This is a genomic window from Paenibacillus faecalis, from assembly GCF_900289175.1.
Taxonomy (GTDB): Bacteria; Bacillota; Bacilli; order Paenibacillales; family Paenibacillaceae; genus Paenibacillus_AQ; species Paenibacillus_AQ faecalis.
In genome coordinates this window covers 1,492,464-1,607,806 of sequence record NZ_LT985747.1, presented here as the reverse complement: position 1 = coordinate 1,607,806, position 115,343 = coordinate 1,492,464, and the positions used below count along the sequence as shown (strand labels likewise).

90 protein-coding genes, 13 tRNA genes, 3 rRNA genes, 1 pseudogene and 2 other annotated features (2 of these 109 cut by a window edge) are annotated in these 115,343 nt (G+C 43.9%); of the genes and pseudogenes, 97 read left to right on the top strand and 10 right to left on the bottom strand.

The window, feature by feature from the left end:
- The 3 genes from sat to C8268_RS07775 all read left to right on the top strand — a co-directional run.
- On the top strand, positions 1 to 278 hold the 3' end of the coding sequence (sat, locus tag C8268_RS07785) for a sulfate adenylyltransferase (protein WP_106767135.1). Its footprint begins 892 nt before the window's first position; only the last 278 of its 1,170 coding nucleotides appear in the window; its start codon lies beyond the left edge, outside the window; its stop codon occupies positions 276 to 278.
- 71 nt (positions 279 to 349) lie between these two features.
- A complete protein-coding gene (gene cwlD / locus C8268_RS07780; RefSeq protein ID WP_106767134.1) occupies positions 350 to 1,123 on the top strand; it encodes an N-acetylmuramoyl-L-alanine amidase CwlD in 774 nt (257 codons plus the stop codon).
- Positions 1,124 to 1,190: 67 nt separating this feature from the next.
- A complete protein-coding gene (locus C8268_RS07775; RefSeq protein WP_106767133.1) occupies positions 1,191 to 2,282 on the top strand; it encodes an Mrp/NBP35 family ATP-binding protein in 1,092 nt (363 codons plus the stop codon).
- Between the two features lie 106 nt (positions 2,283 to 2,388).
- On the opposite strand, the gene gerD is transcribed toward C8268_RS07775, so the two are convergent.
- On the bottom strand, positions 2,389 to 3,108 hold the full coding sequence (gene gerD, locus C8268_RS07770) for a spore germination lipoprotein GerD (RefSeq protein ID WP_106767132.1): 720 nt from the start codon (positions 3,106 to 3,108) through the stop codon (positions 2,389 to 2,391).
- A 126-nt stretch (positions 3,109 to 3,234) separates the two neighbouring features.
- On the opposite strand from gerD, the gene C8268_RS07765 reads away from it, so the two are divergent.
- The gene (locus C8268_RS07765; RefSeq protein WP_106767131.1) at positions 3,235 to 3,828 is read left to right on the top strand and encodes a KinB-signaling pathway activation protein; all 594 of its coding nucleotides are present in this window, start codon (positions 3,235 to 3,237) and stop codon (positions 3,826 to 3,828) included.
- Between the two features lie 140 nt (positions 3,829 to 3,968).
- Here the strand turns inward: C8268_RS07765 and pdaB are convergent, their stop codons facing one another.
- Entirely contained in the window at positions 3,969 to 4,772 is an 804-nt protein-coding gene (gene pdaB, locus C8268_RS07760) for a polysaccharide deacetylase family sporulation protein PdaB (RefSeq protein WP_106767130.1), read from the bottom strand.
- A gap of 92 nt (positions 4,773 to 4,864) precedes the next feature.
- On the opposite strand from pdaB, the gene C8268_RS07755 reads away from it, so the two are divergent.
- The 32 genes from C8268_RS07755 to C8268_RS07600 all read left to right on the top strand — a co-directional run bounded on the left by C8268_RS07755 (position 4,865) and on the right by C8268_RS07600 (position 29,374).
- Positions 4,865 to 5,476, top strand: coding sequence for a stage II sporulation protein M (locus C8268_RS07755; protein ID WP_106767129.1), 612 nt, complete (start codon positions 4,865 to 4,867; stop codon positions 5,474 to 5,476).
- A gap of 211 nt (positions 5,477 to 5,687) precedes the next feature.
- Positions 5,688 to 5,918 carry a hypothetical protein gene (locus C8268_RS07750; protein WP_106767128.1) on the top strand — a complete coding sequence of 77 codons (231 nt, stop codon included), beginning with the start codon at positions 5,688 to 5,690 and terminating at the stop codon, positions 5,916 to 5,918.
- Positions 5,919 to 6,241: 323 nt separating this feature from the next.
- Positions 6,242 to 7,602: a sequence feature (mutual gap in cmsearch alignment for this rRNA model is longer than 100), on the top strand.
- Positions 6,506 to 6,622 (top strand): 5S ribosomal RNA (rrf, locus tag C8268_RS07745). Its footprint overlaps the feature before it by 117 nt.
- A tRNA-Ile gene (locus C8268_RS07740) sits at positions 6,632 to 6,708 on the top strand.
- Positions 6,804 to 6,879 (top strand) — tRNA-Ala (locus C8268_RS07735).
- Positions 7,100 to 9,536, top strand: a 23S ribosomal RNA gene (locus C8268_RS07730).
- Before the next feature lie 153 nt (positions 9,537 to 9,689).
- Positions 9,690 to 9,806 (top strand): 5S ribosomal RNA (rrf, locus tag C8268_RS07725).
- A 9-nt stretch (positions 9,807 to 9,815) separates the two neighbouring features.
- Positions 9,816 to 9,891: transfer RNA gene (locus tag C8268_RS07720), tRNA-Asn, on the top strand.
- Positions 9,892 to 9,894: 3 nt separating this feature from the next.
- Positions 9,895 to 9,970, top strand: a tRNA-Thr gene (locus tag C8268_RS07715).
- A 12-nt stretch (positions 9,971 to 9,982) separates the two neighbouring features.
- Positions 9,983 to 10,057: transfer RNA gene (locus C8268_RS07710), tRNA-Glu, on the top strand.
- A gap of 65 nt (positions 10,058 to 10,122) precedes the next feature.
- Positions 10,123 to 10,198 (top strand) — tRNA-Val (locus C8268_RS07705).
- A 57-nt stretch (positions 10,199 to 10,255) separates the two neighbouring features.
- Positions 10,256 to 10,330 (top strand) — tRNA-Gln (locus C8268_RS07700).
- 68 nt (positions 10,331 to 10,398) lie between these two features.
- A tRNA-Lys gene (locus C8268_RS07695) sits at positions 10,399 to 10,474 on the top strand.
- A gap of 14 nt (positions 10,475 to 10,488) precedes the next feature.
- Positions 10,489 to 10,572, top strand: a tRNA-Leu gene (locus C8268_RS07690).
- A gap of 5 nt (positions 10,573 to 10,577) precedes the next feature.
- A tRNA-Gly gene (locus tag C8268_RS07685) sits at positions 10,578 to 10,652 on the top strand.
- A gap of 6 nt (positions 10,653 to 10,658) precedes the next feature.
- Positions 10,659 to 10,735: transfer RNA gene (locus C8268_RS07680), tRNA-Arg, on the top strand.
- Positions 10,736 to 10,755: 20 nt separating this feature from the next.
- A tRNA-Pro gene (locus C8268_RS07675) sits at positions 10,756 to 10,829 on the top strand.
- 10 nt (positions 10,830 to 10,839) lie between these two features.
- Positions 10,840 to 10,913 (top strand) — tRNA-Gly (locus tag C8268_RS07670).
- A gap of 280 nt (positions 10,914 to 11,193) precedes the next feature.
- On the top strand, positions 11,194 to 13,980 hold the full coding sequence (gene ppc / locus C8268_RS07665) for a phosphoenolpyruvate carboxylase (RefSeq protein ID WP_106767127.1): 2,787 nt from the start codon (positions 11,194 to 11,196) through the stop codon (positions 13,978 to 13,980).
- A 248-nt stretch (positions 13,981 to 14,228) separates the two neighbouring features.
- Positions 14,229 to 14,798: an RNA polymerase sigma factor SigW gene (gene sigW, locus C8268_RS07660; RefSeq protein WP_106767126.1), complete on the top strand. Its 570-nt coding sequence runs from the start codon at positions 14,229 to 14,231 to the stop codon at positions 14,796 to 14,798.
- Between the two features lie 116 nt (positions 14,799 to 14,914).
- Positions 14,915 to 15,529, top strand: a complete 615-nt coding sequence (locus C8268_RS07655; protein WP_106767125.1) for a zf-HC2 domain-containing protein — start codon at positions 14,915 to 14,917, stop codon at positions 15,527 to 15,529.
- 199 nt (positions 15,530 to 15,728) lie between these two features.
- On the top strand, positions 15,729 to 16,559 hold the full coding sequence (gene cdaA, locus C8268_RS07650) for a diadenylate cyclase CdaA (RefSeq protein WP_106767124.1): 831 nt from the start codon (positions 15,729 to 15,731) through the stop codon (positions 16,557 to 16,559).
- Positions 16,552 to 17,994 carry a CdaR family protein gene (locus tag C8268_RS07645; protein WP_106767123.1) on the top strand — a complete coding sequence of 481 codons (1,443 nt, stop codon included), beginning with the start codon at positions 16,552 to 16,554 and terminating at the stop codon, positions 17,992 to 17,994. The genes cdaA and C8268_RS07645 overlap by 8 nt, the downstream gene beginning before the upstream one ends.
- Positions 17,995 to 18,029: 35 nt before the next feature.
- The gene (gene glmM, locus C8268_RS07640) at positions 18,030 to 19,370 is read left to right on the top strand and encodes a phosphoglucosamine mutase (RefSeq protein ID WP_106767122.1); all 1,341 of its coding nucleotides are present in this window, start codon (positions 18,030 to 18,032) and stop codon (positions 19,368 to 19,370) included.
- Positions 19,371 to 20,050: 680 nt separating this feature from the next.
- Positions 20,051 to 21,883, top strand: coding sequence for a glutamine--fructose-6-phosphate transaminase (isomerizing) (gene glmS, locus C8268_RS07635; protein WP_106767121.1), 1,833 nt, complete (start codon positions 20,051 to 20,053; stop codon positions 21,881 to 21,883).
- A 519-nt stretch (positions 21,884 to 22,402) separates the two neighbouring features.
- Positions 22,403 to 22,801, top strand: coding sequence for a RidA family protein (locus C8268_RS07630; protein WP_106767120.1), 399 nt, complete (start codon positions 22,403 to 22,405; stop codon positions 22,799 to 22,801).
- A 442-nt stretch (positions 22,802 to 23,243) separates the two neighbouring features.
- Positions 23,244 to 23,417 (top strand) — a sequence feature (16S ribosomal RNA rRNA prediction is too short).
- An 81-nt stretch (positions 23,418 to 23,498) separates the two neighbouring features.
- Complete coding sequence (locus C8268_RS07625) at positions 23,499 to 23,816, top strand: RNHCP domain-containing protein (protein ID WP_106767119.1); 318 nt, start codon at positions 23,499 to 23,501, stop codon at positions 23,814 to 23,816.
- Between the two features lie 171 nt (positions 23,817 to 23,987).
- Positions 23,988 to 24,206 (top strand): hypothetical protein, encoded by a 219-nt coding sequence (locus C8268_RS07620; RefSeq protein ID WP_106767118.1) that lies wholly within the window; start codon positions 23,988 to 23,990, stop codon positions 24,204 to 24,206.
- Positions 24,207 to 24,691: 485 nt separating this feature from the next.
- Positions 24,692 to 25,471: an ABC transporter ATP-binding protein gene (locus tag C8268_RS07615; RefSeq protein WP_106767117.1), complete on the top strand. Its 780-nt coding sequence runs from the start codon at positions 24,692 to 24,694 to the stop codon at positions 25,469 to 25,471.
- Positions 25,461 to 27,626 (top strand): ABC transporter permease, encoded by a 2,166-nt coding sequence (locus C8268_RS07610; RefSeq protein WP_106767116.1) that lies wholly within the window; start codon positions 25,461 to 25,463, stop codon positions 27,624 to 27,626. The genes C8268_RS07615 and C8268_RS07610 overlap by 11 nt, the downstream gene beginning before the upstream one ends.
- Before the next feature lie 36 nt (positions 27,627 to 27,662).
- Positions 27,663 to 28,328: a response regulator transcription factor gene (locus C8268_RS07605; RefSeq protein ID WP_106767115.1), complete on the top strand. Its 666-nt coding sequence runs from the start codon at positions 27,663 to 27,665 to the stop codon at positions 28,326 to 28,328.
- Positions 28,329 to 28,336: 8 nt separating this feature from the next.
- The gene (locus tag C8268_RS07600; protein ID WP_106767114.1) at positions 28,337 to 29,374 is read left to right on the top strand and encodes a sensor histidine kinase; all 1,038 of its coding nucleotides are present in this window, start codon (positions 28,337 to 28,339) and stop codon (positions 29,372 to 29,374) included.
- 888 nt (positions 29,375 to 30,262) lie between these two features.
- On the opposite strand, the gene C8268_RS22655 is transcribed toward C8268_RS07600, so the two are convergent.
- Positions 30,263 to 30,439: a hypothetical protein gene (locus C8268_RS22655; protein ID WP_158702698.1), complete on the bottom strand. Its 177-nt coding sequence runs from the start codon at positions 30,437 to 30,439 to the stop codon at positions 30,263 to 30,265.
- Between the two features lie 560 nt (positions 30,440 to 30,999).
- Between C8268_RS22655 and C8268_RS07595 the strand changes: the two genes are divergently transcribed.
- The 12 genes from C8268_RS07595 (at position 31,000) to C8268_RS07540 (ending at position 44,906) form a co-directional block, all read left to right on the top strand.
- Positions 31,000 to 32,250, top strand: coding sequence for a tetratricopeptide repeat protein (locus C8268_RS07595; protein ID WP_106767113.1), 1,251 nt, complete (start codon positions 31,000 to 31,002; stop codon positions 32,248 to 32,250).
- Positions 32,247 to 32,651: a VOC family protein gene (locus tag C8268_RS07590; RefSeq protein WP_106767112.1), complete on the top strand. Its 405-nt coding sequence runs from the start codon at positions 32,247 to 32,249 to the stop codon at positions 32,649 to 32,651. The genes C8268_RS07595 and C8268_RS07590 overlap by 4 nt, the downstream gene beginning before the upstream one ends.
- A 35-nt stretch (positions 32,652 to 32,686) precedes the next feature.
- Entirely contained in the window at positions 32,687 to 34,039 is a 1,353-nt protein-coding gene (locus C8268_RS07585; RefSeq protein WP_106767111.1) for an MATE family efflux transporter, read from the top strand.
- Between the two features lie 60 nt (positions 34,040 to 34,099).
- Positions 34,100 to 34,894 (top strand): hypothetical protein, encoded by a 795-nt coding sequence (locus tag C8268_RS07580; protein ID WP_106767110.1) that lies wholly within the window; start codon positions 34,100 to 34,102, stop codon positions 34,892 to 34,894.
- A 141-nt stretch (positions 34,895 to 35,035) separates the two neighbouring features.
- Complete coding sequence (locus C8268_RS07575) at positions 35,036 to 36,151, top strand: outer membrane protein assembly factor BamB family protein (protein ID WP_106767109.1); 1,116 nt, start codon at positions 35,036 to 35,038, stop codon at positions 36,149 to 36,151.
- 130 nt (positions 36,152 to 36,281) lie between these two features.
- Complete coding sequence (locus C8268_RS07570; protein ID WP_106767108.1) at positions 36,282 to 36,797, top strand: NADPH-dependent FMN reductase; 516 nt, start codon at positions 36,282 to 36,284, stop codon at positions 36,795 to 36,797.
- A 296-nt stretch (positions 36,798 to 37,093) separates the two neighbouring features.
- Positions 37,094 to 39,061: an elongation factor G gene (locus C8268_RS07565; protein WP_106767107.1), complete on the top strand. Its 1,968-nt coding sequence runs from the start codon at positions 37,094 to 37,096 to the stop codon at positions 39,059 to 39,061.
- An 82-nt stretch (positions 39,062 to 39,143) separates the two neighbouring features.
- Entirely contained in the window at positions 39,144 to 39,917 is a 774-nt protein-coding gene (locus C8268_RS07560) for an SDR family NAD(P)-dependent oxidoreductase (protein ID WP_158702697.1), read from the top strand.
- A gap of 101 nt (positions 39,918 to 40,018) precedes the next feature.
- Positions 40,019 to 41,824 carry a S9 family peptidase gene (locus C8268_RS07555; RefSeq protein ID WP_106767105.1) on the top strand — a complete coding sequence of 602 codons (1,806 nt, stop codon included), beginning with the start codon at positions 40,019 to 40,021 and terminating at the stop codon, positions 41,822 to 41,824.
- A 519-nt stretch (positions 41,825 to 42,343) separates the two neighbouring features.
- Entirely contained in the window at positions 42,344 to 42,829 is a 486-nt protein-coding gene (locus tag C8268_RS07550) for a GNAT family N-acetyltransferase (RefSeq protein WP_106767104.1), read from the top strand.
- 1 nt (position 42,830) lies between these two features.
- On the top strand, positions 42,831 to 43,679 hold the full coding sequence (locus C8268_RS07545; RefSeq protein ID WP_106767103.1) for a MerR family transcriptional regulator: 849 nt from the start codon (positions 42,831 to 42,833) through the stop codon (positions 43,677 to 43,679).
- A gap of 105 nt (positions 43,680 to 43,784) precedes the next feature.
- Entirely contained in the window at positions 43,785 to 44,906 is a 1,122-nt protein-coding gene (locus C8268_RS07540; RefSeq protein ID WP_106767102.1) for a C45 family autoproteolytic acyltransferase/hydrolase, read from the top strand.
- Positions 44,907 to 44,987: 81 nt separating this feature from the next.
- Here the strand turns inward: C8268_RS07540 and C8268_RS07535 are convergent, their stop codons facing one another.
- Entirely contained in the window at positions 44,988 to 45,935 is a 948-nt protein-coding gene (locus C8268_RS07535; protein ID WP_106767101.1) for a choline kinase family protein, read from the bottom strand.
- Between the two features lie 312 nt (positions 45,936 to 46,247).
- Here C8268_RS07535 and C8268_RS07530 point away from each other — a divergent pair, with 312 nt between their 5' ends.
- The 33 genes from C8268_RS07530 (at position 46,248) to C8268_RS07375 (ending at position 92,922) form a co-directional block, all read left to right on the top strand.
- On the top strand, positions 46,248 to 46,544 hold the full coding sequence (locus C8268_RS07530; protein ID WP_106767100.1) for a BMC domain-containing protein: 297 nt from the start codon (positions 46,248 to 46,250) through the stop codon (positions 46,542 to 46,544).
- A gap of 24 nt (positions 46,545 to 46,568) precedes the next feature.
- Entirely contained in the window at positions 46,569 to 46,862 is a 294-nt protein-coding gene (locus tag C8268_RS07525) for a BMC domain-containing protein (RefSeq protein ID WP_106767099.1), read from the top strand.
- Between the two features lie 39 nt (positions 46,863 to 46,901).
- Positions 46,902 to 48,041: a 1-propanol dehydrogenase PduQ gene (locus tag C8268_RS07520; RefSeq protein WP_234032698.1), complete on the top strand. Its 1,140-nt coding sequence runs from the start codon at positions 46,902 to 46,904 to the stop codon at positions 48,039 to 48,041.
- A 98-nt stretch (positions 48,042 to 48,139) separates the two neighbouring features.
- The gene (gene cutC, locus C8268_RS07515) at positions 48,140 to 50,695 is read left to right on the top strand and encodes a choline trimethylamine-lyase (RefSeq protein WP_106767097.1); all 2,556 of its coding nucleotides are present in this window, start codon (positions 48,140 to 48,142) and stop codon (positions 50,693 to 50,695) included.
- A complete protein-coding gene (gene cutD / locus C8268_RS07510; RefSeq protein WP_234032697.1) occupies positions 50,682 to 51,731 on the top strand; it encodes a choline TMA-lyase-activating enzyme in 1,050 nt (349 codons plus the stop codon). The genes cutC and cutD overlap by 14 nt, the downstream gene beginning before the upstream one ends.
- Positions 51,732 to 51,744: 13 nt before the next feature.
- A complete protein-coding gene (locus C8268_RS07505) occupies positions 51,745 to 52,098 on the top strand; it encodes a BMC domain-containing protein (protein WP_106767095.1) in 354 nt (117 codons plus the stop codon).
- On the top strand, positions 52,095 to 52,538 hold the full coding sequence (locus C8268_RS07500; RefSeq protein ID WP_106767094.1) for a EutP/PduV family microcompartment system protein: 444 nt from the start codon (positions 52,095 to 52,097) through the stop codon (positions 52,536 to 52,538). The genes C8268_RS07505 and C8268_RS07500 overlap by 4 nt, the downstream gene beginning before the upstream one ends.
- A gap of 201 nt (positions 52,539 to 52,739) precedes the next feature.
- Positions 52,740 to 53,423, top strand: a complete 684-nt coding sequence (locus tag C8268_RS07495; RefSeq protein WP_106767093.1) for a cobalamin adenosyltransferase — start codon at positions 52,740 to 52,742, stop codon at positions 53,421 to 53,423.
- A complete protein-coding gene (gene eutJ / locus C8268_RS07490; RefSeq protein ID WP_106767092.1) occupies positions 53,381 to 54,220 on the top strand; it encodes an ethanolamine utilization protein EutJ in 840 nt (279 codons plus the stop codon). Before C8268_RS07495 ends, eutJ begins: the two co-directional genes overlap by 43 nt.
- The gene (locus tag C8268_RS07485; RefSeq protein ID WP_106767091.1) at positions 54,221 to 54,541 is read left to right on the top strand and encodes a BMC domain protein; all 321 of its coding nucleotides are present in this window, start codon (positions 54,221 to 54,223) and stop codon (positions 54,539 to 54,541) included.
- Positions 54,528 to 54,791 carry a EutN/CcmL family microcompartment protein gene (locus C8268_RS07480; protein WP_106767090.1) on the top strand — a complete coding sequence of 88 codons (264 nt, stop codon included), beginning with the start codon at positions 54,528 to 54,530 and terminating at the stop codon, positions 54,789 to 54,791. Before C8268_RS07485 ends, C8268_RS07480 begins: the two co-directional genes overlap by 14 nt.
- A 43-nt stretch (positions 54,792 to 54,834) precedes the next feature.
- The gene (locus tag C8268_RS07475) at positions 54,835 to 55,467 is read left to right on the top strand and encodes a cupin domain-containing protein (protein WP_106767089.1); all 633 of its coding nucleotides are present in this window, start codon (positions 54,835 to 54,837) and stop codon (positions 55,465 to 55,467) included.
- A 20-nt stretch (positions 55,468 to 55,487) separates the two neighbouring features.
- On the top strand, positions 55,488 to 56,357 hold the full coding sequence (locus C8268_RS23600) for a BMC domain-containing protein (protein WP_272939325.1): 870 nt from the start codon (positions 55,488 to 55,490) through the stop codon (positions 56,355 to 56,357).
- A gap of 19 nt (positions 56,358 to 56,376) precedes the next feature.
- Entirely contained in the window at positions 56,377 to 57,849 is a 1,473-nt protein-coding gene (locus tag C8268_RS07465; protein WP_106767087.1) for an acetaldehyde dehydrogenase (acetylating), read from the top strand.
- The gene (locus tag C8268_RS07460; protein ID WP_106767086.1) at positions 57,849 to 58,502 is read left to right on the top strand and encodes a phosphate propanoyltransferase; all 654 of its coding nucleotides are present in this window, start codon (positions 57,849 to 57,851) and stop codon (positions 58,500 to 58,502) included. Before C8268_RS07465 ends, C8268_RS07460 begins: the two co-directional genes overlap by 1 nt.
- Before the next feature lie 75 nt (positions 58,503 to 58,577).
- Positions 58,578 to 58,859, top strand: a complete 282-nt coding sequence (gene eutM / locus C8268_RS07455) for an ethanolamine utilization microcompartment protein EutM (protein ID WP_106767085.1) — start codon at positions 58,578 to 58,580, stop codon at positions 58,857 to 58,859.
- A gap of 152 nt (positions 58,860 to 59,011) precedes the next feature.
- Entirely contained in the window at positions 59,012 to 59,293 is a 282-nt protein-coding gene (gene eutM, locus C8268_RS07450; protein ID WP_106767084.1) for an ethanolamine utilization microcompartment protein EutM, read from the top strand.
- A gap of 252 nt (positions 59,294 to 59,545) precedes the next feature.
- Positions 59,546 to 60,724, top strand: a complete 1,179-nt coding sequence (locus tag C8268_RS07445) for a histidine kinase (RefSeq protein WP_106767083.1) — start codon at positions 59,546 to 59,548, stop codon at positions 60,722 to 60,724.
- A 4-nt stretch (positions 60,725 to 60,728) separates the two neighbouring features.
- A complete protein-coding gene (locus C8268_RS07440; protein WP_106767082.1) occupies positions 60,729 to 61,499 on the top strand; it encodes a response regulator transcription factor in 771 nt (256 codons plus the stop codon).
- Between the two features lie 198 nt (positions 61,500 to 61,697).
- The gene (locus C8268_RS07435; protein WP_234032694.1) at positions 61,698 to 62,705 is read left to right on the top strand and encodes a DMT family transporter; all 1,008 of its coding nucleotides are present in this window, start codon (positions 61,698 to 61,700) and stop codon (positions 62,703 to 62,705) included.
- Positions 62,706 to 62,709: 4 nt separating this feature from the next.
- On the top strand, positions 62,710 to 63,006 hold the full coding sequence (locus C8268_RS07430; protein WP_106767081.1) for a hypothetical protein: 297 nt from the start codon (positions 62,710 to 62,712) through the stop codon (positions 63,004 to 63,006).
- A 320-nt stretch (positions 63,007 to 63,326) separates the two neighbouring features.
- Entirely contained in the window at positions 63,327 to 64,259 is a 933-nt protein-coding gene (locus C8268_RS07425; protein ID WP_106767080.1) for an aldo/keto reductase, read from the top strand.
- 32 nt (positions 64,260 to 64,291) lie between these two features.
- On the top strand, positions 64,292 to 64,996 hold the full coding sequence (locus tag C8268_RS07420) for a 4'-phosphopantetheinyl transferase family protein (RefSeq protein WP_106767079.1): 705 nt from the start codon (positions 64,292 to 64,294) through the stop codon (positions 64,994 to 64,996).
- A 91-nt stretch (positions 64,997 to 65,087) separates the two neighbouring features.
- Positions 65,088 to 65,753: a TetR/AcrR family transcriptional regulator gene (locus C8268_RS07415; protein WP_106767078.1), complete on the top strand. Its 666-nt coding sequence runs from the start codon at positions 65,088 to 65,090 to the stop codon at positions 65,751 to 65,753.
- Complete coding sequence (locus C8268_RS07410) at positions 65,743 to 66,480, top strand: ABC transporter ATP-binding protein (protein WP_106767077.1); 738 nt, start codon at positions 65,743 to 65,745, stop codon at positions 66,478 to 66,480. Before C8268_RS07415 ends, C8268_RS07410 begins: the two co-directional genes overlap by 11 nt.
- Complete coding sequence (locus C8268_RS07405; RefSeq protein ID WP_106767076.1) at positions 66,473 to 67,171, top strand: ABC transporter permease; 699 nt, start codon at positions 66,473 to 66,475, stop codon at positions 67,169 to 67,171. The genes C8268_RS07410 and C8268_RS07405 overlap by 8 nt, the downstream gene beginning before the upstream one ends.
- A gap of 36 nt (positions 67,172 to 67,207) precedes the next feature.
- Positions 67,208 to 68,020 (top strand): DUF4097 family beta strand repeat-containing protein, encoded by an 813-nt coding sequence (locus C8268_RS07400; RefSeq protein WP_106767075.1) that lies wholly within the window; start codon positions 67,208 to 67,210, stop codon positions 68,018 to 68,020.
- A 46-nt stretch (positions 68,021 to 68,066) separates the two neighbouring features.
- Positions 68,067 to 68,237, top strand: a complete 171-nt coding sequence (locus tag C8268_RS22930; protein ID WP_199794823.1) for a hypothetical protein — start codon at positions 68,067 to 68,069, stop codon at positions 68,235 to 68,237.
- Between the two features lie 59 nt (positions 68,238 to 68,296).
- Positions 68,297 to 69,541: an MFS transporter gene (locus C8268_RS07395; protein ID WP_234032693.1), complete on the top strand. Its 1,245-nt coding sequence runs from the start codon at positions 68,297 to 68,299 to the stop codon at positions 69,539 to 69,541.
- 39 nt (positions 69,542 to 69,580) lie between these two features.
- Positions 69,581 to 70,294: a thioesterase II family protein gene (locus C8268_RS07390; protein WP_106767073.1), complete on the top strand. Its 714-nt coding sequence runs from the start codon at positions 69,581 to 69,583 to the stop codon at positions 70,292 to 70,294.
- 162 nt (positions 70,295 to 70,456) lie between these two features.
- Positions 70,457 to 79,087 carry a non-ribosomal peptide synthetase gene (locus C8268_RS07385; RefSeq protein WP_106767072.1) on the top strand — a complete coding sequence of 2,877 codons (8,631 nt, stop codon included), beginning with the start codon at positions 70,457 to 70,459 and terminating at the stop codon, positions 79,085 to 79,087.
- 6 nt (positions 79,088 to 79,093) lie between these two features.
- The gene (locus tag C8268_RS07380) at positions 79,094 to 92,497 is read left to right on the top strand and encodes a non-ribosomal peptide synthetase (RefSeq protein WP_106767071.1); all 13,404 of its coding nucleotides are present in this window, start codon (positions 79,094 to 79,096) and stop codon (positions 92,495 to 92,497) included.
- A gap of 191 nt (positions 92,498 to 92,688) precedes the next feature.
- Positions 92,689 to 92,922, top strand: a complete 234-nt coding sequence (locus C8268_RS07375; RefSeq protein WP_106767070.1) for a hypothetical protein — start codon at positions 92,689 to 92,691, stop codon at positions 92,920 to 92,922.
- A gap of 215 nt (positions 92,923 to 93,137) precedes the next feature.
- Here C8268_RS07375 and C8268_RS07370 read toward each other — a convergent pair whose 3' ends face one another.
- Together C8268_RS07370 and C8268_RS07365 are read right to left on the bottom strand one after the other, a co-directional pair.
- Complete coding sequence (locus C8268_RS07370; protein ID WP_106767069.1) at positions 93,138 to 94,163, bottom strand: serine hydrolase domain-containing protein; 1,026 nt, start codon at positions 94,161 to 94,163, stop codon at positions 93,138 to 93,140.
- A gap of 30 nt (positions 94,164 to 94,193) precedes the next feature.
- Complete coding sequence (locus tag C8268_RS07365; RefSeq protein ID WP_106767068.1) at positions 94,194 to 95,018, bottom strand: MerR family transcriptional regulator; 825 nt, start codon at positions 95,016 to 95,018, stop codon at positions 94,194 to 94,196.
- 243 nt (positions 95,019 to 95,261) lie between these two features.
- On the opposite strand from C8268_RS07365, the gene C8268_RS07360 reads away from it, so the two are divergent.
- Positions 95,262 to 95,468, top strand: a complete 207-nt coding sequence (locus C8268_RS07360) for a helix-turn-helix transcriptional regulator (protein WP_106767067.1) — start codon at positions 95,262 to 95,264, stop codon at positions 95,466 to 95,468.
- Complete coding sequence (locus C8268_RS07355) at positions 95,465 to 95,893, top strand: hypothetical protein (RefSeq protein ID WP_106767066.1); 429 nt, start codon at positions 95,465 to 95,467, stop codon at positions 95,891 to 95,893. Before C8268_RS07360 ends, C8268_RS07355 begins: the two co-directional genes overlap by 4 nt.
- Before the next feature lie 68 nt (positions 95,894 to 95,961).
- Here the strand turns inward: C8268_RS07355 and C8268_RS07350 are convergent, their stop codons facing one another.
- Together C8268_RS07350 and C8268_RS07345 are read right to left on the bottom strand one after the other, a co-directional pair.
- Positions 95,962 to 96,918 (bottom strand): class I SAM-dependent methyltransferase, encoded by a 957-nt coding sequence (locus C8268_RS07350; RefSeq protein WP_106767065.1) that lies wholly within the window; start codon positions 96,916 to 96,918, stop codon positions 95,962 to 95,964.
- Between the two features lie 211 nt (positions 96,919 to 97,129).
- A complete protein-coding gene (locus C8268_RS07345) occupies positions 97,130 to 98,020 on the bottom strand; it encodes an endonuclease/exonuclease/phosphatase family protein (RefSeq protein WP_234032692.1) in 891 nt (296 codons plus the stop codon).
- 145 nt (positions 98,021 to 98,165) lie between these two features.
- Here C8268_RS07345 and C8268_RS23515 point away from each other — a divergent pair, with 145 nt between their 5' ends.
- The 3 genes from C8268_RS23515 (at position 98,166) to C8268_RS07335 (ending at position 99,403) form a co-directional block, all read left to right on the top strand.
- Complete coding sequence (locus tag C8268_RS23515) at positions 98,166 to 98,594, top strand: NUDIX hydrolase (protein ID WP_199794822.1); 429 nt, start codon at positions 98,166 to 98,168, stop codon at positions 98,592 to 98,594.
- Positions 98,575 to 98,754, top strand: coding sequence for an NUDIX hydrolase (locus C8268_RS22920; RefSeq protein WP_199794821.1), 180 nt, complete (start codon positions 98,575 to 98,577; stop codon positions 98,752 to 98,754). The genes C8268_RS23515 and C8268_RS22920 overlap by 20 nt, the downstream gene beginning before the upstream one ends.
- A 145-nt stretch (positions 98,755 to 98,899) precedes the next feature.
- The gene (locus C8268_RS07335; RefSeq protein ID WP_106767063.1) at positions 98,900 to 99,403 is read left to right on the top strand and encodes a DinB family protein; all 504 of its coding nucleotides are present in this window, start codon (positions 98,900 to 98,902) and stop codon (positions 99,401 to 99,403) included.
- Positions 99,404 to 99,641: 238 nt separating this feature from the next.
- Here C8268_RS07335 and C8268_RS07330 read toward each other — a convergent pair whose 3' ends face one another.
- Positions 99,642 to 101,909, bottom strand: coding sequence for a poly(ethylene terephthalate) hydrolase family protein (locus C8268_RS07330; RefSeq protein WP_106767062.1), 2,268 nt, complete (start codon positions 101,907 to 101,909; stop codon positions 99,642 to 99,644).
- Between the two features lie 177 nt (positions 101,910 to 102,086).
- Here C8268_RS07330 and C8268_RS07325 point away from each other — a divergent pair, with 177 nt between their 5' ends.
- The 11 genes and pseudogenes from C8268_RS07325 (at position 102,087) to C8268_RS07275 (ending at position 114,677) form a co-directional block, all read left to right on the top strand.
- Entirely contained in the window at positions 102,087 to 102,809 is a 723-nt protein-coding gene (locus C8268_RS07325; RefSeq protein WP_106767061.1) for a response regulator transcription factor, read from the top strand.
- The gene (locus C8268_RS07320; protein WP_106767060.1) at positions 102,799 to 104,238 is read left to right on the top strand and encodes a sensor histidine kinase; all 1,440 of its coding nucleotides are present in this window, start codon (positions 102,799 to 102,801) and stop codon (positions 104,236 to 104,238) included. Before C8268_RS07325 ends, C8268_RS07320 begins: the two co-directional genes overlap by 11 nt.
- A 30-nt stretch (positions 104,239 to 104,268) precedes the next feature.
- A pseudogene (locus tag C8268_RS07315) lies at positions 104,269 to 104,509 on the top strand (CatA-like O-acetyltransferase); the annotation flags it as partial.
- A 160-nt stretch (positions 104,510 to 104,669) separates the two neighbouring features.
- On the top strand, positions 104,670 to 105,308 hold the full coding sequence (locus tag C8268_RS07310; protein WP_199794820.1) for a DUF2268 domain-containing putative Zn-dependent protease: 639 nt from the start codon (positions 104,670 to 104,672) through the stop codon (positions 105,306 to 105,308).
- Between the two features lie 71 nt (positions 105,309 to 105,379).
- Positions 105,380 to 105,823 (top strand): MarR family winged helix-turn-helix transcriptional regulator, encoded by a 444-nt coding sequence (locus C8268_RS07305; RefSeq protein WP_106767059.1) that lies wholly within the window; start codon positions 105,380 to 105,382, stop codon positions 105,821 to 105,823.
- Positions 105,824 to 105,887: 64 nt separating this feature from the next.
- Positions 105,888 to 106,829 carry a ring-cleaving dioxygenase gene (locus C8268_RS07300; RefSeq protein ID WP_106767058.1) on the top strand — a complete coding sequence of 314 codons (942 nt, stop codon included), beginning with the start codon at positions 105,888 to 105,890 and terminating at the stop codon, positions 106,827 to 106,829.
- Positions 106,801 to 107,181, top strand: coding sequence for a hypothetical protein (locus tag C8268_RS07295; RefSeq protein ID WP_158702695.1), 381 nt, complete (start codon positions 106,801 to 106,803; stop codon positions 107,179 to 107,181). The genes C8268_RS07300 and C8268_RS07295 overlap by 29 nt, the downstream gene beginning before the upstream one ends.
- 48 nt (positions 107,182 to 107,229) lie before the next feature.
- Positions 107,230 to 111,333 carry a glycosyl hydrolase family 18 protein gene (locus C8268_RS07290; protein WP_106767056.1) on the top strand — a complete coding sequence of 1,368 codons (4,104 nt, stop codon included), beginning with the start codon at positions 107,230 to 107,232 and terminating at the stop codon, positions 111,331 to 111,333.
- Between the two features lie 145 nt (positions 111,334 to 111,478).
- Positions 111,479 to 112,255 carry a sporulation protein gene (locus C8268_RS07285; RefSeq protein WP_106767055.1) on the top strand — a complete coding sequence of 259 codons (777 nt, stop codon included), beginning with the start codon at positions 111,479 to 111,481 and terminating at the stop codon, positions 112,253 to 112,255.
- Positions 112,256 to 112,383: 128 nt separating this feature from the next.
- Positions 112,384 to 114,078, top strand: coding sequence for a M3 family oligoendopeptidase (locus C8268_RS07280; RefSeq protein WP_106767054.1), 1,695 nt, complete (start codon positions 112,384 to 112,386; stop codon positions 114,076 to 114,078).
- Positions 114,079 to 114,203: 125 nt separating this feature from the next.
- On the top strand, positions 114,204 to 114,677 hold the full coding sequence (locus C8268_RS07275) for a DinB family protein (protein ID WP_234032691.1): 474 nt from the start codon (positions 114,204 to 114,206) through the stop codon (positions 114,675 to 114,677).
- Between the two features lie 123 nt (positions 114,678 to 114,800).
- Here C8268_RS07275 and C8268_RS07270 read toward each other — a convergent pair whose 3' ends face one another.
- Positions 114,801 to 115,343 carry the final stretch of a sodium/proline symporter gene (locus C8268_RS07270; RefSeq protein ID WP_106767052.1) on the bottom strand. It continues 930 nt past the right edge of the window, so the window shows 543 of its 1,473 coding nt (coding positions 931–1,473); the start codon falls outside the window, past its right edge — the gene reads right to left on this strand; its stop codon occupies positions 114,801 to 114,803.

Here is a 115,343-nt window from a genome sequence, read left to right as displayed (position 1 = left end):
ATTATGGAACGTATGAGGCACAGGAAATATTCAGCCAATTTGAACCGGAAGAACTGGGGATTACACCGCTATTTTTCGAACATAGTTTTTTCTGCACGATATGCGGTGGAATGGCTTCGAACAAAACTTGCCCTCACGACAAAGACCAGCATTTGACTCTTTCAGGAACCAAAGTCCGTGGATTGCTTCGCGAAGGAAAATGCCCGCCACCTGAGTTTACCCGTCCCGAGGTAGCTCAGATTCTAATCGAAGGTATGAAGCAGAGTATTCCAATATAATGAAAGGCATATTTGTCCATCTTGTCCCATATTCATGAAGTACAACAATATGGGGACGAGGTGGGTTTTTTATGTCCAAACCGGGATCAGACAAAGTAACGCTATGGATATCGTTGCGACGGATCAAACAGGTATTGTTTGGCACAGGCTTGCTCATTTTATTGATCACCGTAGTGTTTTATGAGATTCCGAGTGCTAAAACGGCAAAGTACTGGAGTCTGCCACTTGCAGGCAAAGTGATTGCGCTGGATGCGGGTCATGGAGGACCTGATGGCGGGGCGGTCAGCAAGAAAGGTGTTATTGAAAAAGATATCAATCTTGCGGTAACACTTTATTTGCGAGATTATCTTCAACAGGCAGGCGCTTTGGTTGTCATGACAAGAGAAGGGGACTACGATTTAGCTTCCGAGAGCACAAAGGGCTACTCCAAGCGTAAAACGGAAGACTTAAAAAATAGAGTCCGACTCATCGAGGACAACGATGCCGATTTATTTATCAGCATTCATCTGAACAGCATCCCTTCCAATCGCTGGAGCGGGGCACAAACCTTTTATCCCAAAGATAAAATGGATAGCAAAAATTTGGCTGAGCTCATACAGGCTGAGTTAAAGCGTAATTTGGAGAATACACAGCGCGTGGCTAAAAGCGATGATCAAGTGTTCCTTCTTCAAGCGCTGCGAATTCCAGCTGCTCTGGTAGAGCTGGGCTTTCTATCCCACCCTCAAGAGTCAGAGATGCTGCGTGATGAACAATATCAAAGAAAAGTGGCTGCGGCTGTGTATAAAGGTATTTTGCGATATTCAGCAGGAGAGGATGCGAATCTGTCGGCAAAAACAGTGAAGTAATGGTATAATAGATAAGAATTAAGATATTCAGATTTAGCCATTACATAGAGCTGAGGTGCTGATTGTCATGCTAATAAGTAGAGAGCAGGTACAGGAAGTTTTACAGCCGATCCAGGACCCCGAAACCGGAAGAAGTCTGATCGAGTTGCAGCGAATTCGCGATATTGTGGTTAAGGAAAGTACAGTAAGGCTATCTGTATTTTATAGCAGTGAAGAACAGAAACTGCAGCTTGACGCGCAGATTCGTGAGTTGCTGCAGGCTCTTGGAGCGGAAGAAATTCATATTCGAATGCGTCCTTGGGTTAATCCGGCTGACCCCGATCCGTATAGCCGTGAGAAGCTTACCAAAGGGCATGCTGCAGGAATGCAAACGGATATTATAAGTAAGGACTCCGGAGTTCATTTTATAGCTGTAGCTAGTGGTAAAGGTGGCGTTGGTAAATCAACCGTTACTGTCAATTTGGCCGCTGCTTTGGCTAGGCAAGGTAAAAGGGTCGGTTTGATCGATGCTGATATTTACGGATTCAGTGTACCGGATATGATGGGCATTGAAGAGGGGCCGAACGTTACTGATGATGGCATTATTATTCCAGTGGAGCGCTTTGGAGTAAAAGTGATGTCGATGGGCTTCTTTATTCGAGAGAACAGTCCGGTCGTATGGCGTGGTCCTATGCTTGGCAAAATGCTGCGTCAGTTCTTTGAAGATGTAGGCTGGGGAGAGCTGGATTACATGTTGCTTGATCTTCCGCCTGGAACCGGGGATGTAGCGCTCGATGTTCATCAAATGATACCGCATAGTAAAGAAATCATTGTAACAACTCCTCATGCTACTGCCGCTTTTGTTGCCGCCCGGGCCGGGGCAATGGCTATTCAGACAGAGCATGAAATTTTGGGTGTTGTCGAAAACATGGCTTATTATAGCTGCTCTCATTGCGGGGAAAAGGACTATGTCTTTGGACGCGGCGGCGGGGGTAAACTAGCTGAAACGCTGCATACAGAGCTGCTTGGGCAGCTGCCGCTTATGGGTGCGGATAACCTTCCGTCAGATCCTGATTTTTCTCCATCCGTATATAGAGTCGGCACAGAATGTGCTAATATCTATGACGAGATCGCCGTGAAAATATCCAGCAAATGCGAAGGCTCAGCTTCCAATTCGTGATATATGCTGTTCAAATGGAAAAGCTCCCTGATTCAAGGGAGCTTTTTTTAAAATGTAGGAACATGAGAACTGGTTTCTTAGCGGGCAGGCCTCATAGTCATATGAATTAACCACCACCGCCAGCGCCGCCGCCGCCTTCACTGCCACCGCCGCCGCCAGTTTCTTTATTTTCCCCTTGACCGCCTTCTTGGCCTCCTTGACCGCCGCCCTGCTGTCCTTCTTTTTCAACTTTTGGCTGCAGTTCGTCTTTTACAACGGTTTTAAGGAGCTGAAGAACCTCCATCCGGAATAGAGGGTTTTGCATGGCTTCTTGCATAACGGTCATGGATTGTTTACGGTAGTCGGGTGTCTTTGTCAAATCGAGAAATGACTTCATAACCTCAGGCGATTTCATAATATCCTGCACGGATTTTTGATATGTTGGATCTTTAATAAGCTGCATATGAAGCTTTTTGGTCTCTGAACTGATCGCTTTTGCGAAATCGCCAGCAAATTGAGGATCTGTCATTATTTTTTCCAGTTCCTTTTTATACTCTTCAGACACGAGTGTGTCCTTTACGGCTGTACGAATTTGCTCACCAGATTGCGCTTTAATCATATTCATGTTCATAGTACTGCTGCCGCCGGAGGGTTCGCCCGAATCACCCTTGAGTGCTTCTTCGACCGCCTTTTTTCCCTCATCGGTTTTTAGGATATCAACAACCATAGACTTTATTTCCTTATATCCAAGCTGCTGGGATGAATATCCTTGATCGGAACCGCAAGCGGTAAGGAGTAGGGCAGCCCCACAGAAAATAATACATAAACGAAATAACGGCCACTTCATTACCGTTGTCCTCCTTTGATGGGATGCTACCGATAGTATGTGATGGAGTCGGAGAAATATGTCTTAACGGGAATGGTTTTTTATTGTGAACGTTGGTAAAATAATGACTTGTGGGGGTGGGAGCATTTGAGCTTACGAAAGTGGGCAAGATTATTTTGGAAAACGATGCTCGTTGGAGCTGTTGGTGCCGTAATTGCGGGATTGATATTACAGTTTTCCACAGGTACGATTGAGTTCAAGGGTACACTTGATATGCTGATTTATCCATTAATACTGCTTGGATATGGGGCTTTGGTCAGCGTGTATTCGCAACTGGGGTTCTTCGCCTATCTTACCTTGAATTATATGGGGAATGGGGTTTTTAAAAGAAAGACCTGGGAGTACATACAATTGGTATTGTCTGCGCTTGCGCTTTTGGAACTCATGTTTTTCCGTACTTTTGTGGGCGGGGAACATAACCTGACGTGGGATGTTGCCTTAGGAATCGGTATTTTGACTACTGCAATCATTGTTACCTATTTTAAAGTGAAATTAACAAACATCAGAGCACTTATTCCTACCATGTTCTTCATGCTGGCAGTCACCATCCTCGAGATTATCGGAGTGCTGAAGATTGGAGTCAATAACGCCACTGTATTTATTATCATCCCTTTACTTGCGTGTAATGCTTACCAGATATTGATACTGCATAAAGTAGCAAAAGACGAAAAAAAGAGCTAATTTCAAAATTAGCTCTTTTTCTCAACACTCGAACAACATCCATTCAGCATTTAATGAAACAAGATCTTTTTCGAAAAACGCTCTTCATCCTTACTGCAGGACATCAGAAGGCGTTTTTTCTTAACTAATAATAACGTCAACTATAGACCGGCTGCATCTTCAATATCCTTCTGGAGCATCGCCTGATCACGGACTTCTGAACCTTTGGCGCTGCTTTGCTGCAGAAGATCCGTAACCGTAACGAATTCGTATCCTTTATTACGTAGCTCATCAATGATTTGAGGAAGTGCCTCATGCGTTTGCTTGGCGGAATCACTCGCGTGAAAAAGAACAATATCTCCAGGATGTGCTTTGGAAACAACACGATCTACAATTTGTTCAACCCCGATGTTCTTCCAATCCTGTGAGTCTGTTCCCCACTGAATTACGGTGTAATTAAGACTGTCAGCGATGTTTAACACTCTTTTGTCAAAATCTCCATTAGGCATTCGAATCAAATTCGGTTCCTTACCCGTTAATGAGGTTAAAATAGTATGAGCTGATGTAATCTGTTTACGTATTTCTTCATCACTGAGGGTGCTGTAATTGTCATGCTTAAAACCGTGGCTTCCGATTTCATAACCGCCTTCTTTGATTTTGTTCACAATATCCGGATGGCTCTTGCTCCAAGGAGCTGACAGGAAAAAGGTTGCTTTTGAAACACCCTTGTCTTTCAGCACTTGTAAAATAGGCTCTGCACGTTTTTCACCCCAGCTGATATCAAAGGTTAGGGCAATCTGTTTTTTGTTTGTAGACACATTGTAAACTGCTGAAGGCGAGCTTTCAGAGAAGACGGAGATGTTGTCACTTTCTACATAAATGACACCTACAGCAAAAATCGCAGCGGCAAATACGAAGAAAAACCTTTTTATTTTCTTGCCGTTTAGTACATAGAAAAAATTCATTTGATAGCGCCCCTCTCCTTTCGAATGCAACTGCTTGTTTACTTAAAATCTATGCTCGTACTTTTGAGTTATTACTGTTAAGGAGGCAGGACATGTTTCGTTTTCGTACTTTTATCAAAGATTTGTCTTCAATTCGTGTTTCGCTGATCATTTCAGCCTTGCTGTTTGCAATGGGAATCACAGTAGGATGGGTTCAATCCGGAGCTATACAAGAGCTTATTTTAGAGGAAATCAAGAAATTGGGCGGGATAAGCAAGAAATTGATGCAATCTGAAGCTCCCGAACTCAGCTTTTTTATAATTATTTTTCTTAATAATAGTATCAAGAGTATTCTCGTATTGTTTTCAGGGATCTTGTTTGGAATTTTTCCAATTGTATTTCTGGTGATGAATGGTCTGTTTATCGGTTTTCTGTTGAATTTGGAGCACACCTTGGGGGGAAACCTCAGTGAAATGATTTTTAAGGGTCTACTTCCCCATGGCATTATTGAAATTCCTGTTTTATTGATTGCTGCGGCGTACGGTTTGTCCCTTGGGGGGCTCGTATTTAAAAGCATTGTTGCAAGAGATGGCAGGGGGAGCGGGATAAGCGGCAACTGGAGAGACTTTGGGCGCAAGTCGGTAACAGCTTCGTTGTGGATAGTGGTGCTTTTATTCGTTGCTGCTGTAATCGAAAGTACAATAACGTTGTGGCTCATGTCATAATTTTCCCGAAATATGAGCATACCTAATAAAGCGGCTTTGGTCGTAAACAGACCAAGGCCCTTAAAAGGGCATGATATACGGACTGAATAAAGAACAGGCACATTTCCGTATTCATTCGGACAATAAATAAACGACTATACATAGCTCTAAGGAGCCAAACTTAAATACTTGATTTACAGTATCGGCGGTACAATCAAAAGGAGGTCCTGTAATGCTGGGAATGCTATTTAATGAAAAAGAGTGTAAAGAACTGGATTATGTACTGCGAAAAGAACTCGATGAAATGCTGCTCGATTTGAGTGATCAACGCCTTGATCAAAATATTCGGCATGCGATTGCCAACCGATATAAAACGATATTTAGAATGTATGCAAGGTTTGCCCCACCAAAAGAGTTGTCCAAATATGCGCGTAACGGGAAGTTTCCGCAAATCAAGCATTAATTTTGAGAAAAGGTATTGACGAAATTAGTTTTAATGTGGTAAATTAATTTTCGCTTCCTTTTTCAAAGAGGATGCCGCCAATCGGCGGCTTTAATCTTTTAAAAACATCGCAAAAAACTTTTTTAAAAAAAAGACTTGCAAAGTTACTAGGAAGTATGATATATTATAAAAGTCGCCGCTGAGATACAGCGAAGACGAAAAAAAGTAGTTTTGACCTTTGAAAACTGAACAACGAGTGAGTTAAACCGATCTTGCTTTAGCGAGATCATAGAGAAGTAAAATTCTCGTCAGTTTTTCTATAATGAGCTAATCGCTCTTTCAATTTATTGGAGAGTTTGATCCTGGCTCAGGACGAACGCTGGCGGCGTGCCTAATACATGCAAGTCGAGCGGAGTTTTTAAGGTGCTTGCACTTTAAAAACTTAGCGGCGGACGGGTGAGTAATACGTAGGCAACCTGCCCTGAAGACTGGGATAACTACCGGAAACGGTGGCTAATACCGGATAATTTATTTTNGGCTGACCGCAAGGTCGCCGATCAACTCACTCGTTGGTCAGTTTTGAGAGGTCAATCCTTTCATATAATGCGTTTGGTGGTGATGGCGGAAGGGTTCCACTCGTTCCCATCCCGAACACGACCGTTAAGCCTTCCAGCGCCGATGGTACTTGGACCGAAGGGTCCCGGGAGAGTAGGACGCCGCCAAGCGCAGCATATGGGCCCTTAGCTCAGCTGGTTAGAGCGCACCCCTGATAAGGGTGAGGTCGGTGGTTCGAGTCCACTAGGGCCCACCATATAAATACTAACTTCATAAGGTAAGTAACGGGGTTACCGGAAAGTAATCGGAATAAACCTTGAAACCATACTTCACTTTTTGGGGTGAAATTATGGGGCTATAGCTCAGCTGGGAGAGCGCCTGCCTTGCACGCAGGAGGTCAGGGGTTCGATCCCCCTTGGCTCCACCATAAAACCTTTTGATCCTTGAAAACTAGATAACGAAACGAATTTGCGAATTAGAAATATCCTTTTAGCTGAACTTGTGTCAAGTAATTGACCAAGGAAGTAAAAAGTAGCACGCGAAAGATTCGTGACAGGTGATCCTTTGAGAGCTTGTTTCATCCTTGGTCATAATCCGATCAAGAAACAAGCGAACAACAGAGCGCATGGCGCGAAACTTGAGCAACAGGTTAAGCTACTAAGAGCACACGGAGGATGCCTAGGCGCTAGGAGCCGAAGAAGGACGTGGCGAACAACGATACTGCCTCGGGGAGCTGTAAGCAAGCTTCGATCCGGGGATGTCCGAATGGGGAAACCCGGCTGATGTCATAGTCAGTCACTACTGCCTGAATACATAGGGCAGTCAGAGGCATACCCAGGGAACTGAAACATCTAAGTACCTGGAGGAAGAGAAAACAAGAGTGATTCCGTCAGTAGCGGCGAGCGAACGCGGAACAGCCTAAACCAGAGAGCTTGCTCTCTGGGGTTGTGGGACGTTCCACATGGAGTTACAAAGGAATACATTAGATGAAGAGGTCTGGAAAGGCCCGCCAGAGGNCACGAGAGTTTACAACACCCGAAGTCGGTGGGGTAACCCTTTAGGGAGCCAGCCGCCGAAGGTGGGGTAGATGATTGGGGTGAAGTCGTAACAAGGTAGCCGTATCGGAAGGTGCGGCTGGATCACCTCCTTTCTATGGAGAATCGTTCTCTGCAACGAGAACATTCAAATACAGGCTGACCGCAAGGTCGCCGATCAACTCACTCGTTGGTCAGTTTTGAGAGGTCAATCCTTTCATATANGTTGGCTTAGAAGCAGCCACCATTTAAAGAGTGCGTAATAGCTCACTGGTCGAGTGACTCTGCGCCGAAAATGTAACGGGGCTAAACACACCACCGAAGCTATGGCTTGATGCATTGCATCAGGGGTAGGGGAGCGTTGTGTACAGCGTTGAAGGTGTACCGTGAGGAGCGCTGGAGCGTATACAAGTGAGAATGCCGGTATGAGTAACGAAAAGATCAGTGAGAATCTGATCCGCCGAAAGCCCAAGGTTTCCTGAGGAAGGTTCGTCCGCTCAGGGTAAGTCGGGACCTAAGGTGAGGCCGAAAGGCGTAATCGAAGGACAACAGGTTGAAATTCCTGTACCACCGTAAACCGTTATGAACGATGGGGTGACGCAGGAGGGTAGTGACGCGGACTGATGGATGTCCGTCCAAGCAGTGAGGCTGATGTGTAGGAAAATCCGCATATCGATAAGGCCAGGCTGTGATGGGGAGTGAAAATTGTAGTAGCGAAGGTCATGATCTCACACTGCCAAGAAAAGCCTCTAGTCAGGTGAAGGTGCCCGTACCGCAAACCGACACAGGTAGGCGAGAAGAGAATTCTAAGGCGCGCGGAAGAACTCTCGTTAAGGAACTCGGCAAAATGACCCCGTAACTTCGGGAGAAGGGGTGCCCCGGTAGTGTGAATAGCACGAGGGGGCCGCAGTGAATAGGCCCAAGCGACTGTTTAACAAAAACACAGGTCTGTGCGAAGCCGTAAGGCGAAGTATACGGGCTGACGCCTGCCCGGTGCTGGAAGGTTAAGGGGAGTGGTTAGGAGGCAACTCCGAAGCTATGAACCGAAGCCCCAGTAAACGGCGGCCGTAACTATAACGGTCCTAAGGTAGCGAAATTCCTTGTCAGGTAAATTCTGACCCGCACGAATGGCGTAACGATTTGGGCGCTGTCTCAACGAGAGATCCGGTGAAATTTTAATACCTGTGAAGATGCAGGTTACCCGCGACAAGACGGAAAGACCCCATGGAGCTTTACTGCAGCTTGATATTGGATTTGGGTACGATCTGTACAGGATAGGTGGGAGCCTAGGAAACAGGAGCGCAAGCTTCTGTGGAGGCGCCGTTGGGATACCACCCTGATCGTATCTAGGTTCTAACCTAGTGCCGTGATCCGGTACGGGGACAGTGTCTGGTAGGCAGTTTGACTGGGGCGGTCGCCTCCTAAAGAGTAACGGAGGCGCCCCAAGGTTCCCTCAGAATGGTTGGAAATCATTCGAAGAGTGCAAAGGCAGAAGGGAGCTTGACTGCGAGACCTACAAGTCGAGCAGGGACGAAAGTCGGGCTTAGTGATCCGGTGGTACCGCATGGAAGGGCCATCGCTCAACGGATAAAAGCTACCCTGGGGATAACAGGCTTATCTCCCCCAAGAGTCCACATCGACGGGGAGGTTTGGCACCTCGATGTCGGCTCATCGCATCCTGGGGCTGAAGTAGGTCCCAAGGGTTGGGCTGTTCGCCCATTAAAGCGGTACGCGAGCTGGGTTCAGAACGTCGTGAGACAGTTCGGTCCCTATCTGTCGTGGGCGTAGGAAATTTGAGAGGAGCTGTCCTTAGTACGAGAGGACCGGGATGGACGTACCGCTGGTGTACCAGTTGTTCCGCCAGGAGCACAGCTGGGTAGCTACGTACGGACGGGATAAGCGCTGAAAGCATCTAAGCGTGAAGCCCCCCTCAAGATGAGATTTCCCAATTTAGTAAGACCCCTTGAAGACGACGAGGTAGATAGGTTGGAGGTGGAAGTGCAGCAATGCATGGAGCTGACCAATACTAATCGGTCGAGGGCTTATCCAATAAACACCCCAAAAAGTGAAGCGAAGCTTTGGAGCAACGCCGAATACTTTGGCGGGGCCCGGAAAGATCTTAGGATCTGAAGGGAAAAGCTACGGATTCTAATAACGCAAATAGTTTCGTATCTAGTTTTCAAGTGATCAAACACTTGAATCGTTTGGTGACGATGGCGGAAGGGTTCCACGCGTTCCCATCCCGAACACGACCGTTAAGCCTTCCAGCGCCGATGGTACTTGGACCGAAGGGTCCCGGAAGAGTAGGACGTTGTCAAGCGATATATATTCCCTGATAGCTCAGTTGGTAGAGCACTCGACTGTTAATCGAGTTGTCACAGGTTCGAGTCCTGTTCGGGGAGCCACTTGCTTCCATAGCTCAGTAGGTAGAGTGCATCCATGGTAAGGATGAGGTCACCGGTTCGATCCCGGTTGGAAGCTCCACTTCTAAAATACGGCCCGTTGGTCAAGGGGTTAAGACACCTCCCTTTCACGGAGGTAACAGGGGTTCGAATCCCCTACGGGTCACCATTATTTTACTTGCTTCAGGGGATGAGAATCCCAAAGGTTCGTCGAAGCATGGAGATTGATTATACGGAGACTTAGCTCAGCTGGGAGAGCATCTGCCTTACAAGCAGAGGGTCGGGGGTTCGATCCCCTCAGTCTCCACCATAGTTTTAATTATGTTCTGTTGAGAAATGGGACAGACTATAAATAGTTACTTATTATTGGGGATTAGCCAAGCGGTAAGGCAACGGACTTTGACTCCGTCATGCATAGGTTCGAATCCTATATCCCCAGCCACTTTACTCTTTAATAAGTAAAGTAAGGCTTTTGAAGGTGTCGATTGTTTGTTCGGAACCTTTAAATGCGAGCCATTAGCTCAGTTGGTAGAGCACCTGACTTTTAATCAGGGTGTCGAAGGTTCGAGTCCTTCATGGCTCACCAGTGGTTTTACTCGTGCGCGTGTGGCGGAATTGGCAGACGCACTAGACTTAGGATCTAGCGTCTTTGACGTGGGGGTTCAAGTCCCTCCACGCGCACCAGGTTTGCGGACGTGGCTCAGTGGTAGAGCATCGCCTTGCCAAGGCGAGGGTCGCGGGTTCGAATCCCGTCGTCCGCTCCATAATTAGCGCCCTTAGCTCAGCTGGATAGAGCGTTTGACTACGAATCAAAAGGTCGGGAGTTCGAATCTCTCAGGGCGTGCCATTTTTAATCTTCTTAAATATCGGGATGTAGCTCAGCTTGGTAGAGCACCTGGTTTGGGACCAGGGGGTCGCATGTTCAAATCGTGTCATCCCGATTGTTAATCTGCGGGTGTAGTTCAATGGTAGAACTCCAGCCTTCCAAGCTGGTAGCGTGGGTTCGATTCCCATCACCCGCTCCATACATAAATCAGACATCACAGCGTGTGATGTTTTTTTACATATTGGTACAATAGTCCTGCAAAGTATCAGTGTGTTAAAGTCATTAGACGGTGGCGATGAAGAGAAAATCATGATATATATAGCTATGTCGTAGGAATTTCCATCAAGAAAACGTTTTATTTTGTCGAATTAGCGAATTTTTTCAGCTGGAAAGTAAAGATTTTCGGGCGCATTTATTGTATTATATTAGGAAGGCATAAAAAGATAAACTGCTGAACGGGTTTAGATGGGAGGAGTAGTATGACTGAACTTACTGTAACCGCAAAGAGCAATTCCATTAATCTGCTGCGACGTGATGTGCGGTTCCTGGGGAATATTCTCGGGGAAGTTCTTGTCCATCAAGGGGGCAATGAGCTTTTAGATTTAGTTGAAAAGATTCGGGAGACCAGCAAGTCATTACGTTCCGTATTTTTGCCTGAATTATTTGCAGATTTTAAAAGGATTATAAGCACGCTGGACGCGGACAATCGACATCAAGTTATCAGAGCGTTTGCTATTTATTTTCAACTGGTTAACATTGCAGAGCAGAATCACCGGATTCGCCGGAAACGAGACTATGAACGTTCTGCAGGTGAGAGTGTCCAGCCAGGTTCCATTGAAAGTGCAATCCAGGATTTGAAAGAGCGCAGTTTTACGTACGAAGAAGTTCAAGGCATTCTCGAAAGCCTCTCTTTAGAGCTCGTTATGACCGCTCACCCGACAGAGGCGATGCGACGTGCCATTCTCGACATCCATAAAAGAATTTCAGAGGATGTTATGCTCCTTGACAACCCAACGCTTACTTTTCGTGAAAGAGAACAACTTCGGGATAAGCTTCTTAATGAAGTGATAACACTCTGGCAAACGGATGAATTGCGTGACCGCAGGCCAACGGTATTGGATGAGGTTCGGAACGGAATGTACTATTTTCATGAAACGCTGTTTCACATTTTGCCAGAAGTTTATCAAGAGCTTGAGCGCTGCCTTACTAAGTATTATCCTGGTCATCATTGGCATGTACCGACATATCTCCGTTTTGGTTCATGGATCGGTGGAGATCGTGACGGCAACCCTTCGGTTACAGCAGACGTAACTTGGAAGACACTAGAGATGCAGCGTAAGCTTGCAATCCGGGAGTACCAGCGCATTTTGAAAGGGCTTATGAAAAATCTAAGCTTTAGCACAACGATCGTTAATGTGTCTGATGAGTTAAAGCAATCGATTCAGAAGGACCGTGAGAACGTAACGCTGAAGAAGATGGAAATTTGGCACAATGAGAAAGAGCCATACCGTATTAAGCTTGCTTATATGCTTGCCAAAATTGCTCATGTGTTGGATGACGATATGACCGGAGGAGAATGTTACCTTTCACCGGAAGAGTTTATTGAAGACCTGCATATTATTGACCGCAGTTTGCGGCATCACTATGCTGACTATGTGGCAGATACTTATCTTAAGAAACTTATCCGTCAAGTTGAGTTATTCGGGTTCCACACGGCGACACTGGACATTCGACAGCACAGTCAGGAGCATGAGAATGCAATGACTGAAATTTTGGCCAAAATGAACGTTGTGGATAACTATTCAAAGCTGGAAGAAGAAGAAAAGATTGAGCTTTTAAATAGCTTGCTAAATGACCCACGTCCGATCATTACTCCTTTTCAAGAGTATAGTGATAGCACCAAAGAGTGCCTTGAAGTTTATCGTACGATTTATCAGGCACAAAAAGAATTCGGTGAAAGATGTATCACCAGTTATTTGATCAGTATGGCAGAAGGCGCCAGCGATATATTGGAAGTTATGGTGTTTGCGAAGGAAGTCGGGTTGTTCCGCAAGGATAACGATGGATCTGTTAAGGCAACCCTTCAGGCTGTTCCTCTATTTGAAACGATCGAGGACCTTCATGCGGCGCCGGATATAATGCGTCGTCTGTTTAACCTCCCGATTTATCGGGAAGCTGTGAAAGCGATGGAAGATCTTCAGGAGATTATGCTAGGTTATTCAGACAGCAATAAGGATGGCGGTGTTGTAACGGCTAACTGGAAGCTGCAAGTTGCGATGAAGGAAATTACTGCGGTTGGTGAAGAGTTCGGTGTGAAGCTGAAATACTTCCATGGCCGTGGAGGTTCACTTGGTCGCGGTGGTATGCCGCTGAACCGCAGTATTTTGGCACAGCCGGCTAATACGATTGCCGGTGGTATCAAAATAACCGAACAGGGCGAGGTTATTTCCTCACGTTATTCTTTGAAGGGGATCGCATACCGCAGCCTTGAGCAGGCAACTTCAGCGCTGATTCGCGCATCGATCAATGCTCGCTTGCCTCAGGAAAATCCTCATGAGAAGGAATGGGAGCGAATCTCTTCAGAGATTTCATCTGTCTCTCAAAAGAAATACCAGGATTTAATTTTCCGTGATCCGGATTTCCTGAGCTTTTTTAAAGAATCTACACCGCTTCCTGAGGTTGGTGAGCTGAATATTGGGTCTCGTCCTTCCAAGCGTAAGAACAGCGACCGGTTTGAGGACCTGCGTGCGATTCCTTGGGTGTTTGCATGGACTCAAAGCCGTTACCTGCTTCCGGCCTGGTATGCAGCGGGTACGGGCCTACAGAGCTTCTATCAAGGTAATGATGAAAACCTGAAGGTTCTGCAAGAGATGTATTTGAACTATCCATTCTTCACATCCATGATTGATACGTTGCAGATGGCGATGGCCAAAGCCGATCTGATTATTGCGAAGGAATATTCACTGATGGTTAAGAACGATGTAGCTAGACAGCGGATATTCGGGTTAATTAAAGAAGAATTCAAACTTACGAAGGAAATGATTCTCAAAATTACAGGTCAGCAGGAAATTCTGGATAATCAACCGGTATTGCAGGAATCAATTCGTCTTCGCAATCCATATGTTGACCCGTTAAGTTATCTGCAAGTACAGCTTCTTAATGAACTGCGTACACTTCGTGAGAAAGGCGATGACGACGTGGAGCTGCTGAGAGAGGTCCTATTGACGATCAATGGTATCGCTTCAGGACTTCGTAATACAGGTTGATACGTCAAGTTATCATATTGGATCAGGGATAGTCACAAGTGAGGTTCCCTTGGGGAGCCTCGCTTTTTGCATTGTCGTTTCATTGTGATCAGTAAACTGTAATAAAGGTTGTCAGAATTGTAACAGAGATCGATGCAACAACACTTTCTTTTTTGAATTTTGTTGCATTTTCTAATAAGTTGAATTACGATTTGAATAATGCTTATTAGGACCTTAGACGTTACCCATCAGACTATTCTGGGGGAATTATGGTGGACAATTTAGATGTGAGATTGGCAAAGCTGGCCCAAAAAGGGGATCAGCGTGCTTTTGCTGAAATAGTAGAGTTATATAAAGATAAAATTTTTCATTTGGCGTACAGGATGCTGAATAACCGGCATGAGGCCGAGGACATCGTTCAAGAGACCTTTTTACGTGTATACAAAAATCTGGATCGATATGATGTGAATCAGAAATTCTCGACATGGATTTACCGAATTGGGACCAACCTGTGCATTGACCGATTACGGAAGCGGAAGCCTACTTACTCTCTTGATGCGGATATAAATGATCAGGAGGGAATGGACGGTTACTCCATGTTACCAAGCGATGATCACACACCGGAGTCAGAAATGCTGATCTCAGAAACACAGCAGATTATTCATCAGGCTATTGACTCTCTTCCTGCAAAATATAAGACGATTATGATTTTGCGATATATACAGGACATGTCGCTTCAGGAGATTAGTGACGTGCTAACTTTGCCTGTGACGACCATTAAGACAAGAGTTCATCGCGGGCGTGAATTTTTACGTAAAAAACTGGAATTTAAATTATAAGTTTTTGAAAATAATGAAACATCGCCGGCTCCCGTGCGTATGAACATTTAAGCAAGTCTTATGCCCTTCATAGGGAACAGACCCAGCAAAGAGATTTAACGAAAGGACTGGCTCATATGGATTGCAAATTGGCCGTCTCTTTGATGCACGAATATCTGGACAATGATTTGCCCAGACAGCAGCAGCTGGAACTTAAATCCCATTTGCTGCAATGTGTTGACTGCCGGAACAGGTTTGAGGAGTTGGAGAAGACAGACATGCTTCTGTATTCCTTGACCCATCATCCCACTGGGCCTTCTGAAGAACTGACGGATCGCATCATGGGAATGCTGCCTAAGGAAAAGCAGCCAAAACCTTGGATAACCTGGGTGAAAAATCATCCAGCTATTACGGCAGCGGCTCTGTTTTTGGTCGTCATGCTCTTTAGTACCGTCAGTTTTTGGAACCAGGAGAATCAACTCATCGTTAAAGGTAGTGAACTCGACAAGCTTATAATCGAAGGACAGACGGTTATCGTTCCACCAGATCAGACCATTACGGGGGATATTACCGTAGAGAATGGAGAGGCCCAGGTTTTCGGGGAGGTTCTTGGAAATCTCACTGTTATTGACGGAGAGCTTTTTCAAGCCTCTACGGCCCATATATCAGGACAAGTGAAGGATATAGACAAAGCAATGGATTGGATCTGGTATAAGATTACCAATCTGTTTTCGGATGTCGCTTACCGCTAAGATGAAGTTTGCATCAACATGAATAACGGCGCCTCTTTTCTCCGGAAAGATGGCGCTTTTTTTGTGGTTTTTGTTATTTTTGTTATCATGGTAAAGAGCTCGACTTGCATCGAAAGGATTAACGTTATAACCTAGATAGTGTAGAGCACATACTACCTATAAAGAAGCAACGTTATTAAGCAATGACGGGGGTTGCAGTATGGAGTATTTTGCGGACTTAACCTGGCAAGAGTCCATTAAGAATATTATCGATATACTTATCGTTACCTATATAATTTATCATCTGATACTGCTAGTCCGTGGCACTCGAGCTGTTCAGCTGTTGAAGGGAATTCTCGTCTTAGTGCTGATCTGGGCGCTTAGTACATGGTTTGACCTATATACACTGAAATGGCTCATGAACCAGATTTTCACATTTGGTGTGTTTGCCATTTTTATCATCTTCCAACCGGAATTAAGGCGCGGGTTGGAACAGCTTGGTCGAGGGAAATTATTCGGCAAGTCGGGAGACATAGATGAAGAGACGAATAAATTAATCGCCGAAACGATTAAAGCGGTAAATTATTTATCACGTAGAAAGATCGGTGCATTGATCGTATTTGAGCGAACAACCGGTTTGAATGAATATGTAGAATCCGGTATTCCAATGCGGTCAGAGATCAGTTCGGAGTTGTTTATCAACATTTTTATACCGAATACACCGCTTCATGATGGTGCTGTAATTATTCAAAATAATCAGATTGCAGCAGCCGGATGTTATTTACCGTTGTCTGAGAATCCTTTTATTAGTAAGGAGCTTGGAACCCGGCACCGTGCAGCTATTGGGATCAGCGAGGTAGGCGACGCGATTTCCGTGATCGTATCTGAAGAAACGGGGCAGGTTTCCCTTGCCATTAACGGGCAAGTTGTCCGTGATATTAAGGAGGAATCTCTAATATCCAAATTGTATGAAGAGTTACGTCCTGCCGCATCCATAAAGGAAAAACGTGTGCTTTTCTGGAAACGGAAGGGAGAAGGCCGTGATGGATAAATGGATTAGGAATAATACTGCAAGTAAACTACTTGCACTTGGAGTTAGTATTATATTGTGGGCTATGGTTCATATGGACAGCGGTACAGCTGTTCCACCGACAACATTTTATGAGACTAGAGTTATCGAAGGTGTTCAAATTCAGACCTATGGATTTGATGATAGTGAGTATGCGTTAACAGGGATTGATAAGGATCGTGTAAATCTTGAAGTAAGGGGTAAGCGATCTAATATCATGCTTTTCACAGATGATTATAAAGTAAAGCTGGATTTAAGCGGTGTAAAAGAACCGGGCACACACACTCTTCCACTGACGTTTTCAGGTCCATCTGGGGTGGAACTCGTTTCCATGGAACCATCCATGGTGACGGTTACTGTAGAAGAACGTATGACGAATCCTTTTAATGTAACGATCGGGACAAAAGGAGAGCCAGCCAAAGGCTTTCGTGCTGGTGAACCAACGACCATTGAACCAGGAACCGTAAACGTTACTCTTCCTGAATCAGAGCTTGCTACAGTGGCTCAGGTGAGGGGAACTGTCGATCTGGACGGAGCCAAAGAGAATGTCGTCGAGAAAAAGGTGAAGCTTACGGCTTATAATAACGAAGGGGAAGCGATGGAGGATGCGATTATTGAGCCTTCTTCTGTAGCTGTGGAAATACCGGTGGAAGCTACATTTATTACAGCTCCTCTTCAGGTGGAATATACCGGACGTCTGCCTGATGATCTCGTTATTTCCAAGGTGAACCCGAAGGTCAAAGAGGTCAAGCTGTACGGAAGTAAAGAAGTCTTGAACGGAGCCAGACCTTATGTAGGGGTTACTGTTAATTTATCAAATATAAAAGATTCCGGGACTACGGTTCTTACGGCAGACTTGACTCCGCCTGAAGGCTTTGAGAAAATCGAGCCTAGTTCAGTTGAGATCGAGGTGACCGCCGCCTCGCATGGTGAAAGAGTGGTGGAGGGAATCCCTGTTACCTTAAAGGGGGTTCCTTCCGGGATGGAGGCTACCATCACGGACCCTAGAAGTCAAACCATGTCAATGACTTTGACGGGGGCACCGGATCAGCTGAACAGCCTAACGTCAACAGATATAGGATTGGTTGCCAATGTAGCCGGTTTAAAGGCCGGTGTGCATGAAATACCGCTTCAGGTCACGCTGCCCAATTTTATTAATCGGGTAGACCAGAAGCGGCTTGTTGTTAAAGTGGAGTTGAAGGAGATCGATCGGCCGGTGACCACTAAGCCCACCAAGCCAAATGAAGGCAAAGATAACGATAAGCTGGATGATCCTGAAGAAAAGCCTGACTCTGGCAGCGAGGACACACCGGAAAATAGTGGTGAGGGGAATGATCAAGCCGGTACCGAATCTTCCTCCGGAGAGGGAAAGGAAGAGGCCCCGTCAGGGAGTGGAAATGAATCATCAAACGAATGACAATGTGAAAAGTAGATAAAAGGAGATAAACAAATATGGGGAAATATTTTGGAACAGATGGTGTTAGAGGGGTTGCCAATAAAGAGCTCACTGCTGAATTAGCATATAGCATTGGGCGTTGTGGGGGATATGTTCTTACAGGGGATAAGGAGAAACCAACCGTTGTTATCGGTATGGATACGCGTATATCCGGTGCTATGCTCGAATCTGCTCTCGTAGCTGGGTTGCTGTCGATCGGCGCGCATGTTATTCGCTTGGGCATTGTATCCACGCCGGCAGTCGCTTATATTACCCGATTGCTTAAAGCAGATGCAGGGGTTATGATTTCCGCTTCACATAATCCAGTTGAGGATAACGGGATTAAATTTTTTGGCGGTGATGGCTTTAAACTGTCCGATGAAACGGAATTGAAGATTGAAGAGCTGATGGATGCGGATACGGATGAGCTTCCTCGTCCAGTAGGTAAAGATTTAGGCGAAGTGGTTGTTGATAATGAATCCAAATATAAATATTTGGAATATCTGAAGACAACGATCAGCAAGCGTTTTGATGGTTTGAAAGTTGTTTTGGATTGCGCAAACGGCGCAGCTTATGAACTCGCCCCGAAATTATTCCGCGAGCTGGGAGCTGAAGTCATTGCTATAGGTGCAGAGCCGAATGGCTTGAACATTAACGATGAATGCGGATCGACGCATCCGGAGCGTTTGAAGGAAGAGGTCGTACGTCAGGGGGCTGACTTGGGTCTGGCTTTTGATGGTGATGCAGACCGGTTGATTGCGATCGATCATACAGGTGAAGAAGTGGATGGCGATTACATTCTTTGTATTTGCGGTGAGGCTATGAATCAGGCAGGCAAATTGAAGGAAGGTACCATTGTATCTACTGTCATGAGTAATATAGGTTTTTACAAGGCATGCGACACACTGAAGCTGAAGACTGCCAAAACGGCTGTAGGCGACCGGTATGTTATGGAGGAAATGCGCCGCGGAGGTTATAATTTGGGCGGGGAACAATCCGGTCATGTTATTTTCCTGGATTATAATACAACAGGCGATGGTATTTTGACAGGTATTCAGCTTGTAGATACAATCGTATCCTCTGGGAAACGTCTGAATGAGCTTAAGCGCAGTATGCGAAAATACCCGCAAGTACTTGTTAATGTTCGCGTAGGCGATAAGAGCAAATATGAAGGAAATGCGCAGATCGAAGCAGCGATTAAAGAAGTGGAGCAGATTCTTGGTGATAATGGACGAGTTTTGGTTCGTCCTTCAGGAACGGAGTCTTTAATTCGCGTGATGGCGGAAGGTCCAGACAAGGAAGAACTGGATCGGTATGTAGCCCAGATCGCTGATGTGGTAAAAAAGGAGCTTGCGTGAGTCGCAAGTTGGATTTTAAAGGGAAATAGGGCTGGATCTTGATTGGGCCGGTGGGACTATAACAACAGTTCCATCGGCTTTGTTATGAGGTTTTATATGATAAGAACACAAGTAACTGGAAGAGAGGCCCAGTTGCAATACATCTGCTGGATGAATATAATATAAAAATGTTATTCAAAGATAGAAAGTGAGGGTTGTAAGGTTATTATGCAATACAAGCGCCAGAGCTTGATGCTGCGCGGGAAGGGCTGAATGCAGGAAAGAAGGGTTAGCTTTTAAGATATACGCTATATAAGCTGACCGAACGTTTTTTGCATAGGCTGGCCATCGGCAGAGCAAGCTGACGAGGTGGAGGTGTTCGAATTGTTCGGCGGGGACCTCCCGGCAACCAGCACCAGCCGTAAGCCGGATCGGAAAATGAATGGGCGACCGTTCATACAACGTACCGGCAGGTGTACTATATGAACCTAAACCATGAGTGTGCGATGAACGCGGTTAATGTGACGAAAAGAAGAGTGCATTCATGATGATCAACTGAACGATTAAATTGTCTGATGTATCTGATGTATTGGTACGTTGAAAATTGAATAATTCATTCTTCTTTGGTTATAAGCCGCACAGGTGCGCCGCGTTCTATTCCACATGCTCTTTTTTGGAAAATTGAACGGAGGAATATTACTATGTGTGGTATTGTCGGATATATTGGAAATCAGAAAACGCAGTCAGTGCTGATTGATGGATTGAAAAAGCTGGAGTATCGCGGATACGATTCGGCGGGAATCGCAGTGCTTACCAACGAAGGTCTTAGTGTTGCTAAAGCGCAAGGGCGTCTTGCCAACCTGGAATCCAAGCTGGAGGAAGCTCCGCTTGTTGGTATGGCCGGGATTGGACATACCCGCTGGGCAACTCACGGAAAGCCATCGGACGTTAACTCCCATCCGCATACAGATGAGAGCCAGAAGTTCTCGGTTGTTCATAACGGGATTGTGGAGAACTATCTGGAGCTGAAGGAAGAACTGATCGCGCAGGGGCATCATTTTGTGTCCGAAACAGATACAGAGGTAATTGTTCACCTTATTGCCCGTGAGTATGACGGAGATATTGTTAAAGCGGTACAAAAGGCTATTTCCTATATGAGAGGTGCTTTTGCTCTTGGTGTGCTGACTGAGCATGAGCCGGGTAAATTGGTTGCTGTGCGTCAAGCCAGCCCACTGATTATCGGGCTTGGAGATAAAGAGAACTTTATCGCTTCTGATATTCCGGCGATTTTGAAATATACGCGTAATGTGTACATTCTGAATGATGGCGAGATGGCGCTGCTTACAGCAGACGCTGTCGAACTGATGACAATTGAGGGGAACTTTATTTCTCGGGAAATGATTCATGTCGATTGGGATGCGGTCACTGCAGAAAAAGGTGGTTTTGATCACTTCATGCTGAAGGAGATTCATGAACAGCCAAGAGCGTACCGCGACACGATGCTCGGTCGTATTGATGAAAGCGGCCGTAAGGTGGTGCTGCCAGATCTGAAGCTGACAAAAGAGCAGATTGCGAAGATTCGCAACATTCAGATCGTTGCCTGCGGTACGGCATATCATGCCGGTCTGATCGGTCGCACCGTTATCGAATCCTTGGCTCGGATTCCCGTTGAAAATGATGTGGCATCCGAATACCGTTACCGCTCCCCAATCGTTACACCAGAGACGCTTGTGATCGTAGTCAGCCAATCCGGTGAAACAGCGGATACGCTCGCTGCACTGCGTGAAGCGAAAAGCCATGGTGCTCATGTACTGGCTATCACCAACGTGGTAGGTAGCTCGATTGCTCGTGAAGCGGATGATGTATTCGGCACGCTGGCTGGTCCTGAAATAGCCGTAGCGTCTACGAAGGCTTACACATCTCAGCTAATCGCCTTTTATCTATTCGGTCTGTACCTGGCTCAAGTCCGCGGTACAATCACCGAGGAGGCTTCGGCTGAGATTCTAGCGGCGATGGAAGCTTTGCCGGAGCAGGTTGAGTCCATTTTGGCAAATACCGAAGCGATTAAAAATTACGCAGAACAAATTTCGAAGCATGAGCACCTGTTCTTCATTGGACGCGGTCAAGACTTTGCCGTCGCTCAAGAAGGATCGCTCAAGATGAAAGAAATCTCTTATATTCACTCAGAGGCATACGCTGCTGGTGAATTGAAGCACGGTACACTAGCTCTCATCGAGGAAGGAATACCTGTGATCGCTCTGGCGACCCAGGAGGACGTTCTTGAGAAAACCGTGAGCAACATCAAGGAAGTGAAGGCGCGCGGCGCTGACGTTATGGTCATCACCCATGAAGAGCATGTGGTGAACCTGCTGAAGTCCGTGGATCAGGCCTTTGCGATTCCGAAGACGCTGCCGCTTCTTACAGCAGCATTGTCTGTAGTACCACTGCAGCTGCTTGCTTACTATGCATCCCTTGCGCTGGGGCATGACGTGGATAAGCCGCGTAACTTGGCGAAGAGTGTGACGGTGGAGTGAGTGTAGAGGTGTTGTTTGAAGGTGTGGCTTTGAAAAAAAGTTGAACTGTTTATAAAAAAAGTCGCACCGTTTATAAAAAGATGAACCGAAATCCTATCTCTATTAAAGAAGGGATTTCGGTTTTTTTGTGGATTAAGAACCTATTAAGTGATAATAAAGTTATTCCATTAAAGGGCCAGATTGTTGAGGTGTAGACTTGGAATAAAGTTTGATACAATTATGCTAATAATCTGTTTTTTTAAATTCAATAATCTTGGTCATTTTACGGAATAAACCTTAGATTAATATTTAAGTTGTGCAAAGAACCTATTTCCTATAAAATATTAATTATCAAAATCTTGTCATTTTAAGAGAGAGGAGTATTCACCCATGAAGAAAAAATCACTTAAGTCTTTATCTTACGGATATGGATACTCCACTGCTGTTTTTTTCTAGAAGTCTCTTCAAGGGTGAAGTGTGTCTAAATTTGATCTTCTAGGAAAAACTGCAGAAAATTCTTTTAAATGGCGAGGTAAATAAATGGAATACGAAAGAATTATAAGAAAAAACCCATCAAGTATGCCTGCACCAGTTGGCAATTACACACATATTACAAAAATTCCAAGGAATGCAGAGTTATACGTGACATCAGGTCAAGTTGGTGTAGATCGAAATGGACAATTCCCACAAAATATGAATGAGCAAGTGAGTAATACGTTTACCAATATAAAAACAGTACTGGAATCTGAAGGGTTAAGTGCTGAAAATATTATAAAAGTGAACGTATGGGCTACTGAGAAAATTGATTGGGAGTTCTTAGATTCAGAGTGGGAACAATTATTTAGTAATGATTATCCAGCAATGACGATTGGATATATTGCTGAGTTAGGTTTACCTGAGATAAAAATTGAAATAGAAATTTGGGCAGCTAAAGTATAAAATTTAAACACACTTCATCAAAACCATGGAGCATCTAAAACCAGATGATTCCATGGTTTTTAATACGAGCACATTTTAAGTAATTAGGCTCGATTGTGGAAGAGGGGAGAAAATGATCAAACTTTTTAAAACATTCCACAAAGTCCACCGTTAATGGCCCCAAATCCTTGTTGTTTAAAGTAGTTTTTGTTAAGAATTATGTGCGCTCGATTATACTTAGGTTAATCGAGCACACATTTTTTTGTTAGAAGCGTAGTAACGGAATGGATGTTTTTTTGTCGTAGCTACAAATAGATAACTGTTCAAAAAGATTTTTTCTAAAAAATATGTTACATTGATTTTGATTTAATAAATTAAAGACTTTTATAGATATTAGGGGGGATTCATATTTTATTACTCTCTTTTAAACTCATTGCTTTCTAGGGGACGATGCCGATGTCAGTGATGAATAATGACACATACTAGTGGGATGTGGCGTTAGCTGCATCACAGTGGTTGATACAAATATACAAAATCAACCGTGGTTCGGATCAAAGGATTAAATATGCCTTTGTGAAGCTGGAACTAGAAGTAATCGTTTTATAGAATAAAACGGTGAATAGGTCTCTCTTATTCAAAGCCTGAAACTGCTAAAGCGCAGAAAAACAAACGGAACCCTTTTCTCCAAAGATGAAAAATTCATTTTGGAGGAAAGTAAATGAGTAGAAAACTAGAGAATACTTCTTTTCAATGTGAAAAGTGCAGTGCTGAAGTTTCACCATTAACCAATGGTAGCTATCGAAATCATTGTCCATTTTGTTTATATTCTAAACATCTAGATAATAAAACGGGTGATCGTTTAAGCCAGTGTAAAGGACTAATGAAACCGATTGCCCTTGATTACTCAGCCAAAAAAGGATATCAGATTATACATCAATGCATAAAGTGTAAAAAAACACATAAAAACAAAGTAGCAACAGATACGATACAAGAAGATAATATTATTTATTTTATGTATAAGTTACAAATAATCTAAAGTTATAAAATTTAAAGCGTTCTAAGACTTAAAATTAGAACGTTTATTCTTTAGTCAAGTGCAATGGGGAAAAGTGTAAAATCGCTTAGATGTACTTTAAACAAATGACGTGAATGCCATATGATTAACTAGAGAGACTTTTAGTTATTAATGAAATAAGGAGAACGATAAATGAATTATTTATCATCACTCAGTGTTAGTTTAATATTTATTGTTATCATTCCTCTATTAATCGTCATATTCTTTAGTAGAATGTTTAAGAATCACGAAAATCGTGCGAATCAAAAGTTAATGAAAGAACAAAAGATTTTACAAGATCAACAACAACAATTAAATGAGTTAGAACAAAGATTGAAAGAAGTTGAGAAAAAATTAAAGACTGTTGAATGAATAAGAGTATACCACCAAGGTATGTCAAGATTTTTGTATCTATGGAGTTGGAAGACATTACAATTTATCGGGGAACAGCTTTACCTAAGATGAACAAGCAGATCGATTCAACGGTGAATTTTTGATTATGTGCTGATCTGGTTCTTGTCCATTCTTTGTGGTTCTTGGATTAGTTAGCTATTAGCATACTTTGAGGCTCAAGCCATTACATAGAATAAAAGAAAAACATAGCGATAAGGGCATCAGACAAAGGACAGGACCTTTTTTAGGCAAACCATCCTTATGTCGGATGCCTTTTATACGTGCTGATCTTCAATAAATGAACTATTACGGTACACTATATATAGTGATTAAAATCCTTCCAATCCACACCATCCAAGTTTCCTTACACCATCTGTAAGTGTTTCCGGCCTTTTTTACTGGCTATAATGTGTATAGCTCAATTCGATTATCATTTCGAAATCATAAGAAAGGAGCGATATACAGTGGTCAGACGAGGAAAGTTGCTAGAAGTTCAAGACTTACAAAAAAATTACGGAAAGAAAAACAATATAACCCAAGCTTTAAACGGGGTTAGTTTTGATATTCTCCCAGGAGAATTCTTAGGAATAATGGGGCCAAGCGGATCTGGTAAAACGACATTATTAAACTGCATTGCAACAATCATAAAACCGACATCTGGACGTGTGCTTTTAAATGGTAAAAACATCAGTGCTTTTGACAGTAAGGATTTAGCGGAGTATCGCGGTAGTCGAATTGGGTATTTGTTTCAAGACTTTGAATTACTGGATAATCTAACTGGACAAGAAAATATACTGTTGCCATTATCGATTCACGGGGTGGATTTTGCAAAAGCACGAGCTAAATTAAATGAGCTGGCAGGTTTTTTAGAAATTACAGATATCCTTCATAAATTCCCATCTCAAATGTCTGGAGGACAAAAGCAAAGGGTGGCAGCTGCACGTTGTTTGATTCCTGATCCAGACATCGTTCTTGCAGATGAACCGACAGGAGCATTGGATACACGTTCTGCACGAACATTAATGAATAAGTTGGAAGGCATTAATAAAAGCCATGGAAGGACCATTTTAATGGTCAGCCACGATCCGAATGCAGCGAGTTTTTGTTCAAGAATCCTTTTTATTCAAGATGGTGTCATCTTTCATGAACTGCGTCGTAAACATGATGAGTCACAAGAGAAATTTTATGAAAGAATTTTGCAGTTACTAGCTCAGCTTGGGGGAGGAAGCGCAAATGTTCTCTAGGCTGATTTATCGTAATGCGAAACGAAGTCGTAAGGAGAATGTAATCTACTTTGCAACCCTTGTCACAGCAGTAGCCTCGTTTTATATCATTCTTTCACTAGGGAAACAAGATATTATATTATTCTTAAGAGAATTTGAAAGTGATGCGATCGATAAACTTTTAGCCCTAATGCCCATTGTGTATGGTTTTGCATTGTTTTTATTGTTTTTCTTAGTTTTATTCGCCAATCGGTATCAATTAAATCGGAGAAGCAAAGAGTTGGGACTTTATCTGATGTTAGGAATGCGCAAAGAACGCCTCGTTTTTCAACTTTTATTAGAGGGGTTCATCACTTCTGTTTTAGCGCTCATTGGAGGCCTGTTAATAGGCGTATTTTTAGCAGAAATCATCAGCTTGACGGTTTCCAGATTAGTCGGACAAGGCATTATCGGTCATCAAATAAGCTTGTCGGTAAGTGCGATTCTCTTTACGATCATCGGTTTTTTACTTATCCAGTTTATAGCATTAGTCATTCTTGGGGGAAGATTATTCAATCAAGAGGTACATCAATTACTGAAAGAGCAAATGGATAAGAAACAAGATATGGGGCATGTTAAAGGCAATATACTCCATATATTGGCAGGTTCTATTTTACTAGGCGTGGCATATTGGATCGTTTTATATCGTTTTATGGACTTTGGAGGACTGGTTCTGTTTGTGGCACTCACTCTCGGAAGTTTAGGAACGATCCTTTTTATGAGGGGATTTGGAAAACTACTAGGTTTATTGGCAAGCTTGTCTGAGCGTAAATCTACGAAAGGTCTGCGCACATTTACATTAAGGCAGTTTCAAGAGAACGTAGCTAATAAATCCACTTCTGTTGCTGTAACATCGATCCTTATCACGTTGTCGATCATTTTGATAGCAGAGGGTGCTTCAACGATTATAAGCTTTGAAAGTGTCTATGCTAGGAGTTCCTCGTTATATGATTTTACGGTTAAGGGGGACCATCAAAAGGTTGAGCAATTTCTTGCTTCAGAAAAAATGGTACCCTATGTAGAGGACTTGAATCTCTTGGAAATTGGAAGGATGAAACACCAGTATGAACGTGGGGAAGACGACTTGCCTTCATCGTTAGTTGATTGGTCAAAATTAAGAGAGCAACTCATTATGGCTCTGCCAAGCAACTACAAAGAGCAATTTTTATCTGGAGAAATGCAGAGTTACACGATCAGTTCGGAAAACCCTGAAGCACTTAATCTGCTTGGGGTCCTAGAGATTGATGCAACAAAGCCTTACCTCATTCCTGAAACATCATATAATGGACTTTTAGATGCTATAGGGGAAAAACCACTGAACCTAGATTCAGATGAATTGGCTTTATACTTTAATCCAGACCTTTTGCATATGGACAATCTGGAAAGCATGCCTGTACTAGATAATATTCTTGAGGAGGCTGCAAAAGAAGGGCAAAGTTTGATGAGCATTAATGATCAGGAAGTATTTATACGCCCATCACTTCCAATGAGAGGATTAGTAGCAGATCGTTCAGTAGAAATTTATTCCGCGTTCATAGTTTCTGATCAAATGTTTGAACAATTATTAAATATAGAAACCTATGCAACCTACTGGAATTTTCGCATCCCGCAAAAGCTGCAAGCCGAACAAGGTTTAATGAAACCGATGATGGAGGCTAGAGATTTATTAACGTCTTCAGGCCTCGAGTTCGAAAGTTATTTACAAAACTTTGGACGCAGACTTTTCTATGTAGTTGCTGGAAGTTATACGACATTATATATGGGATTTTTATTTTTGATTATTGCCTGTACAGTATTGGCTTTACAATTTTTGACGCAGATGAAGCAGACAGGTGGGCGCTATTTAACGCTTTCCATGTTGGGGGCAAAACGTCATCAAATGAAAAAATCAATGCATAGACAGGTGTTGCTGACCTTTCTGTTACCTATGTCTCTTGCATGCGTGAGCGGAGCTGTTGGTATAAAGGCGATGATTTCATTTGTGATGATTAGCATCGAAGACAACGCGTTACTTTATCCGATTGCCTTTACCATTGCATGTATAATCATCTTGATTTTGGTCATTTATGGAGTAGCCGTTGCCCGTTCAGCAGATCACGAGATCAATAAATTGCGTTGGAAGCCAAATATCGATTAAGAAACCGATATATTTTACATTGAAGGAGGTGCCAAAGTGGCGAGGATTACAATTGTTGAAGATGATTTATTGATGAGAGAAGAGTTAATGGATATATTGCAAAAAGAAGGGTTTGAAGCAGTAGCTATTACTTTTTTTCATGATGTCGTTTCTCAAATAGCCACTTTGGCACCAGATTTAGTCTTACTAGACATCAATTTACCGGAACAATCAGGATTTGAAATATGCAGAAGTCTAAGATTAAAAGGGATTGGTCCCATATTGATTCTTACATCTAGGGATAAGTTGCAAGATGAATTACATGGTCTTCATTTAGGTGCAGATGATTATCTCACGAAACCATGTAATCGAGATCGATTATTAGCGCGGGTACAGAACTTGCTCAAAAGATTTGAAGGACAACCGGACTTGATCGATGGTGGCAGTTTTTCGTTAGACCCCAATACCTTTACTTTGTATAAGGGATCTCAATCGTTATTATTGTCAGCTAATGAAGGAAAGATTTTATTGGCTCTAGCACAGAATAGACCTGAGGTTGTATCCAAGTCAACACTGAGTGAACTTTTATGGGGGACAGATCAATATATAGACGAAAATGCGCTTCAAGTAAATCTAACTCGCTTACGAAAAACTTTGCGGCAGTTAGGCTTGGAGAATCAAATTGAGACAATCAGGGGCCAAGGTTATCGACTTAGGGGGTAGATGAAGCCATGAAATGGATGAAGCAAATCTATGATTGTTTTCATGCTTATAAACAATGGTTTCTTGTGTTGATGGCGACAAGTCTCCTTTTTAGTTATTTAGCTTGGTTGGCTTATCCTGAAACGTTTCATATTTTAGTAGGGCTCATGATTGTGTTTACGCTAGCTATGATTTCGTTGTCTGTATTCGTCATGCTTAGAAAACAAAAAATAATCGAAGCTGCTTTTCAAGATTTTTTATTGGAACCGAATGAGACGAACGAAGAAATATTATGTCAGGTATCTCCTAAAACACATTGGTCATATATTCGTAGAATGGGAAGTACCATAAGATCATATCAGTCGGAACTGAATGATCAAGTCATTGAGCTTACCGATTATGAAAACTATATAGAAGGATGGGTTCACGAAATTAAAAAGCCTCTGTCATTGATGACATTGGTACTAGATAACCGCAGTGACGAAATGTCTCCCCTTGTTAGACAGCGTATGCTTCATATTAGAGATCAAATGCTTGGTGACGTCGAGCGAATTTTGTATTTTGCAAGGCTTGGGGCTGCTCATAAAGATTATATTTTCGAGTCTATAAACTTACTAGCATGTTGTAAACAGATTATTGAAAACCATCAAACACTACTAGATGAATCCGGTTTTCAAATACAGTTCATAGGCGAAGAGATGGAAGTTTTATCTGACCGCAAAGGGTTGGCCTTTATATTAGAACAAATCATTTTTAATAGTACGAAATACGTTGCACAGAATCAGGGGAGTCCATTTTTGAAATTTGAAACGGTTTATGACAAAGTAAATGATCAAACCATTTTACATATTAGTGATCATGGACCTGGTGTATCTGAAGAAGATTTACCATTTATTTTTGATAAGGGCTTTACTGGAGGACGAGGTACTTATACAAGACAAGCAACAGGTATGGGCCTCTTCTTAGTGAGCAAGATGGCTTATGATCTAGCCATTCAGTTGGATGCAAAATCAGAGTTTGGCTCAGGGCTGACCATATCGCTCATATTTCCGCATGTGAAACAGTAAAAACACCACCAACACAAAATAGGGGTGTAAAAGTTGAAACAAAGATATATCGTTTTTCGTAAACTGGGTTTAGGTTGGTTGATTATACTATCGACTTATGTACTGACATATTCCGTACCGTTCTAAATGGGGTTGAATTGAAAGCATGTTTTAGGTGTTTTATTGATGCCTTACCCTATGAAGGATCGCTTTATGCTGTTCTTAAAGAAGAAAAGCAACTAGGTAAGCTAGCTTCGGAACATGAAATTCATTCAATTCCGGAATGGAATGAATAAATTAGAAAAAGCACTTCAACAATTAGGAGCGATTGTTTAGAAATAAAATGATCAAACTTTAAAAAATGTACAGTACCTTAACAAAATGTACAGTACCTTAACAAAATGTACAGTACCTTAACAAATTGTAATAGCTTGGACGTGGAATACCTGCAATTTCATACAAAAGCCGATTACTGAATAACACCTCTTTTTGAAGCGCTTGAATGGCAAGGTAGATGTTTTCTTGACGATGTTGGCTTAGTTTCGCCTCCTTTGGAATTCCCGTAACTTTTTTAAAAATGCATTCTCCGCTCGAAGCCGTTCGATTTTATACTCCATTTTCTTCATCTATATCTCTTCGTTATCGCTTTCGCTCCACCTGAATAAGCTTTTAAGCTGCTATGACAATGATACTTCTTAATCCAGTTGGAAGCTGAGTTGTACTCGTAATTTTATATTTATCGATGATTTGGTATTTGAACCATCTTCCTCTAGATAATCTTTCACTTCCTGAAAGTTAAACTCAGCACCATCATTTATGGGATATCTCAAGGGAAAAAGCTCACTGATGATATTTCGAAAAGTATTTGACTATTTTAGAGATAAGTCTAATTTCATATTTGATTTTTAATTATTTCATAGGTTCCAGTCGATATTCTGTGAAATAATTAATAGTTTTAAGGGATAATTTGTTATTGAGAGTAGTTGCGTTATGATAACTGTCCTGCCATTGATTCATTGTTTCATTTGGATCAGATGTTTTATCAATGACGGCAGTATCTTTTGGCGTTATTGTTAATTCATTCATAATTTACCTCCTGAAATATAATAAGTCATAATGTAGTAATTATAGGGCAAAAGGTTATAATTGTAAATTAAATTAATTAAAATTATGTAAATATATCAAAATACAGGGTTTAAAGCAAGTGGTGGGATAAGTTTTTTGGGTTTTATTAATCGATGCGATTCGAATTAAATTACGATAAACAGTAAAACTTCAATAATATAAATTATCCTACTATAAATTTATATTATTTTATTGTTGACAATGGTTATATCTTGTAATAAATTGTAATTTGTAAGCTTACATATATTTCCTCGGATGGAGGTGATTTGGCATGGTTAAATTCAAAAGCCTAAACGTAGTTAAAAAGCCATCGTTTTTTCCGTCTACTCAACCATTCTAAGTGTCTAGTTAATTTATGAAATGAGGTGATTTGGCATGGTTAAATTCAATAGCCTGAATGTAGTTAAAAAACCATCATTTTTTCCTTCCACTCAACCGTTTTAATCATAAATAATTAAATGTAAAATTGGGGGGGATTAGATTCCCCCCTTTATAAAAATTGATAAGTGGGGTAATGAATAATGCGTGATACAGCATTCTTAAGAGCGATATTGCATTTAGAAAATAGCCATAATATTTCAAGCAACTGGTCAAAAGGAGTTTGTATTTCTTTCGAACATCATAATTTTGATAACGTTCCGTATAATTTAATGCAGTTGCTAGACCCATCAACTTTGTTTGAAGTATCAGTAATAACAAAAATTGAACATGCAGATATCGAAAACCTCAACTATGAAGTTCAAGGGCCTCTTAATAAATTGAAATGGCTAGTAAATAATGTGAATTTCGCAACTCCTATACAAAAACTAAATATTTGTTATAGTTTGTGTTCAATTGCTCGTTATAAATTAGCGAGTAATATTTTCGAACAGATTGATCTTAATAGACTGTATCCTAATGAAAAATTTTATTATTATATGCTAAGTTTTATTTTGAAAAATAGGAACAATCCATTTGAATCGGTGGATAAAGAATTCGAAAATATAAAAGCTTTGATTGAAGAAGGTTATTTATCAGATATAGAGATAATATCAGTATCGTCGCAGGCAAATACATGGAAGATCAAATCAAGTGCGCTTAACAATGACTTGTATAAGTGGTTTGTTGGTAAAGGATTTAAACTTGCAGAAGAACTCAGTGATAATATATTTGCATCACAGTTGTCAAAATCGCATTTTTATAGATCTGTGGCAATGATTCCTGCAGCTGAAAATGATCTAGATAATACTCGTAAGTACATGGATTTATCATATAAGTATGCAGAAATGGCAGAACCTAAATCTGAAATACAAAAAATTCAAAGGTCGGATGCATTAAAGACATATTTTGAATCTTCCCTTAAAGAATTTGCATATTTACATAAAGACTATGATAAAGCAGAAGACATCGCTAAGAAATTAATTGAGATAGATCCTAACTGGTCAATAAGCTATCTAGAAGCTGCTGAAGTTAATATGTTATTTGATAATTACAACAATGCTTTAAGCTACATAAAACGAGCTCAGGAAATTGGTCTTCCCAGAGTAGTTGAATCACAATTTTTACTAGGCTATTGTTACGAAAAATTAGAGGATTACACGCAAGCAGTCGAGGCTTACAAAAACACTCTTGCTTTAGATCCACTGAATATTTCAGCTGCAGTTAATGGCTACTTAATATCTAAAAAACTGGTTAGTAAAAGTGAAGAGACTTACTTTAAAAGTATTTTGAATGCTATGGATGAAAATAATCATCTCAATAATGAATACAAGGAGATGTTACAAAAAATATGAAGAATAAACATATTGTAATTACAAAGTTTGATCATATTCAGTTAGATGTTGCAGATATTGAGGAAAGTGTGAAATTTTATTCAGATGTTTTCGGTTTTGAAGTTAAGGAAGTTGGATTAAGAGCTTTAACTAGATGGGTTATTGTGGGGAATGAAAATCAGTTATTTTTATGTATGCATGAGTTTCCTGAAGGCAGGGGAGTTGAAAACGAAGGGCTTGAAATTACACACTTTGGATTAATCGTTGAAGAATTTGATGAAGTTTTAAATAGACTTAAATCGTTTAATGTGAAACTCTTCTATGAAGAACCCGTCCAATATCATTCTTCTAGGTCGATTTACTTTCTTGACCCAAATGGATATAAACTTGAAATTTCTGAATATATTGGAGGTGGGCTTTAAGCTCACTTCCAACATATTACATGTGAGGGCGTAGCATGAAGAATAAGGAGTTAACTTATTTCACTGTACTATGGATGGCAATTCCATTAATATTCAATACCATTATAAACTTTTCCTTTACAATAGCTGATAGTATTATGATTGCTCCTTTAGGAGAAAAATACTTAGGGGCTATAGGACAAGGAGGAATATTTTTAAATGTTATTTTGACACCTTTTATCGGTATACTTGGAATGTTCACCCCTCTAGTTTCGCGAATTGGGAAAGAGAATAAGGATACGAAACAACAGTACTTAGTGAATTCTGTATATTTAGCATTTTTCTTAGGTGTTTTAATTTTTTTTATATTAAATTTCACATCGGAATTTTTTACACTATTTAATCAACCAATTGAAATTGTAACTATAGTTGATGAGTATATATCAACACTAAAATGGTCTGTTTTCATAATCTTAATATATAATGTAATGGCTCAAATGATTATTGTTAATAACAAAATGAAAGTTTTATTGATGTTAACTCTTATAGGAAACATCCTAAATATACTTCTAAATTGGTTACTTATTTATGGTAATTGGGGTTTCCCTGAATATGGGGTTATAGGTTCTGCTATTGCAACAAACATTTCAAGGATGGTTATGTTAATAAGTGCGATATCTTTAATCTATATACAAAGTAAAGAAAAAATAGCATTTAAAAATTTTGCAATAAGTTTGAAATTTATAAAGGCCTTGCTTATTAAGGGGGTTCCAAAAGGAATTACAAACCTTAATGACTGGTTAACATCATTTATTCTGGTATTAATGGTTGGATGGGGAGGGATCAATTTAGTAGCTGCTAATCAAGTTACTGATTTAATTTCTAGTGTACTGTTTATGGTTCCCCAGGCCTTTTATACCGTTATTGTTGTTCGACTATCTGATCAAATAGGAAAGGGCGAGGCTTCCTTAACAATAAAGGCGACTGCCAAAAAAATAATATTAGTTTCTATGACCAGTTCAGCCATTGTAATTGGAATTGTCTTATTAACCCTTGAATATATATTTTCGTTTTTCTCAATTCAATCTGGAACAGATACATATTTATTATCGATGAATATTATGATCGTACATTTAGTGTTTTATTTAATTTACACTATACAATATTCTCTACTTGCCGTTTTGGACTCGTTTTTAGATACTAAACTTCCAAGTTTAATTACATTAGTTATTTCGTATTTGTTTATAATTCCAGCAGCATACTTGATGTATAAATTAGGTTATAGTGCTGTGGGAATATGGGTAGCTGAAGGCATAGGAATGGTTATTATCAGTATATTGTTTTTACTAAGAATAGTAAAAATAATGAGAAAAAACACAGAATTTACTGAAAACTCAATTTCTCAATAAAAAAGTAACGTTAGTTTTATTTTTTACTCATTCTATCTAATAAATATGAGGGTCTAGTATATGATTAATTACAAATTAAAAGTAAGTAACTTAAAGAAATCTATAAATTTTTATAAAGAACTAGGATTTAACATTGAAGAAGTTGAAATTTCTCAAGTTATAGCTAGATTTTTAGATTGTAGCTTGTTTTTGTATACTGGTGAGTTTCAATCCCGAGATGATAATTTCGTAATAGAAACTTTATCTTACAAAACACGAATATATATTAATTGTAATGAAGATCTATTCAACGAAATTGTCAACAAGGAAAATTTTTTAAAGTACACCAAGGAAAGTTTATCCTTTGAATGGAAAAGTGTTTTTGAAGTCGTAGATTTAGATGGTTATATACTTCAATTTATTTGTGTTAGGCAATTAGAAGACCAAAGAATTTTAGATTTGTATCATGATTCAATAAAGATCGTAAATGAATTAAAAAAGACAATTGTTGATTGGGATTATATGCAAAATAATGGCTGGACTATAAAACAGGAATTATTCCACTTGATTGAGGAAGATCTGTGTTCTTTAGCAAGTTTGAGGATGAATATTACTTCTCCTGGACAAATATTTAATACTAATGTATTTGATCACGATCAGCGTTTGGGTAATTTACCAATAAACGAGTTATCAATTACTTATGTTCTAGATATATTCATTAACATTAGGCTGCATATGCTAGAAATACTTAATAATGGTGATTATATGAATAATTATATAATTGTTTCGAACAAGAAAGTATATCTTCGTAATCAATTACAATCTTTAGCAACTCATAGTTTAGAACATTTGGAAAATATTAGAAATTTCATATAATTATTGTCGAGTTTTTCTGCTTCACGTATTTTAAACTGAAACTCATCCATAATCTAATGTTCCTCAAATATACGGTATATAAGTTAATATTTATTCTTCGATAGGACTTAATGTGTGAAATGAAATATAGGAGATTAAAAAATGAAAAAATACTGGTATAAAAATAAGATGGATTTACGAAGTTGGAATTTTAACTGGTCAACTAAAGTTAATTATAGAATTGAACCATCAATTTATTGTGAAATGCTGAAACCCACTGAGTTTTGGAGCATACCTTCCTTTGTTAATGAATATACAGTCGTTATAGGTGGTTGGGATCATATTCTAAGATGTTATAACCTAAAAAAAATGAACCTGGATTGGGAATTGAAGTTGACAAGTCCTATTTACAGTTCTCCAGCGATAATAAATGAGAAAAGCTTCATATTAGGTGGGGAGGATGGCATATTACGTAGAATTAATATTGTTGGAGAGATTGAGTGGGAGTTTAAAGCAAAGGATCGAATACATTCAACTCCTACAGTAAGCCACTGTAAATCAGTGGTTTTTGTTACCTGCTATGATCATCATGTATATGCTTTGGATACTAATACTGGTGAATGTTTATGGAGTAAAATTTATAACGAACAGATTGAAGAGGATATCTACAGCTCACCTTCATTAACCGAATCAAATGACATTATATTTGGAACTGGAGAAAAAGTTATTTGCATTAATAACAATGGGCAAGAACTTTGGACTTTCAGTACAAATGGGGATGTGGATTCAACCCCTGCCCTAGATTATGAAAATAAAATTGGTGTAATTGGCTCCAATGGTAATTTGATATATGGATTCAATACTGAAAATGGAGATATTCTATGGGAATATGAAACAGGGGGACCGGTTAATACTTCCGCGGCAATAAGTAATGGAACCGTTGCAATTGGAAGTGATGATGGTTATATGTATGCTCTAAATATTCTTAATGGAAGTCTAGTATGGAAAAAGTATAATGATGGGAAAAAAATGTTGTATACTCCTTTAACAGTCTTACCAGATGGTAATTTTGTTTATGTCACTTTAGAAGAATGCTTATATTGTGTGGACCATCTAAATGGTCAGGAAATCTGGAAAAAGAAATTTCCGCGTGGTGTACACTCAGCACCTGGGATCTCAAGTAATGGCTATATGGCTATAGGATCAAATTGGGGAGCTTTTTACTTTTTGACATTTGTAGATGTGAACGATTACAGTCATGATTTATCTTTAAATTAGTACTTAATCTCTTGATTTTATTAGTGTTAAGTATCGCTCACACTTAAGTTTCTAAAATGAGAAATATATAAATGGATGAATAGTAAGCCATATCGAGTATTAGGTTTTGTAGAAAGGATTTGTTTTTTTAATGATATCGTTAATTTCAGGTAGTATGAGTGATAATTCGAATACCAAGTTATTATTGGAAATGATAGGGGAAAACATTCGAGGAAAAGGGGGGGATGTTAACATATTTAGTGTTAGAGATCTAAATCTGGAAATGTTCACTCCTGATAAGCCTAGAAATAGTAATTTTCAAGAAAAATTGAATACTATATGTCAATCAGAAGCTATAGTTTTTGGAAGTCCTGAATATCATGGCTCATTTAGTGGAGCATTAAAGAATTTTTTGGACCACTTGGTTATAGACGATCTTAAAGGAATCGTTGTTGGAATAGTATCAACTTCCGGAAGCTCATATTGTGGGGCTAACACTTTAAATTCTTTGCGCATAATATTGAGGAATTTTCATACATATACAATTAATCGTCAGTTGTCTTTATCTGAAAAAGAGCTCAGCAATATGAATGATCATGTGAAGTTAAAAATTCACCATTTTACTGAAGAATTGCTAAATGAAATTTCGTTAAGAAAAAGATATTGATTATCTTATTCTTGATAGCCAGAAACATCATGTAATAATTATTTACCGCGAAAATAATAGATATCAACCATTGTAACGGGGGTTAACTATTACTGTTATCGTTTCACGGACTGTCTAGTAGGATGGTCCATATTATTTGCACAGTATACAACAAACTATATTTGTTTAATTATTTTAGAAATAATAAAACACACTGCCAATTGTTGTTATCAATGTCGTTTTTTTATTATGCCTTAATATCCTTTTAAGGTGTGCTTAATTAACAGCTTATTTTATATATAAAGGAAGTATCTAGCATGAAATATTTAAATATAGCAATTGTTGCTCATGTTGATGCTGGTAAGACGTCGTTAACGGAAAATTTACTTTACCAAACAAAAACAATAAAAAAAGTTGGTAAAGTCGATAATGGGGATACACAAACTGATTCTTTAAATATAGAAAGACGAAGGGGGATAACAATAAAAGCTTCTCCGATTTCTTTCTATTTTAATGATATAAAAATAAATCTTATTGACACTCCTGGTCATGCAGATTTTATTTCAGAAGTAGAGAGATCGCTAGTTGTTTTAGATGGTGCAGTACTCGTTGTTTCGGGAGTAGAAGGAATTCAAGCTCAAACAAAGATAATACTTGATTCTTTAATTAAATTAAAAATCCCTACTATCATTTTTATAAATAAATTAGATCGCACAGGTGCTGATGTAAATAAGGTAATTCAGCAGCTAAAGGATTTTATACATGTCATTAATTTATACAACTTAGAGATATTAGAAAAAAACAAAATTAAGATAAAGAAAAAAGACTGGTCTTCCTTAGAATTAGAATTAGTTGATATTTTATCTGTAAATAATGATGAATTGATCTCTGAATTCATGCAACATGGAGAAATAAAATCCAAAATGATTTATGAAGAGTTTAAAAATCAAGTTAGTCTTTGCATGGTTTCGCCTGTAATTATAGGTTCTGCTATCAACGGTGTGGGAATAGTTGAATTATTGCAAGCTATTTCTGATTATATTCCCATAAATAAGAGACAAAATGTCCTGCTTTCAGGTCTCGTGTTTAAGAAGGAAAATTCATTACTAGCTGCCAATAACAAGTGTTTTTTTCGTTTGTTCGCAGGGTGTATCAATAGAGGTGATATAGTTAATGTAATTAGTAATCACGGTGTCAATTCAGGATTACTGAAAATAAAAAAGTTAAGTAAATTAGAACGTGGGAAACTAGTAGAGACCGATATGATTGCTTGTAATGATATTGGTGTTATTCATAACTCTGATCTTAATATTGGAGATGTTCTTGGTTATGATACCGAATTAATAAAAAAAATTAAGTTTACACAACCCAATATGGAGGTTTCAGTTAGATCAAAGGATCCAAGTGAAGAAAATAAATTATTTATTATTCTAAAATCATTGAGTAATGCCGATCCCAATATTCACATATCAAAAGATCCCATAAATAATTCAATTAAGCTTCGTATTTTTGGAGAAATACAAAAGGAATTTATACATCATACTTTAGAAGAAGATTATAATTTGCAAGTTCAATTTGGAGAGACGAGCATAGTTTATATTGAGAAACCTATTGGAGAAGGAAGACATATTGAAAAAATAGGAGATAGTCACAATCCTTTTATTGCTACTATTGGATTGAAAGTAGAACCTTCTTTTGATCGGAAGGACTTTGAATATGAAATTCTTACTGAGAAAGGAGCTCTACCTCAAGCATTTTATAATGCCATCGAAGAATCAATAAAACTAACTTTGGAGCAGGGGTTATATGGATGGGAAGTAAAAGGTATCAAAGTTACACTTTATGAAGTGAATTATATAAGTCCGATAAGCACAGCTGCTGATTTTAGAAATCTAACCCCTATAGTACTTATGCATGCATTGCATAAAGCAGAGACTAATATTTTTGAACCTATCAATTATTTTAATCTATACACAACCTCAAAAAATTTAGATAAAATTGTATCGTTTTTGATCAAATCAAGAGCTCAAATACTTTATCATGCTAGTAAAAATTTGAATGTACATCTAAAAGGAACTGTCCCTGTTTCGGAGATCAATAAAATTAATAAAAAAATTAAGAATTTAGCCGAGGGAGAAGGGAATTTTATATCAGAACCTTTTTCATTTCGGGAGATTATTAATAAAAACGAGTTACCTATTAAAAAAAGAAGCGGTTTTAATCCGTTAGACAGATCAGAATACTTATTGAGTTTAACCAAAGGGTTAAAGGATAAATCAGTATAATACATCACTAGAGACATAACTGAACTTATAAGATAGAAGGAAATAATAATTGAACAAATATCTTGATGCGGGAGGCTTTTATGTGAGTATTTGGAAAGATAAAGTTGTTATTGTAACTGGAGCTACAGACGGATTAGGGGAATTCATTACGAAAAAACTACTTAATAATGATATTAAGGTTATTGCAATGGGTAGGAGGAATATCGAGAGTTCTTATCTTAAAGAATACGATAATTCTATTTATGTACAATACGATTTTAACGATGTAGCAAATTTACGAAAAAAAATGCAAGAAATATTAAGGTATTATGGTCCAGTAGACATTCTAATAAACAATGCCTGTCACTTTGAAAGTTGCGACATTATGGATTTAGATTATAGGGATCTACTATCTCATTATAATGTAAATACTGTCGCACCTTTTATAATTACTCAAGAAGTTATCCCTAGTATGCTTTTAAGAGACATTGGGAAAATCATAATGATAAATACAGAGTCATCTATTCAAGTTAGACCAGAAATAGCGGCATATGCAAGTAGTAAATCGGCATTGCTAAATATATCTAGGGCACTTGCGCAGTCATTAAAAAACACCAGTGTTACAATTAATTCTTTACTTTTAGGTCCATTAGCAACTGATTATTATGTGGAAAATTACCTGAATACTGCTAAAAAAAATAACGTATCATTTTCTGAAACAGTTAGCGCAACGTTGAATGGAGCATACCCATTTAATACTTCAGAAAAACTAACCCCATTAGAAACTGTATTTGATACTATTGAATTTTTATGTAAAAGTGAAGTTAATGGAGTAAGTTGGAAAGTTGATGGCGGTGCTGTCCCAACAATTTTCTGATAATATTCTATTTTTAACAAACAATAGAGCTGTCCGGTATTATATGTAAATGTATTCTGGATATTGAAAGTAGTTCAACAAACTTGTGGAAGGAGAGAATTGTGATACTACCAATTGATGTTTTATTCAATAGATCGTCCTCTTTAATGCCCCGCTTATCCCCGGACGGTAGTTATATATCATACCTCTCACATTTAGAATCTATTAATTCTATTATAGTTAAGAGTGTAAGTACATCAAGTTTGTTTCAGACTTACCATTTTGATGGTGTTATAAGAGATTACTTTTGGTGCTTTAATAGTAAAAATATATTCATATTATCAGATAATAATGGGAACGAAAAATTTAGACTCTATTTATTATGCTTGGAATCAGGTGAAATAACTGATATCTCTCCGTATAATAATTGTCATATTGAAATACAAGCATATAATCTGGTAGATCCTTATCTAATTTTTATAAAGGTTACCAAGGCTGATCTGATATATCCATGTTTGGTAAGGCTCGATATTAATACTAAAAGTTATGATGTTATTGAGGAAAACTATGAAGGAAAAATTTATGATTGGATATTTGATTGTAACAATGAAGTAGTAGGGAAAATTATCAAGAGAAAGGCAAGCTTGTTTCTATTTTCAGAAACTAAATGTGAATGTAAACTAATTGATGTTTGGAACTTTGAATTATCCGAGAGCCTGGAATCTTATTATCTACTCGAAGGAAATTCTCTATTTGTTTTGGATAATAAATATACCAATACTACTTCAGTTAGTAAATATGATTTAGTATCAGGTAGTAGATTTTTAGTCTATGAAGATCTAAAATATGATACCGATTCAATAATTTTGGATAGTAGTAAAACGGAACTACTCGCAATATGCGTTGAGAAGCAGTTTCCTGAATGGGCGTATATCTCTCGGAAAATTGAAAGTGATTTTAAACTGATTAAAAGCAAACTAAAAGGTTGCTTTAAAATAGTCAGCACTACAATAGATGATATGTATTGGTTACTTGTTAACTATTCAGATATTACCCCTCCCCAATACTATATTTATTCAAGAAAACAAAGTGTCTTGAAATTTCTTTTTAATACTAGACCAGAAATTATGAAATATAAATTAAATGAGACTAAGCCTTTTTCATTCAAAACGACTGATGATATATATATTGATGGCTACATTTCATGTCCAAAAAATCACACTGAGGATAAGCGTATTCTTATCGTGAAAATACATGGAGGACCGTGGACGAGAGATATCTGGACATTTGAACCTGAACAACAATTTTTTTTAAGTCGTGGATATTCCCTTATGAAGATTAATTATCGTGGTTCAACAGGATACGGAAAGAGATTTTTTGACGCTGGGAATAAACAGTGGGGAGAATTTATGCAACAAGATATTTATCAAGGAATAAATTTTATAATAGAAAACGGATATTGCTCAGTTGAGAAAGTTATTTTTTATGGTTGGTCATATGGAGGGTATTCTGCTTTAATGGCTTCAGCTGATGAATATGAGTTATGTAGTGGAGTAATTGCCTATTCACCTCCGACTAATTTAGTGACATTCTTGAGGAAGAGCCATTTATATTGGCCATATTTCAAAGAGTTTTTGGATACTAGAGTCGGTGATCCTGATGGTGAAGAAAGCAAATTGTGGAGCAAATCGCCATTACATTTGGTTAATAAGATAAGTGCACCATTATTATTATTCCAAGGTGGAGAAGATCCTAGAATTGATGTGGATGATACTAATATTTTTTACAATGCACTTATTAAGTATAACAATAAAGTGGAATATATCACCTTTCCTGACGAAGGTCATTCTTTGATTAAATCAAAAAACATTGTTAATTTCTACAAAAGAATAGAGTTGTTTTTAGAAAAAATTGAGAAGTCTAATTAACACATATCTTCTTACGGAACGAATCACTTTATATTGAGTTTGACTTCTTTCTGGAGATAATTCGTACGTATGGCCATTAAGTTCATTGATTAGTTAATAGTCGCAATAAATATATGTCCTAATAATTATGGGGCATAGTGATATCTTAAGGATTAATTGGTGGTATTATGAATTCGATTAATAGGCTTAGGAATCTCCCTGCTAATTATATGATATTCACGATTTTATTTTGAACAGTTAGTTATTAAGTCGCCTTTTTTGGCGACTTTTTTCATTTTTCAAAATAGGGGTGTAAAAGTTGAAACAAAGATATATCATTTTTCGTAAATGTGTTTAGGTTGGTTGATTATACTATAGACATATGTATTGACATATTCCGTATCGTTCTTGATGGGTTTGAATTTTAAGCATGTTTTAGGTGTTTTATTAATGCCTTACCCTATGAAGGATCGCTAATTTCTATAATAATGACGATAATTCTCGTTAGATTACAAATAAAAACCAAGGAGCAGTAACGCTATGGGAAAAGTGGATTATGTTGAGATGAAAATGTTTTCGGATGAACATTTGGAAGTGCTTCATTCTTTTGAACTCCCTGAAGAACAAGAGCAGTTTACTGCATTGCCAAGCGAGATGTTAGAGGGTGCAGAAGGGCAGCATCGGATTGTTATTGTCAGTGATCATGAACCTGTAGGTTTCTTTTTATTACATTCAACTGAACGCGTAAAAGAGTATTCAAATAATCCAAAAGCTATGCTGTTAACTGCATTATCAATTAATCATGTGAAACAAGGAAAAGGTTATGCCAAGCAAGGTATGCTGTTATTAAGTGATTTTGTTAAATCAGAATTTCCTAATTGTGATGAAATCGTCTTAGCTGTGAATCATAAAAATCTCCCGGCTCAACGGCTATATTCAAGAGTATGTTTTGTAGACACAGGTAAGAGAAAAATGGGGCCACTTGGTGAGCAATTTATAATGAAACTTTCGTTGAAAGGATCATAACGTGTATTCCATCGGGAGATTTTCCGAAATATGTAATGTTCCTGTAAAAACACTGCGTTACTATAGCGACATTGGATTGCTTAAACCATCCTATATAGATCCTGAAACGAACTATCGATATTATGATTATGACCACATACAAACGGTGAAAAAAATTATGCTGCTAAGAAGCTGTCATATCTCCTTGGCGAATATAAAGGAATTTATGGATAGCGCGGATCGTGAAAAATGGCAAAGTATATTGGAGCATAAGATTGATGAACTCGAGGAACTCAAACAGCAAATTGCGAAACAAATCGAAGACATGGACCGTTTGAAAACACAAATCGATAGAGGGGCTTCGATCCTCCCAGGACCTTTTTTATCCGATTGTTTTATGGAAAAGCGGGAGGAAATACAGGTGTATACGATTCGTGAGAACATAAAAGTCCAATTTATCGATGATTTGGTGAGAAAGTTGTTTGATCGAGTGTACGCTTTTCAACTTGTCGTAACAGGCAAGCTAATGGCCATTTTTCATGAAAGATTTTTAGACCAACAAGAGGTAGACGTCGAGCTGCTTCTTCCGATCAAAGATTCCGATAAAATGGACGGTTGCCGAATTTTACCCGCTGGTACATATGGATGTCTGATGGTTAAAGGTCCATATTCAGAGCTGAGCGCAGGTTATGAAAAGTTGAAAAACTGGATTGAGGAACAGAATTTGACGCAGTCAGGGAAAGCGTTTGAGATTTATGAAAAAGGTCTTGTTCCATCTGACTTCAAGGTTGGAGACATACGACCAGATTTATCCCTACATCCATCAGATTTTATCACCAAAATATGTATACCCGTTGTTAAGAATGAATAGTGAATGAACAATAGCATTTATGAAAAAGCGGCTAAACTCTCCACCTGCTGGAGGGTTTATTCTTTTTATACAAACGTTATTCATTTGAACTGGGGGAGAGCGAGTATGAATTCAATGCAGACTTATTTTTCTTGGCTTGAAGGCAGCAGTTACGAGATTGGCAGCAGGCAAGGGGATGAGGTGAAAAAGAATGAAGATGCAATGCAGGCAATTTTATCGTCTATGCCAGTAGGGGAGACAAAACTTAATGAAATGAGACAGTTAATGAACCAATATTGTCCAGGTTTAAACGAAGAACTGCAAGGCTTTGCAGACGCACTGGGGGTAAAACCCAGGTTTCTTGCTTTTTTTGATGAAGCTTTGCTCCAGCCTGGAGGATGTAGTATTGGAGCGGTTTTACCGACGAAAACAAATGATCGAAAAACCTATGTTCTTAGAAACTATGATCTATCCCCTGTGATATCTGATATGAGATTATGTTCAACAAAAGTGAAGGGGAAATACAGTCATACCGGCTTTTCCGTTTCTTGTTTCGGACGAAGCGAAGGGTTAAATGAAAAGGGATTTTGTGTAGCTTTCGCTTCATGCGGTATACCGATTGGAAACCATCCGGGGATGAAAAAGCCTGTTGTAAAAGGACTGCAGTTTATGGTGATCGTCAGAGCTTTGCTGGAAAATTGTAAGGATGTTGAGGAAGCCATTACTTATTTAGAGGATATGCCTATTGGAGCCAACATGAATTTGCTTTTAGCCGATGCTAAGGGGAACGCTGCTTTAATAGCAACTTATGATGGGGAAAAAGCGGTGGAAAGAGCTGATCATAAAGCAGGGTTCATGATTGCAACGAATCATGCGCTCTTTCCTCATATTTCGCGAAGAGAAAGCGGGATGTTGGAGCAGTCTAGCATACGGTACAACTTAATGAACGATATGTTCACAAGCAATGATTTCATTTCGAAGAACGACCTGCGAAATTTAACGTTAAAAGAGTATCCTGAGGGGCTAACTGTGCACAATTATAGACAAAATTTTGGAACGGTCCATTCTATATTGTTTGATTTAGATGCTAGGCAGGTGGAGTTCTCTTTTGGCTCTCCTATTTATAACAAAGTAAATCGGCTGACCGTTGGAGAGGAATTATCGGACTGTGATTTACAGGTTGTTATTGAGAACAGGGATTACGGACCTGATTTTTGGAGGGCAATAAATAAGCCTATTTGCCGTTGAATTTGGTATATAAAAAGAACCTCATCTCCCGCTTAAGCGTGGAGTTTTGAGGTTCTTTTTGCTAGCATCTTGTACCGATTACTAGGCCGTGACCATGTCGGCAATAGGGTAATCCGGACGCATGCTTAATACTTGAATATTTCTGCGCAGGCGGTTATAGCGGAGCCAGCAGTAATCCAAGTAATCATCCCCCGTATAATGGCGAAGCAGCGCCCACACGGTCCATAACAAATCCTGGGCCATCATATAACATTTGACCTTCATCAGGTCATTCTTCGTAAACGCATTGCCGTAATAAGCCTCAAACAATTGGTTAATCGCCTCGGACGTCAAGCGCGACTCGATGATATACGCGGCAATATCAAAGGCCGGATCGTTCATTCCGGAGTATTCCCAATCAATTAAATAGACGGAGCCGCTTGAGTCTGCAAGAAAATTTTCCGGCACCGTATCATTATGACAAGGAACGGAAATGACGTCTTTGAGATAGTCTTGCATGAAACGGAGCAATTGTTCTTTCAGAGAAGCATAGTCAAAGAACAGTTCACCGTTTATTCGCATGACGATCGATTCATATTTAGCCAGTTCACTGAGCCAATCAAATGTGTTAGGGAAATGCTTGGGGCTGCCGTGAATTTTCTTCAGCAAGGAAGAAACGGCCCGCAGACTTTGCAAAGCAAAGGGGTCCGCCGCAGCAAGCGTTTTGCTGTCGGGGATATACCTGCTGATTTTAATGCCGCTTTCTTCATCAAAGTAAACACACTCCGAATTTACGCCAAACTCGGAGGCGATCCCGTTGTTCACTCGCTCTATCTTGCGATCGATCATTTGATCCGTCAGGTTACCGGGCTTGCGAATGACATATTCCTTCCCGTGAACTTTCATAATGTAATTATAATTAGTCAAACCGCCCGCATAACGGGACTTGTCAAATACAATGCTCTCATCTTTAAAAAAAAGACGGAGTTTTTGCTGCACCATATCTTCCATATTCATGTTTTCGGAGAAAAAGTTGGATAAAGGTTTCATAGGCGACCTTTTCTTGGCATTCAATGTGTATGCGTAGTATCGCATCCAACCCGCCGAGCCGTTTTTGTCATCATTATAGCAATACAGAAGGAGGAAATCAACGAAGCGAGAGAGCACACGGGGCGTTATGGTATAAGCGGTGCAAGAAAGACATTTTTGTACAAGATTGTCGGCAAGAGGGGCACAGGAGTGCTAAAATCAACTACCGAATCTTCAATAATAACGGGATAGGTGTGTGTTAACCTGAATGAGAAGTTAAGTATCCGATAAGCGGATTTACATAGGAAATTACCCAAGTGAGGAGAGGTTCGAATGGAATACCAGGGAGAAGAAGCTCTCGGGCTTGTGGAAACGCTGGGCATGGTTCCCGCCATCCAAGCGGCGGACTCTATGCTGAAAGCGGCAGACGTCGTTTTGGTATCCTACGAAAATGTTGGTTCCACGCTCGTAACGGTAATGGTAAAAGGCGATGTCGCGGCGGTTCGTTCGGCAGTAGAGGCAGGTGCTTCCGCGGCGGCGAAGATCGGTAAAGTCACCGCTCACAATGTAATGCCGCGTCCGCTTCGCTCTATTGCAGGCATTGTGAAGGCCCACGATATTGACACATAATGTGCCGGGAAAGGAGGAAAGTTCATGAGCAAGCTGGATGCACTGGGTTTCATTGAAACCTTTGGGCTTGTATTCGTCATGGAAGCGGCGGATGCCATGTGTAAAGCGGCCGATGTAGATTTGATCGGTTACGAAAACGTGGCATCCGGTTATATATCAGTCCTTGTCAGCGGCGATGTAGGAGCTGTAAAGGCCGCAGTAGAAGCCGGTGTCGCCGCCGTGCAAGCGATGGGGGCCGAGGTGTACTGTTCAAACGTTATTCCCACGCCGCACCCGGATATTGAAAAAATCATTGCCCGCTACGCCCTTCCGTCTTAGGGAATGGTTGTCGGAAGAAATTCAAGGGAGGTAACCGTTATGAACGACATCTTTCTTATTAAATCGAAAGTATACGCAGGCAAAGGGTCGCTGGAAAAGCTGGCGGAAATTCAAGGTACTAAAGCCTGCGTCGTTTCTGATCAAATCATGGAGAAGCTGGGATATCTGGGACAGACGGTTGATCTTCTGCAAAGCCGGGGAATCTCCACTTCGGTGTTTACCGATGTTAAGCCCGATCCCGACGTAAATATAGTGGCCGAAGCGCTTAAGGTGTATTGGGAAAGCGGTGCAGATGTATTGGTGGCGCTGGGCGGCGGCTCTGTCATTGATACGGCGAAAGGAGTGCTGTACTTTGCCCGGCAATATGCGTCGGAGAAAAACGTCCCTTTTGTCAAACCTTTATTTATCGCCATTCCTTCCACGAGCGGTACCGGATCGGAAGTGACCGACTTTTCGGTGATTACCGTGGACGGAGACAAAATCTGTGTAGTGGACGATTTTATTGCGCCGGACATCGCGATTCTCGATTCCACCTGCACCAAGCATGTACCGAACAAAGTGGTGGTGGACACCGGAATGGATGTTCTGACCCATGCGTTGGAGGCTTATGTCTCCACCAAAGCAACAGACTTTACCGATGCACTGGCTGAAAAGTCCGTTCAATTGGTTTTTGCTCATCTGGAAGCGCTTTACCACGATCCAGCGGATGCAGAGGCGCGGGACCGGGTTCAGAATGCGTCCTGTATGGCAGGGATGGCTTTTACAAACGCCGGTCTGGGCATCATTCATAGTTTGTCGCACGCCTTGGGCGGTACGTTTCATATTCCTCATGGACGGGCGAATTCTCTGCTTCTTACGGCAGTGATGGAGTATAACGCCAATTTGAGCGGGAAAATCAATGACAGGGTGTGCGAACGTTATGCCCGGCTCGCTTCATTGCTGAATTTGCCAGCCCGAACTGCCCGTGAAGGAACCGTAAGTCTAATCCAGGCGATCGGGAAGCTGAAAAAGTCCATCGGCATCGAAGACGGATTCGGTGAGCTGGGAATTGAGCGGGATGCTTTCGATGAGGCGCTGTCCCGTATGGCACAGACCGCGATGGCGGACCGCTGTACACCAACCAATCCTCGTCAGCCAACGGAAACGGAACTGGAGTTCATTTACCGCAAGAGCTTTTAAATTAAGAAGAAACGCATTCGGCGTCCTTTTAAAGGGCGGCGTCGTATTTCGAGAAATTAGGTTTGTATAAAATTTCACAAGATTGCGAGGGAATGATATTGGATATTCATGAGTTTTCAAGCAAGTTTGCTCAGGCTACGAAGGCTATGTCTCCCCAAGAACGTGAAGCGATCATGAAGCTGTTTCAAGGTATTTCAAAAGAGCTTTCGGAAAAGGGAGCCGAGCCACCAGCTGCAGGCATCTCTAACAACCTGCGGAAGGAAGACTGTGCATACCCGGATGGAATGACCGAACGTTTGCGGGCTTTGAAAGAGCATTATTTGACCGCTACGCCTAGCATTACAACCTACCGTGCGCGAGCCTTTACCCAAGTGTACAAGGAAAATCCGGGTCTGCCGGCGATCATGCTGCGTGCCAAGGCTTTTCGAAAAGCATGTGAAGAGGCGCCGCTACTCATTCAGGACAACGAGCTGATCGTCGGTCATCCTTGCGGTGCGCCGCGAGCAGGCGCCTTCTCGCCGGACATCGCCTGGCGCTGGACGCGGGATGAGCTGGAAACGATTCACAACCGTCCTCAGGACCCTTTTTACATATCCGAGGAAGACAAACGGATTATGCACGAGGAGCTGTTTCCTTTCTGGGAAGGGAAATCGGTGGATGAAGTTTGCGAGCAGCAATACCGGGATGCTGGTATTTGGGAGTTTTCTGGAGAGGCGTTTGTCAGCGATCTGTCCTACCATCAGATCAACGGCGGCGGCGACTCCAATCCAGGCTATGATGTCATTCTCATGAAGAAAGGGATGCTGGATATTCAGCAGGAGGCTAAGGACCATCTTGCGCAATTGTCCATGCAAAACCCCGAAGACATCGAAAAAATCTATTACTACAAATCCGTGCTGGACACTACCGAAGGTGTGATGGCGTATGCCAAACGGCTGTCTGATTACGCTTACCAACTGGCTGCAAAGGAAAAAGATCCGAAGCGCAAAGCGGAGCTGCAAAAAATCGGCGAGATCAACGCACGCGTACCGGCCCATGCGCCTACTACGTTCCATGAGGCCATGCAGGCGGTCTGGACCGTGGAATCTTTGCTGGTTGTGGAAGAGAACCAGACCGGCATGTCGATCGGCCGTGTGGACCAATACATGTATCCTTTCTATGAGGCGGACAAAAAAGCCGGCCGATTGACAGACTTGGAAGCGTTCGAGATTGCAGGCTGTTTCTTGATCAAATGTTCAGAAGTGATGTGGATTTCCAGCGAGGGCGGCTCCAAGTTTTTCGCCGGTTACCAGCCGTTCATTAATATGTGTGTCGGTGGGCAAAAACGGGAGGGCGGCGACGCTTGTAATGACCTGACTTATCTGCTCATGGATGCAGTCCGTCATGTCGGAGTTTACCAGCCTTCGCTTGCTTGCCGGATACACAACAATTCTCCTCAGAAATACCTGAAGAAAATTGTGGATGTTGTTCGTGCAGGATTGGGCTTTCCGGCCTGCCATTTCGATGATTCTCACATCAAGATGATGTTGATGAAGGGCTGCAGTATCGAAGATGCCCGCGATTACTGTTTGATGGGCTGTGTGGAGCCGCAAAAATCCGGCCGTTTGTATCAATGGACCTCAACCGGATATACCCAGTGGCCGATTGCCATTGAGTTTGTCCTTAACCGTGGTCATATGCTCTGGCACGGAAGCAAGCAAGGATTGGACCTGGGCGATTTGCGCAATTTTACGACCTATGAGGAATTTGAAGCGGCGGTCAAGAAGCAGGTGGCGTACATCACCGAGCTTTCGGCCGTGGGCACCGTCATCAGCCAGCGTGTTCATCGCGACTACGCACCGAAGCCGCTGATGTCGATCATGTTTGAAGGCACGATGGAGAATGGTCGTGACGTGTCTGCCGGCGGCGCCATGTATAACTGGGGGCCTGGTTTGGTCTGGTCTGGATTAGCGACTTACGCTGATTCCATGGCCGCGATCAAGAAGCTGGTTTTCGATGACAAAAAATATACGCTCGAACAAATCCGTGATGCGCTTCTCGCCGACTTCGAAGGTTATGAGCAGATTCAAAGGGATTGTCTGAACGCACCTAAATATGGAAACGACGACGATTATGCCGATTGCATCGCCGCTGATATCATCGGGTGGACGGAAAACTATCACCGAAAATTTAAAACCCTGTTCTCCACTTTCAGTCACGGCACGCTTTCCATCTCGAACAATACGCCTTTCGGCGCGATGACCGGCGCTACAGCCAATGGACGCAAAGCATGGTTGCCGCTGTCCGATGGCATCAGCCCTACCCAGGGGCATGACAAAAAGGGGCCGACGGCCGTCATCAAATCGGTGAGCAAGATGGATGTCGAGGCTATGAATATCGGAATGGTGCATAACTTTAAGATTTTGCGTGGTTTGCTGGAAACGCCTGAAGGAGAGAACGGACTGATTAATCTGCTGCGGACGGCCTCCATTCTCGGCAACGGTCAAATGCAGTTCAGTTATGTGGATAATGAAACGCTGCTTAAAGCACAGCAAAATCCCGACCAATATCGCGATCTGATCATTCGCGTCGCCGGCTACAGTGCATACTTTGTGGAACTGTGCAAAGAAGTACAGGATGAGATCATCAGCAGAACGATGATTGATCATTTCTAAGAAGACCCGCGCTTCTTCCCCGGCTTGCCGGGCCGGGGAAGAAGTAGATATGCGGCAAGGAAGGAGAGTAGCTATGGAGTCAGGCATGCCGGAAAGGCGGGCACGCATTTTTAACATCCAAAAATATTCCATATACGATGGCCCCGGTATCCGGACGCTCATTTTTTTCAAGGGATGTCCTCTGCGCTGTCAGTGGTGTTCTAACCCGGAGGGTCTGAAAAAGAAATATCAAGTGATGTACAAACGAGACCTGTGTACTGATTGCGGTGCTTGTATTGCGGTCTGTCCCCAGGAAATCCACCGTTTTTCCACGGTCGGCCCGCACGATTCGTCCAAACCGCGGCATTTGATTGACCGAATGAGTGATTGCATCGGCTGCCGGGCCTGTGAAAAGGTTTGTCCCGCGCAGGCACTCTCCATCGTCGGAATGGATATGACAGTATCGGAAGTGATGGAAATTGTGCAGCAGGATGCTCTGTTCTACCATACGTCCGGCGGTGGTGTTACTTTGGGTGGCGGCGAAGTAAGCACGCAGCCCGAATTTGCAATCCGTCTGCTCAAAGAGTGCAAGCGTTCCGGAATCCATACAGCGATCGAAACCTCGGGGTATACAAAGCTGGAAACGATTTTGGCAATGGCGGAATTTATCGATCTGCTGTTGTACGACCTGAAGCATATGGATTCTGACCGTCATTATGAACTGACCGGTGTGCGCAACGAGCGCATTCTCGAAAATTTACGGGAACTGATTATCCGCAAACACAACGTGAAGGTGCGGATGCCGCTCATGAAGGGGCTCAATGATGATGAGGACACGATTCGCAAAACGATAGAGTTTCTACTTCCCTATAAGGGATATCAGAATTTCCAAGGCATCGATTTGCTTCCTTATCACAAGTTGGGGATAAACAAATACAGGCAACTGGATATGGACTACACCGTCCAAGGGGATTTGAGTCTTAATGATGCCGATCTGGAGCGTATTGAACGTCAAATCAGCCAATACGATTTCCCGGTTCGGGTGATCAGACATTAAGGAGGAAATATTTATGCAGCGGCCTGTGGGATCTGATCGTGAGCGGATTATCCAGGAATCCGTGCCGGGCAAACAGGTGACGCTGGCCCATATTATTGCTTCGCCCATACCGGACATTTATGACAGATTGGGAATCGATAACGCGGGAGCTATTGGCATTTTAACGCTGTCACCCTATGAAACTTCTATTATTGCCGCGGACATCGCTACCAAGGTTGCGGGTATAGAAATCGGTTTTTTGGATCGCTTTACCGGTTCGGTGCTCCTCACGGGGGATGTAGCCAGTGTGGAAACAGCGCTGCGGGCTATCAATAACACACTTGGCGACAAACTGGGCTTTACGACGGCGGAGATTACACGGACATGAAAAAGCGTATTATGCTGATCGGCCCTACAGGCTGTGGAAAAACGACGCTGGCCCATGCGCTTGACGGTGTGGATCGCCCGCTGCGGCGTACGCAAGAGGTTATCTATGGCCCAAAGACGATCGATACGCCGGGCGCGTATGTTGAGAACGCCTGGATGTACAGCCATCTGATTGCAACGGCGCAGAACGCCAGCCACATTTTGATCATGGTGGACCAGTCCCGGCGTCAGGAAGTCTACCCTCCCGGATTTGCAGATTCTTTTACGAGACCGGTTGTGGGTGTCATAACGAAAGCCGATCTTGTGCCAGAAAATGAGAAGCACTGTGTGCAAGTTTTGGAACGTATCGGGATAGCTGAACCTTTTTTCCGCATTAGTTTTCCACGGGGAACGGGAATCGAGCAGTTGAAATGTTATTTGTCTGTTAATCAGAAAGTATAAGTTTTCATTGTGCTTTCCCTGATTAACTATAGGAAACGCTCCCGACATTCAGGACGGCGAAGCCGTTTCCTCTTGAAATCTAAGAAAGTATAAGTTCTGCACTATACTTTTAATCTTAGATTTCTCCGCGAAACGTATGCTTTGCCTGTCAAAGACGGCGAAGCCGTTTACGCTTGGGGTAATAAGAGTGGAGTTGAGACCATGAAATTTATTACCGAAATAGAATTGCGCAATATGTACAGGATAAAGCCCTTCACGTCATACATGGTGGAACATGGAAGTCGATTGACGCCGGAGGCGCGCCAGTTTTTAACAGATCGTCAGATCGCGGTGACCTTTGAGACAGAACAATCACCGCCGAATCCGGAGCGACAGGAGGAAAAACCGGACTTGCAGCGCAGGAAGCTCCGCTGTCAGATGCAGTCCATGTCCGCCCTGTTTTTGCTCACCGGGCAGGAACTGCTGGAGCGGGATGTGCTGCTGGCCCAGAAGGTGCTGGAGCTATCAAGGCTGTTTTTGACTCTCCAAAAGGGAGAAAGAGGCGGTAGATCTGCTGCTGGTTTGTCTTTTCGGGGGTGTACTGGTATTTCTGCTGATGCTCTTTCTGAGGATGCGGGAGATTGCTTTGAGGTGACCGAGTTTCACATGCAACTGGAAAAAGGCAGAGAAATTGCTTTGCTCCACCGTCTGCGCAGTGCTTTGCGAGAGTTTGGGATAGCGGTCCTGGAAGCCGCGGAATGTTGCCCCCAGAAAAAGCCGGAGGAAGATATCATTTCTGAAATAAACTATATGATTAACGCATTGAGTTCGCTTATTTGCCAATCTACAGAAGGAGGAAGAACATGCCAGAGACAAAACCCTTTGCATACTGCGACCAACTGGTAAAGCAATTCGAAGCCGTCATCCGAAAGCCGACTCCAAGACGGTCTTCGTTTTACTATACCGGGGTGGATCTGGGAACGGCCTGTGTAGTGCTTTCGGTGTTGGATGATACCCGTCAGCCGGTGGCGGGTGCTTACCGGTATGCCAATGTCGTTCGCGACGGAATGGTGGTGGACTATTTGGGTGCGATTCAGATCGTGAGGGAGCTTAAGGCGCAGTTGGAGCAGCAATTGGATACCCAACTGGAATATGCGGCTGCAGCGATTCCTCCGGGAACCGATGTGCTGGATGCCGGCGCCATCAAGCATGTGGTCCAGGCCGCGGGTTTTGAGATTACGGCTTTATTGGATGAGCCTACGGCGGCTAATGCCGTGCTGCAAATATCCGATGGAGCGATTGTGGACATTGGCGGCGGGACTACGGGCATATCGATTCTGAAGGATGGAAAGGTCATCTATGTCGCTGATGAGGCAACAGGAGGTACTCACTTTTCTTTGGTGATTTCCGGGGCTTACCATATGGAACTTGCTGAAGCCGATCACTTTAAGCGAGATCCCGCTCACCACAAAGAATTGCTGCCGCTGCTTCGGCCGGTTATTGATAAGGTTTCTTCCATTATCAACCGCCACGTTGCAGGTCATGAGGTCAAAGAAATGTATTTGGTGGGCGGTACTTGTTGCCTTTCCGGCATAGAGGCCATTATTGAACGGCAAACCGGGATCGCTACCTATAAGCCTGTGAATCCCCTGTTTGTCACTCCGCTGGGCATCGCTCTGAATTGTACGCAGGAGGCGATATAAATGGAGTTTCGGATTATTAAATCTCCTTCCAAGGGAACGCTGGATATTTTGCTTCGGCGCAGAGGATCGCCTGCCAATCGCGAAGTCCCCCGCTGCGATGCGATCGGTTTGGTCCAGGGAAGGCTGATCGATATGGTTTGGGCCGCGGATGTAGCTGAAAAGGTGGTGGGCGTGACCGTTGAAGATATCCGTGGCAGCTGCCCGCAAAACATGATGCTTCTCGCTATTTTTGGCGACACGGCTTCCGTGGAGGATGCCATCGCCGAGATCAAGCGGAGGAGCGGAAAAGCGGGAAGGAAGGAATGTCATGATTGCGGCTAAGTTGATTCACAATATCTGGTCGACTCGCAAAGCGGATTCTCTTATTGGAATGAAACTGATGCTGGCCGAGGTTATTGGCGGAGGCGACGACGGACGCCGCCTGATTGTGGTTGATACGATCGGAGCCGGCATAGGCGATCGGGTGATTGTCAGCACGGGCTCTTCAGCCCGCAAAATGCTGCAAACAGACGATGTTCCTGTGGATGCCGTCGTCGTTGGCATCATCGATTCGGATTGCATTTTCGAATAAATGCCGAAACAGGAATCAATTGCAGCGAAAGGGGGCGAGAACTGTGAAAAAGCTTATATGCGCTGCGGACGTGGAGAAATGGGTAGACACCGGACAAAAGCGATGCTGCATTGATAGCAACACGATTGTGACGCCAGCGGCCTGGGACAAGGCAAAGGAGCTTGGATTGGAGTTTACCGATGCGCCGTGTGAGACTTTGGGTGTGGATGCCGCAGGCTGCGAAACACAGGATGATCTCGACATGAATGCAATTTACAAATTTTTTAAAATTTTATCGGAAAAAGGTTTGGTTGAAAAGCTGTTGGAACTAGATCCAGCGCCACCTTATCAAGCGGAGACAGATTCAGCCGGCTTTAAGCTTGTGCGGGGCCAGACGGTAAAAATGGATGCTTGCAGCACGGGAACCTCTGGAGCCAAGGTTTGCGGTCAAGAGGTTATCGGAAAGCCGGAATCTTCCATGGGCGCCGGGTTTCTGACCGTCGATCGTTCCAGCTTCGAACGGGAGTCGGCCCATGAAGAAATAAATATTGTGCTGGAAGGCACGATCCATGTCACGTTGAACGACAGAACCTTCACTGCCCGAGAGGGAGACGTGCTCTACATCCCTAAAGGGGTCAAAGTGACTAAGGGAGCACAGCACTTTGCGAAACTGTTTTACGTGACCTATCCGGCATAGCGGCCTGATCTGAAGCCGCAGTGAAAGGAGGACAAAGCATGCAGGCGCTTGGGTTAATTGAGACGCGGGGGCTTCTTCCGGCGATTGAATGCCTGGATATTATGCTCAAAACAGCTCAGGTTGAACTGATGGAAAAATGCAATGTGGGCGGAGGTTTGGTGACGATTGCGGTTACGGGCGATATCGGCGCTGTTCAAGCATCCGTGGAAGCAGGCGCTTCCACAGCGCAACGCTTGGGCGACGATGTGCTGATCGCCCGGCATGTCATCCCAAGGCCCCACGACGACATAGAGCGCATCATCGGTCGGCGCAACGGTGCGAATATTGCCAAGGAGAGCGGCGAACTCGTGCAACCGATTCCGCATGGGCAGGTTGTAGAGCAGACGCCCAAGCAGTCGGCGGAGCAGGTGCTGGAGCAGGCAGCGGAGGAGGCGCCGTGGCAGGCGGCGAAGCAGACGCAGGAACAGGCAGCGGAGGAGACGCCGGAGCAGACGGTGAAACAGATGCCGGAACAGGCGGCGGGACAGACATCAGAGCAAGTGCCGGAGTTGGACGAAGCACCCAATATTCCAACCGATAGCGGGGGCGAAAGAAGCATTCCTGTGTCAGCAGCCAATACCGATCCGAACATTGCTTCTGAAGATGTCAGTCCGGAAAGGGACAGTGGAGATCCGGCAGCGTTTGACAGCCCGTCCAAACATAGGATCGATGAGATGGTAGAGAAGTCTGGGCTTGACAAAGCGATGGAACTGCTGGAAACCATGACCGTCGTGAATCTGCGAGGGCTGGCCAAGGAGTGCGGTGATGCGTTTGGAATGAGCCCCACGGCAATTTCCAAGGCAAATAAGGTGAAGCTGCTTAAGCAGTTGCGCCAATATTATCAGCAATAAGCAAAAGGAGGTTTTCTGCTTGGAAAATTATGATTATGACCTGCAATCGATTCAGGAAGCGCGGGTCTTGGCACGAGCCGGCAAAGCGGCCGCTGACATCCTTGCCGGATATGATGCTGAACAGATCGACAGAATCGTGCAAAACATGGTGCGGGCCGCGGAGGTGAACGCTGCCGAACTGGCTGCGCTGGCTGTGGAGGAAACCGGCTTTGGCAAGATAGAGGATAAAATCTTCAAAAACCGACTGGCTTCCACGGAGCTGTATGAATCCATTCGGGAGACGAAAACCATTGGGGTTATTCGCGAGGACAAGACGAACCAAATGATGGAGATCGCCGAGCCGGTCGGGCTGCTCATGGGTATTATCCCATCAACCAACCCGACATCCACTACGATTTTTAAATCCATCATTGCGATTAAGGCCCGTAATGGAATCGTCTTTTCGCCTCATCCCTCTGCATTGAAATCCATTAGGCGGGCCGCGGAATTGATGCATGCTGCCGCTGTTGAGGCAGGAGCTCCCGAAGGAATCATTGGCTGCGTTACCAAGCCTTCCATGCCAGCGACGCAGGAACTGATGAAGTGCGATGAAATCGCCATGATTATCGCTACGGGCGGATCTGCAATGGTGAAATCCGCCTACAGTGCGGGAAAGCCTGCGCTTGGAGTGGGACCGGGAAATGTACCGGCTTTCATAGAGCGCACCGCCGATATTCCAAAGGCAGTAGCAAATATCATTGCCAGCAAAACCTTTGATAACGGCACCATCTGCGCATCTGAACAGTCTGTCATCGTAGAGGAATGCATCCGTTCTCAGGTGATCGCGGAGTTCGAGCATCAGGGCGGTTACTTTATGAATGAGGAGGAAACCGCCAAGGTTGGAGCCAAACTGTTTGTCAAAGGCCATGCCATGAACTCGAGGCTGGTAGGACGTTCGCCCCAGGTGATTGCGGAAGCGGCCGGCATTCGAATTCCGGCAGGAGTCAAGGTGCTGTTAGGAGAACAGCAGGGCGTGGGTGCAGGGTTCCCGCTGTCCTATGAAAAGCTTACTACAGTGCTCGCGTTTTACACTGTGGAGGACTGGCGCGAGGCATGCGATTTGAGCATTCGGCTTTTACGAAACGGCGGCGTGGGCCACAGCTTCTCTATCCATACGCAGAACGACGAGATGGTTATGGAATTTGCACAAAAACCGGTATTCCGCATTTTGGTAAATACGGGTTCCACTCAGGGCGGCGTGGGCGCAAGTACCGGGCTTTCCCCGTCCTTCACGTTGGGATGCGGAACCTGGGGCGGGAGCGCCACCTCGGATAATGTAGGACCGCAGCATTTAATTAATATCAAGCGTGTGGCTTATGGCATTAAGGACTGTACGGCACCAAGCCCTTATTCTGTTCCTTCCCCGCAACAGCCAAAGCAACAGGAGGATGCGTTGCTGCTGAATTTGGTGGATGAGCTGGTGTCTATTTTGCAAAAAAGCGGTGATTGTTAGTGGAGGACTATAATAAAGTTTTTTCGTTGTTGCTAGAGGCTTTATCTGGTGCCGACGGTGCCGACAAGCCGGAAGAGGAGCCGCGCTCCATTCCCTTAGGGATTTCGAACCGACATGTGCATCTTTCCCGGGCTGATGTGGATACGCTTTTCGGAGCTGGTTATTCGCTTACTAAAGCGCGTGAGTTGTCCCAACCCGGTCAGTATGCGTGTAATGAGACCGTTACGGTCTGCGGACCAAGGGGGGCTATCGAAAAGGTACGGGTTCTCGGCCCGGTGCGGGAACAGACCCAGGTGGAAATATTGCGGGGGGACTGTTACAAGTTGGGCGTGAAGGCTCCGGTTCGCTTGTCGGGGGAGCTTGAAGGCACACCGGGCATCACACTCGTTGGACCTAAGGGGAGCATTTATATTCACTGTGGTTTGATGGTCGCACAGCGTCATATTCATATGACACCTGATGATGCTCGTTACTTTGGCGTAACCGACGGAGAACGGGTTAGCATTGGGTTTGATGGCCCTCGGGGCGGAGGGTACAACCAGGTCGTTATCAGAGTTAGCAACTCTGCCGCTCTCGACTGTCATATCGATGTTGAAGAAGCAAACGCCATGGATCTGACCGCGGCGTCTGTTGTCCAAATTATAAAGAACTAAGCGAATGCTTCCGAAGCCAGTTTTGTTCGGTGAGCTAGCGCTTGAGTCTTACAAAACGTTTAGGAGGAAATGAACATGAGATCAGAAGCTCTGGGATTAATTGAAACAAAAGGTCTGGTAGGCTCAATCGAAGCGGCGGACGCGATGGTCAAAGCGGCCAATGTCAGCTTGATCGGTAAAGAACTGGTCGGGGGCGGTCTTGTCACCGTGATGGTTCGGGGTGATGTCGGAGCGGTGAAAGCGGCGACGGACGCCGGCGCCGCGGCTGCACAGCGTGTAGGGGAACTGGTATCAGTGCATGTGATTCCTCGCCCTCATGGCGAAGTGGAAAACATCCTTCCTGCTGCTAAGGCATAATTCAAAAATTTAAAGCAAGCCTATGCTTTTAAAGCAGTTTTGCCAGGGAAACTAGCGCTGCTAAACAATCACAACTAAGCGAATGCTTCCGAAGCCAATTTTATTCGGTAAGCTGTCGCTATAGTCTCACAAAACTTTTAGGAGGTTTGAATATGAAATCGGAAGCTTTGGGTTTAATTGAGACAAAAGGTCTGGTAGGTTCGATCGAAGCGGCGGACGCGATGGTCAAGGCAGCCAATGTCAGCTTGATCGGTAAAGAACAGATTGGGGGCGGCCTTGTCACCGTGATGGTTCGGGGTGATGTCGGAGCGGTGAAAGCGGCGACGGATGCCGGGGCCGCGGCCGCGCAGCGTGTAGGGGAATTGGTGTCAGTGCATGTGATTCCTCGTCCTCATGGTGAAGTGGAAAGCATCCTTCCCGCTGTTAAGCTATAATTTATTCTATGTTCTGCAAACAGGCCGAAACCCGATAAAACGAGTTTTGGCCTTTGCATTTTTATCTGCAAAATCCCGCTTGCTGAACTTTGCCGAAACTGTGTATTTCTTTAAACATGGTTCTAAAGGGGGAGGGGAGAACCCTTTCTAAACAGGCTGAAAATTGCTATAATATAAACATATTATTTTGTGAAAACTTAGCGTGTAACGCCTGTTTTTCCGTTTATTTTCGGTGAAAGGTGCAACGAGTTTATGCAGAAAACTGATAAGCTGATCGCATCCAAAGTGTACGCCCGATACAGCGGCATCCTCTCCCTTTCCAAGTTTTCGCTACTGCTGCACGATATCAACGGAGACATTTTGTTGGAGTTTAACCCATCCCCTGACTTCTGCAGGCATATTTGCTGGGAGAATGAAACGCGGCCTTGCGCAGAATATGTGATGCGCTTTAATTCTGGCGAACAGGGGCGATTTGTTTGCTGTTACGGTCTGGAAAATATTTTGCTGCCCATTGTAGTCAAAGATGAGGTAGTTGGCTATATAACAGGGATGCAAGCGTATTCACGGGAGAGGGAATTTCAAAAATATCTGATTAACACGGCCGAATTGGCCGAAATGAAGGGGTTGGAATTGGAGGTTGTCGCGAAGGCGATAGCAGCTTTTCAAACCATTGACAAGGACAAGGCGGATATTCACGAACAGCTTTGCCATCATATCGCAAGAAATATTGCGCTCGATATCGCCGAAAGTACGCAGGATAACGCAAGGATCATCAATCGGTTGTCTGTGGAGAAGGAAATGCTAGAGAAGAAGGTGATTGATTTGGAGGCGAAAAATATGTCTCTTGTCATCAATCCCCATTTTCTGTTCAATACGTTGAATTCCATTGCCCGCATCGCCTATTTCGAACAGTCCCATACGACGGAGGAATTGATTTATTGCCTGTCCGACTTGCTGCGATACAATCTTAGGCAGGAAGACCAGCTTCATACCATTGCATCCGAAGTGGATAACATTGAGAAATATCTATATATACAAAAGGCGCGTTTTAAAAACCGCTTGCAATATGACATTTCCATTCCTGACGATATAAAGGCTTATCGCATTCCCAATATGGTCATTCAGCCTATTGTGGAAAATGCGGTGATTCACGGAATTACTCCCAAGCGGGACGGGGGAACGATTCGTCTACTTGCTGAGAAGTACAAAAATGATATCACCATCTCTGTTATAGATAACGGCAACGGGTTCTCGCCGGAGGTGCTTAAGGTTATCCATCGGCCGGACAGCAAGATCGGCGTAGGGTTCCGAAGCACCGACAGCCGTTTGAAGCGTTATTTTGGAGAAGAGTATGGGCTATCGATCGTGAAATCCGATTACAGTGGGAGTACGGTCAATATACGGATTCCTACCCAATTCAATGTGAGGTAATGCCATGAGCGTTGTCATGATTGTAGAGGATGAACCACTGGAACTGGAATTTCTTCAATCCATTGCGCAGGAAACACTGCGCGATGATGATCAGCTTCTTACTTGTGAGACCGGCTTGCAGGCGATCAAGCTCGCCAAGCAATATCGGCCGGATATTATTTTTATGGATATTACGCTGCCTGAAATGGATGGCATCTCTTCGTTGCAGGAGATTCGCCGGTTTCTCCCAGGTGCATGTGTGACCATATTGTCGGCCAGCTCGGATTTTTCCTATGCACAGGCCGCAATCAGCCTGCGGGTGCATGAATACCTGCTTAAACCGGTCAAGCCGGGAATATTGCGGCAAATGATTTGTAATGTGCTGGAGCAGGCCGCAAAGCCAGAAGGAAATGGTTTAATGGATGATTCTCCGATAGAACCAGTTCAAGAGCGTCAGCACTTTGTTGAGAAAGCCATCGATTATATTCAAGAGAATTACAAAGAAAAGCTGACCTTACAAATGGTGGCGGATCATGTGTATATGAACCCCCAATATTTTAGCCGCATATTCAAAAAGGAGATGGGCGTTACTTATACGGATTATGTGAACAGGCTTAAGATTGCGCATGCATGCAAACTTCTGGAGACTACCGGATATCCAGCTTTTCGCATCTCCGCGGAATGCGGCTTTACCGATCCGTCTTATTTCAACCGGGTATTCTGCAAGCAAAAGAATATGACACCGAAGGAATACAAAAAAAGCATCCTTACCCAGGTTCAAAAAAACGATCAATAGATGATTTTAAAGGAGCCTCCCCCCCGATGAGCTGTCGGGTGGGAGGTTTTTTTTCACTTTATCGTCCTAAAAGTACGAATAGTACCAGAATGGAGAAAAAGTGATTCAGGTAGTGCAACAATCAAGTACGGTTAGTCTCAATCGCAATGTCCACCTTGCTATACAATGAAAATAAATTTGCATAATAGAGGTGTGTGGATGATGAAGGAAGCAGTTGCAGCTCCTGTGGCTACGGCCGCCATGCTGAAACGAAAGATGGACGGTCGTTTTAGAAGAAATGGAATCGCTTACGGACTGATTTCCGGAATTACGTTTGGCCTTTACAGTACCGTCGTCGCCGTGGCTATGATGAAGGATCCTTTCCTGGGAGTCGTAGGGGCGTTTGCAGCGCCGCTTGTGGCATCAGCGATCAATGATACTCTGGCGGCGATCTGGCTTGTGATCTGGAACATTATGAAAGGAAGGACCAAAGAAATCGGACGCAGTCTGGTAACTATACCGGGGTTGATGGTTGCACTGGCCGCGCTGTTTGGCGGCCCGATTGCAAACGGGGCATATCTGGTCGGGATTGATATGGCTGGAGCGGCGGCTATCCCCATTTCGGCGCTGTGTCCGATGTTTGGGGCTATTTTTGCACGAATGTTTCTGAAGCAGAAGATTGATAAACGAGTGGCTATCGGCATGCTCATCTGTGTTGTCGGAGCGGCGCTCATTTCCTATGTCAAGCCTGAAGGAGGCACGGAGAATTTCACATTGGGTATTGTTTTTGCTCTGGTGGCTGCAGTTGGCTGGGGACTTGAAGGCGTATTTTCCGCTTTCGGCATGTCCATGATCGATTCCAATATCGCCATTACCATTCGTGAAGGCGTTTCCGGCATCGTTTATATTGCAGTGGTTCTGCCTCTCTTCAGCGCGACGGATCTTTTTGCTTCCGTGCTCGGCTCCGTATCGCCTATGCTCATTATTGCGATTGCGGCTCTGTTTACGGCAATTTCTTTCCTGACATGGTATATGGCCAACAATATGGTTGGCGTTGCCGTCGGAATGTCGCTAAACATTACATATGTGCTCTGGGGGGTTGTTTTTGCCGCTATATTCCTCGGTGATACGTTGACTCCGACGGTAATTGCCGGCGCAATTATTATCACTATCGGAGCGCTTTTGGTTTCGATGAATCCTATGGATCTGTTCAAGAAGGAGGCATAAGCAAATGGCGTTGTTACCGATCCGCTCCCGGGTGCTGCTCTTCATGTCCACTGTGCAGCAGGCAAATATTGATGATGCGATGAATGCTTTGAAAAGCGAATATGGTGGAGAACGGCAATTTACAAGGGAGAACTTTGTAGATCATATGTTGTCATTGCAGGCAAACGGACTGATTGATGAGGTTCATTATGAGTTGGACGCTAACGGAGAATTATGCATGTACTATGCGATCAATGACGAAGGAATTCGGACAATCCAGAAATATTTGCCCAAGAAGAAGCGGCTTCAGGGTTCTTCATAGAGGGACGTATTTCTTTAAGGATAATTAGAACGTATAATGAAATCATACACCTTAAAACCCCGATGAATTCATCGGGGTTTTTTTGGGCATGGGAGGGAGAAACAAAAGCCTTATGGTTGAAATCAATTTTGGAAGTAGCTTAAGATAAATTTAGAGACGAGGTGAACGATATGAGAAAATACGAAGTTTCCGCCGGGAAGTTATTGCAGGAATTCATGAAATAACAGCGGAAATAGGCTCTTTATTTTAAAATCAGCTCTTGCCTTGTTGTTTTTTTATCTTGTCTCCTACAAATCAAGAAAAAGAAAGGACTGGTAAGGATGAGTAAACGCACACAAATTGGACAGACAGGCATGTTTGTCAATCCGATTGGATTGGGTACGAATGCGGTTGGCGGTCATAATCTTTATCCTAACTTGGATGAGCAAGCAGGAAAGGAGCTTGTGCGGACAGCGATCGATCAGGGAATTAATTTTATGGATACCGCTTTTATTTACGGGCCAGGCCGTTCTGAAGAATTAGTCGGAGAAGTAATTAAAGAAACGGGAGCACGCAGCGAAATCATTCTTGCAACGAAAGGCGCGCATAAAATGGATGGACAGGATGTTGTATTTGATAACTCTCCAGCATTTTTAAAGCAATCCGTTGAAGATAGCTTAAAGCGGCTACAAACCGACTATATTGATTTATATTACATTCATTTTCCGGATCAGGATACACCGAAAGATGAAGCCGTTGGCGCATTAAAGCAATTAAAAGACGAAGGAAAAATCAGAGCGATTGGTGTTTCCAACTTTTCCATGGATCAGTTAAAGGAAGCCAATAAAGACGGCTATGTCGATGTGTATCAAGGTGAATATAACTTACTGCAGCGTTCCGCCGAGAAAGAATTGCTTCCATACGTCAAAGAGAACAATATTTCATTTGTACCGTACTTCCCTCTGGCAGCCGGGATATTGGCGGGAAAATACAATAAAGATACGGTATTCAACGATCTTCGTTCTGACATGCCGCATCTGCAAGGAGAGCAATTTGTACAGAACCTGGAGAAAGTAGAAAAGCTGCGGAAGCTGGCTCATGATAAACAAGCAGAAGTGGCTCATATTGTCCTGGCATGGTATTTGACGCGCGATGCTATTGATGTCGTTATTCCAGGCGCCAAAAGAGCTGAACAAGTATTAAGCAATCTGAAAACATTAGATGTTCATTTAACCGATGAAGACATTCAGGAAATAGACTGTATCTTTCAATAAATTGTAGTGAATTTAAAAGGAGGACAAGCCGCTTGGAGATTTATGCCGTCAAAGTTCCTGAATTTATCAATCCTGTGGTTTATCATCAATTACTTAAGATCGTTGATCAAAGTAAACAACGGAAAATTGAAAAATTTATGAAGAAGGAAGACAAGTATCGTGGATTACTATCCGACCTGCTCATTCGACGCTTGGTTGCATGTAAAACATCAAAACCAATTCACAGTATCAAATTTGTTTATAATAAATTCGGCAAGCCATTTATCGATGATTGCGACATTATGTTTAATCTTTCTCATTCAGGTAAGTGGGTGGTTTGTGTATTGGGTGAAACCTGTGTTGGTATTGATGTTGAGGAAATTACTCCGATAGATTTCAATATTTGTAAATATGTTTTTTCAGAACAGGAATATCAACAGTATTTACTGCAGCCCCAGGAGTTACAAAAAAATTTTTTCTTTGACATTTGGACGTTAAAGGAAAGTTTCGTTAAAGCATTAGGATTAGGCTTGTCTATTCCACCGAACTCCTTTTCCATGAACATAAATAATATGGATGGCCATATTTCAATTGTACAAAACATATCTAATGATACTTTTTATTTTAAACAATATCTGCTTGAAGACACCTATAAATTGTCCGTTTGTTCTGTTCGACAAACATTTCCGGACTCCTTTGAAATGATTAATGTGAATGAAATTCTATATAACCATCCTATCTCCATTTTTGAAGTGTGAAATGGATCGGTGGAAAATACACATATTGACAGCTAAAATATCATACTTTATTCTATACATACCAACGGTCGGTATGTAAGAGGAGGTTACTATGGCCAGAAACAAATACCCCGAGCAAACATTGGACCAGATTTTGACAGTTTCCACCCGGATGTTTACCGAGAAGGGATACGAAAAAACCAGCATTCAGGACATTATTGATGAGCTTGGCATATCTAAAGGAGCCATTTATCATCACTTCAAGTCGAAGGAAGACATTTTGACGGCGGTGATGAAAAAGGAGCTTGGGCGAGCTGAGAACATGTTCATCGAATTAATCCGGAATACGCATGCACCCACTGCAAGGGAGAAGCTGGTTAACATTTTGGAAAATATCATTATCGATCCCGGCATTCAATCCAACTCCATTGATCAGGTATTAAGCACACAGATTAAGAATCCGCAGTTTGTCCTGGCCGGAATTAAGAAGGGGGTGCAGAAGGATGCTCTGATTATTGCCGATATTATGCAGGAGGGCAAACGTGATGGCTCCATCGTTGTTGAGTATCCCTTGGAATGTGCAGAAATTTTCATGCTTCTGGTTAACATTTGGATCAACCCTCTGCTCTTTGAGCGGAACCGCGAGCAGACGCTCGAGCGTCTAAAGTTCTTACAGCATATGATGCGGCTCATGGGGGCGGACATTGTAAGTGATCAGTTGATCCAGCGAATTACGGATCGCCATGCCCATACAGGAGGCTATGTGGATGTTGAGTAACGGTATGATTGTTGAGGCGAAGGGCTTAGTCAAAACCTTTGCAGGCCGGGAGGTTATTCGGAATTGTTCAATTCATCTGCCACAAGGTAAAATCTATGGTTTTTTGGGACCTAATGGAGCGGGAAAAACGACCGTGATGAAGATGCTGACGGGATTGCTTAAACCAACCGCAGGAACTGCAAAAGTCCTCGGGATGGATATTTTGACCCAAAGGGATCAGGTATTGAGCCGGATAGGAAGCCTGATTGAAGTTCCTGTTTTTTTTGAACATTTATCGGCCCAAAAGAATCTCGATCTCCATCTGGCTTATATGAATATGGAAGAACGGGATGCTAGTCAGGTTCTTGAGATGGTAGGTCTGAGTCATACAGGTCAGCAGCCGGTCTCTACATTCTCGCTTGGCATGCGCCAGCGGCTTGCCATTGCTAGGGCGATTGTGCACAAGCCCCAGCTATTAATTCTGGATGAGCCAATCAATGGACTTGATCCGTTAGCCATCCGCGAGATGCGGGTTTTGTTCAAAAGTCTGGTGAATGATCATGGAATGTCCATTCTTATTTCCAGTCATATCATTTCGGAATTGGAGTATATTGCCGATATTATTGGAATTATTCTTAACGGCACCGTCGTTTGCGAGGAAACCATGACAGACATTCAGGCACAGTTTGAAAATGGGCTGGAAGAATATTTTTTCAAGGTCACGAACGGAGGGACAGAGAGTGCATAAACTCATACGTCTCGAGCTTCAGAGGCATCGGATGCACACCTATGTAAAGGCGAGTATCTTGATTTCACTCGGGCTTGTTGTTTTTATTTATTTTATATCTTATGTAGCTCAGGTGGAAAAGGAGCCTGATTTCCAGACATATCCGAACATCTTCCTGTTTACTTCCATTATCAGCATGATTTGTTTTTGCATCTTGTCTTCGGTCATATATTCGCGGGTAGTCATTGAGGAATACGCCGGAAATCGGCTACTCTTGCTGTTTACTTATCCGGTCAATCGAAAAAAAATGCTGTTGGCTAAAATTATACTGGTCTCCGTTTTTTCCATGGTAGCAATGATTTTGGGAAGTATTGTGCCACTGCTGATATTCAGTGTAACTGAATCATTTGTACCCATTGTCAATGACCGGTTATCTCTGGATTTGTTTATATCTATGCTTTCAACGATCTTTGTACTGATCGTCAGTGCGAACGTAATCAGTCTCATTGCCATGAGAATCGGTTTTGTTCGAAAATCGACGCCTGCTGCAATCGTATCTTCTTTCTTGTTATGTGCGATTGTTGGGAATGCTGTTATTGGCAGTCTTCAAAACAGTTTGCTTTTGCTGGTTCTCACTGTCATATTGATCGTTGCCGGTACATCTGTTGTCATTGAGTTGATGCAGAGAGTTCATACGATGGAGACAGATTAGACGAAACTTATATCCAAGAATCGGGGGATAAAAGATATGCAGATGAGCAGCGGACTTACCATTCGCAAGCAGGAAGTTATCGATCAACCCGTTACACACTTTCATGTTTACTGGCTGTCAGGAGACATTCGAATCTTCCCCAGTAAGGACGAGTCGATCCATGTTGTACAGCTTGCAGGCACCCGTTATCCTGAACGAAAACTATTGGAAGTGTCCGTACAGGGCGACAGACTGATGATTTCTGACGGGAGAAAAAAAGGGCTGCCTATCGGATTGAACCTCGGTAGGACGGAGCTTGAAGTCCATGTTCCGAACAGACTTTTCGATGCCTTGATGGTAAGCATGACAGGAGGGAATCTATTTATCGACACTATTCAAGTCCTCCGTTGTCAGTGCAAAATCACTTCGGGGAATGCAGTATTATCTGGAGACATCAAGGAGCTTGAACTCCATGCCACTGGTTCGAACATTACCGGAAAGGATCTTAAGGTAGAGAGGCTCAAGGTTCAGTCTACCGCAACCAAGGTTCAGATGTCCGGACAATTCCTTCAAGTTGAAACTACGAACTCGGGAAGGGGCATAAACTTGGAATGCCTGACGATGCCAGAAAGCATAAATACGGTGTCTACTGGTGCAAAAACCGTAATTGCTATCCCAGACAATGAGGGATTTGAACTTCTGCTAAATCAACGGTCAGGTAAATTCAAAAATGAATTTCATGTAACAACGATAAATGGAGAAAAAGGGCGATATGTCTATAAAAATGGAACCAAAACGATAAGGATTGATATTCGGGGAGGCACTGTCCACTTGAAAGCGATAAAGGGTAACGATCACCCGGATACCTAGGAACGAAATGAATTTCAGGTTAGAGAATAGAAGGAGGGTTAAGAAGATGGCAGGCTGGATCGTGGGGATTACCTTTTCTGTCATTGTGCTGCTGATCGGTATTTGGGGGTTGCTGGATAGCCGTCGAAAGCGGGTCAAGAACAAATGGGCGGGGTGGTTCATTTTGTTCGGGATCTGTGCAATTATTAGTGCCTTTATCAATTATCAATTCAGGTAGACTCGCGATGAATGTGAGGAGGGATTGTTATCAAATTAGGATTTAGTCGTGATTTTAATTTGATCCTGATTGGACAGATTATTACCTTGTTCGGAAGCTCCATTCTTCGTTTTGCTTTGTCGCTGTTTATTCTTGACCTAACAGGTTCAGCTGAGATTTTTGCATTGCTGTTGGCAATTTCAACATTGCCCACCATACTACTGTCTCCCATAGGAGGAGTAATTGCTGACCGAATGAATCGCAGAAACTTAATGGTTCTGTTTGATCTGATCAGCAGCATGGTTACTGGAGGCTTACTGGTTTTTCTCTATTTGAGTCAAGATATGGTACCGCTGATCGGGATTGTTATGACGATTCTGGCCTTAGTGAGCACATTTTACCAACCGACAGTACAGGCAAGCATACCGGTATTGGTTGAAGAGAAGGACCTGATTAAAGCGAATGGCGCAGTCTCTGGAATCAATGCAATCACCAATTTTGCGGGGCCTGTTTTAGGAGGATTGTTATACGGCTTTACAGGCATCAAGATGATTGTAGGCATTACCTTTATATGCTTTTTAATAGCCGCGATCATCGAGTGCTTTATCAGGATGCCCTTTACTCCAAAGGTACGACAGCACGGTACTTTCAAAACAATCGTTATGGATCTGTCGGCTGGTTTTAATTATATTCGTAAAGACAATCCGTTTCTGTTGAAAATCATTCTGATCGCCGCTTCCATCAACCTGTTTATTACGCCGCTGTTTCTAGTGGGTATTCCCTATATTGTTAAAGTGCTGATGAATATGGATGATCAGTATTTTGGCTACACCCAAGGGGGAATTTCATTAAGCATGATTATGGCTGCTGCGGCCATAGGCTGGATCGCGGGCAAGCTCAAGGTGAGTAATCTGTACATGTGCTTTCTAGGCTGCGGAATCATATTTATTCCGATGGCAGGTGCTATTTATCCGACCTTCCTGAGTGCAGGTGACGTCCCCTTTTTGGAATATATCGTGTTTTCCTTATGTGCCATGCTAATCATGTTTGTTCTTACTCTGGTAAACATATTTTTCACTACTCTACTGCAGCAGCAAACACCGAATGCTCTACTTGGCAAGGTAATGGCCATTCTTCTAACCATTTCGACATGCGCGGTTCCGATCGGTCAAATTGTAATGGGTACATTGATGGATCAGTTTACAGACCGCTTATATATCCTCGTCTTGGCGATTGGGTTTATCACAATCATGATCTCCATCATTATGAAAAAACTGCTGGTGTTCCGTGCAAAGAGAGAAGAACCGCTGACTTCCAATGCTTAACATAGATTGTAATCCAGTGGGAGGGGAAAGAGTACAAAAATGAAAAGGGTCCAATTGTTTTGCTTGCCTTATGCTGGGGGGAACTCATCCATGTTCCATGATCTAGCCTTGGGCTTATCGGACTGGATTGAGATCATTCCTGTTGAATATAACCATGTTATAGATATTGAAAAAAATGATACTTTTGATGAAATGCTTAACGAGGTAGTTACACAAATCATAAGGTTAACCAATGATCAGCCCTTTGCTATTTTTGGTTATAGCATGGGTAGCTTGATCGCTTACGAAGTCTATTATGAGATTGTCCGGCGAACAGATAGAAAACCGATACACATGTTTTTTGCAGCACATGTACCGCCTAACCGACATGTTCCCTATGATTTTGATGATGTAACGGCGCGGAAACGGCTGGAGGCTAACCTGAAAATCATGGGATGGACTTTGCCCAAAACGGAGTATCAGGATTTGCTGGACTGGGTAATGCCTAAATTTCTGGGCGATCTCAGGCTATACTCCCGGTATAAGTACAAGGAATCCAGAGAACTGATTAGCACCAATATCACAGTGCTGTTTTCCGATCAGGAGAATCAACAGGGGCAAATCTATGACTGGGCTGCTCTGACCTCGAAGTTTTGCATGTATCATCATATGGGCAATCATCACTTTTTTATTCACACCGAGGTGAAGGATGTAGCAAAAAAGATAAATGAGGCAATCACAACTGAATTGATACAGCCGATTCTGAATGTCTAAAGCTAATATATAAGATTATTTGACAATATGGAAGATTATGAAGGAAAATCTCTTTTTCTGAAGAATATGGTTATTTAAGACTATATTTTGAAGTTAGAGATTTTTTTTTGGATTTATTTAAAATATTCAAAAAATGTAATTTCTCGAAAGGAGAGAGAGTGCATGGTCGAACTTAGGCACGCTTTCAGATTTAGTTTGGAGGAATCATTGTCACAACGGATCAAGCATTTCTGTGTACTTCATCATGTGGATATAACCCGCTTATATGCCGTTATATGGGGTTACTATCACAGCCTCATGACAGGTAATAATGCTGATGTTAGGATTAAAGACCCTTCCGGGACTATTTTCCCGCTAAATATCCAAGTTGATATGGAGAAGTCTGTGTTAGACTTTTTAAGTCAAATTTTTGATGAAAATCTAAAGAATGTTTCTCAATGGGATCATGCTTCCGATAATATGAACATTTTGATGGATTTATCAGGAGGTATGAGAACAGGCGACGGACATGATATAACTGCGGCCATTAGTCAAGAAATGGATCTCTTTTGGATTGCATATCGTATTCATTCGGATTCCATCACTGAAAGGATGCTGGAACGAATACATTTACGGTTATCCACAATAATCGCGCAGATGCTACATAATACATCAGTTGCTCTTAAAGAAATCAGACTGATCGGTGAGACTGAGATGGAGGAGGTATTGGCTCAGTTCAATGATAATTACAGCAACAATTGCAAGGACAGAACTTATATTGAGTTGTTCGAGGAACAGGTGGACAAGCATTCGGACCACATTGCTCTGGAATTTAAAGAAGAGACTCTAACTTATAGGGAGTTCAATTCAAGAGCTAATCGTGTTGGACAAATCTTGAGGGAGGCAGGAGCAAAGCCGGATGTCATTGTAGGGGTTATAACAGACAGGTCGATTCCGATGATGGTTGGTCTATACGGGGTGTTAAAATCCGGTGCAGCTTATTTGCCTATTGATCCGGAACTACCTGTTCAGCGTATACATTATTTATTGGAGAACAGTAAAGTGTCGGTGGTGCTGATTGAAGAGAAATATCGGGGAATTCTAGCTGCGAAGGAAGATATCATTATAATTCCATTATCCATCGGGGATGAAGGACGGGCAGACAATTTGGAGCATATATCAGCCCCAGGTAATTTGGCCTATGTCATTTATACTTCGGGAACTACAGGTTTTCCCAAAGGGGTTATGGTTGAAAATCGGAATCTGGTCAACTTTACCCAATGGATGCTGCAGGATGGATTTTCGCCAGAGGATATTATTTTACATAAAACGACTTATGCTTTTGATTTATCTATTTGGGAAATTTTTGTGGGATGTTTGGCTGGTGCCAAAGTGGTGTTATTACCCAAGGAAGATGAGAAAGAGCCTGTCCAAATCATGAAGGCCATTAAGGAATACAAGGTGACTCGTACATCCTTTGTACCTTCTGTATTGGAAGAGTTCACGCTGATAGCTGATTGGGACGATCTTTCATCACTGAAGCGCATTGTGCTTTCGGGAGAGGCAATGCCGCTAGAGTTGGCCAAGCGTTTTAATGAGGGCTCCAGAGGAAGAACTCAGCTAGTTAACTGTTACGGTCCAACCGAGGCTACCGTATTTGCTACATCCTACATGATTCCAACGGATGAGTGTCTGGATGAGGTGCATATTGGAAAACCAATATCCAATACTTCTATTTATATCATAAATGACAATGGGATCTGCGGTGTAGGCATGCCAGGGGAATTATATATCGGAGGAGATGGAGTTACCCGAGGTTATATTAATAAACCAGAATTAACGAAAGAACGATTTGTAGACAACCCATATATACCTGGCGAGAAAATGTATCGTACAGGAGATCTGGCATGTTGGATGGAAGGGGGGACGCTTAAATATTTGGGAAGGCTCGATGATCAGGTCAAAATTAGAGGTTATCGGATCGAGCTGGCTGAGGTGAGCAGCAAGCTTCGCAGCATCGACGGTGTATACAATGCTGTTGTGATCAAGAGGGAAGATTACGGTTATCCGTATTTATGCGGTTATGTTATAGGTAGCGATACATTGGACACTCGTCAGATCAAAGAAAAATTAAGCGAATTTATGCCTGAATATATGATTCCTTCGCAAATTCTTAAACTGGACAGCCTGCCCGTAACCAAAAATGGAAAGCTGGATAAACAGGCGCTCCCTAAACCGGAGTTCATAAGCTTAAAGGCCTATGTGGCTCCAAGCAATCCATCGGAAGCTGGACTGATTGCAATTTTTGAGGAAGTGCTCGGTATCTCGGTCATTGGTATGGATGATAGTTTTTTTGAATTAGGCGGCAATTCTTTGAGGGCAACAAGGCTTGTGAATTTAGTAGAGCAAAAATATGGGACAAGGCTAGCGATTCGCGATGTGTTCAATGCCCCAACAGCACGTCAGTTACATCATTTGATCACAAATTCTTTTGAAAAGACTGATATCTCATACGAGCCGCTTGAAGTGCAGCAGTCTGCCAACAGCAGCTATCCTATGAGCTATACACAGAAGAGGATGTATATCATTCAGCAGATGAATGCGGACAGCGTGGCCTATAATGTTCCGTTTGTGGTAAGGGTCGAAGGCAAGCTTGATTTGAACCTTCTATACGATGCATTGAGTCGGTTATGCCAGCGCCACGAATTGTTAAGAACCCGCTTTACATATGATCAGGGCCATTTTCAGCAGGTAATTGAAGATGAAGTGGAGCTGACACTAAGTTTTTCAAAAGGTAAACAGAATGATCTGCCGGAACTGCTTCGAAATTTTGTACAGCCATTCGATCTGAACCAGGCTCCATTGATGCGTGTGGAGATGATTGAGATATCTGAAGACACTACGTTTCTGATGTTTGATCTTCATCATATTATTTTTGATGACGGGTCCAAAACAATCCTTCTTCAAGATTTGGCTCGTTACTACAATAGAGATGAACTGCCGCCACTAAAGGTGCAGTACAAGGATTATAGTTCTTGGCACAATACACGAGATATGCAGGCTCAAGAAAGCTATTGGTTAGAGCAATATGCGGGTGATATTCCGGTCCTGGATCTAAAGACCGATTACCCAAGACCCCAGCAGCAAAGCTTCGAAGGCAGCAGTATTACGACTTATCTGAACACTGAAGTAAAAGAAATCATGAAGCAATGGAGCCGGAATAGTGGAATGACAGAATATATGATTCTGTTATCCTGCTTTATGTATCTGCTTAGCCGCTACAGTCGGCAGGATGAAATCATTGTTGGCAGTCCCATTGCAGGCCGGGTACATCCGGAAACCGAGCATATGTTGGGCATGTTTGTGAACACTCTAGCAATGAAGGGAAACCTGCGGGAGGAACAGACATTCCGTGAATTATTCCATCAGGTGCGTGAGCAGTGCCTCAAAGCATATGAGCATCAGGAATATCCGTTCGAACGATTGGTAGAGAAGACGGGGGTAGAACGTGACCCTTCCCGGAATCCTTTATTTGATGTCATGTTTGTACTTCAGAATCATGAAAAGACCCCAGTCTCTATCGGCGGGCTGGACTGTTCTTTTGTTTCTACGGACAGTGTTGCAGCTTCTTTTGACTTAACTTTAAGCGTCGAGGAAGTACCCGAGGGATATGCACTGAACTGGGAGTATTGCACATCTCTTTTCCACGAAGCGACGATCTGTGCGATGGCGGAGCATTTTAGTCATGTGGTTAAGCATGCATTACAAAACCCGGATCAGAGGATCACTCAGATAGAGTTATTGAGTACAGATGAAAAAAATAGGATATTGAAAGCATTTAATGATACGGTATTTCCCCTTCCGGAACAGCAGACAATCGTTACATTATTTGAGGAGCAGGCGGCTAGATCCCCTGAGCGGATTGCTGTTGAACATGAGATGAAAGCCCTTTCTTACGGAGAGCTAAATGCTAGAGCTAACAGCGTTGCCCAAAGGCTAAGGGATCTAGGAACCGGTCCGGATCAGATCGTAGGTCTCGTACTGGAGCGATCGATTGAAATGATCATTGGCATGATTGGAATTTTGAAGGCTGGAGGAGCGTATCTGCCCATTGATCCTAGTTATCCGGTTGAACGTATCCGCTACATGCTTCAGGACAGCCGGGTCCAGTGTATATTGACAGGTCACGGAAGTGAAAAGGCTGCGGTATCTTTACATGAAATGACGGTCATTAATCTTCTGGAAAACTCGGAAGTCTCCGAGATGAATGCTGAGCCGGTGGCGACCCCTGAGCACTTAGCTTATGTGATTTATACTTCAGGGACAACGGGAACACCAAAAGGAGTTATGATCGAGCACCGGAATGTTGTTAATCAATCCATCTGGCAGATGACAGAGGGCAACTATGGTCCGGACAGTGTCATTATTCAGAAAACAACGCATGTTTTCGATGGGTCGGTGTGGGAAATATTCCCTTGCCTGCTTGCGGGCAGCAGGCTGAGAATCGTTAGTGATTGGCAGCATCAGGACCCAGAGCAATTGCTTGAGCTAATGCCCTACAGTCACATCGCCCTGATTCCTTCCATGCTGCGGATCGTATTGGAGTATGCAGAGGCACACAACAAAGTAGAGCCATTAATGAATGTGGAAAGATTATACTTAGCAGCCGAGCCCGTAACATTGGATTTACTCCAGAAATACGAAGGCTTAACCGGCGGGAGCATCGATAGACTTAGCAATTTATATGGACCTACCGAGGCGACGGTTACGGCAACGGCTTATTACTTCAAAGAGGGTGACCAAACCAGCCGTGTTCTGATTGGCAAGCCTATCTTTAATACGCGAGTATATATTCTTAATGGTGACCAGCTCTGCGGCATTGGCATGCCGGGTGAACTGTGTATTGCGGGTGCAGGTGTGGCAAGAGGTTATTTGAATCTCCCGGATTTGACCGCTGAAAAGTTCGTTGATGACCCGTTCTACCCGGGTGAGCGCATGTATCGTACCGGTGATTTGGCGTGCTGGACCCATCAAGGTGATATTGAATTTCTGGGGAGAATCGGTGAGCAGGTTAAAATCAGGGGTTTCCGGGTTGAGATTGGTGAGGTCGAGAGCAGGCTTAGACAAGTGGAAGGTGTACAAGATGCGGCGGTGATATCGCTAGAAGACAAGGGCGAGCTATTTCTGTCAGGCTATGTTGTGGGCCAAAATCTCCCAGACATGCAGGATATCCGAACAGGCTTAAGCGAAATACTACCGGCTTACATGGTCCCTTCTTATATCACAGAATTAACGAGCCTTCCGTTGACGACGAATGGCAAGATTAACAAACGGGCTTTGCCGAAGCCCCATATAGAAAGAGTCAAGGAATCAAGTGAGGCAGGGAATGAGATAGAGGCTGTAGTCCAGGAAGCCTTCAGACAAACGCTGGGCATTGAGCATGTGCATCATGATGATAGTTTTTTTGATCTGGGAGGACACTCGCTCCGAGCCATGCGTCTGATTAATTTTCTGGAGAAACGCCTGAATCAAAGACTAACATTACGTGAGATTCTCACGGCCAAGACTGTCCGAAATCTATCCCGGCTCATTATGACAGCTCAGTCAACAAGTCACTATGATCCGATTGAAGTGCAGCCAAGAGAAGGCAGCTATCCTATGAGTTCTGTTCAGAGAAGGATCTACCTCATTCATGAAATGCAGGGCGGCGACATCACGTATAACATTCCATTTATGTTCAAGACAGATGCACTGGACATGGAACGTCTGGAGCGTGCCTTTGTGAGACTGTGTCAGCGTCACGAACCGTTAAGAACCTCTTTCCATTCGAAAGAAGGCGATTTTCTGCAGATCATCCATGATCAAGTCTCGTTCAAGCTTGAGCATGTCGAGGCAAACCAGAATGATGCCTCTGCTATGATGCAGCAATTTGTCAGACCGTTTGACTTGACTGCTGCGCCTTTATTCCGAGCCGGGGTCAGTAAGGTGTCCGCAGATGAACATATTGTGATCCTGGATATACATCACATTATTTTCGATGAGGGTTCCAAAAAATCGTTAATTAGTGATTTGCTGCATCTGTATAACGGTGAGGAATTGCCAGAGCTGCGGCTGCAGTATAAGGATTATGCCGTCTGGGAGAGCAGACAGGATCTGAGTAAGCAAGAGCAATACTGGCTGAAAGAGTTTGCCGAAGAACTGCCGATACTGGATTTGCAGACGGATTTTCCTAGACCGCGCCAGCAAAGTCATAAAGGGAGCAGCATAGATTACTTACTTGATACCTCATCCAGTGAAGCTATAAAACAGCTGGCTAGACATCATGGTGTTACTGAATATGTGGTGTTGATGTCGGTATTCATGCTGCTGATGAATCGATACAGCAGACAGAATACGATTGTGGTAGGAAGTCCTGTATCTGGAAGAGTACATCCGGATACGGACGAAATGGTTGGCATGTTTGTTAATACCTTAGCAATCAAGGGAATTATTCATCCAGAAGATACGTTTCTTACATTTGTACAGCAGATTCAAGATAAGGTCCTGGCTGCAGGTGAGAATCAGGAGTACCCGTTTGATGCGCTGGTAGAGAATATCGTTCCGGAGAGGGACCCTTCGCGGAATCCTATTTTCGATGTTGTGTTTGTATCTAATGACCAGCAGCTGGAGTTCTCAGCAGGTACTACCCGTCTTCTTCCGATGCACTCCTCCAGTCTGGCATCCACCTTTGATCTTACAGTAAGCATGGCTGAGACGGGTCAAGGATACACACTGCATTGGGAGTATTGCACGGATCTATTCCGAGAAGAAACGATAAAACGGATGGCATCACATTATCAAGTTCTATTGGCTAACGCATTGTCGAATTCACAAAAAGAGATGCGGCTCTATCCAATGCTCACTCCACAGGAAGAGCATTTCATTCTGAACGAGTTCAACGCAACAGATACGGCCTATCCATCCGATCGGAGTATGGTGGACTTGTTCGTAGATCAGGTCACCCATACACCGGAGAAGCTCGCCGTGGTCTCAGAGGAAGAGCAGGTAACGTATCGAGAGCTGCATGAGCGTTCCGGTCGGCTGGCAAGCCAGTTGCAGGCATTGGGCGTGAAGCGTGGTGAATACGTCGGGATTATGGTGGAGCGGCAGGTAAGCACGATCGTAGGCATCCTGGGAATTTTGAAGGCTGGGGGAGCCTATATGCCGATCGATCCGAAGTATCCGGAGCGGCGTGTGACCTATATGCTTGGAGACAGCGGAACCAAGGTCGTACTGACCGGGGAACGGGAAGTGCCGTTGCTGGCGGATGAGGTCGAGGTGGTACAAGTATCCCTTGGGGCGGTCGCTGGAGGAACGTGTGAAGCTGTGGAAACAGAAACAGATATAGAGGCTGGTGAGGCCGGTTTAACTGGGGAAAGGTTCGAAGCAGGACCGGCGAAAGCAGGGGACGTCGCTTACTTGATATACACATCAGGTACTACAGGTGAACCAAAAGGAGTCATGATTGAGCACCGGAGTGTGAACCGGCTGGTGAAGCAGACGAATTATGTGGACTTCACGGATGTTCGAATTTTGCAGACCGGGTCGTTGTCCTTTGATGCGTCGACGTTTGAAATATGGGGGGCGCTGCTGAATGGAGGCACTCTGTTCCTGATGGAGGAAGAGATCCTGATGGATCCGGTGAGTCTGAAAGAGGCGATTACCCGTTATGAGATCAATACGATGTGGCTGACGGTCTCCTTGTTCAATTATATTGTCACGGAACATGTCGAGGCTTTTGATCCGTTAACTCAGCTGATCATCGGTGGGGAGCAGGTGTCATCGCGTCATGTACAGCTTCTGCGAGAGAGAAATGGGGATATCCGTTTAGTTAACGGATATGGTCCAACCGAGAGCACTACATTTGCCGTCACGTTTGATATAGGAAAGGGCGGATCGGCGCCGATTCCGATTGGCAAGCCGATCTCGAACACGCAGGTGTATGTTCTGAATGAGAGCGGATTATGTGGAATCGGTGTACCGGGAGAAATATGCATTAGCGGTCCGGGCTTGGCCAGAGGTTACCTGAATCAGCCGGAGCAGACAGCGGAGCGGTTCCTGTCCCATCCTCTGCTGCCGGGACAGCGGATTTATCGGACAGGGGATCTTGGATGCTGGCGAGCCGATGGGAACATTGAATACCTTGGACGATTGGATCAACAAGTAAAGATCAGAGGCTTCCGGATCGAGCTGGAGGAAATTGCTGGCCAGTTACGAAAGTTCCCGGATGTTCAGGATGCGGCAGTTATGGTATGGGAGGAGAATGGAGAGAAATTTCTGTGCGGTTATATAGCAGCTACTTCCAGACTTGATCTGGCTCGTGTCAGAGGATACATGGAAGAGGAACTGCCATCTTATATGGTTCCATCTCACCTGGAACAATTAGTCCAGCTGCCGGTAACAGCCAATGGCAAGCTGGATCATAAGGCTTTGCCCAAGCCTGACTTTGCTACTTTATCTGGAAAAATATATCATCCCCCTACCGATGCGGTCGAGACGGCTGTTGCTGAAGTATTCAGGGAAGTATTGGGTGTTGATCGGATTAGCATCGATGACAACTTTTTTGAATTGGGAGGGCATTCGCTCCGGGCTACCAAAGTGGTCAATGCGATTGATCAAGCGTTAGGAGTGCGGCTTTCGCTCCGTCAAATCCTAATGGAAAGAACAGTACGAAACCTTTCTCAAATCATACGAGCAAGACTAGAGGATAGCCAGAATCTGCCGTCGACTTCCATGCACTCACAAATTGCAATTGCAGTTGAAGAGGAGGATTGAGCGATCATGAGTAAAAAATATCGAATGAGTTCTGCCCAGAAAAGAATGTTTGTCATCAGTGAAATGAACAAAGACAGCATTATTTATAATGTGCCGATGCTTTGGAGAATCAAGGGAGCATTGGATGTAGATCGTTTGCAATATTCTTTTAGGGAGCTGTGTGCTCGACATGAACTTTTAAGAACCCGTTTCGTACACAATAAAGATAAATTCCTGCAGGTAGTTGAGGATGAGGTGGAATTTAATCTTGAATGTGTTGACGGCGCTGAGGAAGAAATTTCGGGAATGTTCAGGGATTTTGTCAAGCCGTTTGAATTAAGTCAAGCCCCGCTTATGCGGGCTAAGGCTGTGCGGATTACAGCGGATGAGATCATTCTTATGTTGGATATCCATCATATTATTTTTGATGACGGTTCCAAAAGCGTTCTGCTCGGCGATCTGTCACAGCTTTACAATGGGGAAAAGCTTCCGCCGCTTCGGATTCAATACAAGGATTACAGCTCCTGGCAGAACGCAAGAGATATGCAGGATCAGGAGAGCTATTGGTTGGGACAGTTCGCGGAAGAGGTACCGGTGCTGGATTTGAAAACAGATTATCCAAGGCCCCAGCAGCAGAGCTATAAAGGGTGTAGCGTTCCAGCTTTTCTGAATCTTGAGATTAAGGCTATGGTGAAGCAGTGGAGTCAGTCAAGCGGTGCGACAGAATACATGATTTTGTTATCCTGCTTCATGTATTTGCTAAGTCGCTACAGCCAGCAGGAAAGTATTGTTGTTGGAAGCCCGATTGCCGGACGCGTGCACCCGGACACAGAGCAGATGCTGGGGATGTTTGTGAACACACTTGCGATCAGGGGAGACATTCGGGACGGAATGACGTTCCGCACGCTTTTAAATCAGATTCAAGACACATGCTTTATGGCTTATGAAAATCAGGAGTATCCGTTCGAGTTTTTGGTAGAGAAATCGGGGGTAGAACGGGATCCTTCACGAAACCCGATATTTGACGTCATGTTTGTACTTCAGAACAGTGAGGAAGGTACACTGGCTTTTGGAGAAGCTAAACTAAGTCCAATGGATATTGACTTTACTGTCGCCAAATTCGACCTTACCGTCAGTGTGGAAGAAACAAAAGACGGTTACACCTTGAACTGGGAATACTGCAAGGAACTGTTCCTTCAAGAAACGATCGAGCATATGGCGCAGCACTTCAATCAGTTAATATTTGAAGCGCTTTCCCATCCTGATCGCCCGCTTGCTGAGCTTCAGATGATAACGACCTTGGAACGTGAAGCTATATTAAATAAATTCAATGCTACCGATATGGAGTATCCGAGTGATAAGAGCGTGATTCGTTTGTTTGAAGAACAGGCTGCTAGAGTACCCGATCATATTGCAGTTGAATACGAAGGACAAACGATTACCTATCGGGAATTGAATGCAAGAGCTAATGCTGTTGGTGCTCGGTTAAGAGCGAAGGAAGTAGGTCCGGATCGGATCGTTGGATTGATCGCCGAGAGATCCATTGAGATGATGATTGGAATTTATGGCATTCTGAAGGCAGGAGGAGCCTATCTTCCGATCGATCCGGAACAACCGCTTGAACGTATTCGTTTTATCCTCGAGGACAGCGGGGCAAGCCATGTTGTGTTCACTCAAGGTACGGATAAGGTTACAACGATGATAAACGGTATGAACGGGCTGCATATGATAGATTTGATGGAAGTAACGGAGTCGATGGACGAGAATCTGCCGTCTGCCGCAGGGCCTGAACACCTGGCTTATGTCATCTACACTTCCGGGACTACCGGACAGCCTAAAGGCGTCCTGATTGAGAATAAAAGCTTAGTGAACCTAGCTGCTTGGCAGCGTGCTCAGGGGGACATGGACGAGAACAGTGTGATGCTCCAGAAATCAACTTATATTTTTGATGCATCGGTGTGGGAGATATTTTCGGTTGGACTGGCTGGGGGAAGGCTCATCATGGCTTCGGAATGGCAAAACAAAGACCCCCGTGAGCTGTTGCAACTGATAGCAGCGAGACAAGTCAGCCATGCGCTTATTGTCCCGTCTTCGTTCAGGGCACTGCTGGAGTACGCCGAGACGCATCATAAACAAGATCAGTTCATGTCGCTTCAAAAGATCTATTTGGGCGCAGAGGCGCTAACTCCGGAATTGCTGGCTAAATATACCCGGTTAACAGGAAACGGGGCAGAGCGATTGATCAATCTTTATGGGCCTACAGAGGCGACAGTCTGCGCGACTTCATTGCAGCTTTCGGATCATTATACTGTTACAATCCCGATTGGAAAACCTCTCTGGAATACTCAGATTTACATTCTTCAGGGAGATTGGTTATGCGGATATGGGGTTCCGGGTGAGCTATGTATTGGTGGAGCCGGGGTATCAAGAGGATATCTGAACCGTCCTGATTTGACTTCGGACCAGTTTATATCAGATCCTTATCGCCAAGATGGGCGTATATATCGTACAGGAGACCTCGCTCGCTGGAGACCGGATGGCACGATTGAATACCTGGGAAGAACAGGGGACCAAGTGAAGATAAGAGGATTTCGTGTAGAACTTGGCGAGATTGAAAGCCGTCTGCGAGAGCTTGATTCCATTCAGGATACTTCGGTCATCGTAAGAGCAGATGCGACCGGTCACGACTATCTGTGCGCGTATGTTGTCGGAAGCGTGGAACTGAACACCGAAGAAATCCGGGAAAACCTGCGTCAGAGCCTGCCGGCCTATATGGTGCCGTCCTATGTTGTTCAGCTGGAGAGTCTTCCTTTGACCCGGAGCGGAAAACTGGACAAAAAGGCGCTGCCTGAGCCGGATCGTACATCCTCTCAGGCGTATACCGCGCCGCGGGATAACCTGGAGGAGGCCTTGGTTGATGCGTTTAGCGATGTGCTGGGGATGGATCGGGTCGGCATCGACGATGATTTCTACGCCTTGGGCGGGGATTCGATCAAAGCGATCCGGATTCTGTCCAAGCTCCGTGAGCGCGGATACGACATCGGAGTACGCACGATTATGCAGGGCCGGACGATCCGTTCCATGCGAGAAGACGTAAAGGCTAGTAACGGAGTTCAGGCGGAGCAAGGTGAGATCACAGGCATCGTGAAGCTCACACCGATTCAGCGACAGTTCTTTGAGGAAGGGATGGCAGAGCCGCATCACTTTAATCAGTCCTTCCTGCTGGAGACTGAGGAACGCCTTGATCTGAACAGTCTGGATCGGGCCTTGAGCGCAGTGACGGGACATCATGACATGCTGCGGGCCGTATATACCGACGGGGTTCAGAAGATTCGTCCCCTGGCCGCAGGGGCTGCCCATGAACTCATTGTATATGATTACACAGGACTCAGCCGCGAGGAAGATGGCGTTATGGCCATGGAGGTAGAAGCGGATCGGATTCAGCGCAGCCTGGATCTGTCGGCAGGGCCGCTGCTAAAGGCGGCCGTGTTCCGCGTCAGCGACCGGGACTACCTGCTGCTGGTGGTACATCATCTGGTCATTGATGGGATTTCATGGCGCATTTTATTGGAGGATTTACAGCGGGCTTACCAGGCTATTCAGACAGACGGGAAGGTGCTGCTGCCGCCTAAGACGGGGTCTTATCAAGGCTGGAGCGAAGCGCTGGAACGTTATCGGGAGAGTGAGGAGCTAAAGCAGGAGTTGTCATATTGGCAGAGCGTGGAGGAAGAAATCCAGCAGGGCGGGACGCACTGGATCGGCCGCGGAAATGGCGAAGGAATTGGGCATCTAGAGGTAAGCCTGGATGTGGAGCAGACCGAGGCGCTGCTGTATCAGGCGAATGGAGCCTATCATACAGAGATCAACGACCTGTTGATCACCGCCCTAGGTCAGGCGATGCAGGCCGTAACTGGACAGAATACCGTGTCGCTGCAGATGGAAGGGCATGGGCGTGAAGGAATTGGCGAGCCGTATGCGATTGACCGTACAGTTGGCTGGTTCACGAGTGTTTATCCGGTGGCAATCTCCGGCTTGGGAGAGGGAATGCGGGAGGATATCCGGCATACGAAGGAGACGCTGCGAAAAATACCGAACCGTGGCATGGGCTACGGTGTGTTGTACTGGCTAAGGGAACGGGAACTGACGGGAGTGCAGCCGGAAGTCACGCTAAACTACCTGGGCGAGTTCGGACAGGAAACCGATGAAGGACCATGGCAGCTGAGTGAGCAAGCACGGGGAGAAGAAGTATCCGAGGTGAACCGATTCGGGACAGCCATTTCGCTGAATGGAGCGGTGATGGACAAAAGGTTGCAGATGCGAATCAGCTACGAACGGAGCGAGTGTAATGAGGAGCAGATGCATGCCTTGGCTAGGGAACTCCGCTGTAAGCTGGAGAATGTGATTGAGCATTGTGTCTCGAAGAAGGAAGCAGAGCATACTGCTTCGGATTTTGGGGAAAGGAACTGGAGTGACCGGGAATTCACTGATGTAGTACATCGTGTTTATGAACAGGGATATGTTGTGAAGCGAATCTATCCACTAACTCCGTTACAGGAAGGTATGCTGTATCATAAATTGTCCGCCCCTGACTCAAGCAGCTATGTTGTCCAAATTGTGTATCAGATGGAAGGCAGGTTGAACGAGAACGCTTTGAGAGAAAGTCTTCAATTGCTTTCCGCCAAGCATGAGGTGTTGCGTACAAGCATCATTCATACTCATGTCAGTGTCCCGAGACAGGTTCTGTTCGAGCAGAGGCCCGTGGAATATACTCATCTGGATCTGTCTGGAGCAGAGCATGCTCTTGGAGTGCTTGAGCAGCTCATGAAGGAAGATGTCAAACGCGGCTTTAGCCTAGAGCATGACAGCTTGCTTCGGGTCGCTTCGGTACAACTTCAAGAAGATGATACAAGACTGCTGTTGACCTTTCATCACATCATCATGGATGGTTGGTGCATGTCGATTTTGTTGAACGACTTGATTCAGTTTTACACAGAGATTATAGAGGGAAAAAGCACCGAGGAAGTGAGACGTGCCATTGTTCTTCCAACTCCATATGAAGAATACGTCCGTTTAATAGATGGGAAAAATAAAACCTCTTCACTGAACTACTGGAGAGATCTGCTTGAAGATTATGACGGTTATTCCGGTATTGATGCTGAAGGCCAACCGGATGGAGAAGATGGAGGAGAAGAGTCCGCCCGGGTGGAACTCCGGCTGTCTTCCTCCGAAACGGCAGGGATCGAAAATCTGTGCTCGACATATGGTGTGACCGTTAATACGATTGTTGAAGCTGCCTGGGGAATCGTTTTGCAGAAATATAACAATGCTGTTGATGCCGTATTTGGCAAGATTGTATCAGGCCGGAATGTAGATCTGCCTAACATTGAGGAGATGATCGGCCTCTTCATTAATATGATTCCGGTACGCATCCAATCAGCAGATCAGGCTGCAATCGGTGACTTGCTCGTAACATTGCAGCAACAAGCCCTGCAAAGTGCAGAACATGACTATTGCTCACTGGCTGACATCCAGAGTCAGCATGAACAGGGAAGCCAGTTGATTCAGACGATGGTCGCATTCGAGAATTATTTTGAACAGGCCGGCAGCGATGATCATGGCAATACTTTATCCATGCTGGAGGCAAGAGAGCAGACTAATTATCCGCTTACATTACTAGCATTTAAAGGAAAGCTGCTGGAGTTCGCCCTTATGTACGATGTTAGCAGGTACGGCATGCAGGAAGCTGCTAGAATTTTGGCCAGCCTTCGAACCGTACTTGTTCAGATGATTAGGAATCCTGATATCACTGTGCAGGAGATCGTACTGATCGAGGATGCGGAGATGAGTCTGATCCTAAACGAGTTTAACGCAACAGACACAGCCTATCCATCCGACCGGAGTGTGGTGAACTTGTTCGTAGATCAGGTCACTCATACACCGGAGAAGATCGCTGTGGTTTCAGGGGAAGAGCAGGTAACGTATCGAGAGCTGCATGAGCGCTCCGGGCGGCTGGCAAGCCAGTTGCAGGCATTGGGCGTGAAGCGTGGCGAATACGTTGGGATTATGGCGGACCGACAGGTAAGCACGATCGTAGGCATCCTGGGAATTTTGAAGATTGGCGGCGCCTATATGCCAATCGATCCGAAGTATCCGGAGCAGCGGGTGAAATACATGCTGGGTGACAGTGGAGCGAAAGTGGTGCTGATCGGGGAAGAGAAAGTGCCGGTGCTGAATGAAGCTGAGGTTGTACAAGTATCCCTTGGGGCATTCGATGGAGGAAAAAAGGGAGCTGCGGAGAAAGAGGCGTCGATGTCCGCGGAGATGCTTGGAACAGGCCCGGCGGAAGCAGGGGACGTAGCTTACTTGATTTACACGTCAGGCACCACGGGTGAACCAAAGGGAGTCATGATTGAGCACCGAAGTGTGAACCGTCTGGTGAAGCAGACGAATTACGCAGACTTTACGGATGCTCGTATACTGCAGACCGGGTCGCTGTCCTTTGATGCCTCGACATTTGAAATATGGGGGGCGCTGCTGAACGGAGGTACTCTGTTCCTTGTGGAGGAAGAGACACTGACCGATCCGATCCAATTTAAACAGGTGTTGATTGATTATGGGATCAACCTAATGTTCATCACCACAGCGCTATTTAACCAGATGATTCGTCTGGAGCCGGGTATATTCGATTCGGTGGAGCAGCTGTTGTTTGGTGGAGAAGCTACCTCGGAGGAGCATGTAGAGCAGCTGTTGGCAAGAAAGAGCGGTGTCAGACTGACCAATGTGTATGGTCCAACCGAGAACACCACGTTCACTACGTATTATCCGCTGGATCGGTCAAACCGTCTGTCCAAAACGCCAATTGGCAAACCGATTTCGAACACGCAGGTATATATTATGAATGAAAGTGGATTATGCGGAATCGGGATGCCCGGTGAGCTGTGTGTGGGCGGAGCCGGCGTCGGCCGGGGCTATCTGAACCAGCCGGAACGAACATCGGAAAGCTTTGTTGCAAATCCGTACCGGCCGGGAGAATGGATGTACCGGACAGGGGACCTGGCAAGATGGAAGGCAGACGGGAACATTGAATACTTGGGAAGAATGGATCAGCAGGTGAAGCTGAGGGGCTTCCGGATTGAGCTGGGTGAGATAGAGAGCCGCCTGTTGGAGCTGAAGAACGTGGTAGAAGCCACCGTGCAGCTAAGAAAGGAAGCGGACGACTATCTGTGCGCTTATGTTGTTGGAAGCGTGGAACTGGACGCCGAAGAAATCCGGGAAAGCCTGCGTCAGAGCCTGCCGGACTATATGGTTCCGTCCTATGTTGTTCAGCTGGAGAGCCTGCCTTTGACCCGAAACGGCAAGTTGGACAAAAAGGCGCTGCCTGAGACGCAGATGCAAAGTAAAAAACACCTTGAGGCACCGCGTGATGCCATTGAGCAATGTATTGCAGACGCTTTTGAAGAAATATTAGGAGTGCATCCTATAGGAGTGCATGATCATTTTTTTGAACTGGGAGGCCACTCCTTGAGAACAACCCGATTGGTCAATTCGCTGGAACGCCGATTGGGTACCCGATTGTCTGTTCGTGATATATTTGCCTATCCAACCGTCGAGATGCTTGCCAAGCAAGTAAAAGATGTTGCAGCAGTGAGTACGTATACTCCCATACCTGTACAGCCTGTACAAGAGTGCTACAGCATGAGTTCAGCCCAAAAGAGACTGTACATTATTAACCGTATGCAAGGTGGAAGTATCACTTATAATATGCCGGAGTTTATGAAAATTCAAGGAAAGCTGGATATAACAAGGTTGGAGAGTGCACTACAAAAACTGACTGATCGGCATGAACCATTGAGGACAAGCTTTATGATTCATAACGGTGAACCCGTACAGCTGATAGCAGATCACGTATGTATAGAGCTGGAATATGAAGCAGACCAAGAAGAATCTGTACACGATTCGATGAAGGCATTTATACGGCCATTTGACTTGGCCAAGGCTCCTTTAATGCGTGCAAAAGTGAAGCAGCTTCACGAAAATGAAGCCATCTTTATGTTGGATTTCCATCATATTATTTATGACGGCGGTTCTGTAGGGATTCTGCTGCATGATCTGGCATGCCTATATAACGGCCAATCCCTTCCGGAGCTTGGTGTTCAATATAAAGATTATAGCTGTTGGCAAAATAAAAGGAATCTGGATGAACAGGAAGAATACTGGGCAAGCGAGTTTGCAGGGGATATTCCTGTGCTGGAACTGCTTACAGACGAGCCGCGTCCGAAGGAACAAAGTTATGCAGGTAGCAGTATAAACTACTCGTTAGATCAATCATTGAAACAAGCGGTTTGGGATCTGGCCAGAACAACAGGAGCAACGGATTACATGATTCTTTTGTCGGGATTTATGCTGCTCCTTAGCAGGTACAGCGGACAAGAAGAAATCGTTGTCGGAAGTCCGATTGCAGGTCGGGTTCATCCGGATACGGAACAGATGCTGGGGATGTTCGTAAATATACTGGCAATCCGGGGCAATCTGGATGCAGAGTTGACGTTTTATGATCTTGTGATGCAGCTGAAGGAAAAATGTTTGAGAGCTTATGATAATCAAGAGTATCCGTTCGAGCAACTGGTTGAAAAGTTCGCGGGGCAGCGTGATTTATCAAGAAATCCTATATTTGATGTCATGTTCGCACTTCAGAATCATGAGAACTCCAAGTTGAATCTTGACGGTGCTATGTTAGAACCTCTGGAATATCAGCATGAGATCTCCAAGTTCGATTTGACCGTGAGCATGTTCGAGACGGAGCAAGGTTATGATCTTCATTGGGAATATTGTACCGCTCTGTTTCGAAGAGACACGATGGAGCGGATGGCGGCGCAATTTGAAAAACTGCTAAAGAACGCATTGAATAACCCGGGGCAGAGGCTGAGCACGATCGGTATGGTAAAGGATGCGGAGATGAGTCTGATCCTAAACGAGTTTAACGCAACAGAGACGGCCTATCCATCCGACCGGAGTGTGGTGAACTTGTTCGTAGATCAGGTCACTCATACACCGGAGAAGATCGCCGTGGTCTCAGGGGAAGAGCAAGTAACGTATCGAGAGCTGCATGAGCGCTCCGGGCGGCTGGCAAGCCAGTTGCAGGCATTGGGCGTGAAGCGTGGCGAATACGTTGGGATCATGGCGGAACGGCAGGTAAGCACGATCGTAGGCATCCTGGGAATTTTGAAGGTTGGTGGCGCCTATATGCCGATCGATCCGAAGTATCCGGAGCAGCGTGTGAAATACATGCTGGGTGACAGTGGAGCGAAAGTGGTGCTGATCGGGGAAGAGAAAGTGCCGATGCTGAATGAAGCTGAGGTTGTACAAGTATCCCTTGGGGCGTTCGCTGGAGGAAAAAAGGGAGCTGCGGAGAAAGAGGCGTCGATGTCCGTGGAGATGCTTGGAACAGGCCCGGCGGAAGCAGGGGACGTAGCTTACTTGATTTACACGTCAGGCACCACGGGTGAACCAAAGGGAGTCATGATTGAGCACCGAAGTGTGAACCGTCTGGTGAAGCAGACGAATTATGCAGACTTTACGGATGCTCGTATATTGCAGACCGGGTCGCTGTCCTTTGATGCTTCGACATTTGAAATATGGGGGGCGCTGCTGAACGGAGGTACTCTGTTCCTTGTGGAGGAAGAGACACTGACCGATCCGATCCAATTTAAGCAGGTGTTGATTGACTATGGGATCAACCTAATGTTCATCACCACAGCGCTATTTAACCAGCTGATTCGTCTGGAGCCGGGTATATTCGATTCGGTGGAGCAGCTGTTATTTGGTGGAGAAGCTACCTCGGAGGAGCATGTAGAGCAGCTGTTGGCAAGAAAGAGCGGTGTCAGACTGACCAATGTGTATGGTCCAACCGAGAACACCACGTTCACTACGTATTATCCGCTGGATCGGTCAAACCGCCTGTCCAAAACGCCAATTGGCAAACCGATTTCAAACACGCAGGTATATATTATGAATGAAAGTGGATTATGCGGAATCGGGGTGCCTGGTGAGCTTTGTGTGGGCGGAGCCGGCGTCGGCCGGGGCTATCTGAACCAGCCGGAACGAACATCGGAAAGCTTTGTTGCAAATCCGTATCGGCCGGGAGAATGGATGTACCGGACAGGGGACCTGGCAAGATGGAAGGCAGACGGGAACATTGAATACTTGGGAAGAATGGATCAGCAGGTGAAGTTGAGGGGCTTCCGGATTGAGCTGGGTGAGATAGAGAGCCGCCTGTTGGAGCTGAAGAACGTGGTAGAAGCCACCGTGCAGCTAAGAAAGGAAGCGGACGACTATCTGTGCGCTTATGTTGTTGGAAGCGTGGAACTGGACGCCGAAGAAATCCGGGAAAACCTGCGTCAGAGCCTGCCGGACTATATGGTTCCGTCCTATGTTGTTCAGCTGGAGAGTTTGCCTTTGACCCGGAACGGCAAGTTGGACAAAAAGGCGCTGCCTGAGCCGGATCGTACATCCTCTCAGGCGTATACCGCGCCGCGGGATAACCTGGAGGAGGCCTTGGTTGATGTATTTAGCGATGTGCTGGGGATGGACCGGATCGGCATCGACGATGATTTCTACGCCTTGGGCGGGGATTCGATCAAAGCGATCCGGATTCTGTCCAAGCTCCGCGAGCGCGGATACGACATCGGAGTACGCACGATTATGCAGGGCCGGACGATCCGTTCCATGCGAGAAGACGTAAAGGCTAGTAACGGAGTTCAGGCGGAGCAAGGTGAGATTACAGGCATCGTGAAGCTCACACCGATTCAGCGACAGTTCTTTGAGGAAGGGATGGCAGAGCCGCATCACTTTAATCAGTCCTTCCTGCTGGAGACTGAGGAACGCCTTGATCTGAACAGTCTGGATCAGGCCCTGAGCGCAGTGACGGGGCATCATGACATGCTGCGGGCCGTATATACCGATGGGGTTCAGAAGATTCGTCCCCTGGCCGCAGGGCTTGCCCATGAACTAACTGTATATGATTACACAGGACTCAGCCGCGAGGAAGATGGCGTTATGGCCATGGAGGTAGAAGCGGATCGGATTCAGCGCAGCCTGGATCTGTCAGGAGGGCCGCTGCTAAAGGCGGCCGTGTTCCGCGTCAGTGACCGGGACTACCTGCTGCTGGTGGTACATCATCTGGTCATTGACGGGATTTCATGGCGCATTCTGCTGGAGGATTTACAGCGGGCTTACCAGGCTATTCAGACAGACGGGAAGGTACTGCTGCCGCCTAAGACGGGGTCTTATCAAGGCTGGAGCGAAGCGCTGGAACGTTATCGGGAGAGTGAGGAGCTAAAGCAGGAGTTGTCATATTGGCAGAGCGTGGAGGAAGGAATCCAGCAGGGCGGAGCGCACTGGATCGGCCGCGGAAATGGCGAGGGAATTGGGCATCTAGAGGTAAGCCTGGATGTGGAGCAGACCGAGGCGCTGCTGTATCAGGCGAATGGAGCCTATCATACAGAGATCAACGACCTGTTGATCACCGCCCTGGGTCAGGCGATGCAGGCCGTAACTGGACAGAAAACCGTGTCGCTGCAGATGGAAGGGCATGGGCGTGAAGGAATTGGCGAGCCGTATGCGATTGACCGTACAGTTGGCTGGTTCACGAGTGTTTATCCGGTGGCAATCTCCGGCTTGGGAGAGGGAATGCGGGAGGATATCCGGCATACGAAGGAGACGCTGCGAAAAATACCGAACCGGGGCATGGGCTACGGTGTGTTGTACTGGCTAGGGGAACGGAAACTGACGGGAGTGCAGCCGGAAGTCACGCTAAACTACCTGGGCGAGTTCGGACAGGAAAGCGACGAAGGGCCATGGCAGCTAAGTGAGCAAGCACGGGGAGAAGAAGTATCCGAGGTGAACCGATTCGGGACAGCCATTTCGGTGAATGGAGCGGTGATGGACAAAAGGTTGCAGATGCGAATCAGCTACGAGCGGAGCGAGTGTAATGAGGAGCAGATGCATGCCTTGGCTAGGGAGCTCCGCCGTAAGCTGGAGGATGTGATTGAGCATTGTACCGGGGGAAGTATGGTAAGCAATAATCGCATGCGGACGAATTCCGGGGATCAAAACGGATGGAGACCGGATCCGGTTGCTTTGCTTGATCTAGTTCATTTTCAACAGAACGTACATCAATCGGTTATAAGCCGATATGTTCCTTCTGCCATGCAGCGTCTTTTTCTCAGTACAACGGGCACAGTCATTAAAGAAACGATTAAATTAAAAGATTCATGGTCCAAGGAAAGGGTCATGGAAGCCTGTCAGCGGATCGTCCGGCAGCAGTCCGTCTTCAGAAGCTCCTATCTGGCCGAAAACGAATCAGGCAGCGGGATGATTTTCGAGCATGAATGGAATTCGGCATGGTATATACCTTATCTAGATTTACGTTATACCAGCCCAGAGGAGACCCGATTGGTTTATGAACAGATCGACAGCATGAAACATATATCAATCAACGAATGCCAACAGGACCTGCTCATTAAAATGATTGTCACTTGCGACTCGGATCGGCAGCATAGTGTTCATGTGGTTGCACACCACTGTGTGTGGGATAAAACGAGTACATCCATTTTGGAAGAAATGTTTGAGCACCAAAAGGCTCTAATCGATTTCTCCACAAGGGAGGCCCCAGGAGAAGTTCCAGGCTACAGTCATTATGTCGCCGAGAAGCACCGCAACAACATGCTGATCAACCGGCAAGAATTATTTTCTGTAATCCATATGGAGCAGTTTATGTTTGAAATCCATCGGTATCAGGAGCATAATGCATCTAATCTATTGCATCAATCCGTTGCTTCAATGATCAAATTGGGCCCTCATCTCTTGAATATGTATAAGGAAAAGCCTTGGAACTTGCTGATGTATGCCATTGGGATCATTGCAAGGGAGAACGGTCTTGTCCCTAAGGGTTCATCCGGGATTCCGGTATTCATTCTTCAGGAGGACCGCTCCTATATGTCCGGCGATTATAAACATGTTCTAGGGGAATTTCTTGATATGCTGCCAGTCCTTATTGATGGTGAAGTTGGAACATTACAAGAGCACATGCAGAAGTATGTGGAACGGATTCAAAAAGTAAAGAGAGACCAAAATATCCACTATATCGAAATGATTAGTGAGGTTGAAGAACGAATGCATTCATGGCTCCCGTCTGTTCTTTCGGTTAATTTTCAGGGGGCATTTGAACTAACCTATGAAGAATTACAGAATCTGATGCGTACCAATCATTATCGGACGACAAACGAGGTATTTGCTAATCGATATTCCAATTCACTGGTGATTTATTATCCGATCTATTCCAGACTCGTTAACGACTTGGAACAGGTGCTGCAGCGAGAGTTTGATCTGCTAGAAACGAAGCTTTCCCAGATGAAGACACCTTTTTTATAAGGGTAATTCAGAGATACTATAGAATTTTGGAATAGATGTCGTCCTTTCAGACGCCAAGAAAGCTGAATGAGTATTAAGCAACCTGAAAACATTAGATGTTCATTCAACCGAAGTGAGATTGTTAATGTAACTTTTTTTAAAAGCCGATTCCTTATAGTGGGGAGTCGGCTTTTATAGAGGGGAAGATGAAAATGTCTAAAATATTAAAGAGTTTAGCCCTGATTCCAATGGCATTTGCTCTTTCGGTAAGCGGCTTTAGTACAGCTTTTTCCAATGAGTTGCCTTCCGTTCAAATTCCTCCTGTTAATGAAGATTCGGGAGTAGGCGGTGGCCCTGTCATTTTTCCTTTGGATGTCCAACTGATTTCGCCATTTACATATATCGGTCATTCAGCCTATGAAAATACTTTTGTGCTTGATCCTTGAAATGGAAGGAATGCCAATGTATGGGTTAAAAATAATAGCAATGCAAAGATCTATATGAAAATTTATAGAGACGGTACAGAACTAGTTGAATTCCCATTTGACCCAGGGGAGCAAAAGACGGCAAATATTTATACAACAAGAAGAACTACTTATAAAATTTATGTTTTCAGTAAAACAGAGCATAAGCTAAATTTTGCAGTTAGTGCTAGACAATTTTAATGGATTACAGCCGGGAGAATACATTCTTGAATCAGTGTCCATCGATCTCGGGGGTGGATGTTGAATTGAGAGGCGATGGTTATGACCAGGTCTTTTTTTGGAATACAGCAAATCACATTTCCGCCGTCTCCCATAGCTAAGTATGCAAAGACACCGTCTTCTTCGCGAAGCCACCATAAATAACCGTATTTATTAGGATTCATCGATGTTGATTCATGAATCCAGGTCTTTGAAACAATCGGATGATTGTTCCAAATTCCATTGTTTACATATAGCAAACCAAAGCGTGCCATGTCACGGGGAGTGAGTGTTAGTCCCCATCCTCCAGTAGAATGGCCTTGGGGATCTTTTACCCATCCTTTCACATCCTTTCCGAATAAATCTTCAAATCCATATGATTTCATCTCATGATCGGGGATCTCTTTCATACCGAGCGGGCTAAATAAATGCTCGTTAGCGAACTCACGAGCGCTTTGGCCTGTGCTGCGGGTGATGATGGCTGATAGCAGGTGTGCTCCTGCGGTGGAATATTTAAAGGCTCCGATTTTTCCTTTTTCACCTAACATAGCTAGCGTATACTTGACCCAGTTAGGCTGCATACACATTTTGTCCAGCGGTTCGTGCCAGTCTTCAAACGGATAGGGCGCAGTCATGGTGAGGAGATGGCGTATGGTGATTTCTTGTTTTTGCTGATCCGCAATAGCATTGGAAACATATTCGGGGAAAAAATCGAGCACTTTCTGGTCAACATGTTTGATATACCCTGCGTCTATGGCAATGCCAATGAGAGCCGATATTATACTTTTGGTGACAGATGCGGCATGGTGGGGGTCTTCCGGGCCGTATCCGTTATAATATGATTCAAAGACGATGTACCCTTTTCTCACAACGACAATACCGTTGATGTTGCTATACTCCGATTTTATCTTCGCGTCTAGTTGCCAAAGTTGTTTCGGATTCATCCCCAAGGTTTCCGGTTCTGCGAATTGCCACTCCGTAGCGGGTCCGTCGCTTCTTTTCATGATCAACACCTCACATGCTATAGTTGTACATTATCTTTTCTTGACTGGAAAATATACATCGGTCACCATATCCTCCGCAGCAGTAGCTTGATTAGGGTCGGTTCTATATATTTCATAGGGTGAGCCCACCAATTCATATTCTTCCTTGTCGATCCATTCCATCAGCTTGGCATATACCGATGTCAATTCTGAATAGGCCCCGTTTAAAACAGATTTCGCACAAAGACCTCCGGGAAAATCTCGGGTTCCTTTTACCGACTCTTTTACAGGGATAGCAAACTCTGTATCATTGCCGTCAGGATTGTGTTCAGGACTGTGATAGATCGTCATGGGTGTACCCAGCAAGGAGAGTTTTTCAGTAGCAATCTTTTCATACAACCTAGCGAAATAAATCCCATAGCCTTGAGCATATTCATCACTGCTTAACATCTGGCGCATATACAGGATGTTGATTGGCAGGGTTTCAACAAGTTGTATTTCGATATGATCCAGATGTGATATTAAGGAGAGCCCTTGTTCTAAATTTGAAATATCATGGCTCATTTGGTTTAGGATGAATTCAAAAGCAGTGACCTTTTCCTGTATTTCCTTTCTCTTGCGATGAAGTGCAGAGTAAAGTTTCTCTTCAGATGGATCATCTCCCCATTCCAAAATGACTTTGATTTCCTCCAGCGAAAAAAGATAAGATTTCAAACGATTGATCACGAGCAAGGTTTTAAGCTGACTAATGGAATAGTACCTATAACCGTTTTCAGGGTTAATCTCATCCGGGTGAATCAAACCGATTTCATCATAATACCGGAGCGTTTTTGTAGAAACTCCGCATATTTTTGAGAATTCTCCAATCGATAGCATGAGAAGTCACCTTCATTTCCCCTTTTTTATACAGACCACGTGTATGAAGTATCGATACTCTTATTCAATTCGACTATACACCTTCCCCTAAGGGCAAAGACAAGTGCAAAAAACAAATAATGGAATACAGAAGTAATGGTCCTAAAGCAGGTGTGATCTGAGTTGTTCATTCATACATATTTTATGTAATTTATATTTTACATAATGGAATATATATGTTACATTGAGTGTAGGAGTGGTCATATGAAAAATCATGTAAAGGTAGCCCGTGTAAAAACAGATCTGACACAACAACAGCTCGCTGATCTGGTTGGCATAACGAGACAAACGGTCAGTCTTATTGAGAAAGGGAAATATAACCCTTCTTTAAAGTTATGTTTGCAAATTTGCTATGCATTAAATTCAACGTTGGATGAATTATTTTGGATGGATGAGGAGGATTTTACATGAGGAAAATTACAGATGAGCGGCTTGTTTTAAGAAATTTAAAACATATTAAAATTGCTTATATTGTCCAGACCATCGGGATTATTTTTATTCTTGGATTTGAGTTTTTTCAAAGTGGCTTTGAAGGGATGCGGGATAATCCGCTTTGGCTTGTATTTATTTTAACAGGAGTTGTTAATGCTTATTTATCAATGAGTCTTAGCGTTGAACATGAACAAATCAGAAATCCGAGAAAATCATTGGCTATGAGCGTTCTAGTACTAGCTGCTGTTGCAGCAGGGACTGCATATCTCACGTCAAACACACCCAATCTTGAAGGGACAGAAGGCTTGCTGTTAGGAATTATTCTTTTTATTTGTGGTCTTGTACCCCTGGTTTATGTATATCGTTTAAGGGTGAAGCAACAGCAGGATGCAGAGGATGAATAAATAAAATGATGGATGCGAGAGAAGAAGACAGGGACGCGGCAAGATAGGAATCAGTCCCTTTTGCATGGTCAGCCGCGCCCTTTTTTTATTCGTCTAAAAATATAAACAGCATTTTGAGGTGAAGGGGGCAAGATTAAAGAAGCCAGATGATCGCTTTGTTCCATAGAAAAATGATCGACGCTATAATAAGTATCGAAGTCGCCTGTATATGCAGGATCTTTTGTTCCAATCACGATATATAAATCAACGGAATCGGTGTTGAAAACGTGTTTTTCATACGAGTTTTTTGGTACGGGCCAAGAGCAAATGACGACTTCCGGGTTGTATTTATTCAGAGCGGTCTTTGCATCTGCTTTTTCAACAAAGCTTGGATATGTAATATATTGTTCCCAGCTGTAGTCATCGGTAGCTATGCAGTTCATGCCTTTGTCATTTAAAAATTGGGTTAAGGTACCGTCTCCGGCTGCGATTTCAACGCATTTTTTTCCCTCGATTAAAATTGAGAGCTCTTGGATTAAAGCTTTTGAATAGAAACAATAGATCCCTTTTTTATTAACAAGGGGCATCAAAATCTTTTTATTCCTCACCAATCTCCAACAAAATTTGAATAAGCCAAGTGACACGGGCTTTCTTTCAAAGTCTTTCTTGAATAAAAGTTTTTGTAATATCGTACCGTCCCAAAGGTTGAACCGTACATTTTTGGCAGTCGTTTTTGAAGAAGCGGCGATATTTAATTTTTCCAGTAAATAAATGGCGAATCGGGCTTTTATAATTTCAGGCAGAAACACATTAACTGTTTTTTCATTTAAACCGCTTTTCATCATTTTATTTTTAGCTATCTTTGCATTTGCCGTATATTTGTCCATAATGGCGTGAATTAAATTTGATTCATTGTTGTTGCTCTTTAATTTATTGATCTCTTGTAATACTTCGTTTTGGTATTCAGGATACTGTTCCAATAATGTTTCCACACTAATTTCATTGGATAATATTTTTCTCGCTGTGTCTTTTGTAAAATGTCTCATGAAATTCTCCGTTTATCAGTCTTATTTAACGATATAAGTGTACCTCAATATATGGAAAGAAAGAAACGACATTTTCCTCTTTTCCGCATTTAGACCGTGTTTTTCATACAGCAAAAAGCTCCGCTAGTCCGTTTTGGCTATCGGAGCTTTTTAATTACTGCCCAATGATTGTTATGAAGAGACTCATCTCTGTATATGTGCTGCCGGCTCACTACCGAGATGGGTGCGGCTCGATTATGAGTGTCGAGATGACTGGAAAATGATCGCTTGGATACTGGCCATTTTTCGAGAAATTATTTATTTCTGTTTCTTTCACGGATATATTTCCTTTGACCATAATCCAGTCAATCCGATTTCCGCCGGAAGGATCGTTAAACCCGTTAAAGGTTCCGAGATTTTCATTGATCCGATTCTCTGCTGCCAACATTGTATCTGCAAAACCTTCACTGATTAACGTCTGATATGGTTTCGTCCCCAGTGCGGTATTAAAGTCGCCTGCGAGGATAACCGGAAGCTGCGGGTTCAGTTCTTTTACTTTTTCAAGAATCAATTCAGCGCTCTTTTCTCTTGCGGGAACGGATATATGGTCAAAATGAGTGTTCATGAAGTAGAATTGCTGTTTTGTCTTCCTATCTTCAAACTTTACCCAGGTTACCATGCGTGTAATATCATTGCCCCACGTTTTTGAACCGATGACATTGGGTGTGTCGGACAACCAGAAGTAGTCGTATTCGAGCGGTTCGAATTTGTTTTTGTTGTAAAATACAGCGGTATACTCGTCTTTGCTGCCGCCTTGTCTGCCGATTCCGATCCAGTCATACTGTGGCAAGTCGGCATGAAGGTCTTTCAGTTGGTGATAGAGGCCTTCCTGAATGCCCATAATATCCGGTTTTTCCTTGTTTAACAGCTGGGCCATGACCGGACGGCGTACGTCCCAGGAGTTTTCACCTGAGCTGCTTGCGTAACGCAAGTTGTAGCTCATAACTTTGATCGGGTTATCCTTGCCCTTGGATTCTCCCTTACCTGCTGCCATCGCTGTTCCCGGCATAATCAGCGTGAACGCCATCGCCAGAAATACTAAAACTTTAAGCTTTTTGTACACGACAATTCCTCCTTTGTATGTCATTTGTATTTCACAGTTAAGCGTACCGATTTTGAATTAGGGGGGTGTCAAAACCAGGTGAAAAATATGTTAAAAACATGAAAATAAAATAAAAGTAGTCGCAAATCTTATAGAAAACTATGCAATGGTTGGTCCATTTGCAGGGAGAAATCGAAAAGAAATTTTTAGAGATCCGCTTTCCATTATTCTTGGCATTGCGTTACCGCTTTTGCTTTTAGTCGTGTTCACAACAATTGAAAAGAACGCCCCCCTCGATACATTTAAAGTTGAAAATTTAACGCCGGGCTTGATTGTATTTAGTTTTGCCTTTTTAATGATGTTTTCGGCACTATTGATTGCGAAGGATAAGCAAAGTGCATTTTTAACAAGGCTGTTTGCTTCGCCACTGCCAGGCGGGGCTGTTGAAATTGGAGAAACCTTGGAACAGGCTGTTATTCGCGAAACAAGGGAAGAAACGGGATTGGTTATTGAAGCGGGAAGTATACTTGCGGTTAATGAAGCATTTTTTTACAAAGCATGGACACCACGGTTTAATGATTACATTTGCTGTTAAAGTTACAGGAGGGGATATCACGATAGTTGATCAGAACGAAATCGCCGAGGTTAAATGGGTGGATATTGAAACGGCGAATCTTTTGATGCCATATCATCCGGGTGGAGTAGAAAGCTTGTTAAAAGCAGCTGCACCGTATGTTTTTCAAGTTGAATGTTAGATTTGAATCAGGCTTCTTCATTATTATAGAATAGAAGAAACTGGGATTTAGGGTGCTGTTTCAGGCTCGTTATGCGGAATCAATCACGGTTGATAAACGTTAGAGGTAAGGCAATCTAGTGCTGTACAAGAGAGGAGCGGGAAATATGGTTAAGGAATTGATGCTTGGTGATGTTATGCAAGAGTTTGCCGGTACGCGGCGTATACTGGAGTGTATTCCAGAGGAGCATTTAACGTGGAAGCCGCATGAGAGATCGATGAGTGTGGGTGAATTGGCTACACATATCGTTAATTTGTTCATTTGGCAGGAAGCGATCCTTCGTTATCCGGCATTTGATCTTGCAGCTGCACCGCCACCTCGGGAACCTTTTAAGAGCCGTGAAGCGATTATCGAGGAATATGATGAGAGAGTTACACGGGTCAGCAAGCTGCTATCTGAAAGTGGAGAAGAGTATTTAGGCGAAGTATGGACACTTCGGCGTGGTGAGACCCTTATTCAACAACAACCGCGGGCGCATGCGCTGCGTACGTTTGGAGTAAACCACATGATCCATCATCGTGCTCAGCTTGGAGTATACTTACGGCTTATCGATATACCGGTGCCGGGACTTTACGGACCATCAGCAGATGACAAGCTGCAAGCAAGGTAGTGTATGTTCGAGCCGAGTAAGTTGCAACACCATGCTTGGCTCCCAGTACGAGCTATGGGCGCTGCAGATCGTGATCCGATGTGCGGGAAATGTTCAGCATTTATCTTACATATGTTTTTATGACCGTAACAATATGAAAAACGCCAGAGTTGATCTGGCGTTTTTGTTTGCGTTTGAGCGGACTTTGAGGAATGATTTTAGACCGAGCTTTTAATGCTGTTTTCCAAAAAAGGTCAGGTTACGGTTTGTCGTTGCGGATGCCAATGTCTCGGATCAGCACCGTTCCTTTTTCTGTTTGATCAAACACAAAGCTGACTTTGCTTATCTGTTCCGGTTGAAAATCCGGGTTTGCCTTTTTAAGATCAGATAGCTTGAAGGCAAAGTTTTGGAACACCGGCTCTTTTGTTGGCATGAAAGAAGTGAACGGCCATTTCACAATGTTACCTTCGAGCATCGGCAATAAGGCAGCTTCACTGCTTAGCGGTAAGGCTGCGGTATTGCCGTCCTTGTCCTCGACTTTTATAGTTAAGTCAATGAGGGCGTGCGTGCCGGAAGTCTCGACCTCTCGATCCCCGTTGGCCATGGAAAACACAATCGAGTTATGATCGGACACATCAAGCCCGTCATTCGGCAAAATCATCGTATATTCGGGAACAACGGAAGTCGATGCACGATCCCATCCGAGAGAAACTGTGCTGTATTGGTCGGTCATGTTTTTCATCTCCACCTTTTCTTCCTTCCATTCCTTTAGTCCTTCTCCGATCAGCCGTCCTCCGGCCAAGGTTGTCGTGCCAAGATCGATGTCCTCGTCAAAGCTGCTGATGATTGTCGTATTTGCATCCATATAGTTGCTGATATACATCGTGTCCGGCAGCCACTCCCGGGCGTAACCAAGGTCTTGAAAGACGGTGCGGTATTCGTCACTCTTTTTCAGCGTTGTATCCAGAAAAGATGAGATCAGCACTTTTGTCGCCTGCAGCTGTTCTTCCTGCGGGATAAGCTGGGCTATATTAAACAGTTTGTTGCCTAATCCGGCCCCATCCGTTTCCCCCCATTCGGTATTGAATTGCCCGTGGTTCGCTCCATACATATATACGGACGCTTTAAAATATTCACTGCCCTCTGTAAAGCCGATGCGGCTGTACAGGCTTGCTCCGTCAAACGAGTTGACGTCCATATCATGTGCGCCTTGAATAGCCAGATAGTTTATATCTTTAAGTTCCGTAGGTTGACCAGCAGGCTTGTATTGTCCATCGGTGCCTGCAATAGAAATAATCGAACGGATGCCAAAGTTGTAATTAAACTTGATGTTTCCGTCTTCCGGAGAGGCCGGCAGTTTATTATAAGCCGCGGCTACCGATACCGCTTCACCGCCGCGGGAGTGGCCGATCAGGGCGATCTTGCTCATGTCCGCTTTGCCGTATAACGGGTTGCCCTTGGTTGTGTTCCACTCGTCCCACACCTTCAAATGCTCCAGCATAAGCCATCCCCTGGCCGGGTTCTCATTCTTAAGCACCTTTACCACAAACATGTCGTCATACGGAGAGGTGTTGAGGAAATTTTGGTCGATCGATACGAATATATACCCACGGCTTGCCAGCAGCTCGCCCAGATATTCATAGCCCGGATCAGAATAATCGGTTGCTATATGATTGCCGTGAACAGTGACAACAAGCGGAAAGGGCCCTTCACCTTCAGGATACCAGACCAATCCGTTTAGCGGCATCGCGTCCGGTCCAAAACCGAACGAGCGTGTACGAATCGAGGACCAATTATCTACAAAAGACGATCCGTCCACCTGCTTTGTAATGAGTGACCCTTCTGCGTTAAACTCCTTGCGATAGTTGTTTTCACTGCCGTATGTTAAAGTTTTTACTTTAAATGCACCTTGTTCCGCCGGGTTCGCCATCGTTGTCTTATATCGGTCCGCAGGCTTCATCGCTTGCAGTCGGTATGGCTTCGGCAGCTCCGCATTGCCGTCATCTAACAGCCAGTACCCGGCGATGCAGACAATGCCGAATGTCACTGCAGTAACAACGCCAGCAATCACTTTTGAAACTTTCTTAGCCTCACGATAGGCTCCGGTTATCCATCGATAGAGGAATGCACCGAGAATGGAAAATGCAATAATGATCGAAAATGTCACCAGAAACATCAGCTGCATCGGGCCAGCGAAGCTGATGAACAGTAAACAGAAAGAGGCTAACGCCACCCAAATGTAGCGAGAGGGCATCTTTTTTGCCCAGTGGAAGAGACCGGCAATAACGCCGGTAACGAGAATGATCGCCAGCAGGAATAGGAACGTTCCGGTTAAATAATCGATGGGCCCCCGGGTCCCAAGAAAATAATATCCCTGCACGAAATAAACACATAACGTAATGAAGGCGAGCGCAATGAAAGCTCCTTTCCAGCCTGGGGTAAGAGGGGCTGTACGCTTAAACAGGTGGCTGAACAACGAAAATCTTTTTTTAGCCGATTCTTTTACGGTTATTTCTGTATTTGCCATGGACAAGACCTCTTTCTTTTATTAGTTCGCGCTGCGCCAAAAACTCGAGATATCTGATAGAACCTATTATATGGATCTTTTCTTTCTACCGACTTTCACAATTCTTAAAATAACCTTACATTGCAGGAGATTGCTGGCAAGGCTCGAACCATTCGTATAACAGGGGAGGGAGACACGATGCGCAAGACGATTTTGCTAGTTGACGACGATCCGGATATTGTGGAGCTGTTAAAGCTGTTCCTCGAAAAAGAGTTTGATGTACTTGAAGCGCACGATGGTCAGACGGCAATCCAGCTGTTCTCAAGGTCTTCAATTGATTTGGCTGTCATCGACATCATGATGCCGCATCTCGACGGCTTTCAGCTGCTGCAATGGATTCGTATGCATTCAAAGCTGCCGGTTATCGTCGTGTCGGCCAAAAATCAGGAAACCGACAAAATTACCGGGCTTGGCCTAGGGGCGGACGACTTTATAACCAAGCCGTTCAGTCCGCTGGAAGTGGTCGCGCGTATACAGGCCCAACTGCGGAGAACCTACGAGTTCAACAATCCTGCTCTAGTGCGGGCTGAAGAGGAGATGACCGAAACAAAGCTAGGCGATCTGACGCTCGATCACGAAGCATGCATGTTGTATAAACGGGGCGAGCCGATTGCGCTCAGCGCCAATGAATATAAGCTGTTGAAGCTGTTTATGAGCAAGCCAGGACGAATTTATACGAAAAAACAAATTTTTGAAAGCGTATGGTCAGATCCGTATTTTGCTGACGACAACACAATTATGGTACAAATCAGTCGATTACGGGACAAAATAGAGGATTCGCCGCGTGAGCCAGTTTATTTGAAAACCGTTCGTGGGCTTGGATACCGGTTCGCCAAGAAGGAGGAGTTGCATGCGCCGTAAATCAAAATTGTTCGGCATGCTTCTTCGAAACTACATTTTCTTTTCGCTGACGGTGAGTGTAAGTGTGCTTTTGCTGCTGCTCTTTTTTGTTTGGCGAACAAATGAGTGGTTGGCTGAACAGGAGCTCCCCCAGGTGCAAGCGAGCGAGATCGTTCGCGCGAATACGGCGGACATGCCGACAGATACGATTGAATCGCTGTATGGGTGGGTGGAAATTCTCGATGAACGATTGAGGGTAATTGAAGTGAAGGGGAAGAAGCTGGACAAGCCGGCTGCGTATTCGGAAAAAGAGCTGAACACATTATTTTACGATACAAAGGAAAATCCTTATCACACGTCGATCGCCCCGTTTCATTCAGAGGACGGACAGCTCAGATACGCTCTTGTCAAACTGCCGAAAAACAAAATTAAATTTGAGGTGAGCATCGACGAATTGACGGCGGCCGACCGCAAATTTTTCTGGGGCGCCATATTGGAGATAGGGTTATTGTTCATTGTCCTGTTCGGAATTAACGTGTACGTGTACAGCCGTCTGACTGCAGTTAGACTGACCAATCCGCTGACCGCCATTGCAGAGGGTATCCGTAATGTGGCTGGTGGGCGCTACTACGAGAGGCTTCATTTCGAAGCGAATTATGAGCTGGCGCAAATCCAGGAGAGTTTTAACGCCATGGCTGAAAAATTGGAAAAGGCGCAGGAGGATAACAAGCTGCTGGAGGAGAGCAAGCAGCAGATGCTTGTTCATATTTCGCATGACCTGAAGACACCGATCACGACGATTCAGGGTTACGCCAAGGCATTGCAGCTCGGGATGATTGAAGATGAAGCGAAAAAGTTGCGGACCATGAAGCTTATACACGACAAAACGCAGCTTGTCGCCGAGCTGATTGACGACGTGTTTGAGCTGTCAAAGCTGGAGAGCCCAGACTATCCGGTCGTCAAGGAGGCTGCGGACCTTGCTGAATTTCTACGCGAGATGGCGGTGGATTATTATGACCTGTTCGAGGAGAAGCATTTTGTGTTTGATTGCGATATTCCTTCACAGGAAGTGATTGTTACGTTCAACAGGAAGCTGTTGTATCGTGCTGTTTCCAATCTGCTTGCCAATGCGCTGAAATACAATCCGCTAGAAACGACTGTACGATTAATACTTACTGATGGGGACACGAAGGTGTCAATCGAAGTGGCTGACAACGGCGTCGGTATTCCCGACCATCTCCGAGACCGGGTGTTTGAAGCGTTCGTCCGAGGCGATGCGGCGAGAAAGAGTGATGGCGGAACGGGCCTTGGGCTGACCATCGCAAGGCATATCGTAGAAAAGCACGGAGGCTGGCTCGTTCTCGACACCGAAGGAGGAACGACGCGATTCGAGCTGATGTTGCCTAAGGCTGTGGTGAAAACAGATTCGCTTGTCAGTGCAGCACACTAACGTGCATAAATAAAACCAGGTGCTATAAGGAACTCATTTCCGATTTCCAGTATTCCTTGGGTTCATTTCACAGGCTTTAATATTAACGTCTTTAACGATGGTGATTATTTTATTGCCTATCGTGATTGGAGGTAAGTATTTCTGCCAAGACGGCCGAACCTTATTACCTGTTTCATTACAGGTGCATCATTCAGTGTGCGACGGATATCATGCAAGTCTTTTCATGAATGAACTACAACAATTAGCGAACAACTACGCTAAATGGCTATAGTTATCATGAGCAGTACGTCTAGCTGGTGTGAAATAAGGCGAGATAACCAGAGTTGAAAGAGCGTCTTCCATAAATAGGAGGATGCTCTTTTTCCTTCCTGATAGGCTATTGACCTTTACGCCGCGTCATAGCTTAAGGTGGTCGTAGGAGGGATTTTACGATGAAAATGATGATAGAAGATATGGTAACCCAGTACGAAACTATGCTGTCGCTGCCGGATGAGAAGCGAGAGGACTTTTTTAGACATACTATGATGAAGCCGTTGGAAGAGATGGGGCGGACCATTCATGTTCCAATGAAGGCCAAGGAGCCAGGTGGATACGATGTTGTCATGGCTACACAAATGATGGGATACTTAAATGTCCAACATACGGATGCTGCTATAAAGGCACTTAAGGATTTACAAGAAATCAAGGCGCTTGATATGGCGAAAAAAAGTTTGACGGACTGTATTGCTTTTTCAGAAGTGTCAGGTCTAGCGATCAAAGCGGATAATTTGCATTTCGGGATGTATATTGCCGATCCTGTAAAGCTGGAAAAAGAAAACGGCTATTGCGGTTTTGGTGGTATTCCGGGTTATGTCACGATAGCGATTTATCCGAATGATTACAATAAGCCGAGAATACCTTCACTCATTGCTCATGAGTTTCATCATAATCTGCGATTTTCCTATTTTGACTGGGATTATGGCGATGTTACGGTAGGCGATTATATAATTATAGAGGGACTCGCTGAGTCGTTTGCAACAGCGATGTACGAAAGAACAGTATTTAGGTCCATGGTTTTGTTTAAATTTTAAAATACCCTTGCTTTTTTATCAATTGAGTAGTAAAGTGATATTAAGGCTAAGGTTTGGAAAGGGGACATGAGATGGAGAATAATACGATTGGTTCATTAATCTGGTTACGGTTAATTCGTTTTATGAACCAGAGCAACCATATGTCCAATGAGTTTTTGAAAAGATTTCATTTAACTACAGCACAATTTGATGTGCTTGCTCAAATATATGTTTATCAGCCATTAACTCAGATTGAGCTTGCTGAGAAAGTAACCGTGACACAAGGGGGAATTTCTCGTATGCTTGCACGTCTTGAGAAGGAAGGATACATCGAACGTAAGCAGGAGTGGAAGACAAAAACGATTTCCCTATCTGATAAAGGGGCGAAAGTACTAGAAAAAGCCATGCCAGCGCAGCTTGCGTTTCAATCATCATTTTTTGATGAGGTATTGAATGAGGAAGAGAAGAAAGTATTATACTCATTAATGACACGCGTGCATAAGCACAGCCAGAAGAAGCAGATCCCACCACAATAAACACGACAATAAATTTTTTTTACAATTTCACTTGACTAGTAAAGTCAAAAAGGAGGAAGTAAATATGTATCAAATTCCAGGACACCATCACATTTCCATGCTCACGAAAAACGCTCAAATCAACAATGAATTTTATCAAAACATACTGGGTATGCGCAGGGTAAAGAAAACGGTCAATCAAGACAATCCCTTCATGTACCATTTGTTTTATGGAGATTTAACCGGAAGTGCAGGGACAGAGTTAACCTTCTTTGAAATGCCGGCGGCTGGCAGAACGGTTCGCGGCACCAATGCAATTACACAGATCGGATTGCTTGTTCCCTCTTCTGAGAGTCTGGTTTACTGGAAAGAGCGCTTTGAACAGTTGGACGTAAAACATAGTGATATCACGACGTATGCAGGCAGAGAAGCATTGCCATTTGAGGATTCTGAAGGGCTTCGCCTCATTCTGATCAATAATGATGGAGCGGAAGTGCCGAAGGATTGGACAGCGTGGGAGCAGTCATCGGTTGATCCGAAGCATCGTATTTTAGGGATGGGATCGGTAGAAATCACAGTTCGCAATCTGGATAAATTGGCGAAAACATTGATGGAAATATTCGGATATGTTGAAGTGTCTCGTTCAGAACAAGAGGGTGTTTATCAGTCGGTTGAAGGTCAAGTTCTTGGTGAAATCGTAGTGAAAGAGCAGGATGGACCGAGTGAGAGACCGGGCCGGGGCAGCATCCATCATCTAGCCATTCGTGTAAAAAATGACGAGGAGCTGGCTTACTGGGATGAGGCTGTGAAGAAACGCGGATTCAGTTCGTCAGGCATCATCGATCGTTTTTACTTTAAGAGCTTGTACTTCCGTGAATCCAACGGTATTTTGTTTGAAATTGCAACGGATGGCCCAGGGTTTACCGCAGATTCAACGGTTGAAGCGTTAGGAAAGAAGCTTGATCTGCCGCCATTTCTGGAACCAAGACGTGCTGAAATTGAAGCCGGATTGGCACCGCTGGATTAATAAAAAGTGCTGGAAAACAGGATTGAGAATGTACAGGAAAAGCAACAGTTTTATAAAACGCTCTCGTGTTCAATCAGGACAACGGGGGCGTTTTTTCTTGGGTTCAAGCCAAGATGTATATATCATTCAATTTTATCCCTCTGAAATGAGAAAATCCCCCTTCCTATATGATAAACTTCATCCCATTATTAAATTGAATGAATTTTCATACACAACATTATTTTGTAATGAAGGGTGGGATCTGTACAAAAAAGTAGGAAAGAAACTAGAAAACAAGGAGGATGGGCAAACACTTACAGTTTTTTTGGTAAACGCTTACAAAAATATCACAGATAAGGGGAAAAAGTTATAACAATTCATCAAATCTTATGTACAAAATTCAGTTTGAAGAGGTGAATTCATGCATAGATCCGGTCGGAAGAAATATTTTAACATAATGGTTCTGTTCCTGAGTATGCTTTTAGTTTTTGGTACATTGTTTGCCGCTCCAGCCTCGTATGCGGAAACGGATGTTATTGATAACCCTGTGGAGTCAACACCTGCTCCTGACAAGCCTGTACCACCTAAAGAAGAAACCCCGTCAGACGAGACTTCTCCCGTAGAGAAGCCTAATGAAGAGACTACTTCAGAAGAACCGGGTAATGGAGAAGGTGGACCGAAAGAGGGGGGAGATTCTCTGAAAGCTCCGCAAAATCTAAGAGTAAAAGAAGGGTCGATCACGGCCACCAGTGTAATGATTGAGTGGGAACACCATCCGGAAAACAATGATATTCATCTTTGGCACGCGGATACTAAAGAATATGTCGGATCAGGCAGTAACGGCAGTTTTACACTCGAACAATTGAAGCCGGATACAACTTATAAACTTTTTGCTACGTGGGAGAAAGATGTAACTAAAGACGCAAGCCATGCTATCGAGTTTACGACGCTTGCAGGTGATGAGGAGCTTGAACCGCCAAGCAAGGACGGCCCTAGAAATCTTAAAGTTGTAGAGGTAACTCATAACACCGCAACTTTGACTTGGGACCCAGCTTTAGAAATCGAGCATTATTGGGTTTGGGACGCCAAAACCAACAAGTATGTAACTTGGGCAAACAGTGGAATCAGAACTGTAGGTGGATTGGAACCATCAACCGAGTATTCGTATTTTCTTGGGCCGGATGGAATACAAGTTGCCGATCTCAAACCAGAGCAAAAAAGTAATGTAGTGACATTTACGACAACTGAAGATAAAACAGAATACAAAGATCCCCCATTAGCACCTCCAAGCTATTTGAAGGTAACGAAAGTGACCGATGATTCGGTAACACTCGGCTGGGGAGGTATTTCTAAGGCAACGGGGTACGACTTATATGTGAATGGAGCTTGGATTACCGGATCATGGGACAACAGTTATTCCATCACTTATAAGCCGGAATCGGGGATGGAAATAGGGAAAACGTACATCTTTATGCTTGGGTCACAGAACAAGACGGACCCGGTTTCCCCGGCTTCAGAGAATAGCAATCAAGTGAAGATCACTTGGGGAGAGCTGGCAGCCCCCGAGGATTTACAGGTCATTACAGCGACCAGAACGTCGGCATCACTCGGTTGGGCTCCTGTACCTGGAGCGACCAGCTATGACATCTTCCAAGATGGAAAGCTTGCAGCAACCAGTACGGATAACCGTTTCGTAGCCAACGGCCTTACGGAAGGGCAAACTTATTCCTTTACGGTTGTGGCCAAAAACAGCTTGTGGACCTCTCCTTCAAGCAGTGATGTTAGTGTTGTGCCCGGAGCGAGTTATACGAATGTAACTTACTATAGTTCGTGGTCTGGCCTTGAATCAGCGCGGAATTATAAACCACAAGATATTGATGTATCTCAAATTACACACATCAACTACGCGTTCGCGGATCTGTGCTGGAAAAAGTTCGGAACAGGGGCCGCAGCTTGCCAGAACGAGAACATTCCTTTACAGAAGGATTATGTGCACGATGGTGAGATCATTATAGGCGACTCTGAGGTGGATGTAGACAATTTCAAAACATTTGCCCAAATCAGAGAAAACTCTCCGCATCTGAAAATAATGATCTCGGTTGGCGGGTGGTCATGGTCGAAAAACTTTTCCAATATGGCAGCTACTGAGGAGACACGCCATGTTTTTGCCAATTCGGTAGTGAAATTTTTAAGGGAATATCAATTGGATGGCGTAGATATCGACTGGGAATATCCAGTTGAGGGGGGCGAGAGCTATAATGCCAGACGTCCAGAGGATAAACAAAACTTTACGCTCATGATGCAGACGGTTCGTGACGCACTGGATGCGGCTGGCTCGGAAGATGGCAAATATTATCTGCTATCGATTGCTTCCGGACAAGGAGACAATTTTGTTGTCAATGCCGATTTTGAAAATTCAGTACAATATCTCGATTATGTCAACATTATGACCTACGATTACAGCGGAAGCTGGGAAAAGCTTGCGCATCATAACGCACCGCTATTTTACGATAAGAATCATCCTAGCCGAAATGCCCCAAGAAATAACGTGCAAGGGGGAGCATTAGGTCACTTAAACGGCGGGGTACCGAATCATCAATTAGTGCTTGGCATACCGTACTATGGAAAGGGTTGGCAGGATTGTCCGCCAAACGGACAATATCAGACCTGCTCCGGCGGCACGACTGACGGTTCATGGGAAGCTGGTGTTTTTGACTTCAGCGATCTCGAGGATAATTATATAAATAAGGATGGCTATCAGCGTTACTGGAATAAAGCATCAAAGGTAGCTTACTTGTATAACGGCGAGAACAAGACTTTTATAACGTATAATGATGAGGAGACGATGTTGTACAGCGCTTCTCTTGTAAAATCGCTCAATATTGCCGGTGTGATGAGCTGGGATAATAGCGGTGATCGGAACAAGACACTGACGACAGCGCTGGTGAATAACTTGCCAATTCACGGCACCATTAATGCATCTGAGTTAGCTCCTCCCTCTCAGATTACGGTTGCTTCAAAGCAGGCGAAATCACTGCAGTTCAAGTGGAAGCCTTCCGAGGGAGCAACAGGTTATGAAGTATATGTGAATAACCAGTGGGTTGGCAATACTACAGAGCTGGAGTACACGTTAAATGATCTTAAACCAGCAACGGAATATAAGATTCACGTACTTGCGGTTGAAAAAGATGATGACAAGGTTCAAAGAGTATCAAGAAGCAGTGATGTGTTAAAGGTGACCACTTCGTCAGATACGGTGACTCCACCACCTTCCGGGGGAGGGGATACAAGTTCACCACCATCTACATCACCATCACCGACAACACCAACCAAACCTTCACCTCCAGATAAAGACAACAATGAGCTAAAAACCAAGGTGAGCAAAAATGGCGATACTACGGTAGTTACGCTGTCAACAGATGCTGCATCCTTGAAGCAAATTGATGACTCAACTTCCACCACATTTAGCATTGTTATCGACAGCGACAGCAAAAATCCAGTGGAACTGTCCCTGCCTGAGCAGATCATTGCAGCTGTTGCGAGAAAAGGCGAGAAAGCAGTATTGTCCATTCGCATGAAGGATGCGGAATACACCATTCCGATTCAGGCGATTGACGGGGCAGCTGACGTTAAAATGATCTTCCAAACACCGGAGCAAACGGTGCTGGATCAGATGAAAAAGGGACTACCTTCCGGCACGATAACAAAGCTGGTTCAACCATTTGAACTCAAGATTAGCTCCGGATCTAAGGACAAATTTGTTCATATTGGAGAACACTATATTAGCCGTAAATTCACTTTAAATGCGAAGGATATCGATATCGGTCGTTCTTCCGGAGTGATTTTTATCCCTGAAAGCAGCGAACTTCGTCATGTTCCAACACTGTTTAAAGTGAATGCGGATGGAACGATTACGGTGGAAATGAAAACAAAAGGCAGCGGTATATACGCTGTGATTGAAACCGATTACACATTCCAAGATTCAGCCCAGGGTTGGGCACAAAAGGATGTTCATTTAGCAGTTGTGAAGCAAATTGCCTTTGGTGAAAGTGCGAACACGTTTGGTGTGAACAAAAGTGCCACTCGAGCTGAAGTCGTGTCCATGATCGTAAGGGGCCTTGGAATCATACCGGATTCCACCAGCTCCGCGTTCAAAGACGTTGATATACAGTCCCAATATGCCGCTGATATTGCAGTTGCCTCCAAATTGGGACTGATCAAAGGCAAAACGAAAGATACATTTGATCCAAACGGTACAATAACTCGTCAGGAAATGGCGGTTATGCTGGCAAATGCACTGAAGTATGCAGGTAGAACAGATGCTGCCGATGACGATGTGCTTGCGCATTTTAATGACCAGGCCGCGATTGCATCTTATGCAAGATCGTCACTTGCCTTCATTGTACAGGAAGAGATTATGAAGGGCGTTTCAAAAACACGCCTGGCTCCTAAGTCCAACGTAACGAAAGCTCAAGCAGCAGTGACCGTGATGAGAACGCTGCGATCTTTGGAGTTATCGAATTAAATTTTGCAAGGGAGAAGTCCCATAAGGCCGGATGGCCTGAGGGTTTCTCCCTTCTTTTGTGAAATAAGCTGAGAAAAAACAAGAAACTTTTAAGGTTAATTAACGTATATTCCATTATCTTCAAATCATAAGAGGAGGGTTATGTATGTCTTTTTTTAACAAAATGTTGGCGAGTGTTGGAATCGGGTCGGTACAGGTAGATACTCTTCTTGAAAAATCGTCCTATTATCCAGGTGAGGAAGTAAGGGGAGTCGTACATATTAAGGGCGGGAATGTGGATCAGAATGTAGATCAAATCTACATTAAGCTGATGACAGAATATATCAGAGAGCGCGATGACAAAAAGTTCTCGGAATCGTTCACGATTGCTAAAGTTAAAGTATCGAACAAACTGGTCGTAAAGCAGGGGGATAAGCTTGAAATTCCTTTTGAATTTCCATTGCCGCTGGAAACGCCTCTAACCCTGTACAGACAACCGGTTTGGTTGCATACGGGTCTGGATATTGAGTATGCGATCGATCCGAAAGACCGGGATTATATCGAGGTTACACCGCACCCATACACTTCTGTTGTACTGAATGCAGTATCCGAGCTTGGCTTCCGGTTTAAATCAGCAACTTGCGAGTACCATCCGAGACTGGGGCGGGGCCTGCCATTTATTCAGGAAATCGAGTTTTATCCGGGACCTGAATATGCCAGAAGAATCTCGGAGCTGGAACTGATCATGTATTTGGATGTGGACCGGCTGACTGTTCTAGTAGAAGTTGACCGCAGAGGAAGAGGGATATCAGGCTGGCTTGAGCGTTCGTTTGATATGGATGAGCGTCAGAGCCGAATGGTCTTGGAGCGGGATGAACTGAAAAAGGGTCCTGCATATGTGGTTGGAATTTTGGAACAATTGTTGAATCGACTAGCGAATTAATGGTAAGAATTTCAGCTGTTCATATGGATACACACGAAAGCAGTTTATAAATTGAAATTTATGGTAGATACTCTCGTGATTTTTAGTATAATAGATGTACTTTAAAACTAGAAGGGAAGGGTTATACGATGAGGTTTTCGGATTATCCATACAAACGTCCGGATTTGAAAGAAATTGAACAGCGGTTTAATCAATTACTAAAATCGTTTAATGAAGCTGATACTTTTGAAGAACAGGATCAGGCGATGAAGGCGATCAATGAGCTGCGTCAGCACATGGATACCCAGGCTACACTGGTCAGCATCCGCCATTCGATTGATACTACTGATCCGTTCTATAAAGAAGAACAGGAATTTTTTGATGAAGTGGGACCGATTTATCAGGGATACATAACCGACTATTACAGAGCGTTAATTAAATCGAAGTTTCGTCATGAATTGGAAGAGAAATGGGGGAAGCAGCTGTTCGCATTGGCCGAACTGTCACTGCGAACATTCAGCCCGGAGGTTATTGAGGATCTTCAGCTTGAGAACAAGTTATCCACCGAATATTCTCAACTGATCGCCTCCGCCAAAATCCCATTCAATGGCGAGGAGCTTACGCTCTCTCAGCTGTCCCCTTATGAATTGTCCACAGATCGCGAAATTCGTAAGAGTGCTTTCAATGCTCACTATCAATTTATGGCCGAGCATGAAGACGATTTTGACCGGATTTACGATGAACTGGTTAAAGTCCGGACGAACATTGCCAAAAAACTAGGTTATAACAGCTTCGTAGAGTTGGGTTATGCGCGTATGGCCCGCACCGACTATAATGCGGAGATGGTCGCGAATTTTAGACAGCAGGTACTCGATAACATCGTCCCGATAGCCAGCAAGCTGAAAGAACGTCAGCGCAGCCGTATTGGCGTAGATGAATTGCTGTTCTATGACGAAGGCTTCAGCTTTAAGTCCGGAAATGCAACGCCGAAGGGTGATGCGGAATGGATCGTGAAAAACGGTAAAAAAATGTATAGCGAGCTGTCACCGGAAATGAACGAGTTTTTCACCTTTATGACTGAAAATGAACTGATGGATCTGGTTAGCAAAAAGGGTAAGCAAGCAGGCGGGTATTGTACATTTATTCCTGATTACCGCGCACCGTTCATATTTTCCAACTTCAACGGTACTTCCGGAGATATCGATGTGCTGACACATGAAGCAGGTCATGCGTTTCAAGTGTACGAAAGCCGCGGGTTCGAAGTGCCGGAGTACACGTTTCCAACGTATGAAGCTTGTGAAATCCACTCTATGAGCATGGAGTTTTTCACATGGCCTTGGATGAAGCTGTTCTTTGAAGAGGACACTGAGAAATATAAATTTAGCCATTTGAGCGGCGCCTTGGAGTTTATTCCTTACGGTGTGTCGGTGGATGAGTTCCAGCATTTCGTATATAGCAACCCGGATGCGACGAAGGAGGAACGTAAAGCGGCCTGGCGCGAAATCGAACGTAAATATTTGCCACATCGGAATTTTGCAGGAAATGAGTATTTGGACAATGGAGGCTTCTGGCATAGACAAGGTCATATTTTCAGATCACCGTTCTACTATATCGATTATACACTGGCTCAAATTTGCGCCTTCCAGTTCTGGGTACGTCTGCATGACAACTATGAAGCGGCTTGGTCCGATTACTTGAAGCTGTGTCAGGTCGGCGGAAGCAAATCGTTCATTGAGCTTGTGAAATATGCGGGACTTCAATCTCCGTTTGAGGACGGCTGCATCGCTTCCGTTGTCGGAGATATCGAAAATTGGCTGAACAGCGTTGATGATAAAGCACTTTGATGCTTTCACCGTCATAATGCGATAGCTATATGTATAAGATGGTGAAGTGGTTTCTTTTGGATGAATAGGTTAAAATGAAATCAGGTTACTTAAAGTAAGCCGAATATTGTAGAGTGGAGGATTGAATGATGTCCCAAAATATTTTACACACGGGTAAGCGGGTTCATAACATGGCTCTCCAACAGATCCAAGCTATACCGGAGGAGCTGTTTGATGTTCAGCCGCCGCAGTTCAACAACACGATCCGTTGGCATGTCGGGCATATGATCGTCACCCTGAATTATTTCCTTTACAAAGCTACTTCGTTTCAATTCGAAATTCCGGAAGTTTACGGTCGATTATTCAGTCCAGGAACCAAGCCTTCCGACTGGACGGTAGCGCCTCCTACGAAAGAAGAGCTGCTCGAATGTATTTCCGGCCAACTTAAAGGTTTGGAAGGGATCTCTGCCGCTTCACTCGAAGAACCATTGAAACAACCTGTTGATCTAGGCCCCATGCACTTTGAAAACGCAGGGGAACTCGTCAACTTCGCTCTGATCCATGAAGCGATGCATCTTGGAAACATTGCAAGCATGTTGAAAGTCATTAAACAAGCGTAATCATATGATACAGAACAGCCCCTGGTATCCGTGTGGAACGGACGCTGGGGGCCTTTTGATTCAAATGAAGGAAAGTAAATGGTGTTTTTTCTTAAGTGATGGCACGAAAAGCAGCCGCAAAAGTTATACGGCTCTTTGCTCACTGTGCGCAGCATCTAATTTACGATCCGGGTATAATAGGCTCGCAGCAATACCAACGATGAGACAGATGAAGAACGTGCTGAATTTTGCTGAAACAATTGCTTCCATCGGCGAGATTGTCCATAGAATGGCGCTGAGAAAGCCTGTAATAATCGTTGCGATTACACCAATACCCGATATTCTTTTCCAGAAGAAAATCAATAAAATAACAGCGGAAAACGTATTGCCTATACCTGCCCAGGCAAAGCTTACAACGCCGTAAATGATCGATTCAGACCATAATGAAATGATCAGGCCTAAAATCCCGGATATGATAACGACAAGGCGAGACAGATTCACTAATGTGCTGCTTTTCATCTGAATTCCTATCGATTTATGGATAATATCCTCACTTACAGATGTCGTAACGACCAATAGTTGAGAGGAGGCCGTAGACATAATCGCTGCTAATATACTGGAAATCATTATTCCTGCCACCCAAGGTGGAAGCAAATCGGAAACCATATAAGGCAAAATCATTTCGGC

What these genes read in the sequence shown, in the direction of transcription:
- cwlD (WP_106767134.1), top strand. Translation starts at nt 350, where the DNA reads ATGTCCAAACCGGGATCAGACAAAGTAACGCTATGGATATCGTTGCGA.
- C8268_RS07775 (WP_106767133.1), top strand. Translation starts at nt 1,191, where the DNA reads ATGCTAATAAGTAGAGAGCAGGTACAGGAAGTTTTACAGCCGATCCAG.
- gerD (WP_106767132.1), bottom strand. Translation starts at nt 3,108, where the DNA reads ATGAAGTGGCCGTTATTTCGTTTATGTATTATTTTCTGTGGGGCTGCC.
- pdaB (WP_106767130.1), bottom strand. Translation starts at nt 4,772, where the DNA reads ATGAATTTTTTCTATGTACTAAACGGCAAGAAAATAAAAAGGTTTTTC.
- C8268_RS07755 (WP_106767129.1), top strand. Translation starts at nt 4,865, where the DNA reads ATGTTTCGTTTTCGTACTTTTATCAAAGATTTGTCTTCAATTCGTGTT.
- C8268_RS07750 (WP_106767128.1), top strand. Translation starts at nt 5,688, where the DNA reads ATGCTGGGAATGCTATTTAATGAAAAAGAGTGTAAAGAACTGGATTAT.
- ppc (WP_106767127.1), top strand. Translation starts at nt 11,194, where the DNA reads ATGACTGAACTTACTGTAACCGCAAAGAGCAATTCCATTAATCTGCTG.
- sigW (WP_106767126.1), top strand. Translation starts at nt 14,229, where the DNA reads ATGGTGGACAATTTAGATGTGAGATTGGCAAAGCTGGCCCAAAAAGGG.
- C8268_RS07655 (WP_106767125.1), top strand. Translation starts at nt 14,915, where the DNA reads ATGGATTGCAAATTGGCCGTCTCTTTGATGCACGAATATCTGGACAAT.
- cdaA (WP_106767124.1), top strand. Translation starts at nt 15,729, where the DNA reads ATGGAGTATTTTGCGGACTTAACCTGGCAAGAGTCCATTAAGAATATT.
- C8268_RS07645 (WP_106767123.1), top strand. Translation starts at nt 16,552, where the DNA reads ATGGATAAATGGATTAGGAATAATACTGCAAGTAAACTACTTGCACTT.
- glmM (WP_106767122.1), top strand. Translation starts at nt 18,030, where the DNA reads ATGGGGAAATATTTTGGAACAGATGGTGTTAGAGGGGTTGCCAATAAA.
- glmS (WP_106767121.1), top strand. Translation starts at nt 20,051, where the DNA reads ATGTGTGGTATTGTCGGATATATTGGAAATCAGAAAACGCAGTCAGTG.
- C8268_RS07630 (WP_106767120.1), top strand. Translation starts at nt 22,403, where the DNA reads ATGGAATACGAAAGAATTATAAGAAAAAACCCATCAAGTATGCCTGCA.
- C8268_RS07625 (WP_106767119.1), top strand. Translation starts at nt 23,499, where the DNA reads ATGAGTAGAAAACTAGAGAATACTTCTTTTCAATGTGAAAAGTGCAGT.
- C8268_RS07620 (WP_106767118.1), top strand. Translation starts at nt 23,988, where the DNA reads ATGAATTATTTATCATCACTCAGTGTTAGTTTAATATTTATTGTTATC.
- C8268_RS07610 (WP_106767116.1), top strand. Translation starts at nt 25,461, where the DNA reads ATGTTCTCTAGGCTGATTTATCGTAATGCGAAACGAAGTCGTAAGGAG.
- C8268_RS07600 (WP_106767114.1), top strand. Translation starts at nt 28,337, where the DNA reads ATGAAATGGATGAAGCAAATCTATGATTGTTTTCATGCTTATAAACAA.
- C8268_RS22655 (WP_158702698.1), bottom strand. Translation starts at nt 30,439, where the DNA reads ATGAATGAATTAACAATAACGCCAAAAGATACTGCCGTCATTGATAAA.
- C8268_RS07595 (WP_106767113.1), top strand. Translation starts at nt 31,000, where the DNA reads ATGCGTGATACAGCATTCTTAAGAGCGATATTGCATTTAGAAAATAGC.
- C8268_RS07590 (WP_106767112.1), top strand. Translation starts at nt 32,247, where the DNA reads ATGAAGAATAAACATATTGTAATTACAAAGTTTGATCATATTCAGTTA.
- C8268_RS07585 (WP_106767111.1), top strand. Translation starts at nt 32,687, where the DNA reads ATGAAGAATAAGGAGTTAACTTATTTCACTGTACTATGGATGGCAATT.
- C8268_RS07580 (WP_106767110.1), top strand. Translation starts at nt 34,100, where the DNA reads ATGATTAATTACAAATTAAAAGTAAGTAACTTAAAGAAATCTATAAAT.
- C8268_RS07575 (WP_106767109.1), top strand. Translation starts at nt 35,036, where the DNA reads ATGAAAAAATACTGGTATAAAAATAAGATGGATTTACGAAGTTGGAAT.
- C8268_RS07570 (WP_106767108.1), top strand. Translation starts at nt 36,282, where the DNA reads ATGATATCGTTAATTTCAGGTAGTATGAGTGATAATTCGAATACCAAG.
- C8268_RS07565 (WP_106767107.1), top strand. Translation starts at nt 37,094, where the DNA reads ATGAAATATTTAAATATAGCAATTGTTGCTCATGTTGATGCTGGTAAG.
- C8268_RS07550 (WP_106767104.1), top strand. Translation starts at nt 42,344, where the DNA reads ATGGGAAAAGTGGATTATGTTGAGATGAAAATGTTTTCGGATGAACAT.
- C8268_RS07540 (WP_106767102.1), top strand. Translation starts at nt 43,785, where the DNA reads ATGAATTCAATGCAGACTTATTTTTCTTGGCTTGAAGGCAGCAGTTAC.
- C8268_RS07535 (WP_106767101.1), bottom strand. Translation starts at nt 45,935, where the DNA reads ATGAAACCTTTATCCAACTTTTTCTCCGAAAACATGAATATGGAAGAT.
- C8268_RS07530 (WP_106767100.1), top strand. Translation starts at nt 46,248, where the DNA reads ATGGAATACCAGGGAGAAGAAGCTCTCGGGCTTGTGGAAACGCTGGGC.
- C8268_RS07525 (WP_106767099.1), top strand. Translation starts at nt 46,569, where the DNA reads ATGAGCAAGCTGGATGCACTGGGTTTCATTGAAACCTTTGGGCTTGTA.
- C8268_RS07520 (WP_234032698.1), top strand. Translation starts at nt 46,902, where the DNA reads ATGAACGACATCTTTCTTATTAAATCGAAAGTATACGCAGGCAAAGGG.
- C8268_RS07505 (WP_106767095.1), top strand. Translation starts at nt 51,745, where the DNA reads ATGCAGCGGCCTGTGGGATCTGATCGTGAGCGGATTATCCAGGAATCC.
- C8268_RS07500 (WP_106767094.1), top strand. Translation starts at nt 52,095, where the DNA reads ATGAAAAAGCGTATTATGCTGATCGGCCCTACAGGCTGTGGAAAAACG.
- C8268_RS07495 (WP_106767093.1), top strand. Translation starts at nt 52,740, where the DNA reads ATGAAATTTATTACCGAAATAGAATTGCGCAATATGTACAGGATAAAG.
- eutJ (WP_106767092.1), top strand. Translation starts at nt 53,381, where the DNA reads ATGCCAGAGACAAAACCCTTTGCATACTGCGACCAACTGGTAAAGCAA.
- C8268_RS07485 (WP_106767091.1), top strand. Translation starts at nt 54,221, where the DNA reads ATGGAGTTTCGGATTATTAAATCTCCTTCCAAGGGAACGCTGGATATT.
- C8268_RS07480 (WP_106767090.1), top strand. Translation starts at nt 54,528, where the DNA reads ATGATTGCGGCTAAGTTGATTCACAATATCTGGTCGACTCGCAAAGCG.
- eutM (WP_106767085.1), top strand. Translation starts at nt 58,578, where the DNA reads ATGAGATCAGAAGCTCTGGGATTAATTGAAACAAAAGGTCTGGTAGGC.
- eutM (WP_106767084.1), top strand. Translation starts at nt 59,012, where the DNA reads ATGAAATCGGAAGCTTTGGGTTTAATTGAGACAAAAGGTCTGGTAGGT.
- C8268_RS07445 (WP_106767083.1), top strand. Translation starts at nt 59,546, where the DNA reads ATGCAGAAAACTGATAAGCTGATCGCATCCAAAGTGTACGCCCGATAC.
- C8268_RS07440 (WP_106767082.1), top strand. Translation starts at nt 60,729, where the DNA reads ATGAGCGTTGTCATGATTGTAGAGGATGAACCACTGGAACTGGAATTT.
- C8268_RS07435 (WP_234032694.1), top strand. Translation starts at nt 61,698, where the DNA reads ATGATGAAGGAAGCAGTTGCAGCTCCTGTGGCTACGGCCGCCATGCTG.
- C8268_RS07430 (WP_106767081.1), top strand. Translation starts at nt 62,710, where the DNA reads ATGGCGTTGTTACCGATCCGCTCCCGGGTGCTGCTCTTCATGTCCACT.
- C8268_RS07425 (WP_106767080.1), top strand. Translation starts at nt 63,327, where the DNA reads ATGAGTAAACGCACACAAATTGGACAGACAGGCATGTTTGTCAATCCG.
- C8268_RS07415 (WP_106767078.1), top strand. Translation starts at nt 65,088, where the DNA reads ATGGCCAGAAACAAATACCCCGAGCAAACATTGGACCAGATTTTGACA.
- C8268_RS07410 (WP_106767077.1), top strand. Translation starts at nt 65,743, where the DNA reads ATGTTGAGTAACGGTATGATTGTTGAGGCGAAGGGCTTAGTCAAAACC.
- C8268_RS07400 (WP_106767075.1), top strand. Translation starts at nt 67,208, where the DNA reads ATGCAGATGAGCAGCGGACTTACCATTCGCAAGCAGGAAGTTATCGAT.
- C8268_RS22930 (WP_199794823.1), top strand. Translation starts at nt 68,067, where the DNA reads ATGGCAGGCTGGATCGTGGGGATTACCTTTTCTGTCATTGTGCTGCTG.
- C8268_RS07390 (WP_106767073.1), top strand. Translation starts at nt 69,581, where the DNA reads ATGAAAAGGGTCCAATTGTTTTGCTTGCCTTATGCTGGGGGGAACTCA.
- C8268_RS07385 (WP_106767072.1), top strand. Translation starts at nt 70,457, where the DNA reads ATGGTCGAACTTAGGCACGCTTTCAGATTTAGTTTGGAGGAATCATTG.
- C8268_RS07380 (WP_106767071.1), top strand. Translation starts at nt 79,094, where the DNA reads ATGAGTAAAAAATATCGAATGAGTTCTGCCCAGAAAAGAATGTTTGTC.
- C8268_RS07375 (WP_106767070.1), top strand. Translation starts at nt 92,689, where the DNA reads ATGTCTAAAATATTAAAGAGTTTAGCCCTGATTCCAATGGCATTTGCT.
- C8268_RS07370 (WP_106767069.1), bottom strand. Translation starts at nt 94,163, where the DNA reads ATGAAAAGAAGCGACGGACCCGCTACGGAGTGGCAATTCGCAGAACCG.
- C8268_RS07365 (WP_106767068.1), bottom strand. Translation starts at nt 95,018, where the DNA reads ATGCTATCGATTGGAGAATTCTCAAAAATATGCGGAGTTTCTACAAAA.
- C8268_RS07360 (WP_106767067.1), top strand. Translation starts at nt 95,262, where the DNA reads ATGAAAAATCATGTAAAGGTAGCCCGTGTAAAAACAGATCTGACACAA.
- C8268_RS07355 (WP_106767066.1), top strand. Translation starts at nt 95,465, where the DNA reads ATGAGGAAAATTACAGATGAGCGGCTTGTTTTAAGAAATTTAAAACAT.
- C8268_RS07350 (WP_106767065.1), bottom strand. Translation starts at nt 96,918, where the DNA reads ATGAGACATTTTACAAAAGACACAGCGAGAAAAATATTATCCAATGAA.
- C8268_RS23515 (WP_199794822.1), top strand. Translation starts at nt 98,166, where the DNA reads ATGGTTGGTCCATTTGCAGGGAGAAATCGAAAAGAAATTTTTAGAGAT.
- C8268_RS22920 (WP_199794821.1), top strand. Translation starts at nt 98,575, where the DNA reads ATGATTACATTTGCTGTTAAAGTTACAGGAGGGGATATCACGATAGTT.
- C8268_RS07335 (WP_106767063.1), top strand. Translation starts at nt 98,900, where the DNA reads ATGGTTAAGGAATTGATGCTTGGTGATGTTATGCAAGAGTTTGCCGGT.
- C8268_RS07330 (WP_106767062.1), bottom strand. Translation starts at nt 101,909, where the DNA reads ATGGCAAATACAGAAATAACCGTAAAAGAATCGGCTAAAAAAAGATTT.
- C8268_RS07325 (WP_106767061.1), top strand. Translation starts at nt 102,087, where the DNA reads ATGCGCAAGACGATTTTGCTAGTTGACGACGATCCGGATATTGTGGAG.
- C8268_RS07320 (WP_106767060.1), top strand. Translation starts at nt 102,799, where the DNA reads ATGCGCCGTAAATCAAAATTGTTCGGCATGCTTCTTCGAAACTACATT.
- C8268_RS07310 (WP_199794820.1), top strand. Translation starts at nt 104,670, where the DNA reads ATGAAAATGATGATAGAAGATATGGTAACCCAGTACGAAACTATGCTG.
- C8268_RS07305 (WP_106767059.1), top strand. Translation starts at nt 105,380, where the DNA reads ATGGAGAATAATACGATTGGTTCATTAATCTGGTTACGGTTAATTCGT.
- C8268_RS07300 (WP_106767058.1), top strand. Translation starts at nt 105,888, where the DNA reads ATGTATCAAATTCCAGGACACCATCACATTTCCATGCTCACGAAAAAC.
- C8268_RS07290 (WP_106767056.1), top strand. Translation starts at nt 107,230, where the DNA reads ATGCATAGATCCGGTCGGAAGAAATATTTTAACATAATGGTTCTGTTC.
- C8268_RS07285 (WP_106767055.1), top strand. Translation starts at nt 111,479, where the DNA reads ATGTCTTTTTTTAACAAAATGTTGGCGAGTGTTGGAATCGGGTCGGTA.
- C8268_RS07280 (WP_106767054.1), top strand. Translation starts at nt 112,384, where the DNA reads ATGAGGTTTTCGGATTATCCATACAAACGTCCGGATTTGAAAGAAATT.
- C8268_RS07275 (WP_234032691.1), top strand. Translation starts at nt 114,204, where the DNA reads ATGATGTCCCAAAATATTTTACACACGGGTAAGCGGGTTCATAACATG.